Origin of the sequence: Streptomyces sp. CMB-StM0423 (assembly GCF_002847285.1) — a bacterium.
GTDB lineage: Bacteria > Actinomycetota > Actinomycetes > Streptomycetales > Streptomycetaceae > Streptomyces.
In genome coordinates this window covers 5,735,006-5,850,348 of the sequence record NZ_CP025407.1, presented here as the reverse complement: position 1 = coordinate 5,850,348, position 115,343 = coordinate 5,735,006, and the positions used below count along the sequence as shown (strand labels likewise).

Annotated in this window: 92 protein-coding genes and 4 tRNA genes (2 of these 96 running past the window's edge); 27 read left to right on the top strand and 69 right to left on the bottom strand. The window is 73.3% G+C overall.

Going from position 1 to position 115,343, the window contains the following annotated elements; genetic code table 11:
• The 3 genes in view from CXR04_RS25405 to CXR04_RS25395 are tightly spaced (at most 4 nt apart) and all read left to right on the top strand, a layout consistent with a single transcriptional unit that may run on beyond the window.
• On the top strand, nucleotides 1-927 hold the 3' end of the coding sequence (locus CXR04_RS25405) for a PhoH family protein (protein ID WP_101424582.1). The gene continues 1,191 nt to the left of window position 1, outside the view; 927 of the gene's 2,118 nt are visible here — the last part of the coding sequence; the start codon falls outside the window, past its left edge; the stop codon is at nucleotides 925-927.
• Between the two features lie 4 nt (nucleotides 928-931).
• Nucleotides 932-1,429: an rRNA maturation RNase YbeY gene (ybeY, locus tag CXR04_RS25400; RefSeq protein WP_101424581.1), complete on the top strand. Its 498-nt coding sequence runs from the start codon at nucleotides 932-934 to the stop codon at nucleotides 1,427-1,429.
• A complete protein-coding gene (locus CXR04_RS25395) occupies nucleotides 1,426-2,742 on the top strand; it encodes a hemolysin family protein (protein WP_101424580.1) in 1,317 nt (438 codons plus the stop codon). The genes ybeY and CXR04_RS25395 overlap by 4 nt, the downstream gene beginning before the upstream one ends.
• A gap of 82 nt (nucleotides 2,743-2,824) precedes the next feature.
• Here CXR04_RS25395 and CXR04_RS34980 read toward each other — a convergent pair whose 3' ends face one another.
• Complete coding sequence (locus CXR04_RS34980; protein WP_159072386.1) at nucleotides 2,825-4,261, bottom strand: hypothetical protein; 1,437 nt, start codon at nucleotides 4,259-4,261, stop codon at nucleotides 2,825-2,827.
• Nucleotides 4,262-4,338: 77 nt separating this feature from the next.
• Between CXR04_RS34980 and CXR04_RS25380 the strand changes: the two genes are divergently transcribed.
• Complete coding sequence (locus tag CXR04_RS25380; RefSeq protein ID WP_199850528.1) at nucleotides 4,339-4,701, top strand: cytidine deaminase; 363 nt, start codon at nucleotides 4,339-4,341, stop codon at nucleotides 4,699-4,701.
• A gap of 73 nt (nucleotides 4,702-4,774) precedes the next feature.
• On the opposite strand, the gene CXR04_RS25375 is transcribed toward CXR04_RS25380, so the two are convergent.
• The 8 genes from CXR04_RS25375 to hrcA all read right to left on the bottom strand — a co-directional run bounded on the left by CXR04_RS25375 (nucleotide 4,775) and on the right by hrcA (nucleotide 15,118).
• Nucleotides 4,775-5,875, bottom strand: coding sequence for a carbohydrate kinase family protein (locus CXR04_RS25375; protein ID WP_442802405.1), 1,101 nt, complete (start codon nucleotides 5,873-5,875; stop codon nucleotides 4,775-4,777).
• A gap of 159 nt (nucleotides 5,876-6,034) precedes the next feature.
• The gene (locus CXR04_RS25370; protein WP_101424577.1) at nucleotides 6,035-6,940 is read right to left on the bottom strand and encodes a ribonuclease Z; all 906 of its coding nucleotides are present in this window, start codon (nucleotides 6,938-6,940) and stop codon (nucleotides 6,035-6,037) included.
• A 16-nt stretch (nucleotides 6,941-6,956) separates the two neighbouring features.
• Nucleotides 6,957-7,316 carry a histidine triad nucleotide-binding protein gene (locus CXR04_RS25365; protein ID WP_101424576.1) on the bottom strand — a complete coding sequence of 120 codons (360 nt, stop codon included), beginning with the start codon at nucleotides 7,314-7,316 and terminating at the stop codon, nucleotides 6,957-6,959.
• Nucleotides 7,317-7,391: 75 nt separating this feature from the next.
• The gene (locus CXR04_RS25355; protein WP_234380478.1) at nucleotides 7,392-10,715 is read right to left on the bottom strand and encodes a S41 family peptidase; all 3,324 of its coding nucleotides are present in this window, start codon (nucleotides 10,713-10,715) and stop codon (nucleotides 7,392-7,394) included.
• 247 nt (nucleotides 10,716-10,962) lie between these two features.
• On the bottom strand, nucleotides 10,963-11,712 hold the full coding sequence (locus CXR04_RS25350) for a 16S rRNA (uracil(1498)-N(3))-methyltransferase (protein WP_101424575.1): 750 nt from the start codon (nucleotides 11,710-11,712) through the stop codon (nucleotides 10,963-10,965).
• The gene (locus CXR04_RS25345) at nucleotides 11,709-12,803 is read right to left on the bottom strand and encodes a nitronate monooxygenase (RefSeq protein ID WP_101424574.1); all 1,095 of its coding nucleotides are present in this window, start codon (nucleotides 12,801-12,803) and stop codon (nucleotides 11,709-11,711) included. Before CXR04_RS25345 ends, CXR04_RS25350 begins: the two co-directional genes overlap by 4 nt.
• 155 nt (nucleotides 12,804-12,958) lie before the next feature.
• Nucleotides 12,959-14,092, bottom strand: a complete 1,134-nt coding sequence (dnaJ, locus tag CXR04_RS25340) for a molecular chaperone DnaJ (protein WP_101424573.1) — start codon at nucleotides 14,090-14,092, stop codon at nucleotides 12,959-12,961.
• Nucleotides 14,093-15,118: a heat-inducible transcriptional repressor HrcA gene (gene hrcA, locus CXR04_RS25335; RefSeq protein WP_101426595.1), complete on the bottom strand. Its 1,026-nt coding sequence runs from the start codon at nucleotides 15,116-15,118 to the stop codon at nucleotides 14,093-14,095. It lies immediately after the preceding gene.
• A 142-nt stretch (nucleotides 15,119-15,260) separates the two neighbouring features.
• Here hrcA and CXR04_RS25330 point away from each other — a divergent pair, with 142 nt between their 5' ends.
• The 5 genes from CXR04_RS25330 to CXR04_RS25310 all read left to right on the top strand — a co-directional run bounded on the left by CXR04_RS25330 (nucleotide 15,261) and on the right by CXR04_RS25310 (nucleotide 18,937).
• Entirely contained in the window at nucleotides 15,261-15,965 is a 705-nt protein-coding gene (locus CXR04_RS25330) for an MBL fold metallo-hydrolase (RefSeq protein ID WP_101424572.1), read from the top strand.
• Nucleotides 15,966-15,975: 10 nt separating this feature from the next.
• A complete protein-coding gene (locus tag CXR04_RS25325) occupies nucleotides 15,976-16,800 on the top strand; it encodes a DUF3097 domain-containing protein (RefSeq protein ID WP_101424571.1) in 825 nt (274 codons plus the stop codon).
• A gap of 96 nt (nucleotides 16,801-16,896) precedes the next feature.
• The gene (locus tag CXR04_RS25320) at nucleotides 16,897-18,132 is read left to right on the top strand and encodes a helix-turn-helix domain-containing protein (protein ID WP_101424570.1); all 1,236 of its coding nucleotides are present in this window, start codon (nucleotides 16,897-16,899) and stop codon (nucleotides 18,130-18,132) included.
• Nucleotides 18,133-18,254: 122 nt separating this feature from the next.
• The gene (locus CXR04_RS25315; protein ID WP_101424569.1) at nucleotides 18,255-18,668 is read left to right on the top strand and encodes a recombinase family protein; all 414 of its coding nucleotides are present in this window, start codon (nucleotides 18,255-18,257) and stop codon (nucleotides 18,666-18,668) included.
• Nucleotides 18,665-18,937, top strand: coding sequence for a hypothetical protein (locus CXR04_RS25310; RefSeq protein WP_101424568.1), 273 nt, complete (start codon nucleotides 18,665-18,667; stop codon nucleotides 18,935-18,937). The genes CXR04_RS25315 and CXR04_RS25310 overlap by 4 nt, the downstream gene beginning before the upstream one ends.
• 1,087 nt (nucleotides 18,938-20,024) lie before the next feature.
• Here CXR04_RS25310 and hemW read toward each other — a convergent pair.
• From hemW to lepA, 4 genes are all read right to left on the bottom strand, one after another.
• Entirely contained in the window at nucleotides 20,025-21,251 is a 1,227-nt protein-coding gene (gene hemW, locus CXR04_RS25305; RefSeq protein ID WP_101424567.1) for a radical SAM family heme chaperone HemW, read from the bottom strand.
• A gap of 133 nt (nucleotides 21,252-21,384) precedes the next feature.
• Nucleotides 21,385-23,862, bottom strand: coding sequence for an ATP-binding SpoIIE family protein phosphatase (locus CXR04_RS25300; protein ID WP_234380819.1), 2,478 nt, complete (start codon nucleotides 23,860-23,862; stop codon nucleotides 21,385-21,387).
• A gap of 539 nt (nucleotides 23,863-24,401) precedes the next feature.
• A complete protein-coding gene (locus CXR04_RS25295) occupies nucleotides 24,402-26,297 on the bottom strand; it encodes an AMP-dependent synthetase/ligase (RefSeq protein ID WP_199850527.1) in 1,896 nt (631 codons plus the stop codon).
• Between the two features lie 180 nt (nucleotides 26,298-26,477).
• Nucleotides 26,478-28,343 carry a translation elongation factor 4 gene (gene lepA, locus CXR04_RS25290; RefSeq protein ID WP_101424565.1) on the bottom strand — a complete coding sequence of 622 codons (1,866 nt, stop codon included), beginning with the start codon at nucleotides 28,341-28,343 and terminating at the stop codon, nucleotides 26,478-26,480.
• Between the two features lie 192 nt (nucleotides 28,344-28,535).
• On the opposite strand from lepA, the gene rpsT reads away from it, so the two are divergent.
• Complete coding sequence (gene rpsT, locus CXR04_RS25285; protein ID WP_101424564.1) at nucleotides 28,536-28,802, top strand: 30S ribosomal protein S20; 267 nt, start codon at nucleotides 28,536-28,538, stop codon at nucleotides 28,800-28,802.
• A 258-nt stretch (nucleotides 28,803-29,060) separates the two neighbouring features.
• Here the strand turns inward: rpsT and holA are convergent, their stop codons facing one another.
• Complete coding sequence (holA, locus tag CXR04_RS25280) at nucleotides 29,061-30,074, bottom strand: DNA polymerase III subunit delta (protein ID WP_101424563.1); 1,014 nt, start codon at nucleotides 30,072-30,074, stop codon at nucleotides 29,061-29,063.
• Between the two features lie 59 nt (nucleotides 30,075-30,133).
• Between holA and CXR04_RS25275 the strand changes: the two genes are divergently transcribed.
• On the top strand, nucleotides 30,134-30,403 hold the full coding sequence (locus CXR04_RS25275; RefSeq protein ID WP_101424562.1) for a hypothetical protein: 270 nt from the start codon (nucleotides 30,134-30,136) through the stop codon (nucleotides 30,401-30,403).
• Between the two features lie 56 nt (nucleotides 30,404-30,459).
• Here CXR04_RS25275 and CXR04_RS25270 read toward each other — a convergent pair whose 3' ends face one another.
• The 9 genes from CXR04_RS25270 to CXR04_RS25230 all read right to left on the bottom strand — a co-directional run bounded on the left by CXR04_RS25270 (nucleotide 30,460) and on the right by CXR04_RS25230 (nucleotide 43,171).
• A complete protein-coding gene (locus CXR04_RS25270) occupies nucleotides 30,460-31,344 on the bottom strand; it encodes a YceI family protein (RefSeq protein WP_101424561.1) in 885 nt (294 codons plus the stop codon).
• A gap of 163 nt (nucleotides 31,345-31,507) precedes the next feature.
• Nucleotides 31,508-34,222 carry a ComEC/Rec2 family competence protein gene (locus CXR04_RS25265; RefSeq protein ID WP_101424560.1) on the bottom strand — a complete coding sequence of 905 codons (2,715 nt, stop codon included), beginning with the start codon at nucleotides 34,220-34,222 and terminating at the stop codon, nucleotides 31,508-31,510.
• A 148-nt stretch (nucleotides 34,223-34,370) separates the two neighbouring features.
• Nucleotides 34,371-35,207 (bottom strand): ComEA family DNA-binding protein, encoded by an 837-nt coding sequence (locus CXR04_RS35320; RefSeq protein ID WP_324842822.1) that lies wholly within the window; start codon nucleotides 35,205-35,207, stop codon nucleotides 34,371-34,373.
• Between the two features lie 874 nt (nucleotides 35,208-36,081).
• Nucleotides 36,082-36,936, bottom strand: a complete 855-nt coding sequence (locus CXR04_RS25255) for a DegV family protein (RefSeq protein WP_101424559.1) — start codon at nucleotides 36,934-36,936, stop codon at nucleotides 36,082-36,084.
• Between the two features lie 111 nt (nucleotides 36,937-37,047).
• Entirely contained in the window at nucleotides 37,048-37,809 is a 762-nt protein-coding gene (locus CXR04_RS25250) for a hypothetical protein (RefSeq protein WP_101424558.1), read from the bottom strand.
• A gap of 254 nt (nucleotides 37,810-38,063) precedes the next feature.
• Nucleotides 38,064-40,910, bottom strand: coding sequence for a leucine--tRNA ligase (gene leuS, locus CXR04_RS25245; RefSeq protein ID WP_101424557.1), 2,847 nt, complete (start codon nucleotides 40,908-40,910; stop codon nucleotides 38,064-38,066).
• Nucleotides 40,911-41,084: 174 nt separating this feature from the next.
• Nucleotides 41,085-41,157, bottom strand: a tRNA-Ala gene (locus tag CXR04_RS25240).
• A gap of 40 nt (nucleotides 41,158-41,197) precedes the next feature.
• Nucleotides 41,198-41,431 (bottom strand): hypothetical protein, encoded by a 234-nt coding sequence (locus tag CXR04_RS25235; RefSeq protein WP_026276023.1) that lies wholly within the window; start codon nucleotides 41,429-41,431, stop codon nucleotides 41,198-41,200.
• A gap of 246 nt (nucleotides 41,432-41,677) precedes the next feature.
• Nucleotides 41,678-43,171, bottom strand: coding sequence for an MFS transporter (locus tag CXR04_RS25230; RefSeq protein WP_101424556.1), 1,494 nt, complete (start codon nucleotides 43,169-43,171; stop codon nucleotides 41,678-41,680).
• Between the two features lie 107 nt (nucleotides 43,172-43,278).
• Here CXR04_RS25230 and CXR04_RS25225 point away from each other — a divergent pair, with 107 nt between their 5' ends.
• Nucleotides 43,279-44,232 (top strand): helix-turn-helix transcriptional regulator, encoded by a 954-nt coding sequence (locus tag CXR04_RS25225; RefSeq protein ID WP_101424555.1) that lies wholly within the window; start codon nucleotides 43,279-43,281, stop codon nucleotides 44,230-44,232.
• A 134-nt stretch (nucleotides 44,233-44,366) separates the two neighbouring features.
• On the opposite strand, the gene CXR04_RS25220 is transcribed toward CXR04_RS25225, so the two are convergent.
• From CXR04_RS25220 to CXR04_RS25195, 6 genes are all read right to left on the bottom strand, one after another.
• Nucleotides 44,367-44,439, bottom strand: a tRNA-Ala gene (locus tag CXR04_RS25220).
• 97 nt (nucleotides 44,440-44,536) lie between these two features.
• Nucleotides 44,537-45,172 (bottom strand): histidine phosphatase family protein, encoded by a 636-nt coding sequence (locus tag CXR04_RS25215; protein ID WP_199850525.1) that lies wholly within the window; start codon nucleotides 45,170-45,172, stop codon nucleotides 44,537-44,539.
• Nucleotides 45,165-45,596 carry a ribosome silencing factor gene (rsfS, locus tag CXR04_RS25210; RefSeq protein ID WP_101424553.1) on the bottom strand — a complete coding sequence of 144 codons (432 nt, stop codon included), beginning with the start codon at nucleotides 45,594-45,596 and terminating at the stop codon, nucleotides 45,165-45,167. The genes CXR04_RS25215 and rsfS overlap by 8 nt, the downstream gene beginning before the upstream one ends.
• Before the next feature lie 100 nt (nucleotides 45,597-45,696).
• Nucleotides 45,697-47,388 carry an LCP family protein gene (locus tag CXR04_RS25205; RefSeq protein ID WP_101424552.1) on the bottom strand — a complete coding sequence of 564 codons (1,692 nt, stop codon included), beginning with the start codon at nucleotides 47,386-47,388 and terminating at the stop codon, nucleotides 45,697-45,699.
• 97 nt (nucleotides 47,389-47,485) lie between these two features.
• Nucleotides 47,486-48,076: a nicotinate-nucleotide adenylyltransferase gene (gene nadD / locus CXR04_RS25200; protein ID WP_199850524.1), complete on the bottom strand. Its 591-nt coding sequence runs from the start codon at nucleotides 48,074-48,076 to the stop codon at nucleotides 47,486-47,488.
• A gap of 5 nt (nucleotides 48,077-48,081) precedes the next feature.
• Entirely contained in the window at nucleotides 48,082-48,264 is a 183-nt protein-coding gene (locus tag CXR04_RS25195; protein ID WP_101426591.1) for a hypothetical protein, read from the bottom strand.
• A gap of 240 nt (nucleotides 48,265-48,504) precedes the next feature.
• Between CXR04_RS25195 and CXR04_RS25190 the strand changes: the two genes are divergently transcribed.
• Nucleotides 48,505-49,581, top strand: coding sequence for a M48 family metallopeptidase (locus CXR04_RS25190; RefSeq protein WP_101424551.1), 1,077 nt, complete (start codon nucleotides 48,505-48,507; stop codon nucleotides 49,579-49,581).
• A 136-nt stretch (nucleotides 49,582-49,717) separates the two neighbouring features.
• Here CXR04_RS25190 and CXR04_RS25185 read toward each other — a convergent pair whose 3' ends face one another.
• From CXR04_RS25185 to proB, 5 genes are all read right to left on the bottom strand, one after another.
• Nucleotides 49,718-50,800 (bottom strand): SCO2583 family membrane protein, encoded by a 1,083-nt coding sequence (locus tag CXR04_RS25185; RefSeq protein ID WP_101424550.1) that lies wholly within the window; start codon nucleotides 50,798-50,800, stop codon nucleotides 49,718-49,720.
• A gap of 200 nt (nucleotides 50,801-51,000) precedes the next feature.
• Complete coding sequence (locus CXR04_RS25180) at nucleotides 51,001-51,495, bottom strand: SCO2584 family spore wall biosynthesis protein (protein WP_234380474.1); 495 nt, start codon at nucleotides 51,493-51,495, stop codon at nucleotides 51,001-51,003.
• 196 nt (nucleotides 51,496-51,691) lie between these two features.
• A complete protein-coding gene (locus tag CXR04_RS25175) occupies nucleotides 51,692-52,969 on the bottom strand; it encodes a glutamate-5-semialdehyde dehydrogenase (RefSeq protein WP_234380473.1) in 1,278 nt (425 codons plus the stop codon).
• Between the two features lie 208 nt (nucleotides 52,970-53,177).
• Complete coding sequence (locus CXR04_RS25170; RefSeq protein ID WP_101424547.1) at nucleotides 53,178-53,663, bottom strand: hypothetical protein; 486 nt, start codon at nucleotides 53,661-53,663, stop codon at nucleotides 53,178-53,180.
• 271 nt (nucleotides 53,664-53,934) lie between these two features.
• Nucleotides 53,935-55,008: a glutamate 5-kinase gene (gene proB / locus CXR04_RS25165; RefSeq protein ID WP_324843331.1), complete on the bottom strand. Its 1,074-nt coding sequence runs from the start codon at nucleotides 55,006-55,008 to the stop codon at nucleotides 53,935-53,937.
• Nucleotides 55,009-55,401: 393 nt separating this feature from the next.
• On the opposite strand from proB, the gene CXR04_RS25160 reads away from it, so the two are divergent.
• Nucleotides 55,402-57,510: a hypothetical protein gene (locus CXR04_RS25160; protein WP_101424546.1), complete on the top strand. Its 2,109-nt coding sequence runs from the start codon at nucleotides 55,402-55,404 to the stop codon at nucleotides 57,508-57,510.
• A 184-nt stretch (nucleotides 57,511-57,694) separates the two neighbouring features.
• Here the strand turns inward: CXR04_RS25160 and obgE are convergent, their stop codons facing one another.
• The 8 genes from obgE to CXR04_RS25120 all read right to left on the bottom strand — a co-directional run bounded on the left by obgE (nucleotide 57,695) and on the right by CXR04_RS25120 (nucleotide 68,707).
• On the bottom strand, nucleotides 57,695-59,140 hold the full coding sequence (gene obgE, locus CXR04_RS25155; RefSeq protein WP_101424545.1) for a GTPase ObgE: 1,446 nt from the start codon (nucleotides 59,138-59,140) through the stop codon (nucleotides 57,695-57,697).
• Between the two features lie 200 nt (nucleotides 59,141-59,340).
• A complete protein-coding gene (gene rpmA, locus CXR04_RS25150; protein WP_101424544.1) occupies nucleotides 59,341-59,598 on the bottom strand; it encodes a 50S ribosomal protein L27 in 258 nt (85 codons plus the stop codon).
• A 13-nt stretch (nucleotides 59,599-59,611) separates the two neighbouring features.
• A complete protein-coding gene (rplU, locus tag CXR04_RS25145; RefSeq protein ID WP_101424543.1) occupies nucleotides 59,612-59,935 on the bottom strand; it encodes a 50S ribosomal protein L21 in 324 nt (107 codons plus the stop codon).
• A gap of 193 nt (nucleotides 59,936-60,128) precedes the next feature.
• Complete coding sequence (locus CXR04_RS25140) at nucleotides 60,129-61,478, bottom strand: phospholipase D-like domain-containing protein (RefSeq protein ID WP_101424542.1); 1,350 nt, start codon at nucleotides 61,476-61,478, stop codon at nucleotides 60,129-60,131.
• Nucleotides 61,479-61,677: 199 nt separating this feature from the next.
• A complete protein-coding gene (locus CXR04_RS25135) occupies nucleotides 61,678-65,985 on the bottom strand; it encodes a ribonuclease E/G (RefSeq protein ID WP_234380472.1) in 4,308 nt (1,435 codons plus the stop codon).
• 223 nt (nucleotides 65,986-66,208) lie between these two features.
• On the bottom strand, nucleotides 66,209-66,991 hold the full coding sequence (locus CXR04_RS25130; RefSeq protein WP_101424541.1) for a TIGR03936 family radical SAM-associated protein: 783 nt from the start codon (nucleotides 66,989-66,991) through the stop codon (nucleotides 66,209-66,211).
• A gap of 181 nt (nucleotides 66,992-67,172) precedes the next feature.
• Nucleotides 67,173-68,114, bottom strand: coding sequence for a hypothetical protein (locus CXR04_RS25125; protein ID WP_101424540.1), 942 nt, complete (start codon nucleotides 68,112-68,114; stop codon nucleotides 67,173-67,175).
• Between the two features lie 38 nt (nucleotides 68,115-68,152).
• On the bottom strand, nucleotides 68,153-68,707 hold the full coding sequence (locus CXR04_RS25120) for a GNAT family N-acetyltransferase (RefSeq protein ID WP_234380471.1): 555 nt from the start codon (nucleotides 68,705-68,707) through the stop codon (nucleotides 68,153-68,155).
• A gap of 176 nt (nucleotides 68,708-68,883) precedes the next feature.
• Here CXR04_RS25120 and CXR04_RS25115 point away from each other — a divergent pair, with 176 nt between their 5' ends.
• The gene (locus tag CXR04_RS25115; RefSeq protein WP_101426588.1) at nucleotides 68,884-69,345 is read left to right on the top strand and encodes a hypothetical protein; all 462 of its coding nucleotides are present in this window, start codon (nucleotides 68,884-68,886) and stop codon (nucleotides 69,343-69,345) included.
• 182 nt (nucleotides 69,346-69,527) lie between these two features.
• On the opposite strand, the gene CXR04_RS25110 is transcribed toward CXR04_RS25115, so the two are convergent.
• From CXR04_RS25110 to CXR04_RS25095, 4 genes are all read right to left on the bottom strand, one after another.
• Nucleotides 69,528-69,941 carry a rodlin gene (locus CXR04_RS25110; RefSeq protein WP_101424538.1) on the bottom strand — a complete coding sequence of 138 codons (414 nt, stop codon included), beginning with the start codon at nucleotides 69,939-69,941 and terminating at the stop codon, nucleotides 69,528-69,530.
• 128 nt (nucleotides 69,942-70,069) lie between these two features.
• Nucleotides 70,070-70,381, bottom strand: coding sequence for a hypothetical protein (locus CXR04_RS25105; protein ID WP_101424537.1), 312 nt, complete (start codon nucleotides 70,379-70,381; stop codon nucleotides 70,070-70,072).
• A 322-nt stretch (nucleotides 70,382-70,703) separates the two neighbouring features.
• A complete protein-coding gene (locus CXR04_RS25100) occupies nucleotides 70,704-72,671 on the bottom strand; it encodes a TIGR03960 family B12-binding radical SAM protein (RefSeq protein WP_101424536.1) in 1,968 nt (655 codons plus the stop codon).
• Nucleotides 72,672-72,763: 92 nt separating this feature from the next.
• On the bottom strand, nucleotides 72,764-74,398 hold the full coding sequence (locus CXR04_RS25095; RefSeq protein WP_101424535.1) for a CYTH and CHAD domain-containing protein: 1,635 nt from the start codon (nucleotides 74,396-74,398) through the stop codon (nucleotides 72,764-72,766).
• A gap of 128 nt (nucleotides 74,399-74,526) precedes the next feature.
• Between CXR04_RS25095 and CXR04_RS25090 the strand changes: the two genes are divergently transcribed.
• On the top strand, nucleotides 74,527-75,084 hold the full coding sequence (locus CXR04_RS25090; protein ID WP_101424534.1) for a DoxX family protein: 558 nt from the start codon (nucleotides 74,527-74,529) through the stop codon (nucleotides 75,082-75,084).
• A 53-nt stretch (nucleotides 75,085-75,137) separates the two neighbouring features.
• Here CXR04_RS25090 and rodA read toward each other — a convergent pair whose 3' ends face one another.
• The 8 genes from rodA to folC form a co-directional block, all read right to left on the bottom strand.
• Nucleotides 75,138-76,337, bottom strand: coding sequence for a rod shape-determining protein RodA (gene rodA / locus CXR04_RS25085; protein ID WP_101424533.1), 1,200 nt, complete (start codon nucleotides 76,335-76,337; stop codon nucleotides 75,138-75,140).
• Complete coding sequence (gene mrdA, locus CXR04_RS25080) at nucleotides 76,334-78,406, bottom strand: penicillin-binding protein 2 (protein WP_101424532.1); 2,073 nt, start codon at nucleotides 78,404-78,406, stop codon at nucleotides 76,334-76,336. Before mrdA ends, rodA begins: the two co-directional genes overlap by 4 nt.
• The gene (gene mreD / locus CXR04_RS25075; protein ID WP_101424531.1) at nucleotides 78,403-79,122 is read right to left on the bottom strand and encodes a rod shape-determining protein MreD; all 720 of its coding nucleotides are present in this window, start codon (nucleotides 79,120-79,122) and stop codon (nucleotides 78,403-78,405) included. The genes mrdA and mreD overlap by 4 nt, the downstream gene beginning before the upstream one ends.
• 4 nt (nucleotides 79,123-79,126) lie before the next feature.
• Nucleotides 79,127-80,158: a rod shape-determining protein MreC gene (gene mreC / locus CXR04_RS25070; RefSeq protein ID WP_101424530.1), complete on the bottom strand. Its 1,032-nt coding sequence runs from the start codon at nucleotides 80,156-80,158 to the stop codon at nucleotides 79,127-79,129.
• 57 nt (nucleotides 80,159-80,215) lie between these two features.
• Nucleotides 80,216-81,235 carry a rod shape-determining protein gene (locus CXR04_RS25065; RefSeq protein WP_047019910.1) on the bottom strand — a complete coding sequence of 340 codons (1,020 nt, stop codon included), beginning with the start codon at nucleotides 81,233-81,235 and terminating at the stop codon, nucleotides 80,216-80,218.
• A 250-nt stretch (nucleotides 81,236-81,485) separates the two neighbouring features.
• A complete protein-coding gene (gene ndk / locus CXR04_RS25060) occupies nucleotides 81,486-81,899 on the bottom strand; it encodes a nucleoside-diphosphate kinase (RefSeq protein ID WP_101424529.1) in 414 nt (137 codons plus the stop codon).
• Nucleotides 81,900-81,999: 100 nt separating this feature from the next.
• Nucleotides 82,000-82,383 (bottom strand): DUF4233 domain-containing protein, encoded by a 384-nt coding sequence (locus CXR04_RS25055; protein WP_101424528.1) that lies wholly within the window; start codon nucleotides 82,381-82,383, stop codon nucleotides 82,000-82,002.
• 95 nt (nucleotides 82,384-82,478) lie between these two features.
• Entirely contained in the window at nucleotides 82,479-84,062 is a 1,584-nt protein-coding gene (folC, locus tag CXR04_RS25050) for a bifunctional tetrahydrofolate synthase/dihydrofolate synthase (protein WP_101424527.1), read from the bottom strand.
• Nucleotides 84,063-84,213: 151 nt separating this feature from the next.
• Between folC and CXR04_RS25045 the strand changes: the two genes are divergently transcribed.
• Nucleotides 84,214-85,194, top strand: coding sequence for a hydroxyacid dehydrogenase (locus tag CXR04_RS25045; protein ID WP_101426587.1), 981 nt, complete (start codon nucleotides 84,214-84,216; stop codon nucleotides 85,192-85,194).
• Nucleotides 85,195-85,240: 46 nt separating this feature from the next.
• On the opposite strand, the gene CXR04_RS25040 is transcribed toward CXR04_RS25045, so the two are convergent.
• Entirely contained in the window at nucleotides 85,241-87,859 is a 2,619-nt protein-coding gene (locus CXR04_RS25040; protein WP_101424526.1) for a valine--tRNA ligase, read from the bottom strand.
• A 163-nt stretch (nucleotides 87,860-88,022) separates the two neighbouring features.
• Here CXR04_RS25040 and CXR04_RS25035 point away from each other — a divergent pair, with 163 nt between their 5' ends.
• Nucleotides 88,023-89,147: a hypothetical protein gene (locus CXR04_RS25035; protein WP_101424525.1), complete on the top strand. Its 1,125-nt coding sequence runs from the start codon at nucleotides 88,023-88,025 to the stop codon at nucleotides 89,145-89,147.
• Nucleotides 89,148-89,269: 122 nt separating this feature from the next.
• Here the strand turns inward: CXR04_RS25035 and clpX are convergent, their stop codons facing one another.
• From clpX to CXR04_RS25010, 5 genes are all read right to left on the bottom strand, one after another.
• Nucleotides 89,270-90,562 (bottom strand): ATP-dependent Clp protease ATP-binding subunit ClpX, encoded by a 1,293-nt coding sequence (clpX, locus tag CXR04_RS25030; protein ID WP_101424524.1) that lies wholly within the window; start codon nucleotides 90,560-90,562, stop codon nucleotides 89,270-89,272.
• Between the two features lie 217 nt (nucleotides 90,563-90,779).
• Nucleotides 90,780-91,481, bottom strand: coding sequence for an ATP-dependent Clp protease proteolytic subunit (locus tag CXR04_RS25025; RefSeq protein WP_101424523.1), 702 nt, complete (start codon nucleotides 91,479-91,481; stop codon nucleotides 90,780-90,782).
• Nucleotides 91,482-91,560: 79 nt separating this feature from the next.
• A complete protein-coding gene (locus tag CXR04_RS25020) occupies nucleotides 91,561-92,163 on the bottom strand; it encodes an ATP-dependent Clp protease proteolytic subunit (protein WP_101426586.1) in 603 nt (200 codons plus the stop codon).
• A gap of 984 nt (nucleotides 92,164-93,147) precedes the next feature.
• A complete protein-coding gene (gene tig, locus CXR04_RS25015; protein ID WP_101424522.1) occupies nucleotides 93,148-94,575 on the bottom strand; it encodes a trigger factor in 1,428 nt (475 codons plus the stop codon).
• Between the two features lie 185 nt (nucleotides 94,576-94,760).
• Nucleotides 94,761-94,834 (bottom strand) — tRNA-Pro (locus CXR04_RS25010).
• Nucleotides 94,835-95,058: 224 nt separating this feature from the next.
• On the opposite strand from CXR04_RS25010, the gene CXR04_RS25005 reads away from it, so the two are divergent.
• A tRNA-Gly gene (locus CXR04_RS25005) sits at nucleotides 95,059-95,129 on the top strand.
• 108 nt (nucleotides 95,130-95,237) lie between these two features.
• Here the strand turns inward: CXR04_RS25005 and CXR04_RS25000 are convergent.
• Nucleotides 95,238-95,432: a hypothetical protein gene (locus tag CXR04_RS25000; protein ID WP_018834270.1), complete on the bottom strand. Its 195-nt coding sequence runs from the start codon at nucleotides 95,430-95,432 to the stop codon at nucleotides 95,238-95,240.
• Between the two features lie 622 nt (nucleotides 95,433-96,054).
• On the opposite strand from CXR04_RS25000, the gene CXR04_RS24995 reads away from it, so the two are divergent.
• Entirely contained in the window at nucleotides 96,055-97,191 is a 1,137-nt protein-coding gene (locus CXR04_RS24995; protein WP_101424521.1) for an acyltransferase family protein, read from the top strand.
• Between the two features lie 117 nt (nucleotides 97,192-97,308).
• Here the strand turns inward: CXR04_RS24995 and CXR04_RS24990 are convergent, their stop codons facing one another.
• Nucleotides 97,309-99,861 carry an FtsX-like permease family protein gene (locus CXR04_RS24990; RefSeq protein ID WP_101424520.1) on the bottom strand — a complete coding sequence of 851 codons (2,553 nt, stop codon included), beginning with the start codon at nucleotides 99,859-99,861 and terminating at the stop codon, nucleotides 97,309-97,311.
• On the bottom strand, nucleotides 99,858-100,667 hold the full coding sequence (locus tag CXR04_RS24985) for an ABC transporter ATP-binding protein (protein WP_101424519.1): 810 nt from the start codon (nucleotides 100,665-100,667) through the stop codon (nucleotides 99,858-99,860). The genes CXR04_RS24990 and CXR04_RS24985 overlap by 4 nt, the downstream gene beginning before the upstream one ends.
• A gap of 301 nt (nucleotides 100,668-100,968) precedes the next feature.
• On the opposite strand from CXR04_RS24985, the gene CXR04_RS24980 reads away from it, so the two are divergent.
• Nucleotides 100,969-102,162: a cation:proton antiporter gene (locus CXR04_RS24980; protein WP_101424518.1), complete on the top strand. Its 1,194-nt coding sequence runs from the start codon at nucleotides 100,969-100,971 to the stop codon at nucleotides 102,160-102,162.
• A 188-nt stretch (nucleotides 102,163-102,350) separates the two neighbouring features.
• Here CXR04_RS24980 and CXR04_RS24975 read toward each other — a convergent pair whose 3' ends face one another.
• The 4 genes from CXR04_RS24975 to CXR04_RS24960 form a co-directional block, all read right to left on the bottom strand.
• The gene (locus CXR04_RS24975) at nucleotides 102,351-103,493 is read right to left on the bottom strand and encodes a PP2C family protein-serine/threonine phosphatase (protein ID WP_101424517.1); all 1,143 of its coding nucleotides are present in this window, start codon (nucleotides 103,491-103,493) and stop codon (nucleotides 102,351-102,353) included.
• A gap of 145 nt (nucleotides 103,494-103,638) precedes the next feature.
• Complete coding sequence (locus CXR04_RS24970; protein WP_101424516.1) at nucleotides 103,639-104,448, bottom strand: Fpg/Nei family DNA glycosylase; 810 nt, start codon at nucleotides 104,446-104,448, stop codon at nucleotides 103,639-103,641.
• A gap of 70 nt (nucleotides 104,449-104,518) precedes the next feature.
• Nucleotides 104,519-105,004: a ribose-5-phosphate isomerase gene (locus tag CXR04_RS24965; protein ID WP_101424515.1), complete on the bottom strand. Its 486-nt coding sequence runs from the start codon at nucleotides 105,002-105,004 to the stop codon at nucleotides 104,519-104,521.
• 25 nt (nucleotides 105,005-105,029) lie between these two features.
• The gene (locus CXR04_RS24960) at nucleotides 105,030-105,647 is read right to left on the bottom strand and encodes a biotin transporter BioY (RefSeq protein ID WP_101424514.1); all 618 of its coding nucleotides are present in this window, start codon (nucleotides 105,645-105,647) and stop codon (nucleotides 105,030-105,032) included.
• 351 nt (nucleotides 105,648-105,998) lie between these two features.
• Between CXR04_RS24960 and CXR04_RS24955 the strand changes: the two genes are divergently transcribed.
• From CXR04_RS24955 to CXR04_RS24940, 4 genes are all read left to right on the top strand, one after another.
• Nucleotides 105,999-107,513: an amino acid permease gene (locus tag CXR04_RS24955; RefSeq protein WP_101424513.1), complete on the top strand. Its 1,515-nt coding sequence runs from the start codon at nucleotides 105,999-106,001 to the stop codon at nucleotides 107,511-107,513.
• Nucleotides 107,514-107,550: 37 nt separating this feature from the next.
• On the top strand, nucleotides 107,551-110,154 hold the full coding sequence (pepN, locus tag CXR04_RS24950) for an aminopeptidase N (RefSeq protein ID WP_101424512.1): 2,604 nt from the start codon (nucleotides 107,551-107,553) through the stop codon (nucleotides 110,152-110,154).
• A 145-nt stretch (nucleotides 110,155-110,299) separates the two neighbouring features.
• Nucleotides 110,300-111,382: a hypothetical protein gene (locus tag CXR04_RS24945; protein WP_101424511.1), complete on the top strand. Its 1,083-nt coding sequence runs from the start codon at nucleotides 110,300-110,302 to the stop codon at nucleotides 111,380-111,382.
• Between the two features lie 122 nt (nucleotides 111,383-111,504).
• Nucleotides 111,505-111,792 carry a DUF4287 domain-containing protein gene (locus CXR04_RS24940; RefSeq protein ID WP_101424510.1) on the top strand — a complete coding sequence of 96 codons (288 nt, stop codon included), beginning with the start codon at nucleotides 111,505-111,507 and terminating at the stop codon, nucleotides 111,790-111,792.
• Between the two features lie 61 nt (nucleotides 111,793-111,853).
• Here CXR04_RS24940 and CXR04_RS34975 read toward each other — a convergent pair whose 3' ends face one another.
• On the bottom strand, nucleotides 111,854-111,991 hold the full coding sequence (locus tag CXR04_RS34975) for a hypothetical protein (RefSeq protein WP_159072385.1): 138 nt from the start codon (nucleotides 111,989-111,991) through the stop codon (nucleotides 111,854-111,856).
• 179 nt (nucleotides 111,992-112,170) lie between these two features.
• Between CXR04_RS34975 and CXR04_RS24935 the strand changes: the two genes are divergently transcribed.
• The gene (locus tag CXR04_RS24935; protein ID WP_101424509.1) at nucleotides 112,171-112,431 is read left to right on the top strand and encodes a type II toxin-antitoxin system Phd/YefM family antitoxin; all 261 of its coding nucleotides are present in this window, start codon (nucleotides 112,171-112,173) and stop codon (nucleotides 112,429-112,431) included.
• Entirely contained in the window at nucleotides 112,428-112,673 is a 246-nt protein-coding gene (locus CXR04_RS24930) for a type II toxin-antitoxin system RelE family toxin (RefSeq protein WP_101424508.1), read from the top strand. The genes CXR04_RS24935 and CXR04_RS24930 overlap by 4 nt, the downstream gene beginning before the upstream one ends.
• Before the next feature lie 150 nt (nucleotides 112,674-112,823).
• Here the strand turns inward: CXR04_RS24930 and pepN (CXR04_RS24925) are convergent, their stop codons facing one another.
• On the bottom strand, nucleotides 112,824-115,343 hold the 3' portion of the coding sequence (gene pepN, locus CXR04_RS24925) for an aminopeptidase N (RefSeq protein WP_101424507.1). 54 nt of this gene lie beyond the right edge of the window; 2,520 of the gene's 2,574 nt are visible here — the last part of the coding sequence; the start codon falls outside the window, past its right edge; the stop codon is at nucleotides 112,824-112,826.

The following is a 115,343-nucleotide window of genomic DNA, read 5'->3' as shown; positions in this document are numbered from 1 at the left end:
CCCGGCGCCAAGGTCCGGCGGAAAGGCCCGATCGACTTCGTCCTCAACGGCGAGAGCGCTCCGGGCGACGTCATCACGCGGGCGAATCCTGTCACCAGGGACCTGCGCACTCTCGGCCTGCTCGGCTCACGCTCCGTCTCGAAGTTCATCCCGGACGATTACCTCTACAACACCCCCGAGGTCCGGCTGGCTCTGCTTCAGGGGCTGCTCGACAGCGATGGCGGACCGGTTACCCAGTCCGACCGGACCTGCCGCATTCAGTACACGACCGCGTCGATTCTGCTGCGTGACAACGTCATCTCCCTGGTGCAGTCCCTGGGGGGCGTCGCCTACACCCGTCGCCGGGCGGCCGAAGGCCGGAAGCCCGGGCGGGCACGGGGTCGCGATGTGCACCACCGTCGCGACGCGCACATCGTCGACATCCGACTCCCCGAAGGCATCGAGCCCTTCCGGCTCGCGCGCAAGCGCGAGAAGTACCACGCCGCCGGAGGCGGCGGCCGTCCCATGCGGTTCATCGACAGCATCGAGCCGGCGGGCCGCGAGGAGACCGTGTGCATCCAGGTGGCGGCGGAGGACTCGCTGTACGTCACGCAGGACTACCTGCTCACGCACAACACGCTCAATGACGCGTTCATCATTCTCGACGAGGCGCAGAACACGAATCCCGAGCAGATGAAGATGTTCCTGACCCGGCTCGGGTTCAACTCCAAGATCGTCGTCACCGGTGACGTCACGCAGGTCGACCTGCCCGGCGGGACGAAGAGCGGGCTGCGGCAGGTGCAGGGGATCCTGGACGGCGTGCAGGACGTGCACTTCTCCACGCTGACCAGCAAGGACGTCGTACGGCACAAGCTGGTGAGCCGGATCGTCGAGGCGTACGACAAGTTCGACGTCAGGAACAGCGACGACAGGAACGGCAGGGCCTAGACCCGTGTCCGTCGAAGTCAACAACGAATCCGGGGTCGAGGCCGACGAGGAGGCCGTGCTCGGGGCCGCCAGGTACGCGCTGGCGCGGATGCAGATCCACCCGCTGTCCGAGCTGTCGGTCATCCTCGTCGACCCCGCCGCGATGGAGCAGTTGCACGTGCAGTGGATGGACGAGCCCGGGCCGACGGACGTGATGTCGTTCCCCATGGACGAGCTGCGCCCGCCCGCCAAGGACGACGAGGAGCCCGTGCAGGGGCTCCTCGGCGACATCGTGCTCTGTCCCGAGGTCGCCCGCCGCCAGGGTGCCGCGGCGCCGACCGGGCATTCCATGGACGAGGAGCTGCAGTTGCTCACGGTGCACGGGGTGCTGCACCTCCTCGGCTACGAGCACGAGGAGCCCGCAGAGAAGGCCGAGATGTTCGGTCTGCAGAAGGCGATCGTCGACGGTTGGCGCGCCGAGCGCGGCGTGACCGGTCCTTCGCCGGCGCCCACCGAGCGATGACCGCCCGGCTGATCGCCGCGGCGGTCCTGCTCGTGGGGGTCGGCTGGCTGGCGTCGTGCGCCGAGACGGCGCTGGCGCGGACGACGCGGATCGCCGCCGAGGACGCGGTACGTACCGGGCGGCGCGGTTCCGCGAAGCTGCTGGCGGTGACCTCCGACCCGGTGCGCTATCTGAACGTGGCGCTGCTGGTGCGGGTCGGCTGCGAGATGGCCGCGGGCGCGCTCGTCACGTACGCCTCGCTGCGCCATTTCGACCGCACCTGGGAGGCGTTGACGGTCGCGATCGCCGCGATGGTCCTCGTCTCGTACGTCGCGATCGGCGTCTCGCCGCGCACCATCGGGCGCCAGCACCCGGTGGCGACGGCGACGGCCTCCGCGTACGTGCTGCTGCCGCTGGCCCGGATCATGGGCCCGGTGCCGCGGCTGCTGATCCTGCTGGGCAACGCGCTGACGCCGGGCAAGGGCTTCCGCCAGGGGCCGTTCGCGTCGGAGGCGGAGCTGCGCGCGATGGTGGACCTGGCGGAGAAGGAGTCGCTGATCGAGGACGAGGAGCGGCGCATGGTCCACTCCGTCTTCGAACTCGGCGACACCCTGGTGCGCGAGGTGATGGTGCCGCGGACCGACGTGGTGACCATCGAGCGGTACAAGACGCTCCGGCAGGCGCTGACGCTCGCGCTGCGCTCCGGTTTCTCGCGGATCCCGGTGACGGGTGAGAGCGAGGACGACGTCGTCGGGGTGGTGTACCTGAAGGATCTGGCGCGCAAGGTGCACATCAGCCGGGAGGCCGAGTCGGAGCTGGTGTCGACGGCGATGCGGCCGGCGGCGTTCGTACCGGACACGAAGAAGGCCGCGGACATGCTGCGGGAGATGCAGCAGCAGCGGATCCACGTGGCGGTCGTCATCGACGAGTACGGGTCGACGGCGGGCATCGTGACGATCGAGGACATCCTGGAGGAGATCGTCGGCGAGATCACCGACGAGTACGACCGGGAGCTGCCGCCGGCGGCGGAGCTGGGCGAGGGCCGCTTCCGGGTCACGGCCCGGCTGGACATCGGCGACCTGGGCGAGCTGTACGACCTGGAGCTGGACGACGAGGACGTGGAGACCGTCGGCGGGCTGCTGGCCAAACAGTTGGGGCGGGTGCCGATCGCGGGCGCGACGGCGGAGGTCGACGTGACGCACGACGGTTCCGACCCGGGGCTGCGGGCGCTGCGGCTGACGGCGGAGTCGCCTGCCGGGCGGCGGAACAAGATCGTGACGGTGCTGGTGGAGCCGGTGCGGGAGGTGCCGGTGGAGCAGGACGAGGAAGCGTAGCCCCTCCCCCGCGCCGCCTCCTTACGTGCGCCTCCGCGGCACCCGGCACGGCCATCGCGGCCGCACGGCCGGCGGTGTGCGATCAGTGGATGGGACCGTCGGCTTCCAGGCGCGCCAGCCGCGTCCGCCAGCGGGCGGCGTTCTCCTCCTGCCCGTACGCGGACTCGCACGCGGCCTGGGCACGACAGGCGTACACGGCCAGCTCGGGGAGGTGCTCGCGTGCCACCTCGACGATCGCTTCGACGCCGTCGTCCCACGCCGGGTTGACTATCTTGTCGACCAGGGCGGTCCCCATCTCCACGGCCAGCTCCGCCGGGCGGGCCGATCCGCTGGCCAGGGCGTGCAGGAAGGGTCCGCTGCTGTGTCCCTCGTCGGCCAGATCCGCCAGCTTGCGGGCCGTGCCGGCGTTTCCGGCGCGGGCGTGCACGAAGGCCAGGTCCATCGCGAACTGACCCATCCACGTTCCCGCCAGGTCCCCGTCGAGGCTTCCCCCCGAGACCTCGTCGGCCCGGTCGAAGGCCCCTTCGCAGAGGGCCAGTGCGAAGGCGGCCACCCGGGCCGAACCGTCGTCGTAGATCCTGCGCAGCTCCGCCGCCGCCCGTGACAGGTCACCTGACTGTGCGAGGCGGTGTCCGTATTCGGCCGGGCTCTCCATTCCCCCGCCTCGGCGTGCTTCGGCGATGACCGAAGCGCTACCCAGGAATACGTCGCCTATGGAACAGTCGCCTCGGAAGACCGCCACCGCGTACGCCGCCCGCGCTTCCTCCTCGTGCCCTTCCGCGTGCAGGCGAAGGGCCAATTCCAGGGGCACATCGGAACCTTGGTCCTGTGCGGTGTACCTGTCCTGGCCGGTCAGCAGGGCGTCGAGCTCCAGGCGGGCCTGTACTTTGGCGTACGGGTCGCCGTGTTCGAGTTCGATGGCGTGGCGGAACGCGGCGGCGGCCCCGTCGGGGTCGTCGTCCCACAGCACCCACCCGAGCCGCACCGACGCCTCGGCCTCCGCGATCGGCCCCCATGCGCGGGCGCCCCAGCACTGGCCGGCCCGGAGCGTCTGCGTCCAGCGCGGGTCGGTGGCCCAGACGTCGTACTCCGCCTGGACGAGGCGTTCCTCCAGTGCGCCGTGCTCGTCGGGACGGTAGCCGCCGTTGAACGTCCCCGCGTAGTACAGGTGATCAAGGGTGTCGTAGGCGTTGCGGTAGTACGCGGCCAGCGCGTCGTCGACAGGGTGATGGCGCACGGCTACGCGCTCGACGCGTGCGACGAACCGGTGCGCGTTGGCGCGGAGGAACGCGGCATCCAGAGACTGCGCCTCGCTGACCTCCCCGGCCAACGGCCCCCGGGGCCGGCCGGCTTCGCCGTCCGCCGCTTCCCGCAGCACTTGCAGGAAGAACCCCGAGTCGGACGGCAGCAGCATGGCCTGGTCCCACGACGGCTCATGGTGCACGAGCAGCACCCGCAGGCGCACCGGCCCTCCCGAGGCATCCGCGTGCACGACGTGAATCCGGTACATGTTGTCCATGCCGCCACCCTGGCAGGCGCCTACGACAACGCAGGCGGTGGAGACGGCCCGTTGAGCGGCCGCCGTACGGGGTTCGTATGCTCGCCGGTATGAACGAGAGCAGCTCGCTGGACCCGGAAGACCGCAAGATCATCACTCTGGCCCGGAGTACGCGGGCGCGCAACGCCGTGCCGGAGGGCGCGGCCGTACGGGACGAGACCGGCCGCACCTACGTCGCGGGCACCGTGGCGCTGGACTCGCTGCGGCTGACCGCGCTGCAGACCGCCGTGGCGATGGCCGTCGCCAGCGGCGCCACCTCGCTGGAGGCGGCGGCGGTCGTCACCGAGGCGGCGGCCCCCGCGGACGCGGACCTCGCGGCCGTACGCGACCTCGGCGGCCCGGGCACCCCCGTGCTGCTGGCCGCCCCGGACGGCGAGGTACGCAGCACGACCCGGGCCTGAGGGGCTCCGGGAGCCCGCCGGCGTGCGCAGCGCCGCCGGCACGACCGGGCACGACGGGACCCGGAACCGCCCCCTACGGGGCATCCCGCTCCGGGCGGAAGCCGATCGTCGGGACCGCCCGGCGCAGCGGCCAGTGCCGGGGGGCGCACGGCGTGACGCCGTCCAGGAACGCGTAGCGGGCGAGGGCCTGGGGGTCCTGCTCCTCGACCGTGCGTATCTGCTCCCACCAGGCCGCCACCTCCGTCCAGCCCGGGGCCGACTGGGAGCCGCCGAACTCCTGCACCGACAGCGCCGCCGTCAGCCCCGCGAGCGCCAGCCGGTCGGGCAGCGGGTAGCCCGCGAGCGACGTGGTGACGAAGCCGGCGACGAAGACGTCCCCGGCGCCGGTGGTGTCCAGGGCCGCCACCGATATCGCCGGCACCTCGGCGCTCTCGCCCGTACGCCCGTCGACCGCGTACGCCCCCTCGGCGCCCATCGTGACGACCACCAGCGGCACGTGCTCCGCGAGCGCGTGGGCCGCCGCGCGCGGCGAGTCCGTGCCGGTGTAGCGCATGGCCTCCACCGCGTTCGGCAGGAACGCCTCGCAGTGGGCCAGCTCCGGTATCTCCGCGAGGTCCCAGCGCCCGGTGTCGTCCCAGCCGACGTCGGCGAAGACGCGGCTGCCGTGCAGCGCGGCCTGCTCGATCCACGGCTGCCGGCGGCCCGGGTCGAGGGACGCGACGCAGGCGCGGCTCGGCGGCGGGCAGCGCGGGGGCTCGTCGGGCGGCGGCGCCTCGTGGCCGTGGGAGACCATGGTGCGCTCGCCGTCGTACGCCATGGAGACGGTGACCGGCGAGTGCCAGCCGCGGCAGGTGCGGGACAGGGACACGTCGACGCCCTCGCCCGCCAGGGCGTCCTGGCAGTGGTCCCCGTACACGTCGTCGCCGAAGGCGGCCGACAGCGACGTCCGCAGGCCGAGGCGGGCCAGGGCCGTCGCCATGTTCGCCACCCCGCCGGGGCTGGAGCCCATGCCGCGGGCCCAGGACTCCGTGCCGCGGACGGGGGCGCTGTCCAGGCCGGTGAAGACGATGTCGAGGAAGACCGTCCCCGTCAGGTAGACGTCGATGGCCGGGTCGCCGGGGCCGCGCACGTGCTTGAGCGGGTCCACGCCCGCCAGGGCTGAACCGGCCGGCACGGCAGAAATGGCAGAAACGGCAGAAACGGACGGATGGGTGGTCACGTGAGCGCCTCCTTCCACACCGGGCCTCCGCACCGAGAACGGAACACTTGTCCGACTGTTTTCAGTCTGCCTCAGCCCACTGACAACGGCCCTCCGCGCCCGTACCCGCCGCCCTCAGCGCCGCGCCGGCACCGCCACCCTGCCCAGGTCCGTCGCCACCGTCAGCGGCCCCGCGTACCCCGCCTCACGCGCCTCCCGCGCGAAGTCCGCCGGGTCCGGATAGCGCTGCGAGAAGTGCGTCAGCACCAGGTGCCGTACGCCCGCCGCGATCGCCACCCCCGCGGCCTGGGCCGCCGTCAGATGCCCGTACTCGATGGCCAGCGCGGTCTCCGCGCCCAGGAACGTCGACTCGATGACCAGCAGGTCCGCCTCCTCCGCCAGCGCGTACACCCCCTCGCACAGACCGGTGTCCATGATGAACGCGACCCGCTGCCCCCGGCGCGGCGCCGAGACCTCCTCCAGCCGGACGCCCCGCAGCACGCCCTCGCGCTGCAGCCGCGAGATGTCGGGACCCGCGATGCCCGCGCGCGCGAGCAGGTCGGGGAGCATCCGGCGGCCGTCCGGCTCGACGAGGCGGTAGCCGTACGTATCCACGGGGTGGTGCAGCCGGCGGGCCTCCAGGGTGTACGCGGGCGTGGTGGCGATCACGCCGTCGCCCTCGACGGGCCCCGCCTCGATCCGCGCGGTCTCCCGGTACGCGCTCGCGTACCGCAGCCGCTCGAAGAAGTGCCCCCCGCTGGCCGGGAAGTGCACGGTCACGGGGTGCGGGACGCGGTCGAGGTTGATGCGCTGGATGACACCCGGCAGGCCCAGGCAGTGGTCGCCGTGGAAGTGGGTGACGCAGACGCGGGTCAGCCCGTACGCGGCCACGCCGGCGCGCAGCATCTGGCGCTGGGTGCCCTCGCCGGGGTCGAAGAGGATGGCGTCGCCGTCCCAGCGCAGCACGTAGCCGTTGTGGTTGCGCTGGCGGGTGGGGACCTGGCTGGCGGTACCGAGGACGACGAGTTCGCGGGCGGCCACGTGCGGGCGGCCCGCGCTACCCGGGCGGCCAGTTCAGGCCGCGGCCGCCGAGCACGTGGGCGTGCGCGTGGAAGACGGTCTGGCCGGCGCCCGCGCCGGTGTTGAACACGACGCGGTAGCCGGTGGCGTCGATCTTGTCCCCGGCGGCGACCTCGGCGGTCTCGCGCAGCACGTCGGCGAGGAGCTGCGGCTCTGCGGCGGCGAGGGCGGCGGCGTCCGGGTAGTGGGCCCTGGGGATGACGAGGACGTGCGTGGGTGCCTGCGGGTTGATGTCGCGGAAGGCGATCGTCGTCGCGGTCTCGCGGACGACGGTCGCGGGCACCTCGCCCGCGGTGATCTTGCAGAACAGGCAGTCTGCCTGCGGCTCCCCGGCCATGTTCCCGGCCTCCTTCGTACGAGTCGGGCGGTACGGGCCGCATGGTACCCCGCGGCCCGTACCCGTGCCCTGCCGCTACTCCCCCGCCGGGGACTCCGAGGACGCCGGGTCCGAGGACGCCGCCTCCGGCGCGTCCCGTACCGCACCCGGCACCTCCGGCGGCACCGCCGCCGGGCTGCGCTCCAGCTCCTCCAGCGCCAGCCGCACCGCCGTCTCCAACTGCGGGTCGCGGCCCTGCGCCCAGTCCTCCGGCGTGAGCTGCACGTCCACGTCCGGCTCCACGCCGTGGTTCTCCACGCCCCAGCCGGGTCCTTCCAGCCAGATGGCGTACTTCGGCTGCGTCACCAGCGTGCCGTCGACCAGCCGGTAGCGGCTGTCGATGCCGACGACCCCGCCCCAGGTGCGCCGCCCGACGAGCGGCCCGATGCCCAGCGCCCTGATCGCGGCGCTGACGATGTCACCGTCCGAGCCGGAGAACTCGTTGGCCACCGCGACCACGGGACCGCGCGGCGCGTCCATCGGATAGCTGACGGGCTGGATGCCGCGGCCCGCGTCCCAGCCGACGACGCGCCGCGCCAGCTTCTCCACGACGAGCTGCGAGGTGTGCCCGCCGCGGTTGTCGCGGACGTCGACCACCAGGCCCTCGCGGGCGACTTCGACGCGCAGGTCGCGGTGGAGCTGCGCCCAGCCGGGGCCCTGCATGTCGGGTACGTGCAGGTAGCCGAGGCGGCCGCCGGAAGCTTCGCGTACGTACGCGCGCCGTCCCGCGACCCACGCGTGGTAGCGCAGCGGTTCCTCGTCGCCGGTGGGGACGATCACCGCGTAGCGCACGTCGCCCCCATCGGCGGGCAGCACGCTCAGCTCGACCGGCTTGCCCGCCGCGCCCACCAGCAGCGGCGCGGGCCCGGCCAGCGGATCGACGGGCCGGCCGTCGACGGCCACGATCGCGTCGCCGGGGCGGACCGCGGCGCCGGGCGCGGCCAGCGGGGAGCGGGCGTGCGGGTCGGAGGTCTCGGACGGCAGAATCCGCTCGACGCGCCAACTGCCGTCGTCCCCGCGGGTGATGTCGGCGCCGAGGAGCCCCTGCCGCCGCTCCGGCGCGCCCGCGGGAGCGCCGCCGCCCGGGGGGATGACGTACGCGTGGGACGTGCCCAGCTCGCCCTGCACCTCCCACAGCAGGTCGACCAGGTCGTCGTGGGTGGCGACGCGCTCCAGCAGCGGCCGGTAGCGCTCCAGCACGCCGTCCCAGTCGACGCCGCCGAGGTCGGCGCGCCAGAAGTGGTCGCGCATCAGCCGGCCGGCCTCGGCGTACATCTGCCGCCACTCCGCGGCCGGGTCGAGCAACTGCCGTACGCGCGTGAGGTCGACGGTGACGTTGTCCCCGTCGCCGTCGTCGACGTGGCTGGCCTTGCGGTCGGCGGGGACGACCTTCAGCTTGCCTTCGGTGCGCAGCAGGATCCGGGTGCCGTCGCCGGTGACGGTGAAGCCCTCGGCGTCGTCGGCGAGTTCCTCGACGCGCTGCTTGCCGAGGTCGTAGCGCTCCAGCCGGCTGGTGGGCCCGTCGTCGTCGGGCCCCGCGGAGTCGGTGCCGAGGACGCCGCGCAGCGGGTGGACGAGCCACAGCAGGCCGCCCTCCGCGGCGTGCAGCGCCGAGTAGCGGGCGGCCTCGACGGGGAAGGGCAGGATGCGGTCGGCGAGGCCGTCGAGGTCGATCCGGGTGACCGGCGGGGTGTCGCCGGCGCCCGAGCCGGCGTCGTCGCCGTCGTCGGAGGTGCCGCGCTCGGGGGCGCGGCCGTGCCGCTGCGGGCCGAACGGCGAGGGCGTCTCGGCGGCCAGCGTGATCAGGTGGGGGCGGCAGGCGTACGGGAACGACAGGTCGAAGACGTGGCTGTCGTAGACCGGGTCGAAGGCCCGCTCGGAGAGGAACGCCAGGTGCTTGCCGTCCGCCGTGAACGCCGGGGAGTAGTCGCGGAAGCGCAGCGGCGTGGCCTCGGCGACGGCGAGCCCGTCGGTGGTCGCGAGGCGCAACTGCCGCAGCTCGCCGGGGCCGGGGTGGGACCAGGCGAGCCAGGCGGAGTCGGGCGAGAAGACCAGCCCGCCGGCGTCGCCGTACGCACTGGTGTCGACCTCGCGTACGTCGCCGGAGGCGCGCTCGACGAGGAGCACCCGGCCGTCGTGCGAGGCGACGGCGACGCGGCTGCCGTCCGGCGCGACGGCCAGCCCGGTGACCCGGCCCAGGCGCCCGGCGGCGACGCGGCGGGGCGTGGCGCCGGCGTCGCGGCCGGCGGCGGGGGCGAACTCCAGCGCGTCCTCGCCCTCGGCGTCGGTGACGAACACGACGTGCTCGGCGCCCTCGGCGCGGAAGACCCGCGGCATCCGGGCCCGCACGCCGGGCTCCGCGGCCAGCGCGCGGGCGGGGCCCTCGCGGTGGGTCACCCAGTGCAGGGTGCCGCGGATCTCGACGGCGCTGCCGCGGCCGGTGTGGTCGGGGCGGGCGGTGCCGAGGTTGTGCCGGGCGCGCAGCGGGCGGGGGCGCAGGTCGGTGCGCTGGCCGCCGAGGCGGATGTCGAGGCGGCGGGGCTCGGTGCCCTCGTCGAGTCCTTCGAGGAGCCACAGTTCGCCGGCGCTGGCGTAGACGACGCGGGTGCCGTCGGTGGCGGCGTGGCGGGCGTAGAAGCCGCCGAGGGGGGTGTGGCGGCGCAGCGCGGCGTACGCGTCGGGGGCGTCGGTGTCGGCGGAGTACAGCGCGCCGGTGCCCTCGTGGTCGGAGAGGAACGCCAGCCGGCCGCCGGCCCACAGCGGGTACTCGGCGTTGCCGAGGACGGCGTCCAGCCCGGCGGGCCGGGTGAACTCCGCGTCGGCCGCGGTACGCAGCCACAGCCGGCCCGCGGTGCCGCCGCGGTAGCGCTTCCAGTACGCGGCCTCCCGGCCCATGCCCGCGGTGAGCAGCGCGACGCGGCCCTCGGGCCCGTACGCGACGTTGCCGACGGGTCCGAACGGCAGCGTGTGCGCGGGCCCGCCGTCGGGCGGCACGGCGCGCGCCCAGGTGCGGCGCAGCGAGTACTGGCCGTGGGTGGTCAGCGCCACCACGTCGCCGTCGGGCGTCCAGCCGCGTACGGAGGTCTTGCCGCTGCCCCAGTACGTCAGGCGGACGGGCGCGCCGCCGTCGACGGGCGCGGTGAGGACCTCCGGGGTGCCGTCGCGGGTGGAGGTCCAGGCGACGCGCGTGCCGTCGGGGGCTATGCGCGGATGGTCCACCGGCATGTTGTCGGCGCTCACCCGCCAGGCCCGGCCGCCGTCGAGGGGCGCAGCCCAGACGTCGTCCTCCGCCGTGAAGGTGATCAAGTCGCCGTGGAGGTGCGGGAATCGCAGGTAGGCAGGCTGAGTCACGTCGATCATCCCATCATGCGGAGGCGGTACTCACCACCGCTTTGCGGTGCGGTGTGACCTTCGTCCTGTACCCGCCCTGCCGGGGGCTGGAACGAATCGGGACGTAACTCTGAACACTGCGGGAAAACCCCCGGGGTTCCCGCGCCTGGAACGTCAGGATCCGGGCGTACGGCTCCGGCGTACGGGAGGGGCGTACGGGACGGGAGGGCGCAAAGGGTGCACGGAAGCGCCGTACGGAACCTCTCGCTCCGCTCGCTCAGGACCACCGCCCGGTCGCGGCCAGCACCACCGCGCCCGCCGCGGTGCCCGCCGTGGAGGTGCGCAGCACGCTCGGCCCCAGCCGGTACGCCCCCGCGCCCGCGCCCTCGAACGCGGCCAGCTCCTCCGGCGCGACCCCGCCCTCAGGGCCGACCACGAGCACGATCTCGCCCTCCCCCGGCAGCGCGGCGGCGGCCAGCGGCGCGGCGCCCTCCTCGTGCAGCACGGCCGTGAACGCCGCGCCCGCGAGCAGCGGCAGCAGTTCCTTCGTCGAGTGCAGCCCAGAGACCTCGGGGAACCGCAGTCGGCGGGCCTGCTTGCCCGCCTCGCGGGCGGTGGCGCGCCACTTGGCCAGGGACTTCTTCCCGCGCTCCGCGCGCCACTGGGTCACGCAGCGGGCCGCCGCCCACGGCACCACCGCGTCCACGCCGGTCTCGGTCATGGTCTCGACCGCCAGCTCGCCGCGGTCGCCCTTCGGCAGCGCCTGCACGACGGTCAGCCGCGGCCGCGGCGCCGGCTCCTCGCGCACCTCGGCGCAGGTCACCAGCAGCCGGTCGCGGCCCTCCGCGCCGGCCACGGTGCCGTACGCGCCGCGCCCCGCGCCGTCGGTGAGCACGACGTCCTCGCCGGCCCGCAGCCGCCGTACGGACACCGCGTGCCGCCCCTCGGGGCCGGTCAGCGCCAGCACCGCGCCGGGGCGGGCGGCGTCCAGCACGGCTGGCTCGGCCACGAACACCGGGGCGGTCACAGCAGGCCGGCCGACGCGTCGCCGGTGGGCTTCGTCGTGCCGCTGAGCGCGTCGGCCAGCTCCCGGGCCAGCACCTCCACCAGCTCCGCGGCGGGCAGTTCCCGCGCCAGCCGGTAGCCCTGGCCGGCCCACAGCGCCATGCCCTGCGGGTCGCCGGCGCGGGCGGCGGCGGCGCGCAGCGGGGAGGTCAGGTGGTGGACCTGGGGGTAGGCGGCGGGGGCGTACGGGCCGTGCTCGCGCACGAACCGGTTGACCAGCCCGCGCGCGGGGCGGCCGGAGAAGGCGCGGGTCAGCTCCGTACGCGTGAACACCCCGCCGGTGACGGCCCGTTTGTGCAGCGGGTTGGCGCCCGACTCGGGGCAGACCAGGAACGCGGTGCCGAGCTGCGCGGCGGCGGCGCCCGCGGAGAGCACCGCGGCGATCTGCCCGCCGCGCATCAGCCCGCCGGCGGCGATCACCGGCACGTCGACGGCCTCCAGCACCTCGGCGAGCAGCGTGAGCAGCCCGCGGCCCACGTAGTCGTCCCGCGGGTCGTTGCGGAAGCCGCCCTGGTGGCCGCCGGCCTCGACGCCCTGCACGCACACGGCGTCCGCCCCGGTGGCCTGCGCGCGGCGCGCCTCGACGACGTTGGTGACGGTGACGACGGTGTACGTGCCGGCGCGGGCGAAGGCGTCGAGCACGGCCGCCTCGGGGCAGCCGAAGGTGAACGACACCAGCGCCACCGGCTCGTCCAGGAGTATCGCCACCTTGGCGTCGAAGGCGTCGTCCGTGCCGGCCTCGGCGTCCCCCAGCGGCGTGCCGTACCACTCGGCCTCGCCGGCCAACTGCTCGGCGTACGCCTCGATCTGGGCGGGGTCGGGCGGCGAGGGAGGCTGGGGCATGAACAGGTTGACGCCGAAGGGCCGGTCGGTGACGGCCCGCAGTTGGCGGATCTCCTCGTACATCGCCTCGGGCGTCTTGTAACCGGCGGCGAGGGAGGCCAGGCCGCCGCCCTCCAGCACCCCGGCGGCGAGCTGCGGGCAGGAAGCGCCACCGGCCATGGGCGCCTGCACGATCGGGAAGGTGAACAGATCGTTCAGCTCGGTGGGCATGGCTCAATCCTGTCATGCAGGTCGGACGCCGGCGGCCCGCGCCGGATCTTGGAATCCGCGCGTTTTCACGCACCTGGGGACGGCTGACGCCCCACCCGCAACACCCGTCGCACGGGCCGCACGGCGGCGGCCGGGCGAGGTCCCCTGCCGGGGTGCTAGCGGCCGCTCCAGGCGTCCTTCAGCCGCGAGAACAGCCCCTGCTGGCCCGGTTTGAAATGGCCCTGGGGGCGCTCCTCGCCGCGCAACTGGGCGAGTTGGCGAAGGAGCCGCTCCTGCTCCGGGTCCAGCTTCTGCGGCGTCTCGACCTCCACGTGCACGACCAGGTCGCCCCGGCCGCCGCCGCGCAGATGCGTGACGCCGCGCTGGTGCAGCGGAATCGACTGCCCCGACTGCGTACCGGGGCGGATGTCGACCTCTTCCAGGCCGTCGAGCGTCTCCAGATTGACCTTCGTGCCCAGGGAGGCCGCCGTCATCGGGATCGTCACCGTGCAGTGCAGATCGTCGCCGCGGCGCTGGAAGATCAGGTGCGGCAGCTCGCGGATCTCCACGTACAGGTCGCCCGCGGGGCCGCCGCCCGGGCCGACCTCGCCCTCGCCGGCGTGCTGGATGCGGGTGCCGGTGTCGACGCCCGCGGGGATCTTCACCGTGAGCGTACGCCGCGAGCGCACCCGGCCGTCGCCCGCGCACTCGGGGCACGGCGTGGGCACGACCGTGCCGAAGCCCTGGCACTGGGGGCAGGGCCTGGAGGTCATGACCTGGCCGAGGAAGGACCGGGTGACCTGCGAGACCTCGCCGCGGCCGCGGCACATGTCGCACGTCTGCGCCGACGTACCGGGCGCCGCGCCCTCGCCGTTGCAGGTGCCGCAGACCACCGCGGTGTCGACCTGGATCTCCTTGGTGGCGCCGAACGCCGCCTCCTCCAGCTCGATTTCGAGCCGGATCATGGCGTCCTGGCCGCGCCGCGTGCGCGAGCGCGGGCCGCGCTGGCCCGCCTGGCCGAAGAAGGCGTCCATGATGTCGGAGAGGTTGCCGAAGCCGCCGGCGCCGAAGCCGCCGGCCGCGGCGCCGTTCTGCGACAGCGGGTCGCCGCCGAGGTCGTAGATCTGCTTCTTCTGCGGGTCCGACAGCACCTCGTAGGCGGCGTTGATCTCCTTGAACCGCTCCTGGGTCTTCGGATCCGGGTTCACGTCCGGATGCAGCTCGCGGGCGAGTCTGCGGAACGCCTTCTTGATCTCCTCCTGCGACGCGTCACGTCCGACGCCGAGGACCGCGTAGTAGTCCGTGGCCACTTATGACTCCGCCAGGATCTGTCCGACGTACCGTGCCACTGCGCGTACCGCTCCCATCGTTCCGGGGTAGTCCATGCGGGTAGGTCCGACCACGCCGAGCTTGGCGACGGCTTCACCGGTGTCGCCGCCAGAACCGTATCCGACGGAGACGACCGAGGTGGAGGTGAGCCCCTCGTGGTCGTTTTCATGGCCGATACGCACCATCACGCCCGGTTCCTTCGCCTCGCCGAGCAGCCGCAGGAGCACCACCTGCTCCTCCAGCGCCTCCAGCACCGGCCGGATGGTGAGCGGGAAGTCGTGGTCGAAGCGGGTGAGGTTGGCGGTGCCGCCGATCATCAGCCGCTCCTCCGTCTCCTCCACCAGCGTCTCCAGCAGCACCGACAGCACGGTCTGCACCGTGCCCCGGTCGTCCGCGGGGAAGGGCTCCGCCAGGTCGGCCACCAGCCGCGGCACGTCGGCGAACCGGCGGCCGACGACACGGCTGTTGAGCCGGGCGCGCAGGTCGGCGAGGGAGTCCTCGCTGAACGGCGCCGGGCAGTCGATCATGCGCTGCTCGACCCGGCCGGTGTCGGTGATGAGCACGAGCATCACGCGCGCGGGGGCGAGTTGGAGCAGCTCGACGTGGCGCACGGTCGAGCGGGTCAGCGACGGGTACTGCACCACCGCCACCTGCCGCGTCAACTGCGCCAGCAGCCGCACGGTGCGCCCCACGACGTCGTCGAGGTCGACGGCGCCGGACAGGAAGTTCTGGATCGCCCGCCGCTCGGGCGCGCTCAGCGGCTTGACGTCGGCGAGCTTGTCGACGAACAGCCGGTAGCCCTTGTCGGTGGGGATGCGGCCGGCGCTGGTGTGCGGCTGGGCGATGTACCCCTCGTCCTCCAGGGCGGCCATGTCGTTACGCACCGTCGCCGGGGAGACACCCAGGTGATGCCGCTCGGTGAGCGCCTTGGAGCCGACCGGCTCCTCCGTACCCACGTAGTCCTGGACGATGGCGCGCAGCACTTCGAGCCGGCGCTCGCTGAGCATGCTGCCCACCTCCGTACTCGGGGTCCCGTCCGGTCGTTCCGCCGCTGGCACTCGACGGCGGGGAGTGCCAGGGTTCCGGGCCAGTGTACGGCCGGGTAGGGCAGCCCGGGCAAGGCGGCCTGTCAGGTTATAGCGTCGGGGTATGGGTGGCGGTTGGGAAGAGCTGGCCCCGGACGTCCTGCGGCGCCGGCTGCCCCGCTGGGACGCGACGGCGGGCGCGGTGGGCGGAGCGGAAGGCGTGCTGCTCGTGGACACGGGCGCCTCGCTGCGGGAGGGCGCGGAGCTGCGCCGGGCCGTACGGGACCGCTTCGGCCGCCCCGTGACCCGTATCGCGCTCACGCATCCGCACTTCGACCACGTGCTCGGCACCGCGGCCTTCGCCGGCGCCGAGGTCTACGGCCCGGCGGGCATGGCCGCGCACCTGCGCGGCCCGGGCGCGGACGAGCTGCGCGCGGACGCCGTACGCCACGGGCTGAACCGCGACGCGGCGGCGGAGGCCGTCGACGTCCTGGTCGCCCCGCGGCACCCGGTCTCCGGCACGTACCCGCTGGACCTCGGGGGCGGCCGGGAGGTGCTGCTGGTCGAGCTGGGCCCGGCGCACTCGTCGCACGACATGGCGGTCTACGTCCCGGGCCGCCCGGCCGTCGTCTTCTGCGGCGACCTGGTGGAGGAGTCGGGCCCGCCTTCTGTGGGCCGGGATGCGACCCCGGCCCGGTGGCCGGCGGCGCTGGACCGGCTGCTGGAGCTGGGCGGTTCCGGGGCGGTCTACGTCCCGGGGCACGGGGCGGCGGTAGGGGCGGACTTCCTACGGGCCCAACGCGACGAACTGGCGGGACGCTTGTCGTAATCTCACTTCCGTGCGCCGCTACGACACCGACCTCACGCCCCCCTGGAAGAAGCCGCAGCAGCCGGCCCCCGAGGTGGAGGCCGAGCCCGATCTGGTGGTGGAGGAGGTGGCGACGGGCTTCTGCGGCGCGGTCATCCGCACGGAGAAGACCGCGGAGGGCCCGACGGTCACCCTGGAGGACCGCTTCGGCAAGCACCGGGTGTTCCCGCTGACGCCGCGGGGCTTCATGATCGACGGCAAGGTGGTCACGCTGGTACGCCCGGGCCGTACTCGCCAGACGGGCCCCCTGCTCTCAGCCTCCGGCTCGATCGCGGTGCGCGACCACACCGCGCGCGTGGCCCGCGCCGGCCGCATCTACGTCGAGGGCCGCCACGACGCGGAGCTGGTGGAGCGCGTCTGGGGCCACGACCTGCGGGTCGAGGGCGTGGTGGTCGAGTACCTGGAGGGCGTGGACGACCTGCCGTCGGTGGTCTCCGCCTTCGCCCCCGGCCCGGACGCGCGCCTGGGGGTGCTGGTGGACCACCTGGTCCCGGGCACGAAGGAGTGGCGCATCGCGGAGTCGGTGACGAGCAGCCACGCGCTGGTGGTCGGTCACCCGTACGTGGACATCTGGGAGGCGGTCAAGCCCGCGTCGGTGGGCATCGCGGCGTGGCCGAGGATCCCGCGGGGCGAGGACTGGAAGACGGGCGTCTGCCGCGAACTGGGCTGGCCCCCGGACACGGGCGCGGCGTGGCGCCGCATCCTGGAGTCGGTGAGGACGTACCGCGACCTGGAACCGGCGCTGCTGGGCCGGGTGGAGGAACTGATCGACTTCGTCACGACCCCGGGTTCCTGAGGACCGGCGCACGAATCGTCCGGTCCGTGAAAACCCCCGTCCTATGCTGGCGAGTGGACGGCACGCCACTCGCCAGCATAGGACGGGGGTTGTCTCATGGGCGACGACGGCTCAACCGGCGCCCGGCTGCGCGGCTTTCGCCGCCGCCGCGGCCTGACGCAGGAACAACTCGCCGAGGCCGCCGGGCTGAGCCCGGGCGTGGTCAAGAAGATCGAACGCGGGGGGACCGCGCGCGTAGAGACGTACCACGCCCTCGCCCGAGCGCTGCGGGTCAGGACCTCCGCACTGTTCGAGCCCGCCGGGCCACGGCAGAACCCGCGCGCGGACGACGACAACGTGGACCTGCTCGCCCTGCGCCGCGTGATCTCCCCAGCCGTGACCCTCTCGGGCCGGCTCGTACTGGACGACGCCGCCGACGAAGAGCCCGACCTCGACCGGTTGCGGGCAACCGCCACCGCCGTCGCCCTGGCCTACCACCGAGACCACTACCCGCGCGTCGCGGAACTGCTGCCGGAGCTGATCCGCTCCGCCCACACGGCCATCGACCACTTCGACAACGGCACCGAACGGGACGCAGCCCTGGCACTGCGCTCCGAGGCCCTGCAACTCGCCGGCCGCTACCTGACCCAGGTCCGCGCCTACGACCTGGCGCACTTGGCGCTGCGCGACGCCGCCCGCGACGCGGCACGGATCGGCGACCGGCTCAACGCCGCATCCGCCATCATCGGCCAGGGGTGGATCCTGCTGCGCCAGACCCGCTTCGACGAGGCGGAACGACTCGCGGCGGACACCGCAGACGAGGTGGAACCGCGGATCTCCCGCGCCTCCCGCGAGCAACTGGCCGCCTGGGGCTGGCTGCTGCTGCGCGCCGCGGCCGCGGCGGCCCGGAACAACCGGCCGGACGAGTCGAAGGAACTCGTCCAACTCGCCCGCACGGCGGGCGCCGCACTCGGCGCGGAGGTCACGGAGCATCTGCGCGGCTGGGGCACCTTCGGGCCGCTGACGGTCGATCTGAAGGCGATCGAGGCCGAGCTGGTCGCCGAGCGGCCGGACCTCGTACTGGAGATGACCGCCCGCCTGCCCCGCGGGGTGGGCAGGGCGACGTCGGACAACTGGAACCGGCACCGCCTGGACGTCGCGCGTGCGCACGCCATGCTGCGGCACGGCGACGAGGCCACCGACATGCTGGTCGCGCTGCGCCGGGACGCCCCCGAGTGGCTACGCCACCAGCGGCTGGCCGCGACCACGTTCGAGGACGTGCTGAAGACCCGCAAGCGCAGCCTCACCGGCGCGCAGCGGCAGTTGGCGGAGTTCCTGGCCGTGGACGGCTGAGGGCACGGCCCGTACCCCCTTCGGGCGGACGCCCGCCAAACTGCGACGTTCCGTGCCTGTAGGCACACACCATCTGCTTCTACCGTCGGTGACGACCTGATCACCGACGACAGGTGAGCGTGATGGAGACACCCGACACCCACCCGCCCCGGCCCACGCTGGCGTTCATCTACGACCGGCACGCCGTACTGACGACCGCGGCCCTGGACGAGCGCATAGCGCGTTGCAGGCGGTATGCCGCCGAGCGGGGCTGGGTGGTGGCCGGGGAGTGGGTCGACCGCGGGGACCAGGCGCTGTGCGCCTGGCAGCGGGCGCAGTGGCAGATGCTCACCTACGCCATGCGCCAGGCCGCCGGGCCCGCGGTGTGCCTCGTGGACACGTGGGACCGCATCAGTTGGGACCGCGCGGACAGGGCGACCCTCCGCCTGTCAGTCCACCGGGCAGGGGGCCACTGCGTCACCACGGGGGGCGAGAACGACCTGGAACCGGGCCACGGGCGGATCAGCGCCGCGGTGTTACGGAGGGGGCGCCCGTGAACACGGACGGCGACCGGTCCCGTACCGCGGGAAATGGACCGCCGCGGCACCCGGCGACGGATGTCCCGGCGACCACCCTCGCCGCGCACCGCACCTCGATGGCCGCCCCGGTCTACCTGCCCCAGGCGTTCCCTCCCCCGGACGCCACCCCGGCCCCGGGCTGCGCCCGGTGCGCGGAACTGGCGACGAGCCGAAGGGCGGCGCGCGCGAAGGGCGACTTGTCGGCGGTAAGCGACGCGAACGTCCTCATCCGCCGGCATCCCCACTGAGCCCCGAGAGCGGTGACGGTACTCACGACCGCCCTCGGGAGACGCCCCGCCTGCCGTATGGGTCCGGCAGGCGGGGCGCGTACCCCTACACCCCGATCCGCCATCCTGCCGCTCAGCGGAGAAATCGGACCGTAACTCGCGGTAACACCCCCGATTCACCCCGAACCGACCCCCGGAGGCCGACTTTTGCCCCACCGCACGCAGATACGCACCCGCAGGCTCGCCAAGCACCACCCCGGCCGCACCGAGTGCGCACTACCGACACGAACTCCGCGCAACACCCGGACCAAAACCGACCAGATCACCCGCCGGAGCAGAGTTTTGCCCAGTGACGTGCAACCCGAGGGGTACCGGCTGGCTAAGAGGGCCCGAGGGCCGACTGCCCCGGACGATCGCCGGTGAAGTCGGAGCCCGGTGCGCAGGCGAGCGGCCGGGAGCGCACGGCAGGGGCCCAATGCTCCGACCCCACGTCGCAGCAACCGCACGCGATCCCGCCCACCCCCGTTCCCGCGTCCCCACGACCCCGGCCACCAGGCGTATCCGTCCCCCCGGCACCGCCCGCCCGTTGCCGCCCCAGTGAGCCAGCGATGTCAGAGCACCCGCATACCCTTGGGTGGGTGTGAGGGGGTCATGGGTACGGGGAGCCGGGGCCCAGCCCGGGGCGGGTACGAGGCAGCTCCGTACGTCCTGCGCACAGCCCCCGCGGGGCCTGGGCCAGCCCCGTGCGAGCCGAGGCCGGCGCCGCTGGAGCCCGAGGAACAGCCCCCAGCGGGCCCGGGGCGGAGCCATCGGGGTCTCGGGCGCGGAACCGCAAGCGGATCCGGAGCGCAGCCCCGAGCGGTCCGGGAGACAGCCCTGCGGGAGTCCAGCCCGGGCCCGAGGCAGAGCCCCCAGCGAGCCTGAGGCACAGCCGCGCGGGGGCCCCTGCGGCAGCCCCGTCCGGGGATCCGGGCCACAGCCCCGAACGGTCCGGGGCGGGCTCTCCAGGGTCCGGGGCGCGGCCCCGAGCGGGTCCTGGGCGGCGCCCCGGCGGGGGCCGGGGGTGGAGCCCCCGGGTTCGGGGAGGGGAGGGGCGGGAACAGCCCCCTCAGTCCACCAAGTCCCGTACCACCCCGTCCGCCAGCAACCGCCCCCGCAGCGTCAGCACCAGCCGGCCCTCCTCCCACGGACCACCCTCCAGCAGCCCGTCCCCCACCGCCCGGGCCGCCGCCTCCGCTCCCGCCGGTCGCAGCAGCGACACCGGGCAGCCCGCCGACAGTCTCAGCTCCAGCAGGATCCGTTCCACCCTGCGGTCCTCCTCCGTCAGCACCTCCCGGCCCGCCGCCGGCGACCGGCCCGCCGCCAGGGCGGACGCGTACGGCCCCGGGTGCTTGACGTTCCACCACCGCACCCCGCCCACGTGGCTGTGCGCCCCCGGGCCCGCGCCCCACCAGTCCGCGCCCGTCCAGTACAGCTCGTTGTGCCGGCACCGGGCCCCCGCGCCGCCCGCGGCCTCCGCCCAGTTCGACACCTCGTACCACTCCATCCCCGCCGCCGACAGCGCCTCCTCCGCGATCAGGTACCTGTCCGCGTGCACGTCGTCGTCCGTCGGCGGCACCTCCCCCCGCCGGATCCGCCGCGCCAGTTGCGTGCCCTCCTCCACGATCAGCGCGTACGCCGACACATGGTCGGGACCCGCCCCCAGCGCCGCCGCCAGCGACGCCCGCCAGTCGTCGTCCGTCTCCCCCGGCGTGCCGTAGATCAGGTCCAGGTTCACGTGCGCGAACCCCGCCGCCCGCGCCTCCGCCACGCACGCCTCCGGGCGGCCCGGCGTGTGCGTACGGTCCAGCACCCGCAGCACGTGCTCCCGCGCGCTCTGCATGCCGAACGAGATCCGGTTGAACCCGGCCTCCCGCAGCTCCGCCAGATACGCCGGATCCACCGACTCCGGGTTGGCCTCCGTCGTCACCTCCGCGTCCGCCGCGAGGCCGAACTCCGAGCGGATCGCCGCCAGCATCCGCCCCAGGTCCGCCGCCGGCAGCAGCGTGGGCGTACCGCCGCCGAAGAACACCGTCTCGACCTCCCGCGGATCGTCGCCGAGCACCTTGCGGGCCAGGCGGACCTCCTCGGCGAAGGTGGCGGCGTAGTCGTCGCGCGAGGTACCGCGCAGTTCGGAGGCGGTGTACGTGTTGAAGTCGCAGTAGCCGCAGCGGGTGGCGCAGTACGGAACGTGGGCGTAGAAGCCGAGGGGGCGGCCGGCGGCCCCGGCCAGCGCCTCGGCGGGCAGGGTCCCGTCCTCGGGCGCGGGCTCGCCATCGGGCAGTACGGAGGGCATACGCCCCATTGTCCCCCGGCCGCCGGAAGGCCCGGACTCCCCGGCCCTCCGACCTCGGCTCAGCCCCGGCCCTGGGCCCGGCTCCAGCCCCGTCCGGTCTCCGGCTCCAGCCCTGTCCCGGGCCCAGCCCCCCTCAGTACCCGCCCTGCTCCGTCCCCCGCGCCTGCAGCACCATCATCGCCAGATCGTCCCGCGGCGGCACCGGCGCGAAGTCGTGCACCGCCGTCCTGATCCGCTCCGCCACCGCCGCCGCGCCCAGCCCCGTGCAGCACGACAGGGCCTCCGCCAGCCCGTCCCCGTCGTCGAACAGCCGGTCCCCGTACCGCCGCTCCGTCACGCCGTCCGTCACGCACAGCAGCGTGTCGCCGGGCTCCAGGTCGAACGACTGGCTGTAGTACTCAGCGTCGTCCAGCACCCCCAGCAGCAACTGCGCGTCCGCCGCCGCCCGCACCCCGCCGTCGCTGCGCAGGAGCAGCGGCAGCGGGTGGCCGGCGCTGGCCACGGTGCAGCGGACGCCGCCGCCTTCGTGCTCGTACGGCACCAGCTCCCCGTACAGCAGCGACAGGAACCGCGCCTGCTCCGGCGGCAGCCCGAACGCCGTGGCCGCCTCGACGGCCTCGAAGGCGTGCTCCACGAGCGTGCGGTTCAGGCCCCCGAGCACGTCGGCGACGCCGTAGCCCTCGCGCGCGAGCAGCCGCAGCACCGGGCGCGCGAGGCCCGTGACGACCGCCGCCTCCGGGCCCTGGCCGCAGACGTCGCCGAGGGCGAAGCACCAGCGGTCGCTGCCGCTGGGGAAGAGGTCGTAGAAGTCGCCGCCCGCGGCGGCGCCCTCGGCCGGCTCGTAGACGACGGCGGTGTCCATGGCCGGCATCTCCGCGATGCCGCTGGGCAGCAGGCCGCGCTGGAGCACCTCGCTGATGGTGACCTGGCGCGTGTACTGGCGGGCGGCGGAGACGGCGTGCGCGACGCGGCGCGCGAAGTCCGTGACGACGGCGACGACGTCGCCGCCGATCCGGGCGACGCCGGCGCGGCCGAAGAGCAGCGTGCCGACGCGGCGGCCGCCTGCGACCAGCGGGCAGGCCAGCGCGGGGCCGCCGAGCCCGTAGCCGGCGTCCCCGGGACCGCGGGCGACGCCGCCGCTGCCGCCGCCGGGCCACGAGACCGGTACGGGGCGGGCGTCGGGCGGCGGCAGCGGGCACTGCTCCAGGGCGCGGCGGAGGGGGGAGATCCGCTCCTCGGCGGCGTGCCAGACCTGCGCGAGGCGGGGCTCGGCGCCGTCGGCGCCTTCGAGCCAGACGGCGCTCCAGTCGGCGAGCCGGGGCACGAGGAGCTGGGTGGCCAGCGAGGCGACCATGTCCTCGTCGAACTGCCCGGCCAGCATGTCGGAGGTCTCGGCGAGGAACGAGAAGGCGCCGACGCCCGCCCAGGGGCCGCCGCCGCGCAGTTCGGGGTCGGTGGCGCTGCGCGGGGTGTGCGCGGTGGCCTGGCTGGGCAGGCGGAGCGCTGCGGTGTGGGCGGCGTGCGGGTCGGCGAGGTCGTCGTCGGCGAGGTCGTGCGCGCCGCGGACGGTGTCGCCGCCGGAGCCGTCCGCGTGGTGCGGTACGCCCCGGCCGTGGGCCGCGTCGTCGGGTACGGCGCTCGCGCCGTGCGCGCCCGCCTCGTCGTGCGCCGCGCCGGTCTCCCGGTCCGGTGCCGCGGCGTCGGGGTCGTCGTCGGCCGGCTCGCCCCCGACCTCGCGCAACGGGCCCATCCGGAACCAGACGGTCTTCTCGCTGCGCCGGTGCTCCACGCCCCAGGCGTCGGCGAGCGCGGCGACGAGTTGCAGGCCGTAGCCGTACGACTCCTCGGGCGCCGGCAGCGGCATCACCCGGGCCGCGTGCCCGTCGGTGACCTCCACCAGCAGCGTCGGCTCCGCGGCCGCGCCGCCGCCGTCCGCGCCGTCGCGCGCGAGACCGGCGGCGGTGGCGTCCTCGGTGACGAGCCGGCAGCGGACCCGTACCTCGGTGCCGGCGTGCACCACGGCGTTCGTGACCAGCTCGCTGGTCAGCAGCTCGGCGTCGTCGACCTCGGGCCCTGCGCGGCCGGCGAGCAGCTCGCGGACGAACCGGCGGGCCGCCTCGGCGGCGGGCATTCCGGCGGCGAGGGTCAGGGCGACGTCGGTCACGCCCTGCGGACCGGCGGCGGCGTCCGCCTCCGCCTCCGCATCCTCCGCGTCGCCGTCCCCGGGGCCGTCTGCGCTCCCGTGGCCGGATCCGCCCGAACCGCGCTTCGCGGAGCCCGCGATCCCGTCGGCTGCGCTCCCGTCCCCGGGGCCCTCCGCGCCGCTGCCCGCGGAGCCGTCCGCACCGGCGTCTGCGCCGTCTTCCCCCGAGCCGTCCCCGTCCCCGTCGTCCCCGTCGTCGTCCCCGTCGCCCCCGTCGTCCGCGGCGCCCCGGGCCGTGCGGTGCGCCCCTCGGGCTTCCCCGCCGGATGCCGGCACGTCGTCCGCACCGTCCGTTCCGTCCGCGTCGTCGGCACCTTCCGTGCCGCTCCCGCTTTCCCCGCCGGACCCGCCGGACCCGCCGGACCCGCCGTCCGGCTCCGCGGGCTCTCTTCGCACGACCGACACCACGGAGGTTCGACGTACGGCCTGCACTGCGAAGGTCGTCCCCACTGTCCTCTCCCGGCCCAATCCCGGCATACGGGCGTTCCCCACGTACCAGGGTGACAGACTGAGCTCGCCCAGATGCACCAAGTGACACAACTGGTGACCGGATATGGCCCATCCGACCCCCGCCGCACCACCCGGATTACCCCCTTCGGCCACCCCCGCCCGGCACTTCCCACGGGCCCCCCGCGACGCACGGCCGCAGCGGCCGTAACGGCGAAGACACAGCTCACCGCGGTGGACACGCGTGCGTACGAGACCTCCGCACCCCCGGGGACAGCCCTCTCACCACCCCGTCGCGGGTGCCGCGGTCACCGTCAACGGGATCGCGCGCGTCGCCCGTTCGAGGGGCGCGACCGGCGACGCACACGCCGCCCGCACACCCCTGACCGCCCTTCCCGTTCCCCGTGTACGACAAAAGACGCACCCCCGCGGACCGGCCGCAAGCGGCCACCGCCGCACGGCACTTCCGGCCCCGGGGGCGCGTCGGAAACGAGCCGGCCTCAGGCTTCCCTGGCGCCCTCGTACATGTCCTCGATCAGGTCCTTGTACTCCCGCTCCACCACCGGACGCTTCAGCTTCAGGCTCGGCGTCAGCTCCCCGTGCTCGACGTCGAGGTCCCGCGGCAGGATCCGGAACTTCCTGATCATCTGCCAGCGCTGCAACCGCTCGTTGAGCTGCTGCACGTACCCGTCGATCATCTCCCGCGCCTCCGGGGAGGCGACCAGCTCCGCGTACGGCCGGTCCGACAGGCCGTTCTCCTTCGCCCAGCCGGTGAGCGCCACCTCGTCCAGGGAGATCAGCGCGGTGCAGAAGTTGCGGTCGGCGCCGATGACGAGGATCGAGCCGACGTACGGGCAGACGGCCTTGAACTGGCCCTCGACCTCGCTCGGCGCGATGTACTTGCCGCCGGACGTCTTGATCAGGTCCTTCTTGCGGTCGGTGATGCGCAGGAAGCCGTCGTCGGACAGCTCGCCGATGTCGCCGGTGTGGAACCAGCCGTCGTCCTCCAGCACCTCGGCGCTCTTCTCCGGCAGGCCGTGGTAGCCCTGCATGATGCCGGGGCCGCGCAGCAGGATCTCGCCGTCGTCGGCGATCCGCACCTCGCAGCCGGGCAGCGGCTTGCCGACGGTGCCGGTGCGGTAGGTCTCCAGGCGGTTGCAGAAGCTGGCGGCGGCGGACTCGGTGAGGCCGTAGCCCTCCAGGATGGGGACGCCGGCGCCGTCGAAGAAGTAGCCGATCTCGGGGGCGAGGGCGGCGGATCCGGAGACCATGCCGCGCATCCGGCCGCCGAAGGCGGCGCGGAACTTGCCGTAGACCAGCTTGTCCGCGAGGGCGTGCTTGGTCCGCAGGCCGGCGGGCGCGGTGCGCTTGCCGGTGCGGCGGTGGTTGTCCTGGGTGACGCGCGCGTACTCGCGGGCGACCTCGGCGGCCCACAGGAAGATCTTGTACTTGGCGCCGCCGCCGGCCTTCGCCTTGGCGGCCACGCCGTTGTAGACCTTCTCGAAGATCCGCGGGACGCCGCACATCTGGGTGGGCCGGACGACCGGCAGGTTCTCGATGATCTTGTCGATCCGGCCGTCGACGGCCATCACGTGCCCGACCTTGATGTGCCCGGCGGTGAGCACCTTGCCGAAGACGTGCGCGAGCGGCAGCCACAGGTACTGGATGTCCTCGGGCATGACCAGCTCGATGCCCTCGATCGCGTAGCCCATGTACGACCACGAGTCGTGCGCCAGCCGCACGCCCTTGGGGCGGCCCGTGGTGCCGGAGGTGTAGATGAGGGTGGCGAGCTGGTCGGGGCGCAGGGCCTGGATGTGCTCCCGTACGGCCTCGGGGTGCTTCTCCAGATAGTCGGTGCCGCGCCGCTCCAGCTCGGCCAGGGAGAGCACCCAGCCGTCCGGGTCGCCCTCGGCGGCGACGGCGTCCGCGGCCTCGACCACGACGACGTGCGCCAGGTCGGGCAGCCCGGCCCGCATCTCGCGCGCCTTGGCGAGCTGGGCGGCGTCCTCCGCAACGAGCACGCGGCTGCCGGAGTCGGCGAGGATGTATGCGGTCTCCTCGGCGTTGGTGCTGGGGTAGACCGTGGTGTTGGCGCCGCCGGCGCAGAGGATGCCGAGGTCGGTGAGGATCCACTCCAGCCGGGTGTTGCAGGCGAGCGCGACCCGCTCCTCGGGCTGCAGGCCGAGGTCGAGCAGCCCGGCGGCGATCGCGAAGACCCGCTCGGCGGACTGCGCCCAGGTCAGCGACCGCCACTCGTCGCCCTCGCCGGCGGTGGCCGCGGGCACCGGGTACTGGAACGCCTCCCGGTCCGGGGTGGACTCGACGCGGTCAAGGAAGAGCGTGGCGACGGACGGCGGGCGGCTGTCCAGCTTCGTCTGGGTTTCGGTCTCGGTCACTGCATCCTCCGGCCCTGCTCTTCGCTGGTAACTGGCGAGTAACCAGCAGATTAGAGGGTGACATCGAGCGGCGTAAGGGTCTGCAAGGCGTCGGATAGGTCTCGAAGCCGGGCCGGGCGGGGGGTCCCGCGCCGGCCCGGTCCGTACGATTCCGCTTCCCGCCCCGGCGGGCGGCCGCCGCTACTTCTTCGCCTTGCCGTCCTCGTCCGACGACAGCACCGCGATGAACGCCTCCTGGGGCACCTCGACGTTGCCGACCATCTTCATCCGCTTCTTGCCCTCCTTCTGCTTCTCCAGCAGCTTCCGCTTACGGGAGATGTCACCGCCGTAGCACTTGGCGAGGACGTCCTTGCGGATGGCGCGGATGGTCTCGCGGGCGATGACGCGGGAGCCGATGGCCGCCTGCACGGGCACCTCGAACGCCTGCCGCGGGATCAGCTCCTTCAGCTTGGCGACGAGCCGGACGCCGTAGGCGTACGCCTTGTCCTTGTGCGTGATCGCGGAGAAGGCGTCGACCTGGTCGCCGTGCAGCAGGATGTCGACCTTGACGAGCTGGCTGCTCTGCTCGCCCGTGGGCTCGTAGTCGAGGGAGGCGTAGCCGCGGGTCTTCGACTTGAGCTGGTCGAAGAAGTCGAAGACGACCTCGGCGAGCGGCAGCGTGTAGCGGATCTCGACGCGCTCCTCGGAGAGGTAGTCCATGCCGAGGAGCGTGCCGCGGCGGTTCTGGCACAGCTCCATGACCGAGCCGATGTACTCGCTGGGGGTCAGGACCGTCGCCCGTACGACCGGCTCGTAGACCTCCTCGATCTTGCCGACCGGGAACTCGCTGGGGTTGGTGACGACGTGCTCGGTGCGGTCCTCCAGCACGACGCGGTAGATCACGTTGGGCGCGGTGGCGATCAGGTCGAGGTTGAACTCGCGCTCCAGCCGCTCCCTGATCACCTCCAGGTGCAGCAGGCCGAGGAAGCCGACACGGAAGCCGAAGCCGAGCGCCGCGGAGGTCTCCGGCTCGTAGACCAGCGCGGCGTCGTTGAGCTGGAGCTTGTCCAGCGCGTCGCGCAGCTCGGGATAGTCGGAGCCGTCGACCGGGTAGAGCCCGGAGAACACCATGGGCTTGGGGTCCTTGTAGCCGCCGAGCGGCTCGGTGGCGCCCTTGCTGAGCCGGGTGACGGTGTCGCCGACCTTGGACTGGCGGACGTCCTTGACGCCCGTGATCAGATAGCCGACCTCGCCGACGGAGAGGCCGTCGGCCGGGGTCATCTCGGGCGAGTTGGTACCGATCTCCAGCAGCTCGTGCTGGGCGCCGGTCGACATCATCTTGATCCGCTCGCGCTTGCCGAGCGTGCCGTCGACGACCTTCACGTACGTCACGACGCCGCGGTACGAGTCGTAGACCGAGTCGAAGATCATCGCGCGGGCGGGGGCGTCCTTGACCCCCACCGGCGGCGGCACCTGCCGGACCACCTCGTCGAGCAGCGCCTCGACGCCCTCCCCGGTCTTCGCCGAGACGCGCAGCACGTCGGCGGGGTCGCAGCCGATGAGCCCGGCCAGCTCGGCGGCGAACTTCTCCGGCTGCGCGGCGGGCAGGTCGATCTTGTTCAGCACCGGGATGATCGTGAGGTCGTTCTCCATCGCGAGATAGAGGTTCGCGAGGGTCTGCGCCTCGATGCCCTGCGCGGCGTCCACCAGCAGCACGCAGCCCTCGCAGGCGGCGAGCGAGCGGGAGACCTCGTACGTGAAGTCGACGTGCCCGGGGGTGTCGATCATGTTGAGGATGTGCGCCTCGCCGCTGCTCTCACCCTCCGAGGGCGACCACGGCATGCGTACGGCCTGGGACTTGATCGTGATGCCGCGCTCGCGCTCGATGTCCATACGGTCGAGGTACTGCTCGCGCATCTGGCGCTGGTCGACGACTCCGGTGATCTGGAGCATCCGGTCGGCCAGCGTCGACTTGCCGTGGTCGATGTGCGCGATGATGCAGAAATTGCGGATCAGCGCGGGCTCGGTACGGCTGGGCTGCGGCACGGTGGTTTCGGTCGCGGGCACCTAGGGGTCCTGTCGGGAGGGAGGGGCGTGTCTGCACTCGTCGCCCCCATGGTCCCATGCGCGCGGGGCCGGGAGCGGTTTGGGCGGCCGTCCTGGCTGCTGGTAGCCTGAGCCACTGTGCCTGGACCCGGTGAGGTCCGGCAGTTCAGGTCCCACAGGACGATCTTCGAACATCTCTCAAGAGGCAGCTACGTGGCGAACATCAAGTCCCAGATCAAGCGGATCAAGACCAACGAGAAGGCCCGGCTGCGCAACAAGGCCGTGAAGTCCGAACTGCGCACCGCGGTCCGCCGTACCCGTGAGGCCGTCGAGGCCGGGGACGCCGAGAAGGCCGTGGAGGCGCAGCGCGCCGCCGCCCGCAAGCTGGACAAGGCGGTCAGCAAGGGCGTCATCCACCGCAACCAGGCGGCGAACAAGAAGGCCGCCCTGGCCAAGCGCGTCCAGGCCCTCCAGGTCTGACCCCGGTCCCCGAAGGGGCCCACCCCCGGCCGACAGTCGCGAGCCCTCTCACTCCGCTCCGGCCGGGCACCGAGAACATCACGCCGCACGCGGCCTGCGTTCGCCACGCGGGTGCGGCGCACAGCATCCCCGCAAGGCCCCGTCCCGGCCCCTCCCCAGGGCCCCGACGGGGCCTTGCGCATGGGCGTTGGCCCCGGCCATGCGGCGGGCCGGCCGCCGCAGTCGTTCCTGGTGGCCCCCGGACCAGGGGTGCCTGGGTCAGCGGGGGCGGGCGGCTGTGCTGATGGTTACTACGGCTCTTTCCAGGGCGTAGGCCGGGTCGTCCGAGCCGCCCTTGACGTCCGCGTCCGCCTGGGCCACCGCGCGGAGTGCCGTCGCCACGCCGTCCGCGGTCCAGCCGCGCATCTGCTGGCGGACGCGGTCCACTTTCCACGGCGGCATGCCCAGCTCGCGGGCCAGGTCGGCGGGGCGCATGCCGCGGGGGGCGGAGGCGAGGCGGCCGATGGAGCGGACGCCCTGGGCGAGGGCGCTGGTGAGCAGGACCGGAGCCACGCCCGTGCTCAGCGCCCAGCGGAGGGCCTCCAGGGCCTCGGCCGTACGGCCCTCGACGGCCCGGTCGGCCACCTCGAAGCCGGAGGTCTCGGCCCGGCCCGTGTAGTAGCGCGCGACGACCGCGTCGTCGATCGTGCCCTCCACGTCGGCCGCGAGCTGCGCGCACGCGCTGGCCATCTCCCGCAGGTCGGAGCCGATCGCGTCGACCAGCGCCTGGCAGGCCGACGGCGTCGCGGTGCGGCCGGCGGCCCGGAACTCGGCCTTCACGAACGCCAGCCGGTCCGCGGGGCGGGTCACCTTCGCGCAGTCGACCTCCCGGGCGCCGGCCTTGCGCGCCGCGTCCAGCAGGCCCTTGCCCTTGGCGCCGCCGGCGTGCGCCAGCACCAGGGTGATCTCGGCGGCGGGGGCGGCCACGTACGACTTGACGTCCTTCACCGCGTCGGCGGCGAGGTCCTGCGCGCCCCGTACGACCACGACCTTGCGCTCGGCGAAGAGCGACGGGCTGGTCAGCTCGGCGAGCGTGCCGGGCTGGAGGGCGTCGTGGGTCAGCTCGCGCACGTCGGTGTCGGGGTCGGCGGCGCGGGCGGCGGCCACGACCTCCTGCACGGCGCGGTCGACCAGCAGGTCCTCCTGGCCCACGGCGAGCGTGACGGGGGTGAGCGGGTCGCCGCTGGCGCTGCCGCCCTTGCTGGTCCTGGGGTTCCGCGTCGTCGCTGCCATCGCCGTACAGCATCCCACGCCGGTACGACACCGCCCGCGGCCACGGGCACAATGGCGGCGTGAGCGACCTGACCTACGTACTCGTGCTGCCCGACCGCGACGCCGCGGAGGAGGTGGCCGAGCTGGCCGTGGAGCGCTTCGGCCTGGCCGGGGAGCCGCACCTGATCCGCGACGCCCTGGCCGGCGAGGACGACGCGGAGGACGCGCAGTGGCTGGTCGTCGTCGAGGACGCGCCGGAGGCGGTGGCGGCGGGGCTGGAGGACCTGGCCGAGTCGTACGACGGGTGGCTGGAGGGCTCCGCGACCGTGCCGGACGACCCGGCCGGCTGACCGGCCGGGCCCGCCGCGCGGCCCCGTAGCGTCAGCTCGCGGGGCACCCCGCGGCGTCAGCTCGCGGCCACCACCTGGATGTCCAGTTCGATCTGGATGCTGGAGCCCACGACTGCGATGCCGCGGGCGAGCATGTGCTGCCAGTTGAGCGTGAAGTCCTCGCGGTGCAGTTCGACGGTCGCCCGGCAGGCGGCGCGCAGTTCGCCCTCCATGCCGTAACCGGTGCCGAGGTAGCGGGTGTCGAGCGTGACGGTGCGGCTGACACCGTGGATGGACAGGGCGCCGGTGACGGCCCAGCGGGCGCCGCCGCGGTGGAGGAAGCGGTCGCTGGCGAACTCGATCGCCGGGTAGCGCTGGACGTCGAGGAAGTCCGGGGAGCGCAGGTGGTCGTCGCGCATCCTGATGTTGGTGTCGATGCTGGCCGCCTCGATGGCGACGCGCATGGCCGAGTCCTCCATGCGCTGGCCGACGCGCAGGGCGCCGTTGAAGGCGTTGAACCGGCCGCGTACGCGCGCCATGCCGATGTGCTGCGCGACGAACGCGATGGTGGTGTGCGCCGGGTCGACCTCCCAGTCGCCGGGCGGCGGGAGCTGCGGCAGCGGGGAGGGGCCGAGGGCGAGGTCGCCGAGGGAGTTGTGGGCGCCTTCCGCGACTTCGGCCTCGCCGCGGTACGGGGTGAAGCCCTCGGCGTTGATCGAGAGCCGGTAGCTGCCGGCCGGGACGGCGACGACGAAGGTGCCGAACGGATCGCTCTCGCCGCTGACGACCTTGCGCCCGGCGGCGTCGGCGAGCACGACCTCCGCCTGCGGCAGCGGCTGTTCGACGGGGTCGAGCACGCGGCAGCTCAGCACCCCCGCGTGTGCAGGGACCCGCACGCCGACCAGGCCGGCGCCGCGCCGGTTTGCCGTGGCCGGGGATCTGCGCCGGAGACGACCGATCATGAAGCATCCACCCCCGTGGAATTTCAGTGGCTCGGGCATTCATTCGAGCACTGGTACTGCTTTCTATGCAAACCGGGGGTCTACCGCCGGGTTGTGACAACTGGGGCGGGCTTGGGTCAAGTGCCGGAGTTCACCGGTCCGTTTGGATCCGTTGCCGGCGCGGCTATCTGCCGCCCAGGGTGGCGGCGGGGGTGCGGTCCTCTGCCTCTCCTTCCGCGGTGAGGGCGAGGGGGCCGTGCAGGTCGGTGCGCAGCACCGCGGCTCCCTGGGCGCGCAGGGCGGCGACGGTGCGGGGCGAGGGGTGGCCGTAGGGATTGCCGGCGCCCGCGCTGACGAGGGCGAAGCGGGGCCTGAGGCGCCGTAGCAGTTCGTGGTCCTGGTACGCGGAGCCGTGATGCGGGACCTTCAGGGCGTCGAGGCGGGGCAGTTGGGGGACGGCGGCGAGCAAGGCGCGCTGGGCGGGCGGCTCCAGGTCCCCTGGCAGGAGCACGGTGAGGCCGGCCGTCTCCACGAGGAGGGTGACGCTCGCGTCGTTCGGCTCGGCCGGGGGCGGTGCGCCGGCCGCCGGCCACACCACCTGCCACGACAGCCCGCCCACCCGGCGCCGCTCCCCCGGGCGCGCGCGGACCACCGGCACGCCCGCGGCGGCCGCCGTACGGCGCACGGCGGCCGCCTGGCCCGCGGGTTCGTCCAGGCCGCCGACCTGGATGGCGCCCACGGCACGGCCGCGCAGCACACCGGCCAGACCGGCGACGTGGTCGTCGTGGAAGTGGGTGAGGACGACGAGCGGGACGCGGTGGACGCCGAGGTCGCGCAGGCAGCGGTCGACCAGCGCGGGGTCGGGTCCGGTGTCCACGACGACCGCCTCCCCGTCGCCCGCGGCCAGCGCGAGCGCGTCGCCCTGGCCGACGTCACACGCCACGAGGCGCCAGCCGGCGGGCGGCCAGCCGGTGAGGACCCGGGTCAGGGGTACGGGGCGGAGCACGGCGAGCAGCACGAGAAGGGCGCAGGCGACGCAGAGCCACCGGCGGCGGGCCAGGCGGCGCAGGCCGAGCAGAAGGGGAGGGGTCACGGCGGCCAGGGCCAGCCCGCCGTACCAGCCGCCGGGCCAGCCGTACGTGGCGCCGGGCAGCGCCGCCCCGGTCCTGGCGACGGCGGCGATCCACTCCGCCGCCCAGCCCGCGGGCGTCGCCAGCAACTCCGCCACGGGCATCGCCGGCAGGGCGGCGGCGAGCGCCGCGAACCCCAGGACGGTGGCGGGCGCGACGGCGAACTCGGCGAGCAGGTTGCACGGGATCGCGACCAGGCTGACCCGCGCCGCGAGCACGGCGACGACGGGCGCGCACACCGCCTGCGCGGCCCCGGCCGCCGCCAGCGCCTCGGCGAGCCGCGGCGGCACCCGGCGGGCGCGCAGCGCCGCGCTCCAGCGGGGCGCGAGGGTGAGCAGGGCGGCGGTGGCCAGGACGGAGAGGAGGAAGCCGTATTCGCGGGCCAGCCACGGGTCGTAGAGGACGAGCAGCAGGACGGCGGCGGCGAGGGCGGGCAGCAGGGAGCGGCGCCGGCCGGTGCCGAGGGCGACCAGGGTGAGGAGCCCGCAGACGGCCGCCCGCAGGACGCTGGGCTCGGGGCGGCAGACGACGACGAAGCCGAGGGTGAGGAGCCCGCCGAGGAGCGCGGTCGCGCGCAGCGGAATGCCGAGCCGCGGGGCGAGCCCGCGGCGCTCGGCGCGGGCGGCGAGGTGGGGCGGGCCGATGAGGAGGGCGAGCAGGATCGTGAAGTTGGCTCCGCTGACGGCAAGAAGGTGAGTGAGGTCGGTGGCGTGGAAGGCGTCCTGGAGTTCGGCGGGGATACGGGAGGTGTCGCCGACGACGAGCCCGGGCAGCAGCGCGCGGGCGTCTGCGGTGAGCCCGTCGGTGGCCTCGCGCAGCCCGCCCCGCAGAGCGCCCGCGGCGCGCTGCATCCCGCTGGGCAGGCCCACGACGTCCGGCGGCCCGTCCCCGACGACCCGCAGCACGGCCCCCACGGCCCGGCCGCCCCCGGAGTCCGGCGAAACCCGCGCGTCGACGCGCACCCGGGTCGAGGGCAACAGCCCCAACCAGGCTTGCCGTGCGGCGGCGTCGCGGGGCTGCACGAGGACCAGTACGGGTGTGCGCACGCGGGCGGTCTGTGGGGCGGTGGCGGGTTGGGTGGGAGCCAGGCCGGCGGCTTGACGGGTTGCGTCGACGGGCGGGGTGGCGAGGGGTGCGGGCGCCAAGCCGGCGAGGGTCGGCGGTGGGCCGGCGGCTCCGGGGGTTGCACTGACGGCCGGAGTGACGGGTGGGGTTGGCGTCGGATCGGTGGAGGCGGTCGGCTCCGGAGCGGCGGCTCGCGGTACGGGAAGGGCGGTCGGCGGGGTGGTGGCGGTCTGTGGCACGGGGCTCTTCGGCGACGCTTGGGGCGTGTCCGTGGGGCGGGTGGTCACGTGGCGGGCTTCGGCTCTGATGAGTACGGCGGCGGGGGTGGCGGCCGGGCCGCGGACCTGCGGCCGGGTCAGCCGGGGGTCGGAGGTCACCTCCATCTCGACGGTGGCCTGCCCGTACCGTTCGGCGACCGCCGGCAGCGGTCCTCGGTGGAGGTCGGCGCCGTGCAACGCCGCAACCCCCGCACCCGCGGCACCGCACAGCAGCGCCGCCGCCCCGGCCACCAGCACCCGCGACCGCGCGGCGGCGGCCGGGCGGACGGTGGCCGGGCGGTGCCCCGGCCGCGCCCCGCGCCACCTCCCGCGGAGGCGGGCGGCGGCAAGCAGCACCAGCGCGGCGGCCGTTGCCAGTCCGCACGCCACCGGCACCGCCGCGCCCTCCCGGCCCAGCGCCAGCGCTGCCGCCACCCAGGCGGCCAACGCGGGTGGCACCAGCCGCAGATCGCCAGGACCCTCCGCCGCGGGGGACGGGGCCGCCGCGCAGTCCGCCCGTAGCGTGCCCGGCAACCGGCCCCGGGGTACCGGGGGTCGGGCGGATGCGGCGGCGGTGGTCGCGGTCGAGGCGGGGTCACGGCTGGACATGGGGGCGGAGGTCCGCGAAGCGGCTGTCACCGATGCCGTTCACGTCGCGGAGTTGCTCGATGTCGGTGAAGCCGCCGTTCTGGTCGCGGTAGTCGATGATGTGCTGCGCCAGTACGGGGCCGATGCCCGGCAGCGCGTCGAGCTGTTCGAGCGTCGCGGAGTTGAGGCTCACCACCGCCGTCGGTCCGGTCACCGGCGAGCCGCCTCCCGCCGGTGGGCTCGGGGCAGGGGCCGGTGGGGCGCCGGGCGCCGCGGGTGGCGGCTCGCCGACGACGATCTGCTCGCCGTCGACCAGCGGCCGCGCCCGGTTCAGGCCATCGGCCTCGGCGCCCGGGCGGACACCGCCCGCGGCGCGTAAGGCGTCCTCGACACGCGACCCGGCGGGCAGCCGGTGGACACCCGGCTCGCGCACCTTGCCGACGACGTCCACCACCACGTCCGCCGCCGCCCGGGCGCTGGGCTCCCCCGCGGCATCCGGCACCGCCGCCTCCGCGGCGGGCGTCGGCGCGGAGCCCCGTGCCTCCGGAGGGTGTACGGGCTGGGGGCGGCCGGACCAGAAGTGGTACGCGGCGAGAGCGACCCCGGCGACGAGCACCAGCACGAGAGCCGCGCACGTCGCGGGCTCCAGCCCGCATCGCAGCCGGATCCACACCGGCAACCGCTCCCGCACCGCAACCCCCCACCGCTCCCACCGCCCCATCTCCTCGCGGTCGAGGGCCGGTTGATCGCCGGCCCCCTCGGGTGGGGAGGCGGCGCGCCCGGCGGCCGGGGCGGTGGTGGGAGCGGCGGTACGGCGGGGTGGCGCGACGACGGGGGTGGCCACGGGAGCAGGGGCGGGAACAGAGAGGGGCGCGGGTGGACGGGCGGGCACAGAGCCGGAGGCAGGCGCGGGAGCGGGCACAGGGACACGGGCCGGCACCGGCCCGCCGTCACGGCTGCCCGCGGCCCGGCGGGCGAACTGCCGCCGCGGCCCGGGCGGGTCCGGTTCACCCTCGTCAAAGGGAGGCTCCGGCGCAGGTACGGAAAGCCGGGCCGCCGCCCCCGCGCTGCTACTGCCCGCGTCCCGGCCGGCAACGCGCCGCTGCGATCCCGGCAAGCGCGCCCCGCCGCCCGCACCCCGCGGTGCGGACGCGGGCGCCGCGCGCCGTGGCGAACCGCCCTCGGGCGGCTGCCCATCGGCGCCGTCCGCGCCCGAGCGCGACGGCAACGCCGAGCCACCGGGCGCCGCCCGGCCGGTTTCCTCCGTCGCCGGCGGCACACCGCCCCGGCCCCACCCCGGCGGCGCGGTCGGCTCCGCCATCTGCGGCCCGTGCGACTCCCCCGCCGTACTCCGCCCCCGGTCGGACCATCCCGGCTTCGCCGGCCCCGGTTCCTCCGCACCCTCGCCGCCCGTCCCCCTCCGGGGGAAGCGCGGGGGGTCCTTGCTGGTCCAGCGGAGGTCTGGGCGTGGTTCGTCCGTGGGGTGGCGGATAGGCGGGCCGAGCATCGCTGTTGCTCTGTGGCGCAGGTGCTCCCGCGACGCGGTCCTCGGCGCCCCGCTCCCCCGCCGACCGCGCCTGCGCTGCTCGTGGCGTCCCGGTCCCCTGGTCTCCGTACCCGTTCGTGCGCTCATGGCCCGAAGGTACGAGCCCCGCCCCCACCCCCGCTGATCACCGGCAATTCCTGTGGATAACTCGCCGGTTGTGGACAACCCGCGGCTACGCGCCGCCCCGCCGCGACACCACCGCGCCCAGCAGCCCCGGCCCCGTGTGCGCCCCGATCACCGCGCCCACCTCGCTCAGGTGCAGCTCCTCCAGCCCCGGCACCCGCTCCCGCAGCCGGTCCGCCAGCTCCGCCGCCCGCTCCGCCGCCGCCAGGTGGTGCACCGCGACGTCCACCGGGCCCTCCGCCGCCCGTTCGAGCACCAGCTCCTCCAGCCGCAGGATCGCCCGGCTCGCCGTACGGACCTTCTCCAGCAGCTCGATCCGCCCGCCGTCCAGCCGCAGCAGCGGCTTGACCGCCAGCGCCGAGCCCAGCAGCGCCTGTGCCGTGCCGATCCGGCCGCCGCGGCGCAGGTAGTCCAGGGTGTCGACGTAGAAGAACGCCGACGTGCCCGCCGCCCGCCGCTCCGCCGCCTCCACCGCGTCGTCCACGGTGCCGCCCGCCTCCGCCGCCTCGGCGGCGGCGATCGCGCAGAAGCCGAGGGCCATCGCCACCATGCGGGTGTCCACCACCCGCACCGGCACCGGCGCCTCCTTCGCCGCCAGCACCGCCGCGTCGTACGTCCCGGAGAACTCCGCGGACAGGTGCAGCGACACGATGCCCCGCGCGCCCGCCTCCGCCGCCTTCCGGTACGTGGCCGCGAAGAGCGCGGGGCTGGGCCGCGACGTCGTCACCGGGTTCCGCTTGCGCAGCGCCTCGGCCAGCGAGCGGGCGGAGATCTCGGTGCCCTCCTCCAGCGCCCGGTCGCCGAGCACGACGGTCAGCGGGACGGAGATGATGCCGTGCCGCCGCATCGCCTCGGGCGGCAGATAGGCCGTGGAATCGGCGACGACAGCGACATCGGGGGACATGCCCAAGACACTACTGGGCTCGCCGAACACCCCGCATCCGAGGGCCCGCGCGGCGCGTACGGCCTAGGCGGTCCGCCCAGGTCACGCCCGGTGTCCCGGCCGCGGACAGCTCTATGCCGACTCCGGCTTGCGCAGCTTCTCGATCTTCGACAGCAGCGCCTGGAAGGCGTCCTGCCCCTCCGGCGTCCCGCCGGACGACAGCGCCGGCTGCTGCTTCGGCGACCGGCCCGCGCCGTCCGCGGGGCGCGTCTTCTCGCCCGAAGTCGCCTCGGACGGCGGTGCCTCGGCCGACGCGGCGCCCGGGGCCGCCTCCTGCTCCGCCGCCGGCGTCCAGTGCCGCAGCGCGCCGGTCTCCAGGTCGATCTGCGTCGTCAGCGCGTCCAGCCCGTCCTCGTCCTCCGCCGTGTGCCGCGCGCGGTCCTGCGCCGCCCAGCGCAGCGAGTTCGCCGACTGTGCGATCCGCTCCGCGCGGGTGCGCAGCTCCGGCAGCCGCTCCGCGATGCGCGACTTGTCCGGCTCCCGCTCCAGGTGCCGCAGCTCGCCGTCGACCTGGCGCGCGTACTCGTGGAGCCGGTCGAGCAGGCCGATCGACTCGCGCAGCCCGGGGTCGCCCTGCACGGCGTGCTCCAGCTCGCGACGGGTGGCGTCGATGGAGTTGCGCAGGGAGAGCCGCAGGCCCGCGATGTCACCGGCCGCGCCGGGCTGCACCGCGCGGCGGGCTTTGAGCGTCGTCTCCTGGACCGTTCTGCGGGTGTCGGCCACCGTGCGCTCGACGCCGCGCTTCACCGCCCGCGTGGCCTTCACGGTCAGGACCACGCCCGCCGCGACACAGAGCACGAAGAACAGCGCCAGCAGAGCGACGACGACGTCCATGAGGTCCGCATCCCTCCATCTCGGGCCGCGCAGCCCCGGGCGGCCACGGCAGGCGGTCTGCCCTCCAGACTACGGGTACGGGAAAGGCCGGGCGGCCCCGCCGGCCCCCCGCCCTTCCCGGAATCGTCCCTTAGGGAACGCCCCGGGGACCCGGCCGCGGCCGGTCCCGCGACCGGGCCCACCAGTGCTCCGCGGCGGCTTCCTTGCGTGTCCCGCGGCTGCTCCCGCGCCTCGTACGAAGGCGCCGGGCGCCCTCAGATGACCACGTTCACCAGCTTCGGCGCCCGTACGATCACCTTCCGGACCGGCGCCCCGCCCAGCGCGCGCACCACCGCCTCGTCCGCCAGGGCCGCCGCCTCCAGATCCGCGTCCGAGATGTCGGGCGACACCTCCAGCCGGGCCTTGACCTTGCCCTTGACCTGCACCACGCACGTGACCGTCTCGTCGGCCACGTACCGCGGATCGGCGACCGGGAACGGCTCGTAGACCACCGTCGTGACGTGCCCCAGCCGGTGCCACAGCTCCTCGGCGACGTGCGGCGCCAGCGGCGCGACCAGCTTCACCAGCGCCTCGGCGACGCTCCGCGGCACCGCCGGCAGCTTGGTGACGTGGTTGTTCAGCTCCGTCACCTTCGCGATGGCGGTGTTGAAGCGCAGCCCCGCCATGTCCCTGGTGACCCCGTCGACGGCCTTGTGCACCGCCCGCAGCGTCGCCTCGTCCGGCTCGGCGTCCACGACCGTGACCGCACCCGTCGACTCGTCGACGACGTTGCGCCACAGCCGCTGCAGCAGCCGGTACTGGCCGACGACCGCGCGGGTGTCCCAGGGCCGGGAGACGTCCAGGGGGCCCATCGCCATCTCGTACAGCCGCAGCGTGTCCGCCCCGTACTCGGAGCAGATCTCGTCCGGCGTGACGGCGTTCTTCAGGGACTTGCCCATCTTGCCCAGCTCGCGCCTGACCTGCGCGCCGTCGTACCAGTAGCCGCCGTCGCGCTCCTCGACCTCCGCGGCGGGCACCGGGAAGCCGCGGGCGTCGCGGTAGACGTACGCCTGGATCATGCCCTGGTTGAACAGCTTGTGGAACGGCTCGGCGGACGAGACGTACCCCAGGTCGTACAGCACCTTGGACCAGAAGCGGGCGTACAGCAGGTGCAGCACGGCGTGCTCGGCGCCGCCGACGTACAGGTCGACGCCGCCGTGCGGCTTGCCCTCGGCCGGGCCCATCCAGGCGCGCTCGACCGCCGGGTCGACCAGCCGCCCGGCGTTGTGCGGGTCCAGGTAGCGCAGCTCGTACCAGCAGGAGCCGGCCCAGTTGGGCATGGTGTTGGTCTCGCGCCGGTAGCGCCGCGGCCCCGAGCCATCGCCCAGGTCCAGGGTGACGTTCACCCAGTCCGCGTTGCGCGACAGGGGCGTCTCGGGGCGGCTGCCGGCGTCGTCGGGGTCGAAGGTGCGCGGCGAGTAGTCCTCGACCTCGGGCAGCTCCAGCGGCAGCATCGACTCGGGCAGGGCGTGGGCGACGTCGTTCTCGTCGTAGACGATCGGGAAGGGCTCGCCCCAGTAGCGCTGCCGGCTGAACAGCCAGTCGCGCAGCCGGAAGCTGACGGTGCCTTCGCCGACGCCGTGGTCCTCCAGCCAGGCGATGATCTTCCGCTTGGCGTCGGCGACCTCCAGCCCGTTCAGGTCGATGCCGTCGCCCGCGGAGTTGATCGCGGGTCCTTCGCCGGTGTACGCCTTGCCGTCCCAGTCCGCGGGCGGCTGCACGGTACGGATGATGGGCAGCTCGAAGACCTCGGAGAACTCCCAGTCGCGCTGGTCCTGTCCGGGTACGGCCATGATGGCGCCGGTGCCGTAGCCCATCAGGACGTAGTCGGCGATGAAGACGGGGACGCGCTCGCCGTTGACGGGATTCAGGGCGTACGCGCCGGTGAACACGCCGGTCTTTTCCTTGGCTTCCGCCTGCCGCTCCACGTCGGACTTGGCGGCGGCCTGCGCGCGGTACGTCTCCACCGCCTCCGCGGGCGTGGCGTGCCCGCCGGTCCACACCTCGTGGGTGCCCTGCGGCCAGCCGGCCGGTGCGATGCCGTCGACCAGCGGGTGCTCGGGCGCCAGCACCATGTAGGTGGCGCCGAACAGGGTGTCGGGGCGGGTGGTGAAGACCGGGATCTGCGTGCCTTCGTGGCCGTCGACGGGGAAGTCGACGCGGGCACCCTCGCTGCGGCCGATCCAGTTGCGCTGCTGCAGCTTGATGGCCTCGGGCCAGTCCAGCTCGTCCAGGTCGGCCAGCAGCCGGTCGGCGTAGGCGGTGATCCGCATCATCCACTGCCGCAGATTCGCCTTGAAGACGGGGAAGTTGCCGCGCTCGGAGCGGCCGTCCGCGGTGACCTCCTCGTTGGCCAGCACGGTGCCCAGGCCGGGGCACCAGTTGACCGGGGAGTCGGAGGCGTACGCCAGCCGGTGACCGCTCAGCACCTCGGCGTGCTCCTCCGGCGTCAGCTCGCCCCAGGGGCGCCGGTCGGGCGTCTCGCGCTTGCCGGTCTCGAACTGCTCGACCAGGGTGGCGATCGGGCGGGCGGCGCCCGCCTCCTCGTCGTACCAGGACTCGAAGATCTGCAGGAAGATCCACTGGGTCCACTTGTAGTAGTCCGGGTCGATGGTGGCGAACGACCTGTCCCGGTCGTGCCCCAGGCCCAGCCGGCCCAGTTGGCGGCGCATGGAGGCGATGTTCGCCTCGGTGGTGACGCGCGGATGGGTGCCGGTCTGCACGGCGTACTGCTCGGCGGGCAGGCCGAAGGCGTCGAAGCCCATGGTGTGCAGGACGTCGTGGCCCGTCATGCGCTCGTAGCGGGCGAAGACGTCGGTGGCGATGTACCCCAGCGGGTGGCCCACGTGCAGGCCCGCGCCCGAGGGGTACGGGAACATGTCCATGATGAACTTCCGGGGCCGGTCCGACGCCGCGGCCGTGTCCACCGCGTACGTGCCCTCGCGCTCCCAGAATTCCTGCCAGCGTCCCTCGATCTCGGCCGCCAGGGCCGCGGTGTAGCGGTGCGGTGCCGTCGGCGGCACCGACTCGGTGGCGGCGGCGGTGGTCGTCTCGCTGCTCATGGTCCTCAAAGCTCCTGGTGGTCTCTGCCTGCGGTGCCGGATGCGGAAACGAAAAAACCCCTCGCACAGGAGGGGACGCCGCGCTGAGTGTTTCCTGCCGTCAGCGCGGCCCGCTAAGCAGAAGGCGTCGGGCACGCATGCGCTCAGGATATCGCAGCCGGAAGGGGAGCCGAGTGGAGCTAAGGAGATTCGAACTCCTGACCCCTTGCATGCCATGCAAGTGCTCTACCAACTGAGCTATAGCCCCTGGGCGGGCTTCACCCTACCCCACCGGCGGCGGTGGCAGATCAGGCCGTCGCGAACGAGTAGAAGCGCTTGAGCGTGCAGTGCTCGTCCAGCAGCCGGCCGTAGATCGGCTCGCCCTCCAGCTCGCGGTAGGTCTCGATGGGATCGCCCTTTATGATCAGCGCCCGCGCGCACTCCTCGCACCAGTACTGGTAGTCGGGATTGAGCGGCTCCATGTCGCGCACGATGGGGGTGCCGTTTCCGCACCAGTCGCACTTCCTGCTGTGTGCTCCCATCACTCAGCTCCAGCTATGGCCGCAGGCCGTGCACACATAGGACACTCCGCCGTTGTCACCGAGCACCTGCGCGACGTGCGAGGAACCGCAGGCTGGACAGTGCAGGGCGGAGGCGCGGATCGCTCCCGGCCGGCGGGTCTCGGCCGCCGGCTGCCTCCTGGTGGCGCACGAAGGCATCTCGCAGCCCCTCCCTTCGGCTTCCGCCCTGTGAGGATGCTGTGATTCTGCCACGCGCGGCCGAGGTGGTCAGCGCCGATACCGGTACCGAACCCCCGCAAGCAGCCCGAGCACCCCCACAGCGGCCAGCGCGAGGAGCGCGTCCCACACCGCGTCCGCGGAACTCCGCGCCGTGAGCGCCCCCACACGCTCCAGGTACAGGGTGCCGATCGTCGCCACGCCGATGAGCCCGCCGAGCTGTGCGGTGGTCGTCAGCAGGCCGCTGACGTGCGGTGCGTCCTCGGTGCGTACGAGCGCGAGCGCGGCCGTCAGGTTGGGGCTGAAGGCCAGCGCGAGACCGAGGCCGACGCCGGTCAGCCCGGCGTAGAAGCCGGGGCCGCCCTCGCCGCCGTCGCGCATCGCCAGACCCACCGCCACGAACGACACCGTGAGCGTCACGAAGCCCGCCGGCACCACCGCCGGGCGCAGCCGCTCCGGGAGCCGCTGCCAGGTCAGCCCGGCGATACCGAAGGCGACGGCGGTCGGTACGAAGGTCAGCCCGGCGCGCAGCGGGCCGAAGCCGAGTCCTGACTGCAGATGCAGCGCCATGACGAACATGAACGCGCCGTTGAGCACCATCGCGAGCCCCGCGCGCACGACGGCCACGGGCATCCCCGGCGCACGCACCACGCGCGGAGGGAACAGCGGCACGCCCCCGCGCCGGGCGAGGCCCGACTCGTACGCCGCGAAGGCCGCCACCGCCGCGACGCTGCCGCCCAGCATGATCCAGCCCCAGACGGGCCAGTCCAGCTCCTGCCCGAGCACCAGCGGCACGGTGAACAGGGTCACCGCGGCCGCCAGCAGCACCAGCCCGCCGCGGTCGAGGACGCCGCCGTACGGGGCGCCGCCCGCCGCGGACCGCGGCTCGTCGCGCGGCAGCAGCCGGGCGCCGAGCACCAGCAGCGGCAGGCCCACCACCACGTTCACCAGGAACACCGGGCGCCAGCTCCAGCCGAAGATGTCGGCGCTGACCAGCAGGCCGCCCGCGATCTGCCCGGCGGCCGCGCCGGTGGCCAGGACGGCCGCGTAGACGCCGAGGGCCCGGACCCGCTCGGTGCCGGTGAAGTTGCGCTGGATCAGGCTGAGCACCTGAGGGATCATCGCCGCCGCGCCCGCGCCCTGGACCAGCCGGAACGCGATGAGCTGCCCCGAGGTGGCGGCCAGCCCGCAGGCGAGGGAGGCGGCGGTGAAGAGCACGAGCCCGCCGAGGTACATGCGGCGGTGGCCGAGCATGGCGCCCAGCCGGGCGCCGGTGATCAGCAGCACGGAGTACGAGATGACGTATCCGGCGATGATCAGTTGCAGCTCGGCGCCCGAGGTGCCCAGGTCGGTGCGCATGGTGGGGGCGGCGACGTTGACGATGAAGACGTCGAGCAGCGCCATGAACTGCCCGGCGAGGACGATGCCGAGGAGCCAGCCGGTACGTGTGCCGGGAGCGTTGTCGGTGCCGCGCGCTTTACTGGAGACGGCAGCGGCGCCGGGCGCGCTGCCGCCGGCGGGGGACGTCGTGGTGGTGTCAGGCATGCCGCGAGCATCTCCCCCGCGCCGTACTGGTAATGAGAGCCTGCTGATGCTGGTACTGACAGCACCTGGCACGGCGGGCGGAACGCCCTGACCCTGGGGAGATGAGCATGACGACGATGGCGGCCGGCCGCCGCAGGCCGGAGCTGGCGGCCTTCCTGCGCAGCCGCCGGGCGCGCATCACCCCGGCGGACGTCGGCATGCCGCCGGGACCGCGGCGCCGCACCCCGGGGCTGCGCCGCGAGGAGGTCGCGCAGCTCTCCGGCGTCGGCGTCACCTGGTACACGTGGCTGGAGCAGGGCCGGCGCATCAACGCCAGCCCCCAGGTGCTCGACGCGGTGGCGCGCACCCTGCGGCTGGACGCGATGGAGCGCGAGCACCTGTACCACCTGGCCGAGGTGCCGTACGCGCCCGAGCCGGCCGCCGCCGCCCAGTCCGTCGGCCCCGAGGTGCTGGGGATCCTGGCCGCCATGGACCTGCCCGCGGCGGTCTACAACTCGCGCTATGACGTGCTCGCCGCCAACGAGCTGTACGAGCGGATGTTCCCCGCCGTCCGCGCCGCAGGCCCGCAGGCCCGGAACGTGCTGTGGCAGCTCTTCTCCGCCCGCGCCTGCTGCTGCGCGATGGTCAACCGGGACGAGGAGCTGCCGATACTCGTGGCCACCTTCCGCGGGGCGTACGGCCGGCACGTCGGCGAGCCGTCCTGGGAGCGGCTGATCCACACCCTCTCCGAGACCAGCGAGGACTTCGCGGAGATGTGGCGCAAGGGAGACGTGGCGCCGCCGGGCTCGCGCATCAAGGTCGTGCAGCACGCCTCGGTCGGCGTGCTGCGCTGCGTGTCGACGTCGCTGTCCATCACCGGCATGCCGGAGACCCGGATCGTCGTCTACACGCCCGCGGACGAGGCGAGCCGCGCGCTGCTCGACTGCCTGCGGACGCTGGCGGACCCCCTGGTCGGCTGCCCGGCCCACGCCCGCCCGCTCTCCGAGGAGCGCGCCCGGCAGGCGGCGCTGAAGGGGCCGGAAAACGACGAATCCCGCCACAGCGGGACGGGGGCGGGGTGAACAGAGTGCGGGGCTGCCGGAGTGAGGGGGTGCGGGTGGCGAAGCCCCCGCCGGGCGCGGACGAAGTCCGTGCAGAAACGACAAAGGCGACATGGTCCGCGCTTTCCGCGGGCACACATCGCCGGTCGGCTCTGTGGAGCTAAGGAGAATCGAACTCCTGACCTCTTGCATGCCATGCAAGCGCTCTACCAACTGAGCTATAGCCCCTTGCAGTCGCCCCGCCGCAACCGCGGGGGCGAACGAGACAGAGCTTAGCCGGAAGGGGCCCGGAAACAAAAATCGGTCACCGGCGGCCGCCCGGGAGCTACGTGTCGTCGCCCAGCACCGGCTCCGGCAGGCTGCCCGCGTTGTGCTCCAGCAGCCGCCAGCCGCGCACCGACTCCCCGAGCACCGACCAACTGCAGTTCGACAGCCCGCCCAGCGCCTCCCAGTTCCGCGGCTCGATGCCCAGCAGCCGCCCGATCGTCGTCCGGATCGTGCCGCCGTGGCTGACCACCACCAGCGTGCCGGCGTCCGACAGCTTGTCCGCGTGCGCCAGCACCACCGGCGCCGCCCGGTCCGCGACCTCGGTCTCCAGCTCACCGCCGCCGCGCCGCACCGGCTCGCCGCGCTTCCACGCCGCGTACTGCTCGCCGTGCCGCGCGATGATCTCCTCGTGCGTGAGCCCCTGCCAGACGCCCGCGTACGTCTCCCGCAGCGCGCTGTCGTACGTCACGTCGAGATTCGTCAGCGACGCCAGCTCCGCGGCCGTGGCGCGGGTGCGCAGCAGGTCGGAGCAGATCATCGCGTCCGGCCGCAGCGCCGCCAGCAGCCGGGCGGCGCGCCGCGCCTGCAGCACGCCCGCCTCGGTCAGCTCGATGTCGGTCTGACCCTGGAAGCGCCGCTCCAGGTTCCAGGCCGTCTGGCCGTGCCGCCACAGGACGATCCGGCGGTCACGCATCCCGCCGGGCCCCGTCGCCGTGGGCCTCCGCATACTCCGCGGCGCGGCCGCGGGTGGCCACCGCGTCCGGCGGCAGGTCCAGCTTGGGGCAGTCCTTCCACAGCCGCTCCAGGGCGTAGAACACCCGCTCCTCGGAGTGCTGCACGTGGACCACGATGTCCGAGTAGTCCAGCAGCACCCAGCGGCCGTCCCGCTCACCCTCGCGCCGCACCGGCTTGGCGCCGCGCTCCTTCAACAGCGCCTCCTCGACGCCGTCCACGATGGCCTTGACCTGGCGGTCGTTGGGCGCCGAGGCGAGCAGAAAAGCGTCGGTGATGGCGAGGACGTCGCTGACGTCGTACGCGACGATGTCGTGCGCGAGCTTGTCGGCGGCGGCCTGGGCTGCGGTGCTGACCAGGTCGATGGAGCGGTCCGTTGCGGTCACGGGCAGGGCTGTCCACTTCTGTCGGGAACTCGGGGTATCGCTGCGGATACGTATTCCAGGATCTCACGCCCGTACGACAGCCCCGCGGCTCCCGGCACGGTCACCCCTCGTAGTCCTGCCCGAGGACGACCGCCACGTCGGCGTTCGCCGGCGTCTTGCCCTTGACCACAGCCTTCTCCGGCAGCCCCAGCGTCTTGGCGACCTGCACGGCCTCCTCCTTCGCCGCCGCGTCCGCGTAGCGCACCTCGGAGGCCGCCTCCGGCTCCGCCGCCCGGCCGCCGTCGACGAACGTGTAGCCGCCGTTCACCAGCGCGACCTTCGCCGTCTCCGCCGGCTTCGCGCTGCCCGCGCCGTTCTGCACGCTGACCCGCGCCGCCGTGTCCCCGCCGGGGTTCTTGACCGTGCCGCCCAGGACGTCCTCGACGACCTTCTGCGTGGCCTGCTCGCTCGGCCGCCCGTCGCCGCCGACCTCCAGCGTCTCGGTCGCGTACGCGCCCTCCTTGGCCAGCTCCGACAGCGACGCCAGCGACGCGGCCAGCTCGGCCTCGGACAGCGACGGGTCCAGGACCATGCCCATGGACTTCACCAGGCTCTTCGCGCCCGCGGTGTCGCTCGGCAGCTTCTTCAGCACGGACTGCATGACCTGCCCGAAGCGCTTCAACTGCGCCGTCTGCGGCTCGCCGTCCACGTGGTACGTCGCGTAGGCGATGGCCTGCTCGCCGTTGAGCTTGCGCTGCGGGCCCTTCTCGACCAGCGGGTCGTCGCCCTTCTTCGCGCCGGGCACGGTCGCGTCGGCGTCGACGGTGATGCCGCCGACGCCCTCCACGAGGATCTCCAGGTACGGGGTGTCCAGCCGCCAGCTTCCCTTGATCTGCGAGCCGAGCAGCGCGTCGATCGCGTCCCGGGTGGCACCCGCGCCCTGCTCGTCGACGGCCTGGCCCAGGGTGGTGGCGGTGCCGTCGTCGCCGGAGACGGCGAGGTCGTTGGGCAGCAGCACGGTGGTGCCCTTGCCGGTGGTGGCGTTGTTCACGAGCAGCGCGGTGGCGCTGCCGCCGCCGTCGGTGTCGTGCAGGTGCACCACCAGGGTGTCGCGCTTCTCCTCCCCCGCCTCCGCCGGCGCCGAGTCGCCGCCGGCGAAGGGGAGGCGGTCGGTGGCCCACAGATAGCCCGTGCCGCCGAGCACGGCGAGGACCATGACGAGCAGCAGCGCCATGCGGCGGTTGCGGCCGCGCCGCTTGGCCTCCTCGCGGCGCTCGGTGCGGCTCTCGGTGAACTTCAGCCAGTCGATGACGTCTTCCGAGGACTCGGTCTCGTCCTCGACGAAGGAGAACTGCTCGGTGGCGTACTCGCGCGGCTCGTGCGGCGGCCGGCCCCGGCCGGGGGGCTCCGCGCCGGGCGGCCGCTGCTGCGGGATGCGCCCCCACTCGCCGTCGGGCGGTACGGGCGTCACGGGCTGCTCGCCGGAGTGGGCGGCGGGGCCGTAGGGGTCGTAGTCGTAGTCGTACCCGACGGCCGGGGGCGGGGCCTGCGGGGCGTAGTGCTGCTGCTGCGCCCGGGGGGCCTGGGGTGGGTAGGCGGCACTCTGCTGGGGCGGGGGCGGCTGCTGCTGGGCGTACGGGTCGTAGTCGTACCCGTAGCCGGAGGACGGGTCCCGGTAGCCCTGCTCGCCGGGGTCCTGGGGGGCGCCCTGCCGGTCGTAGTCGTAGCCCTGCTGTGCGTACGGGTCGTAGCCGCGGGCGTAGGGGTCCTGGTACGGGTCGTGGCCCTGCGGGCCGCGGTATCCGTCGTTCACTGGTGCCCCTTCCATAATGGGCAATCCCCGCCCATGGTCCCCCCGTACTTACCCTTCGCTCCCCGTGCGGCCCCCGCCGCTTCGTAGATCCTGCGCGTCAATCGCCGTCGCGGTAAAGCCTTCGCTTGTTGATGTAGCGCACAACGCCGTCAGGGACCAAATACCAGACGGGTTCCTCGCGAGCCACCCGTTCCCGGCAATCCGTGGACGAGATGGCGAGCGCGGGAACCTCGACCAACGACACCCTGCCTTCCGGCAGCCCGGGGTCGTGCAACCGGTGACCCGGCCTGGTCACCCCGATGAAGTGGGCCAGCGAGAACAGTTCCTCCGCGCCCCGCCAGGTGAAGATCTGGGAGAGCGCGTCCGCGCCCGTGATGAAGAAAAGCTCCGCCTCCGGTTCGAGCCCGTGCAGCTCCCGGAGGGTGTCGATCGTGAAGGTCGGCCCTTCGCGGTCGATGTCGATGCGGCTGACCGAGAACTGCGGGTTCGACGCCGTGGCGATCACGGTCATCAGATAGCGGTCCTCGCGCGGCGACACCGCCTTGTCGCTCTTCTGCCACGGTTCGCCCGTGGGCACGAAGATCACCTCGTCGAGGTGGAAGCGGGCGGCGACCTCGCTCGCCGCCACCAGGTGACCGTGGTGGATGGGATCGAACGTCCCGCCCATCACGCCCAGTCTGCGTCTCACCGCCCTCAGCGGTCCCGGTTGAAGCGGGTGGTGATGAAGAGCAGGAGGAGCAGGATGAACAGCGCGCTCCCGCCGATGAAGTACGGGTTCAGGCTGGCGTGGTTGCTCTCGTGCTCGCCGCCGCCACCGCTCTCGGATGCGGAGGCGAGGGTCACGGCGAGGTCGTGGGCGGCGGTCAGAGCGCTCATGGTCACGGTGGCCAATCCGGTGTCGTCGGGTGGGCGTGCCTCGACATCGTAAGCGGGTCCGCGGCCCGCTCCCACGTCGGCTCCGCCATCGGAGGGCGCCGGACGGGGACACCGCCGCAGACGCCGAGGTCACCGTGCGGTACGGGTGCCGTGACGAACCTGCTACGGAACTCCCGGCCGCGCCGGCCCGTTGTCGCACTAGCCTTGGGGGTCAGACGTACGGGGAGGGGACGGACAGACATGCCTGAACTCAACAAGAACGTGCCGAGCCGAGAACGCAGAAGGTTCCCGGGCATCTCGTCCCGGGCGTACGAGCACCCGGCGGACCGCTCCGCGCTCGTCTCGCTGCGCAAGCTCACCGGCTTCGACAAGGTCTTCAAGGCCATCAGCGGCATGCTGCCGGAGCGCTCGCTGCGGCTGCTGTTCCTCTCCGACTCGGTGCGGGTCGGCGACCAGCAGTTCCAGCACCTGCACGACATGCTGCGCGACGCCTGTTACATCCTGGACCTCGACAAGGTCCCGCAGATGTACGTCAAGCAGGACCCCCAGCCCAACGCGATGTGCATCGGCATGGACGAGCCGATCATCGTCGTCACCACCGGCCTCGTCGAGCTGCTCGACGAGGAGGAGATGCGGGCCGTCGTCGGTCACGAGGTGGGCCACGCGCTGTCCGGCCACTCGGTGTACCGCACGATCATGCTCTTCCTCACCAACCTCGCTCTCGCGCTCGCCTGGATCCCGCTGGGCGCCCTGGCGATACGGGCCATCATCGCCGCGCTGCTGGAGTGGTTCCGCAAGTCGGAGCTGTCCGCGGACCGCGCCGGGCTGCTCGTCGGGCAGGACCTGGAGGCGTCGATGCGCGGGCTGATGAAGCTCGCCGGCGGCAACCACCTGCACCAGATGAACGTCGACGCGTTCCTCCAGCAGGCCGAGGAGTACGACCGGGGCGGCGACGTCCGCGACTCCGTCCTGAAGATCCTCAACGTGCTGCCGCGCAGCCACCCCTTCACCACCATCCGCGCCGCCGAGCTGAAGAAGTGGTCGGAGAGCCGCGACTACCAGCGGATCATGGACGGCCACTACCCGCGGCGCGACGAGGACAAGGACGCCTCCGCGCGCGAGTCCTTCCGCGAGTCGGCCAGCAGCTACGCGGACACGGTGAAGAACAGCAAGGACCCGCTGCTGCGGCTCGTCAACGACATCGCGGGCGGCACCGCCGACATAGGCGGCAAGCTGCGGGACCGCTTCAACAACCGCGGCTCCGGCGGCTCCGCCCCGTCGGACGGCTCCGGCCCCGCGGACCCCTCGCCCAACTGAGCACCGTCCCCCCTCCGCTCAGCGAGCGCCCACCGTACGAAAGCCGCCGCCCCCTCGTCCCGGGGGCGGCGGCGTCGTTCGTACGGCGTTCGTCCTACGGGACGCGCGGTCCGCGCCTGCGGCCCGTGCCCCCGCGCTACGACGCCTTCGCCGCCTGCCCCGTGTCCAGCACCCCGCACAGCGACCCGCTCAACTGACCCGGCGTCGCGAACGGGTTGGTCCCGTGCGGCGTCTTCCGCGGGTCCCGCTCGCCGGCCAGCAGCGGCCGCAGATACGCCGAGGCGTCCGCGGTGCACGCCAGCGGCCCGGCGGTCAGCGCGGTCTCGGCCAGCTCCAGTTGCCGGTCGCGCAGGTCGTCGTGGTCGAAGCGGATCCGCACCTGGCGGCGCACGGTGAACAGCGACGCGTCCGCCTCGGACGTCCCGGCGGACGCCTTCGCGGGGCGCAGTGCGTAGACGAAGACGTGGTCCGCGCTGACCTCCAGCTCCTGGTCGCTGACCTCCGCGAAGGTCACCGCGCCGTCGACCCGTACGCTCCGGTGGGCCAGCCGCACGTGCTCGGGGTCGAAGCGGACCATCCAGCCGGTCGCGGCGTGCCTGCCGTCGTCGGCGGGGCGGGCGAGGCTCTGGTCGAACTGGCCGTGCTGCTGCGGGTCGAGCTGGATGCGTACGTCGCGGACGTTGCCGCCGGTGAGGGTGCGGGCGTCGACCGCGGAGGTGACGAGGTAGTCCTTGCTGGCGGTGAGCGCCTGGACGACCTGCTCCTCGGTGAAGTTCCGGGTCGCGACCGGATCCGGCAGGTCGATGCCGTCGGCGCCGGTGCCGAAGTCCGCGGCGGGGCTGCCGGCGATCAGCTCTTCGGGCTCGCCGCCGGGCACCGGGCCGTCGGGCGTCAGCGGGACGACGGTGCTGCGCAGCGGCGCCGCGGCGGGGGCGCCGGGCTGCCGGTAGGGCATGCGTACGCCCATGTAGATGGCGGTGCCGAAGGCGAGCGCGATGAGCAGCACGAGCACCAGGGCCTGCCGGGAGGCGCCGGGCCGCTGGGGGCGGCGGCTGCGTACGGCGGGGGCGTGGTCGCCGACGCGCTCGCGGGCGGAGTACTCCTCCAGGCGGGCAGCCTTGACGAACGCCTCATCGAACACGATGGAGCGGTACTCGTCGTCTCCGCCTCCGGGGGCGCGCTCGGGTGTCCCGTCGGGCGGGCCTTCGTGCCCGGCCATATACAGAAGAGTAGGTCCGCGGCGCCCCCCGTAAACCGGCGCGTCAACGCCAACTTGCCGCTGCGCCGGTGGGGGTACCGCCCACGGCCGCAGGACGTAGGGGGAGGGTGAGGATCAATCGGGCGGAAGCGGTTGCGGCAGATCGCCGGCGACGCCCGCACGGAGGTCGCGCGGGGGGCTCAAGCAGGGGTTCCGCAGGGTCAACGCGGGGTCAGCGACGGTTCGAGGGCGTCCGCGCCGGTCGTGGCCGAAGGGCTGGAGCCGCCGGGGGGCGGGGCGTCGTCGCGGCCGTCGGGGCCGGAACGGTACACGGCGGCGAAGGACAGCGCGACTATGCCGACGCCGAGGAGGAGGGCGAGCAGCAGGGCGACGGGGCGCTGCCAGTGCCCGTGGCCGCGGTACGGGCGCAGGGCGCCGCCGTAGGGGCCGTACGGGTCGGGGGCGTCCGGGTCGTCCCAGCCGTCGTATATCCGGTCCTCGTTCGCTGCCTCGTCGAGGACGGCCTCCGCCTGGGCCCGCGCCTCCGCGGCGCCGACCATGCGCTCCACGGCGCTGGGCTCGTGGAAGTGGGCCGAACGGACGAAGTCCTCGTCGAGGACCACGGCGGCGAACTCTTCGTCCGCGCCTCCGTGGTGGTGGCTGTCGGGCTCGTCACCGTCGGCGTACGGTGGCCTGCCCCCCACATCGTCCGGCACCCGACCAGCGTAAACCGGGACAGTCGGGATGCGCCAGGCAGCGCGGGATACGGACGCAGGGGCCCGGCCACCCCTCCGGACCCGTGCGGCGGCCGGGACGGGCCTGAGAAGGCGCCTGTACGGCCTGCTCCCGGCCCGGATGCCGCCGCGCGGACTCCTGGAGCCCCACTGGGCCGTTCGGCGGCGGGGCGCCCGGCTACCGGCCCTTGAGCTGGCCGTCGCCGGTCACGACGTACTTCGTCGAGGTCAGCTCCGGCAGCCCCATCGGCCCGCGGGCGTGCAGCTTCTGGGTGGAGATGCCGATCTCCGCGCCGAAGCCGAACTCCGCGCCGTCGGTGAACCGGGTGGAGGCGTTCACCATGACCGCCGCGGAATCCACCAGTGCGGTGAAGCGGCGGGCCGCGCCGGTGTCGCGGGTGACGACGGCCTCGGTGTGCCCGGAGGACCAGCGGCGGATGTGCGCCACCGCGTCGTCCAGGGAACGCACCACGCCCGCGGCGATGTCGTACGACAGGTACTCCGTGGCCCAGTCCTCGTCGTCGGCGAGCTGCACCTCCACGCCGGCCGCGGCGCCCGCCTTCACCCAGGCGTCGTCGCCGTGCACGGTGACGCCCTCGGCCTCCAGGGCCCGCAGGGCGCGGGGCAGGAAGGCGTCGGCCACGGCCTGGTGGACGAGGACGGTCTCGGCGGCGTTGCACACGCTGGGGCGCTGCGCCTTGGAGTTGACGAGGATCTTCTCGGCGAGGTCGAGGTCGGCGTGCTCGTCCACGTACACGTGGCAGTTGCCCGTGCCGGTCTCGATCACCGGGACCGTGGACTCCTCGACGACGGTGCGGATGAGGCCGGCGCCGCCGCGCGGGATCAGCACGTCGACCAGGCCGCGGGCGCGCATCAGCTCGTGCACGGACTCGCGGCCCTGCCCGGGCACCAACTGCACCGCGTCCGGCGGCAGCCCGGCCGAGGCCACCGCGTCGCGCAGCACGGCGACGAGGGCGGTGTTCGAGGCGTACGCGGAGGAGGAGCCGCGCAGCAGCACCGCGTTGCCCGACTTCAGGCACAGGGCGGCGGCGTCCACGGTGACGTTGGGCCGGCCCTCGTAGATGATGCCGGCGACGCCCAGCGGCACCCGCACCTGGCGCAGCTCCAGGCCGTTCGGCAGCGTGGAGCCGCGGACCACCTCGCCGACGGGGTCCGGGAGCTTGGCGACATCCCGGACGTCGGAGGCGACGCCGGCGACGCGCTCCTCGGTCAGCGTCAGCCGGTCCACGATCGTGTCGGAGACGCCGTCGGCCCGCGCCCGGGCGACGTCCTCGGCGTTGGCCGCGACGACCTCCGCGGCGCGCGCCTCCAGCGCGTCGGCGACGGCCAGCAGGGCGGCGTCCTTGGCCGCGCGGGGCAGCGGGGCGATCATCGCCGCCGCGGTACGCGCCCGCTGGGCGGCCTGGCGGACCGGGGACTGGGTTTCGCTGCTCATGCCGAGCAGGGTAGTCGGCGGTGCCGACATCGTGGACAGGCCGTATCACTCCGCGAGACGCGGCACCGGCGGGTGCGCGCTCCCGCGCTTCACCTCGTGCGCGTGCGCCGGTAGCCGCCCCAGGGCGCGGAGGCTGCCGCGCGCGCCGGGGCGTACGCCCCCGCACGGCCCCCTGCGGACCGTGCCGCGGCCGATCCCCCGCCGCGGCTCAGAACGGATGCACCCCCACCGGCACCGCGGGCGCCGGCCCGTACCCGCCGGCGATGCGCTGGTGGTACGTCTCCCTGGCGATCACCTCCAGGCCCACGATCTCCCACGGCGGCAACTGCGCCGACGCCCGGTGCTCCCCCCAGAGCCGCAGCGCCACGGCTGCCGCGTCGTGCAGGTCGCGGGCCTCTTCCCAGTAGCGGATCTCGGCGTGGTCGTTGGCATAACGGCTGGTCAGCAGGAAGGGATGGTCGTGCGCCAGCCGTTCCAGACCGCGTCTGATCTCCTTCAGCGGGGCCTCGGGTCCTGCGACGCTCAGCGTGACGTGCCACAGCCGGTGGGCGCCGTCGGCGGCGGGACCGCCGGCGTCCGCCGCGGTCGCCGGCTCCTCCGCGCTGCCCGCATGCCCACCTCCGGTCCCCTGGACGCTGGTCAGCGTCCGCTGTGCCGTTCCCCGGGGCAGCGCCCCTGGACGCCCTTGTGTCACGGGCGGCCTCCTGAATACGAGTCTGCAACGGGCTGCGCGCCGCGGCAGCCCCATACAACAAAGTTGACCAGCCGACGCGCCCGCCCGTGGTGCTTTTGCCCAAGGTCTCTGCCGGGACACGGGTTTTTTCGCGCGCCGCGCGCCGGTCTCGCGGGGGGTACGGCGCACACAGCGGCACGTGCCGCGCCCTGCCGGTCAACCGTCAGTTGCCGCCCGCCACTTGTGGCGCCTCAGTTGTCGCCCGCGCCTGCCGCGCCGCACCGCTCGCGCCTCAGTTGTCGAGCACCACGAGGTCGTCCCGGTGCACGACCTCGCGCTCGTACGCCGGGCCCAGCTCCTTGGCCAGCTCGCGGGTGGAGCGCCCGAGCAGCCGCGGCAGCTCCTCGGCGTCGAAGGCGACGAGCCCGCGCGCGACCGCCCGGCCCGAGGTGTCCCGCAGCTCCACCGGGTCGCCCGCGGTGAACCTGCCCTCCACCTCCTTGATCCCCGCCGGCAGCAGCGACGTGCGCCGCTCGGTCACGGCCCGTACCGCGCCGTCGTCCAGCACCAGCGCCCCCAGCGGGGTCGAGGCGTGCGCGAGCCACAGCAGCCGGCCGCGGGCACGCCGCCCGGTGGGGTGGAAGTACGTGCCGGTGGGCTGCCCGGCCAGCGCCGCGTCCGCGTACACGGCGGACGTCAGCACCACGGGCACGCCCTCGCCGGTGGCGATCCTGGCCGCCTCCACCTTGGTCACCATGCCGCCCGTGCCCACCCCGGCCCGCCCGGCGGTCCCCAGCCGGACCCCGGCCAGCTCGTCGCGGTGGCGCACCTCGGCGATGCGGGAGGCGCCGGGGGCGCTCGGCGGGCCGTCGTAGAGGCCGTCGACGTCGGAGAGGAGCACCAGCAGGTCGGCGCGGGCCAGATGGGCGACGAGGGCGGCGAGCCGGTCGTTGTCGCCGAAGCGGATCTCCTCGGTGGCCACGGTGTCGTTCTCGTTGACGACGGGCACGGCGCCCATGGCGAGCAGTTGCTCCAGGGTGCGCTGCGCGTTGCGGTAGTGGGTGCGGCGGCTCATGTCGTCGGTGGTCAGCAGCACCTGCCCGACGCGCCTGGCGTAGCGGGCGTACGAGGCGGTGTAGCGGGCCATCAGCAGCCCCTGCCCGACGCTGGCCGCCGCCTGCTGCCTGGCCAGGTCACGGGGGCGCTTGCCGAGCCCGAGCGGCGCCAGCCCGGCGGCGATGGCCCCGGAGCTGACCAGCACGATCTCCCGGTCCCCGTGCTTGGCGAGCGCGTCCACCAGGGCGTCGACCCGGTCCGCGTCCAGCCCGCCGGCCGCGGTGGTCAGCGAGGACGACCCCACCTTCACGACGATCCTGCGGGCACCCGCCGCGGCTTCCCGACTCGCCCCTGCCACCTGCACCCCTGCGCTTTCCCGGCCCGCGTCCCATACGTACGGAACTGCGAATCTACGCCACCTCCCGGCCGCCCCGCGGCGCCGTCCCACGGTACGGACACCCGCCCGGACGCCCTTCCGGGCACCCGGAGGCGTGCGGGACCCGAATTCTTGTACTGATATGAGAAACGAAATGGCCGCCAAGGACCGCTACACGCATTTGCGCCCGATTGGCGGCCCATGCCGGGTGGAGAATTGTCTCCTGCCCCGTGACCGTCATACGGTCTGGGGTCAACTCCCTACCACCCCCGGAACCAGGCGGTCCCGGGACCGTCCTCACGACCTCCCTGCCAGGAGTCAGCACCCGTGCCTTTCGCCGGTATCGCCCCCCGCCGCGCCGTGCAGCTCATGGCGCTGACAACGCTGCTAGCAGCGTATTGCGCGCAACTCGTCGGCGCGCTCAAGCCCAACGTGCCCCTGCTCGTCGCCGCGGCCGCGGGCGGCCTCGCCCTCGACCTCTATCTGCAGCACCGGCAGCCCGGGCTGCTCTCCCTGCTCAGCAGGGTCCGCTTCGACGTCATGGTCCGCCAGTTGCTGCGCGACATGCTCATCCTCTTCGGCCTGCTGCAGATCGACGGCATCGAGCCGCTGCGGGAGCAGTCCGCGCTGACGGTCATGCTGCTGTCGTCGTACCTGGTGCACTTCCTCATCCAGGGCGTCACGATCATGGTGCGCCGCGACCGTACCGTGCCGGTCGTCACCCGGAACGTCGACGTCTCGGCCCTGGGCCTCTCGCCCGCGCCGCCGCGGATCCTCGCCCGCCGCTCCAGCCACCGCCTGCTGTACCTCTCCGTGCCGGTCACGGTCGGGCTGCTGACCACCGCCGCCACCGCGGACGCGGTGTGGGGCGTGCTGGGCCTCGGCATCTCGCTGGCGCTGAGCGTGGGCGGCGCCCTGTATCTGGCGACCTGGCTGCTGCCCGCCAAGCGCACGGCCGACGACCAGCGGGTACGCGAGTGGTTCGCCGGCTGGCTGCAGGAGTACCAGCCGACGGTGGGCCTCTACTTCTCCGGCGGCGCCACCTCCGCGTACCAGGCCAACATGTGGGTCTCCACGCTGGCCGCCCTCGACGGCAGGCCGCTGATCGTGCTCCGCGAGCGCTTCATGGTGCAGAAGATCACCGCCACCGACGTGCCGATCGTCTGCCTGCCCAAGGTCGCCGACCTGATGCTGCTGGAGCACTCGACGCTGAAGATGCTGCTGCACCCGGCGAACTCCGGGAAGACCTCGCAGGTGCTGCGCATCCCCACCATCAAGCACGCCTTCACCAACCACGGCGAGAGCGACAAGCTGTCGAGCTGCAACCCGTACGCCAAGGCGTACGACGAGGTGTGGGTGGCGGGCCTCGCGGCCCGCGACCGCTACCAGCTCGCCGACATCGGCGTCGACGATCACGACGTGGTGGAGGTCGGCCGCCCGCAGCTCGCGCCGATCCGCCCGTACCCGGGCCCGCCGCCCGCCGGCGGCCTGACCACCGTGCTGTACGCCCCCACCTGGGAGGGCTGGGACGGCAACCCCGGCAACACCTCCGTCGTGCTGGCCGGCGAGAACGTCGTGCGCGAGCTGCTCGCCGACCCCAAGGTGCGGCTGCTGTACAAGCCGCACCCGCTGACCGGCTCGGTCGACCCCCGCGCGGGCGAGGCCAACAAGCGGATCCAGGCGATGATCGCCGAGGCGAACGCCGCCATGGTCGCCGAGGCCGCCGCCGGCCAGGCCGAGGGCGGCCGGGGCGCCGAGCGGCCGGGCCCCGAGGCCGCCGCGGAGCTGGCCAGGGTGCAGGCGGAGCTGGACGGCCTGGTTACCACGTCCTTCCGGGCCGGCGCCGACGAGGTCGAGCGGATGCTGATGCAGTCCTCCCCCGAGGCCGGCCGGGCCGAGGCCGTGCAGGCCGCGACCGCCGCCTGGGAGGAGGCGTACTGGGCCTCGCTGCCCGCCTGGGAGCACCAGGTCATCACCGACTCCCGGCCCGGCATCTACGCCTGCTTCAACGTCGCGGACGTGCTGGTCAGCGATGTCTCCAGCGTCATCTCCGACTACCTGACCAGCGAGAAGCCGTACGCGGTCGCCAACACCAGCGGGCTGACGGAGGCGGAGTTCAAGGCGGAGTTCCCGACCGTACGGGCCGGCACCATCCTCGGCCCGAAGGCGAAGCAGATCCCCGCCATGCTCCAGGCCGTCCGCGACCCGGAGCACGACACCCTGGTGCGGGCCCGCGCGGAGCTGAAGGAGCACCTGCTCGGACCGTCTGAACCGCCGTCGCTGGTGCGCTTCAACGCCGCCGCGGTGGCGCTGTGTGCCAAGGCGGACGCGCGCGCGGCGCGCATCGACGCGCGAGGGGAGTCCGATATCCCTTCTCAGCGTCGGGACGCGGCGGAGGAGATGGAGCTGGAGCCGGAGGAGCCGGCGGGCGTCTAGGCCGCGTCCCCGACACGGACCCGGTGACGGACGAGCCCGTCGACGCGATCGCGGAGGCGGCCGCCGACCCGGACGCAGATCCGGATCCGGTGCCGTGAACGGCGGCGGCCCGCGGGAGCACATCCCGCGGGCCGCCGCCGTCGTTCGTCCAAGGCCGGGTCCCGGTCCGGGCCGGGGGGCCGGGTCAGGCGAAGGGGTCGAAGTCCTCGTACTCCTCCTCCGCCCGCTCCGCGTCCCGCTCACGCCGGCGCTGCGCGGCCGGCCGCGGGGCGTCGAAGCGGTGGTCCTCGCCGCGCCGCCCCAGCATCTCCGCGCCGGAGGCCATGGCCGGCTCCCAGTCGAAGACGACGGCGTCCTCGCCGGTGCCGATCACGACGTCGTCGCCGGGCGTCGCCCCGGCCTTGCGGAGCCGGTCCTCGACGCCGAGCCGGGTGAGCCGGTCGCCGAGGTAGCCGACGGCCTCGTCGTTGCCGAAGTCGGTCTGGCGCACCCAGCGCTCCGGCTTCTCGCCGGTGATACGGAACAGCGCCCCGTCCGCGTCGCCGCCCTCGCGGGCGACGGAGAAGCCCGCCTCGTCGACGGCCTGCGGGCGGATGACGATGCGCGTGGACTCCTGCTTGGGCCGCGCCGCGCGCGCCTCGCCGACGATCCCGGCGAGCCCGTACGACAGCTCCTTCAGGCCCGTACGCGCGACCGCCGAGACCTCGTAGACCGTGAAGCCGCGCGCTTCGAGGTCCGGCCGGACCATCTCGGCGAGGTCGTGGCCGTCCGGGATGTCGATCTTGTTGAGGACCACCACGCGCGGCCGGTCGTCCAGCCCGCCGTACGCGCGCAGCTCCTCCTCGATGACGTCGAGGTCGCTGACCGGGTCGCGGTCGGACTCCAGGGTCGCGGTGTCCAGCACGTGCACGAGCACCGAGCAGCGCTCGACGTGCCGCAGGAACTCCAGGCCGAGACCGCGGCCCTCGCTGGCGCCCGGGATCAGGCCGGGGACGTCGGCGATCGTGTACGTCACGGCGCCGGCGGTGACGACGCCGAGGTTGGGCACCAGGGTGGTGAAGGGATAGTCGGCGATCTTGGGCTTGGCCGCCGACAGCACGCTGATCAGGGACGACTTGCCCGCGCTCGGGTAGCCGACGAGCGCGACGTCGGCGACGGTCTTCAGCTCCAGCACCACGTCGCGCGCGGTGCCCGGCTCGCCGAGCAGCGCGAAGCCGGGGGCCTTGCGGCGCTGGGAGGCGAGCGCCGCGTTGCCGAGGCCGCCGCGGCCGCCCTGGGCGGCGACGAAGGTCGTGCCGTGCCCGACGAGGTCCGCGAGCACCTCGCCGTCCTTGGTGAGGACGACCGTGCCGTCCGGCACCGGCAGGACGAGGTCCTTGCCGTTGGCGCCCGCGCGGTCGCCGCCCTCGCCCGGCTTGCCGTTGGTGGCCTTGCGGTGGGGGGTGTGGTGGTAGTCGATCAGGGTGGTGACGTTCTGGTCGACGGTGAGGATGACGTCACCGCCGTGACCGCCGTTGCCGCCGTCGGGGCCGCCGAGCGGCCGGAACTTCTCGCGGTGTACGGAGGCGCAGCCGTGTCCCCCGTTGCCCGCGGCCACGTGCAGGGGGACGCGGTCCACGAAGGTGGTCATGAGGGTGTGCCTCCCGGCGTTGAGGTGCGATCGGAGGTCGTTCGGTGTCGTACGGAACGGTCGTGCCGTACGGGACGAGCGTGCCCTACGACGTCATGGGAACGCGCCGAGGGCGGCCCGGCTTCCCCGCACGTCGTCCGTGGCACGTGCGGAGCGGCGGACCGCCCTCGGATCAGGTGTGTGGTGTCCGGAGCCGGTGCTTACTCGGCGGCCGGGACGATGTTCACGACCTTGCGGCCGCGGCTGGTGCCGAACTGGACCGAGCCGGGGATCAGCGCGAACAGCGTGTCGTCGCCGCCGCGGCCCACGCCCGTGCCCGGGTGGAACTTGGTGCCGCGCTGCCGGATGATGATCTCGCCGGCGCCGACGGCCTGACCGCCGAAGCGCTTGACGCCGAGCCGCTGGGCGTTGGAGTCGCGACCGTTCCGAGTGGACGATGCGCCCTTCTTGTGTGCCATCTCTCCTCAGTCCTTACTTCGCGGCCGGCGCGGGGATCTGGGTGATCTTCAGCGCGGTGTGCAACTGACGGTGACCGATCCGCTTGCGGTAACCGGTCTTGTTCTTGTACTTCAGGATGTCGATCTTGTCGCCCTTGTGGTGGTCCACCACCTCGGCCTGGACCTTCACCCCGTCCAGGACCCAGGGGTCGCTGGTCACGGTCTCGCCGTCGACGACGAGCAGGGTGGAGAGCTCGACGCTGTCGCCGACACTCTTGCTGGCCAACCGGTCTACCTCGATGACGTCGCCCACAGAAACCTTCTGCTGGCGGCCGCCGGTGCGCACGATCGCGTACACGCGCTTCAGCTCTCTTCCTCAGTCGCGACGGAGACCCCTGATGCCAGCCGCTCGGCCGGGACGCATGGGATGAGCGGCCTCTCCCGCCGCTCACGAGGAGACTGCGGGAGGGAGTTGCTCAGGAGCCTGGCGTGCCATACAGACACGCCGACGCTCCAGATTACGGGCCCCTTGACCGCCTGGTCAAACCGGTCTACCGGAGGGGACGCTCGCCGTCCTGGGGCAGCGACTTCACGCCCTGGCACAGGTTCGTCTTGTCCGCCGTCCCGGGCCACGCAACATCCCGCACCGAGGTGTAGTGGCCGAGGTACGTGTCGTGCACGGGGTCGCTGTCGATCTTGACGACGGCCTCGTCGTTCTCGCGCAGAGCGGGGCCGGTGAAGTTCTGCGAGCCGGTGAAGACCAGCTTGTCCCGGGAGCCGGCGTACATGCCGTCGATCAGCACGTACTTGTTGTGCACGATGTACGGCGTGGTCAGCTTCTGGCCCGGGTTCTGCGGGTCGCGGTCGTCGTTGTAGCAGCGCAGCGAGGGCCCGCCGGAGGCGTGCAGCACCTCCCAGGTGCCGCGGGTGCCGCCCTGGCTCTTCGCGCTGTCGGACTCGGCGTAGACGAGGCTGACGCCGCAGCCCGCCTTCTTCAGCGCCACGAGCTTGTCGGCGATCGCCTTGCGGGTGATCTTGAAGATCGCGACCCGGACCAGGGTGCGCTGGGTCACTCCGGCGGGGTCCTTGTACGTGCACCGCACGTTGTCGAGGACGGCGTGGATCGTGTCCGTGCTGTTGGTGGTGCCGGCCCGGGGGAAGAAGTACGCCTTGTAGAGGCCGTTGTTGGCGGTCACCGCGCGGTAGCGCCAGGTCGACCACTGGGCGCCGACCATGTCGCGGAAGTACTCCGCGTACGCCCCGTACATCGCCGGGTTGTCCGGCAGCAGCAGCGCGTCGTTGAAGAACTTCGTGTGCGCGGAAGGGGTGGAGTTGGAGGTGGTCTGGACGACGACGTTCCGGGCACCCTCGACCTCCGAGAAGAGCCAGAACTTGTTGTGCATGATCGACGCCCCGAACTTCGGGTCGCCGAGGCAGGACTTGTCGACCGGGCAGAGCCTGACGAACGACCCCGCCGTCGTGCTGGTGCCGAGCGCCGCCTTCAGGCTCGCGTACATGGTGTTGTCCGGCCGGTCGCTGCGGCTCGACTCGTCCAGCAGCACCTGCACGTTCACGCCGCGCGCGCGGGCGCGTACGAGCGCGTCCACGACCGGCTGCTCCCAGATGTGGTAGACCGCCACCTTGATCACCGAGCCGGGGACCGCCGCGTCGGTCAGCTCGATCAGCCGGGTGCGGATCGCGTGCTGCTCGTCCACGGTGCCCAGCGGGTCGTTGAAGATCGGCCCCTCGATCCACACCCGCGGCTCCGCGGCCGCGCCGCCCGCGCTGCTCACGGCGTGCGCGCCGGCCGCGGACAGGACGGTGGCCAGCGCGACGGCCTGGCGCGCGCCCTTGCGCGGCGAGACGGCACGGTGGCGCCCGGTGGGCTTGAACACGGACATGGAAGAAAGACCCCCTGGGGTGCACGGCTGCCTGCTGCCTCGACTGCCGTGCGGTGGGGGCGCCCGCGCGTTCGAGTGCGGTGTATCCAAACCGGCGCCGGGAGCCATGTCAAGCGAGCGGACAAAGGGGGACAGAAAGCCCCTCGCCCCGCCGGCGGACCGGCGGGGCGAGGGGCGTACGACAGGCGCGCGGGCGGCCTCAGTCCTCCGTGGTGACGGAGACCGAGGGCGGGGAGCCCTGCTCGGCCGCGGCGGTCTTCTTGACCGACTTCTTCGCCGACTTCTTCGCCGTGGCCTTCGTCGCCGTCTTGGTGGCGGCGGACTTGGTCGCGGCCTTCTTCGCGGTGGTCTTCGCCGTCTTCTTGGCCGCGGCCTTCTTCGCCGTGGCCTTCTTGGCGGAGGCGCGCTTGGCGGCGGTCTTCTTACGGGCCCGGGGCTTCTCCGCGGCCTCCGCCTCCGCGGCGGCCGTCTCCGGTGCCGCCGCGGGCTCCACGGCCGCCACGGGGGCCGCAGCCGGCTCCGCGGCCGCGGGCTCCGCCGGCTGCGGCGCGCCGCCCGGCGACATCGCCTTGCGGGTCACCCGCCGCCGCGTACGGGCCGGCCGTACCGCCTCCGCGGGCTCGCCGGCCTCCGGCCGCTCCACCTCGACGGGCTCGGCGGCCGCCGGCTCCGCGGGCGCGGCCTTGGCCGCCGCCGCCTCGCCGCCCTGGACTTCCCTGACGTCCTTCGCTGCTTCCTTGCCTTCCTTGCCTTCCTTGCCCTTCTTCTTCCGCTTGCCGCCGCCGGCCCCGGCCGCCGTGGCCTGGTCCATGTGCACGATCACGCCCCGCCCGTTGCAGTGCGCGCACGGCTCGGAGAACGACTCCAGCAGGCCCTGCCCGACCCGCTTGCGGGTCATCTGCACCAGGCCCAGCGACGTCACCTCCGCGACCTGGTGCTTCGTCCGGTCGCGGCCCAGGCACTCCAGCAGCCTGCGCAGCACCAGGTCCCGGTTGGACTCCAGCACCATGTCGATGAAGTCGATCACGATGATGCCGCCGAGGTCCCGCAGCCGGAGCTGCCGCACGATCTCCTCGGCCGCCTCCAGGTTGTTCCTGGTGACCGTCTCCTCCAGGTTCCCGCCCTGGCCGGTGAACTTGCCGGTGTTGACGTCGACCACGACCATCGCCTCGGTCCTGTCGATCACCAGCGAACCGCCCGACGGCAGCCACACCTTGCGGTCCAGCGCCTTCATCAGTTGCTCGTCGATCCGGTACGTGGCGAAGACGTCCACCTCGGACGTCCACTTCGACAGCCGCTCCACGAGGTCGGGTGCCACGTGCGAGACGTAGCCCTGGATGGTGTCCCACCCCTTCGCGCCGCTGACGATGACCTTGGAGAAGTCCTCGTTGAAGATGTCGCGGACGACGCGGACGGTCATGTCCGGCTCGCCGTACAGCAGCGTGGGCGCGTTCCCGCTCTTCGCCTTCTTGCGGATGTCCTCCCACTGCTTCTGCAGCCGCTCCACGTCCCGGCGCAGCTCGTCCTCGCTGGCGCCCTCGGCGGCCGTACGGACGATGACGCCCGCGTCCTCGGGGACGATCTTCTTGAGGATGGTCTTCAGCCGGGCCCGCTCGGTGTCGGGCAGCTTGCGGCTGATGCCGGTCATCGAGCCCTCGGGCACGTACACGAGGTAGCGCCCCGGCAGCGAGACCTGACTGGTCAGGCGGGCGCCCTTGTGGCCGATGGGGTCCTTGGTGACCTGGACCAGGACGGACTGGCCGGACTTCAGCGCGTGCTCGATGCGGCGGGGGCTGTGGGCGAGGCCGAGGGCCTCGAAGTTGACCTCGCCGGCGTAGAGGACGGCGTTGCGGCCCTTGCCGATGTCGACGAACGCGGCCTCCATGGAGGGCAGGACGTTCTGCACCTTGCCGAGGTAGACGTTGCCGACGTACGACGCCGACTGCTCCTTGTTGACGTAGTGCTCGACGAGGACGTTGTCCTCCAGCACGCCGATCTGCGTACGGTCGCCCTGCTGGCGCACCACCATCACGCGCTCCACCGCCTCGCGGCGGGCCAGGAACTCGGCCTCGGTGATGATCGGCACCCGCCGCCGGCCCTGCTCGCGGCCCTCGCGGCGGCGCTGCTTCTTGGCCTCCAGCCGGGTGGAGCCCTTGATGGACTGCACCTCGTCGCTGGGCTCGGACTTGGCGCGGGGCTCGCGGACCTTGACAACGGTGCGCTCCGGGTCGTCGGGCGCCCCCTCGGAGCCTTCCGCGCCCTCGGTACGGCGCCGCCGGCGGCGGCGCCTGCGGCTGCTGGTGCTGGAGGAGCCACCCCGGGCGCGCTCGCCGTCCTCGGCCTCGTCCTCCGCGGCTTCGGCGTCGGCCTCGCGGGCGTCCGCACCGTCCTCGGCGGCCTCGTCGCCGCGATCGCCGTCCTCGGCGCCCTCGCCGCGGCGCCTGCGCCGCCCACCGCGGCGGCGCCGGCGGCGGCCGCGGTCGTCCCCGTCCTCCTCCTGCTCGTCGCGGTCCTCGGCGGCGCCGTCCTCGGTCTCGCCGATCACCTCGGTCCCGGTTTCCGCCCCGGCCCCGGTCTCCTCGACGTCCTCGGGCTCCTCGGCCTCCTCGGGCCCCACCGCCGCCTCGGCGGCGGCGCGCTGCGGGGTCTGGAACGCGGGCTCGGTGAAGACGGGCGCCTGGAACAGCGCGAGCGGCGCGGCACCGAAGCCGGGCGCCTGCTCGCCGCCGTCGGAGAACTGCCCGGCGGTGTCGTCAGCGGCCGGCTCGGCGGCGGCAGCAGCGCGGCGGGTGCGCCGGCGGGGCGCGGCGTCGGGCTCGGCGGCGGCCTCGGCGGGCGCGGGCTGCTCGCCCGTCGCGGGCTCGCCCGCGGCGGCGGCCCTGCGGGTACGGCGGCGGGGGGCGGCGGACTCGGTCTCGGCGGCCTCCTCGGCGGCCGCGCCGGCGGCCCGGCGGGTACGGCGGCGGGTGGTGCCGGAGTCGGCGGGCGCCTCCTCGGCGACCGGCTCGGCGGCGGTGCCGGCCTCGGCGGCGGACTCGCCCGCCGGGGCGGTCGCGCGGCGGCTGCGGCGACGGCCGGTGCCGGAGTCCGCGGGGGTCTCGTCGGCGGCCTCCGCGGAGGTGCTCGCGGCGTCGGCGGCCGGCTCGCCCGCCGGAGCGGTCACGCGGCGGCTGCGGCGGCGGGGGGCGGCGGGCCCGGCCTCGGCAGCGGCCTCGGCAGCGGGCTCGGCAGCGGGCTCGGTCTCGGTCTCGGCGGCGGCGGGCGCCGGGGCTTCCGCGGCGGGCTCGACGTGGGTCGGCTCGCCCGCGGGCGCCGTGACCCGGCGGGACCTGCGGCGCCGGGTGCCCGCGGCGGGCTCGGCGGCGTCCTCGGCGGCGGGCGCGGCGGTGGTCTGGTCGCCGGGCGCGGCGTCGGCCGCGGTCTCCGCGGCGTCGGCGGCCTCGGCGTCGGTCTTGCGGCGGCGTACGCGACGGGTGCGCGGTGCCGGCTCCTCGTCGGCCGCCGAGGTCTCGGCGGGCGCGGTCTGGGCGGCGTCGGCGGCCGGTTCCACGGCCTCCGGGGTACCGGCGCTGCGTACGACCCGGCGGCGCTTGCGCCCCTTCGGGGCGGCGTCGGCGTCCGGCTCCGGCCTGGCGTCGGCGGCGGGGCCGGTCCCGGCCTCCGTCTCCGCCTGCGGCGCGGCCTCGTCGGCCTGTTCCGGTGCCGCCGGCTGCGCCGCGGCCTCCGTGCCGGTGGCCGGGGTGCCCGCCGTGCGGGTCACCCGGCGGCGCTTGCGGCGCGGGCCGGAATCGGCGGAAGAGTCGGCGCCGTCGGCCTCTGTTTCGTTGTCGGCCACGGTGTGGGCTCCCTCGTTGGTGCTGTCATGGTGGTCTGTGGTGGTGGCGGCGTCACCGGCCGCGGCGGGCTGCGGTACGGACTCGGCGGCGGCCGCCGCCTGCGGCGTCCCCGCGTCCCGTACGACCCGCCGCCTCCGCGGCGGCGCGGCCTCGGCGGCCGGCTCCCCGCCGGCTACGGGCACCGTGTGCCCGGACGCCGCGGGCCCGGGCTGCTCGCCCACCGGCACCACGACGGTGTCCGGTGCGGCAGCCTCCGGCGTGCCGGCGTCGCGTACGACCCTGCGCCGCGAACGCCTCGCCGGCGCGGCGGCCGCGGTGCCGGAACCCGGCTCCGCCGCCGCCGTCCCGGCGGTGATCTCGCTGTCCACGGCCGCGGGCGACCCGGCGGCCTCGACTACGTCCTCTACCGGCTCGGCGAGCACGGACCCGGGCGCGCCCGGGTCCGCCGGCTCTCCGGCGGGCTCATACGTCAGTGCCGGCCCCGGTTCTCCGGTGGTCGGCTCCGTCGCTCTCTGCGGCACCTCCCCCGCCGACTCCGCCGCCGCACGCCGGCGGCGGAAGGGCAGGCGGTCGCTGGGGGTGTCGAGCGGGCCGCCGACGGCGGCTCCGGCATCGCCGGTGATGCCCCCGGAAGGCGACTGCGCTTCCGTAGGCTCAATCGGTTCGAGCATGCGGGCGGTTCTCCCGTCACGCCCCCGGGCGCCACCCCCCGTACGGCGGCGGCGCCCGTGCCGTGCACAGGGCCACCGCCCGGGACGTATGCGCCGCGCGAGGGCTCTTGTCTCGCTCGCCGGACCCGCCCTCCTCGGGCGGACCGGCGAAAGTCTGCTGGTCCATGCGCCTGCCGGGTCCGGGGTGGCTCCCTCGTCCACCGGCGGCGCTTCGACACCGTCCCTACCCGGTGCCGTCCCCTGCCGTGGGCGGGGTTCCGTTCGCGACCTGCGGTGTGGCGGCGAGGGCCGTGGCATCGTCGCGGTCCGGCGCGAGCGGATCGGTCACCGTGCCGGTCTCCGCGTCGAGCGGCCCCTGCGCCAGCCTGGTCACCGCTGCCGGGACCGGCGGCGCCAGGTCAGCCGCGACTCGCAGGCCGGACAGGACGTCGTCGGGTCGTACGGCAGGTGTCAGGTGCCGCACTACCAGCCGCAGTATCGCACAAGGACCCGCCTGCGGCCTATCGCCCCCGGCCGGGAGCACGTCGAGCGCGGCCACCGCGCCGCGCGTGTCGAAGGTCCTCATCCCCTTTTTCGTCTGCCGTTCCACCTCGACCGTCTCCGCGGCGAGGAAGGCGCGGACCGCCTCCTGCGCCGTGGCGGGCGGCACGCCGTCGAGCCGCAGCTCCCACACCGAAGCCCCCAGCCGGTCGGCGAGTCCCGGAGCGCGGGCCTCGACGGCGTCGACGACGTCGAGCCCGGTGGGCAGGGACTCGTCGAGCAGCGCGCGCAGCAGCTCCGGGTCGCGGGCCTCGGTGAGCGCGATCTCCAAGTACTCGGCTTCGCTCGCCGTCCCCGTGGGGGCCGCGTTCGCGTACGAGACCTTGGGGTGGGGGGTGAATCCCGCGGAGTACGCCATGGGCACCTCGGCCCGGCGCAGCGCCCGCTCGAAGGCGCGCTGGAAGTCGCGGTGGCTGTTGAACCGGAGGCGGCCGCGCTTGGTGTAGCGGAGTCGGATGCGCTGCACCGCGGGTGCGGGCGGCGGGCCTTCGGGCTGTCGCTTGCCCAGAGTCGTTCAGTCCTTCGTCCGTGAGCTTGTCCTGCCCCCAGGGTACGTGCCCGCTTTTCCGGCGGCTCCGCTCAGTCGGCCTTTCATCTACGTCGTACGGCCGCCGCGTTGGCCGCCGGTGCCGCCGCGGAGCGGGCGGTCAGCGGTGCCCGGGCCCGTGCTTGCCCAGGTCCACGGCGGGCGCGGGGGTGTCCGCCGGCGCCGGTCCCGGCGGGCGCCGCGCCGCCTCGGGAGCGGGATTCCGCGGGCCGCCGAAGAGCGCGGCGCGCAGTTCCAGGCGGGTGCGGCGGGCCGTGGCACGCGCCGCCGCGAAGGCGTCCCTGACGGTGCGCCAGGCGCTGCGGACGGTCCGGCCCAGGGGGCGGGCGGTGGCGTTCCAGAACCAGCGGGTGATGCGCCCGGCGATGGGCCAGACGGGGGCGATCACGTAGCGCCAGAGGAGGAGGAAGGGGACGAGGAGCATGTGCAGCACCCGGCCGACCGCGGTGAGGAGCATGCGGAGCACCCAGAGGAGGCCCCTGCCGAGGGGCTTCAGGACGTACGACCAGAGCAGCGACAGCGGCGCCACCACCAGCCGGTCCCACGCCCACACCAGCCCCGCCGCCGTGGCGTCGATCGCGGCGGCGATCCAGCGGCCGACGGGGCGCAGGACGTAGCGGTGGAGTGCGATCGCGGGGACGACGACGAGGTGGTGCAGCAGCCACCGCAGGCCGTGTCCGGTGGGGGTCATGAGGTTCGCGTACAGCCAGGCGGCCGGCGTCACGACCAGCCACCGCCACACCCACGCCACGGGGGCGACGACCACCCACCGCCAGACCCACGCAACGCCACGGCCCAGCGGCGTCAGCACCCTGTGGTACAGCCAGACCGCGGGCCAGGCCACCAGGCGCTCCGCCAACCACAGAAGCACCGTGCCGAGCCCCTTCAGGGCGGCCACGAGCACGTCCCACACCGCCCGGACGGGCACCACGAGGATCAGCACCACCCAGCGGACCGGGGCGGCGAGACAGCCCCCGCCGGCCGCGTCGACGCCCGGCGCCTTCGGTCCGTACCGTTCCCGCTCCCGGGCCACAGCCCTCATCCCCCTCGCCCCCCGCGCGGACGCGCCCCCGTGCGCCGCTACTCCTTCGCCTCCGCCGTGGCGACCCAGTACCGCAGCTTGAGCCCCCGCCGGTCCTCGAACACGCCCCCGTTGGCCTCGATGACCTTCCGCGACGCGACATTGTCGTGGTCGCAGGTCACCAGCACCTCCGCGAGGCCCAGACCGCGGGCCACGGGCAGCGCGTCGCGCAGCATAGCGGTGGCGTGGCCGCGGCGGCGGGCGGTGGGGCGGACGTCGTAGCCGATGTGCCCGCCCTGGTCCCGCAGCCAGCCGGTGAGCGAGTGCCGGATGGCGATCCGGCCGAGGTAGGCGTCCCCGTCCACGTACCAGAGCGTGGTGCAGTGCACCCAGCCGGGGCGGATCATCGGGATCGTCTCGTCCGCCTCGGCGCGCAGCCCCGCGACGTACGAGGCGAAGACCGCGGGGTCGTGCCAGCGCCGGCGCCAGCGGCGCAGGTCCTGGCCGATGGACGTGTCGTCGCCGACCGCGCCCCTGCCCTCGGCCTCGAACTCCTTCATCGCCCCGGCGAAGGAGGCGCGGAATCGAATGTGGGGGGTGGTCAGTTGCGGCATCGACCCATGCTTACGGGGTTCGGAGGGCCGCGGCAACCGGATAACCGGAGGTCACAGCGTATTCACAAATCAGTTGAGGCGGATGCGCACGGTGAGGCGCAAAGGAGAATTTCCGGTAATCAAGGGGTTTGTGGAAGAGTGACACTGAAACTGTCGTTTCCTCACTGGTGGTGACCATGGGCCAGCACGCCTCCCGATTCCCCTCCCGTACGCATCGCGCCCTGCTGCGCGCCGGCCTGATCGCGGCGGCGGCCGGCTCCGCGCTCGGGGCCGGCGGAGCCGCGGGGGCGGCCGCGGCACCCGCGGACGCCCCGACGAGCACGGCGCTGGACCCCCTCGGCAAGCTGAAGGTCGGCGAGGACAACAAGATCGAGACCGACCAGGTCGCCGCGGCGCTGGCCGGCGCCGCCCAGGGCCTGGACACGAGCAGGCAGACGGCGTTCGGGCCGCTGGCGGCCCTCCCGCTCAACCCGCTGGCCAAGACCGGCTCCGACCCGCTGGACAACTCGGTGAGCACCGCGGTCGGCGAGGGCGGTCCGCCGGTGAGCACGGCGGCGGTCACCGGGCCGCTGGCCGAGGGCGCGTCGCTGGGCGAGCTGCCCACGGCCGGCCCGGTGGTCTCGGGCCTCGTCGGCTGAGCACAGCCGGACGGAAGCCTGGTGCGGACGGCCCGCGGAGTTCGCTCCGCGGGCCGTCCGCGTGCGCCGTGGGCGGTGTCCCGCGTACGTGACCGCCGCACCCGCTCCGCACAAGGCCCCGGCCCGGGGCGAGTACGACTCGCCCCGGGCCGGGTACCGGGATTCCCCGTGTGGTGCGGGACTCAGCCGGCTTCGTTGCCCGCGCCGTTGCCCGAGAGGATCGGGAAGTCTTCCAGCAGGTGGGACAGCGGGGCGTCGCCCTGGTCCGCGCTGGAGTTCTTGGCGCAGGTCTGGTTCTGGTTCTGGCTCAGGATCTCGTCCACGCCGACGGCGGCCGGGATCGGGCCGATGTGCTTCACGTTCTTCGCGACCTGCGGCAGCGCGATGCAGGGCTCGTTGAGCGAGCCGTTCACCAGGCTCATGTTCGGGCTCATGTAGCCGCCCGTCTCGGTGTTGCCGTAGGCCTGCGTCGAGCCGTTGCCGTTGGCGTACGGGCCGTCACCGGTGTCGTCGGCGGCCAGCGCCTGCGGGGCGGCCAGCGCCGAGGCGCCGAGCATGGTGACGGCAACCGCCGCGGTCTTCAGGTACTTCTTCATGATGTTCTTTCCTTTTCCACCTGAGGGAACAACGATGCGGGCACGCTGTACAACTCCGCACCCTTGAGTGAGTTATCCGGAACCGCCCGTTCGGACGATCGGATTGTGTCCGGAGCGAAACCGACCGCTCAGGAGCCGCGCCGCGACTCCGCGCCGGCGGGCGCCAGGGTGTTCTGTGGCAGGGCGCCCCGGATGACGTCGTGCGCCGCTTCGTCGACCGGCCGGGTGAGCTCCCGGACCGCCGGTCCGTCGACCGGCAGGCTGTGCTGCACCAGCTCGGTCCCGGGCCGGTTGACCAGACCCTCCACGGCCTGCTGGGCCGCGGCGTCCAGACTCAGGTCCGGGCTGGTGAGCCCGGGGTCGACTGCGCCCGCCGGGCCGGCAGTGCCGAGTGCCAGGGCGGCACCGCACAGGACCACGGCAGACTTGACGTACTTCACTTGGCATCCTTTCCGCCACGGAGTCTTCGGGCGAATTCCTTACCGTCGGAGCGACGGCCGTTCTCCCGAAGCCCCACCTTCGTTATTCGAAACGAGGGCGGCGCGCCGACGACACGGCGCGCGGAATAATCGCGTACAAGTCCCCCGTGCGGAGCAATGATGCGATTGTCGGCGTTACCCCGGAAAAGCGGCGGCGGAATGCCACGAAATGCCGGTGTGCGCGGGCACGGAAAAGCCCCGGACCGGCGTTCAGGCCCGGGGCTCACCCGTTTTATCGCCCGCGCGTGCGGGTCTCGCCAGCCGGCCCGAAGGCCGGCCCGCGTCAATCCGAGTTTCCGCCCGTCCGGCCGTCGACCACGCTCAGCGGCAGCAGCTTCTTGCCCGTCGGGCCGATCTGGATCTCCGTGTCGAGCTGCGGGCACACGCCGCAGTCGAAACAGGGCGTCCAGCGGCAGTCCTCGACCTCGGTCTCGTCGAGCGCGTCCTGCCAGTCCTCCCAGAGCCAGTCCTTGTCCAGGCCGGAGTCCAGGTGGTCCCAGGGCAGGACCTCCTCGTAGGAGCGCTCGCGGGTCGTGTACCAGTCGAGGTCCACGCCGTGCGCCGGGAGGGCCTTCTCGGCGCAGCGCATCCAGCGCTCGTACGAGAAGTGCTCCCGCCAGCCGTCGAAGCGGCCGCCGTCCTCGTAGACCGCGCGGATGACGTCGCCGACGCGGCGGTCGCCGCGGGAGAGCAGGCCCTCGACGATGCCGGGCTTGCCGTCGTGGTAGCGGAAGCCGATGGCGCGGCCGTGCCGCTTGTCGGCGCGGATGCGGTCGCGCAACTGCTCAAGACGGGCGTCGGTGTCCTCGGCGGAGAGCTGCGGGGCCCACTGGAAGGGCGTGTGCGGCTTGGGCACGAAGCCGCCGATGGAGACGGTGCAGCGGATGTCGTTGGATCCCGCGACCTCGCGGCCCTTGGCGATGACCTTGGCCGCCATGTCCGCGATCTGCACGACGTCCTCGTCGGTCTCGGTCGGCAGCCCGCACATGAAGTAGAGCTTGACCTGCCGCCAGCCGTTGCCGTACGCGGTGGCGACGGTGCGGATCAGGTCCTCCTCCGAGACCATCTTGTTGATGACCTTGCGGATGCGCTCCGTGGCGCCCTCGGGGGCGAAGGTCAGGCCGGAGCGGCGGCCGTTGCGCGTCAGCTCGTTGGCCAGGTCGATGTTGAAGGCGTCGACCCGGGTGGAGGGCAGCGACAGGCCGACCTTGTCCTCCTCGTAGCGGTCGGCGAGGCCCTTGGCGACATCGCCGATCTCGCTGTGGTCGGCCGACGACAGCGACAGCAGGCCGACCTCCTCGAACCCGGTGGCCTTCAGCCCCCTGTCGACCATCTCGCCGATGCCCGTGATGCTGCGCTCCCGTACCGGCCGGGTGATCATGCCGGCCTGGCAGAAGCGGCAGCCGCGGGTGCAGCCGCGGAAGATCTCCACGCTCATCCGCTCGTGCACGGTCTCGGCCATCGGCACCAGCGGCTGCTTCGGGTACGGCCACTCGTCGAGGTCCATGACGGTGTGCTTGGAGACCCGCCACGGCACGCCGGAGCGGTTCGGTACGACCCGGGCGATGCGGCCGTCGGGCAGGTACTCCACGTCGTAGAACGACGGGACGTACACCCCGCCCGTCTTCGCCAGCCGCAGCAGCAGTTCCTCGCGCCCGCCCGGGCAGCCCTCGGCCTTCCACGCCTTGACGATGTCGGTCATCGTCAGCACGGCCTGCTCGCCGTCGCCGATCACCGCGCAGTCCACGAAGGCGGCGACCGGCTCCGGGTTGAACGCGGCGTGCCCGCCGGCGACGACGATCGGGTCGTCGTCGCCGCGGTCGGCGGCGGCCAGCGGGATGCCGGCGAGATCGAGGGCGGTCAGCAGGTTGGTGTAGCCCAGCTCGGTGGAGAAGGAGACGCCGAACAGGTCGAAGGCGCGCACGGGGCGGTGGCTGTCCACGGTGAACTGCGGCACGTCGTGCGTGCGCATCAGCTCCTCCAGGTCCGGCCACACGCTGTACGTGCGCTCCGCGAGCGTGTCCGCACGCTCGTTCAGCACCTCGTAGAGGATCATGACGCCCTGGTTGGGCAGTCCGACCTCGTACGCGTCCGGGTACATCAGCGCCCAGTGGACGTCGACCGCGTCCCAGTCCTTGACGGTGGAGTTCAGCTCACCGCCGACGTACTGGATCGGCTTCTGGACGTGCGGGAGGAGGGCTTCCAGGCGGGGGAAGACCGACTCGACGGTGGGTGCGGGCACGGCAGTCATCGGGAAAGCTGTCCTCGGCGGTCCTGTGGTACACGTACGCGGGTGACCATTCAGCGTAGCGCGCGCCCCGCGCGTGCCCCTCTTCGCGCTGGTCAGAGATGTTTCTGCGACAGCCGCGGGAGCCGGTCGCGCAGTTCCGCCGCGCGCGCCTCCTCGCGCGCGTAGAGGACGCCGTACGTGAACGAGGGCTCCCCCGCGGCCTGCGCCTGCACCGCGATCTCGCGCAACGCGGATCGCGCCAGCACGCCGTCCTGGTAGTCGCCGAGCAGTTCCTGGACCTCGCGCATCAGCGACGTGACGGTCTTGGCCTCCCGGCCCAGGGCGGGGCGGGCGACCTCGGCGGCGTAGCGGGTGCGCTTGGCGGCCTTGCGGGTCTCGTGGATGGCGGTGTCGCGGTCGGGGCCCGGCGCGAGGTCGAAGGTCTCCTGGAGGGAGCCGGCGAAGCGCCGGTACTGGCGGTCGACAGCCTTGCGCAGGACGGGCTCCGCGGGGCGGTCGGCGGCGGTGCGCAGCGGCGGGTCGGTGAGGATGCCGTCGAGGGCGTCGAGCAGGGCGAGGTAGCGGCGGCCGTCGAGCACGGCGACGATACGGCGCCGGGAGCCGGTGCGGCGGGCGGCGGACCAGGTGCGCAGCCGGCCGCGGACGGGGCCGAGGACGAGCGGGCGCTCCAGTTCCGCGAGGCCGGCGTGGATGCGCTCGGTGAGCACCTCGCGGTCGCGGTCGACGCCGAGTTCACCGGCCAGCCAGCGCAGCTCCGCGGAGACCGGGTCGGTGACGGTGCGGTCGAGCACGGCGCGGTAGCTGCGGAAGGTACTGCGCAGCCGGCGGCTGGCGACGCGCATCTGGTGGACGGCGTCGGGCTGGTCGCGGCGGACGGCGGGGTCGAGTTCGACGACGGCGGTGATCTGGGTGCGTACGTAGTCGAGGACGAGGTCGCCGGCGGGGCGGGCGGCGGGCTCGGGGGGCTTCTTGCCGGCGGCCTTCTTCTCGTCCGCCTTCTTGCCCGCGCCCTTCTTGCCCGCCTTCTTCTTGTCCGCGCTCTTCTTCTTGCCCTCCTTGCCGTCTTTCGGCTTCTTGCCGTTCTTCTTGGCGCTCTTCTTGTCGTTCTTCGGCTTCTTCTCGTCCGTCTCCGCCAGCGCCCGCGCCAGCTTCGACGCCGCCGCGGAGCGCCGCAGCCCCGCCCCGGTCAGCGCCGCGTCCACCGCGTCCAGCACCTCCGGGTCTCCCCCGGCACTCAGCTCGGCCTCCACCTCGGCCCACCGCGCCGTCGCCCCCGTCTCCGGGCGCTCCGCGGTCACCCGGTCGACGGAGACCTCGGCGACCGGTTCGCCGTCCGCGTCGAGCAGTTGGTGGACGTCCCGCTCCGTGCGGATGCGGACGACGGGCGCCAGCTCGGCGTCGCGCGTACGGGAGCGGACGAGGGCCGCGAGGCGGCGCGGGATGCCCTCGCCGAGCGGGGCGCGGATCTCGTCGCGTACGCCCGCCGCCACCGGCAGCTTCAGATGCCAGCCCGCGTCGTCGCCGCCCGTGCGGCGGCGCAGGGTGATGCCGTCGGCCGCCAGCCGGCGGGCGGCGGTGTCGTAGTAGACGGCGTCGAGCAGGGCGGTGCCCTGGTCGATCACCGAGGCGACGCCGTCGACGCCCGTCAGGTCCGGCAGCGGGGGCAGTCCCCGGGTGCCCGCCGTGGCCTCGTACTTCCGCTCGATCTCGCGCACCGTGTCCACCATGAATCGAATTTAGCCGCGGATGGGCGATTGGTCATGAGGTGCGCGGGGCCGGATCGCGGGAATGTGCCGGGTGGCGGGGGTCCCGGGGGTGTCCTAGCGTCGCGCCTGGAACGACAAGGAGCTCGCCCATGGCCCAGACGCGCACCATCCCCGCCATCAGCTACGCCGAGGACATCGACGAGGGCGTGACCGGCGTGGACGCCGGGCTGCTGGTGCTGCGGGCGGTGGTCGGCGTGATCCTGGCGGGGCACGGGGCGCAGAAGCTCCTCGGCTGGTTCGACGGGCCGGGGTTCGACTCGACGGCGGCGACGCTGGCCGGGGCCGGCTACCCCTCCGGGCGGACGATGACGTGGGTGCTGGGGCTGAGCGAGATCGTCGGCGGGTTCGCGCTGGTGGTCGGCTTCCTCACCTCGTTGGCGGCCGCAGCGGTGATCGGCGTGATGATCAACGCGGTCGCCCTCAAGTGGGGCTACGACTGGAGCGGCCCGATCGCGGCGACGGATCCGCGGGGCATCGAGTACGAATTCCTGCTCGGCGCCGCGGGCGTGGCGCTGGCGCTGACCGGGGCAGGGCTGGTCTCCGTGGACGGTGCGCTGGGGCGCGGCGGGCGGCTCGCTCCGGGGGTGGCCGCGGTGCTGCTGGGGGTGGCGGCGGGGGTGGGCGTGCTGTTCCTGCGGCGGCTGTAGCGCGGGCGGGCCCCGGCTGCGCAGCGCCGGGGCCCCACCTCGTCACAGCGCTCTCAGGCGGACAGGGGCCGCTGCGCCTTGATGGACTGCAGCAGTCCCACGGCGATCCACACCGCGAACATCGACGAGCCGCCGTAGCTGACGAACGGCAGCGGCAGACCCGCCACCGGCATGATGCCGAGCGTCATCCCGATGTTCTCGAACGCCTGGAACGCGAACCACGCCACCACGCCGGCGGCCACGATCGTGCCGTACAGGTCGCTGGCGTCCCGCGCGATCCGGCACGCGCGCCACAGCATCACGCCGAGCAGCACCAGGATGAGCCCCGCGCCGACGAAGCCCAGCTCCTCGCCCGCGACCGTGAAGATGAAGTCGGTCTGCTGCTCGGGCACGAACTGGCCGGTGGTCTGGCTGCCTTCGCCCAGGCCCTTGCCGGTCGCGCCGCCGGAGCCGATGGCGATACGGGCCTGGTTGGTGTTGTAGCCGACGCCCGCCGGGTCGAGCGCCGGGTTGGCGAAGGCGGCGAAGCGGGCGACCTGGTACTCGTCGAGCATGCCCAGCGAGACGATCAGCGCCGCGCCGCTGACGCCCGCCAGCACCAGCCCCAGCACCCAGCGGTTCGACGCGCCCGAGGCGAGCAGCACGCCCAGCACGATCGACGTCAGCACCATCGCCGAACCGAGGTCCGGCATCAGCACGACGATCCCGATGGGCACCGCCGCAAGGCCGAGGGCCTGGACGACGGAGCGGTGGTCGGGGTGCTCGCGGTCGCCCGCGTCGACCCGGGCGGCGAGGATCATCGCCATCCCCAGGATGATCGTGATCTTGGTGAACTCGGCCGGCTGGACCGTGAAGCCGCCGCCGAGGTCGAGCCAGGCGCGGGAGCCGTTGATGGTGCTGCCCAGCGGGCTGAGCACCATCGCGACGAGCACCAGCGACAGCCCGTACAGCACCGGCACCACCCCGCGCAGCGTGCGGTGGCCAAGCCAGACGGTGGCGGCCATCAGCGCGATGCCGACGGTGGTGAAGATCGCGTGCCTTATCACGAAGAAGTACGGGTCGCCGCCGGTGAGGTCGTCGCGGTTACGGGTCGCCGACCAGACCAGCGCCGTGCCCATGACGGACAGCGCGAGCCCGGAGAACATCAGCATCCAGTCGACCCGGCGCACCAGCGAGTCGCGCGCGGTCAGCCTGCCCCACGTGCCCAGCTCGGGGGTGAAGCGCCGGACCGAGTACCCCTCTGCGGCCGTCATCGCGCCTCGATCCTGCCGTCCGGCGAGATCTTCGGCAGCTTCTTCTCCGGCTCGGGCAGCAGCGCCTTCTTCTTGTCGCCGACGCCGTAGAGCGCGTCGTAGACGGCGCGGACCGCGGGCGCCGAGGCGCCGGAGCCGGTGCCGCCCTGGGACATGGTCATGACGATCGCGTAGTCCTCGGTGTACGTCGCGAACCACGACGTCGTCTGCTTGCCGTAGACCTCGGCGGTGCCGGTCTTCGCGTGCATCGGGATCTCGTTCTGCGGCCAGCCGCCGAAGCGCCAGGCGGCGGTGCCGCGGGTGGCGACGCCCGCGAGGGCCTCGTCCATGGCGACGCGCGTCTCCTTGTCCATCGGCAGCTTGCCGTGCGCCTTCGGCTCGATCACGTCGACCTTCTTGCCGTCGGCGCTGACGATGGCCTTGCCGACGGTCGGCTGGTAGAGCGTGCCGCCGTTGGCGAGGGCCGCGTACATCGTCGCCATCTGTATCGGGGTGACGAGCGTGTCGCCCTGGCCGATGGAGTAGTTGACGGAGTCACCGGCACGCATCTGCATGCCCTCCCGGCAGTTCTCGTACGCGATGCGCTCGGCGTAGGCGCCGTCCTTCTCGCCCTGCTTGCACCAGGCGTCCTTGTTGGCCCGCCAGTAGTCCTTCTTCCACTGCCGGTCGGGCACCCGGCCGGTGACCTCGTTGGGCAGGTCGACGCCGGTCTCCGCACCGAGGCCGAACTGGTGGGCGGTCTTGTAGAACCAGTCGTCGGGCTTCTTCTTCGGCTTGATCCCGCCGTCGTTCTGCCACTCCTGGTGCGCGAGCCGGTAGTAGACCGTGTCGCAGGAGACCTCCAGCGCGCGGCCGAGGCCGATGGCGCCGTAGCTCTGCGACTCGAAGTTCTTGAAGACCTGGCCGCCGATGCTGTAGTCGCTGCTGCACTCGTAGCTGCCGTCGAAGTCGTACCCGGCGTTGACCGCGGCCGCCGTCGGGATCGGCTTGAAGATCGAGCCGGGGGCCGACTGGCCCTGGATCGCCCGGTTGAGCAGCGGGTAGTTGGCCTTCTTGCCGGTGAGCCTCTTGTACGTGCCGGAGTCGATGCCGCCGACCCAGTCGTTCGGGTCGTACGACGGGTTGGACGCCATGGCGACGATGCGGCCGGTGTCGGCCTCCATCACCACCATCGCGCCGGAGTCCGCCTTGTAGTTCGTGCCGGTGTTGTCGTCGAACTCGGTGCGGGCCTTCTCCATCGCCTTCTCCAGCTCCACCTCGGCCAGCGCCTGCACCCGCGAGTCGACGCTCGTGACCAGGTTGGAGCCGGGTACGCCCGGCTGCTTGTCGGCCTCTCCTATCACCCGGCCGAGCTTGTCGACGCGGTAGCTCGTCACCCCGGCCTGGCCGCGCAGCTCGGAGTCGTAGGAGCGCTCCAGGCCCGAGCGGCCGATCTGGTCGGTGCGCAGCAGCGGGTTGTCGCTGTCCTCGGCACCGGCGATCTCCTCGTCGGTGACCGGGGAGAGGTAGCCGAGCACCTGGGCGGTGTTCGCGTCGTTCGGCGAGCCGTAGCGGCGGACGGCGCTGGGCTCCGCGGTGATGCCGGGGAACTCCTCGGCGCGCTCACGGATCTGCAGCGCCTGGCGGGCCGTGGCCTCGTCGGTGATGGGGATGGGCTGGTACGGGGAGCCGTTCCAGCAGGGTTTGGGGGTCTTGGCGTCGCAGAGCCGGACCCGCTCCATGACGGTGTCGGGGTCCATGCCGAGCACGTCGGCGAGCTTGGTCAGTATCGCCTCGCCGTCGTCGTCCATCTTCATCAGGTCGGTGCGGCTGGCGGAGACCACGAGGCGGGTCTCGTTGTCGGCCAGCGGTTCGCCGCGGGAGTCGAGGATGGAGCCGCGTACGGCGGGCTCGATGACCTGCTGCACGTGGTTGCCCGCGGCCTCCGCCTCGTACTCGTCGCCGTTGCGGATCTGGAGGTACCACAGCCGGCCGCCGAGCGTGAGCAGCAGCGAGAGGACGAGGACCTGGATGCCGACGAGCCGGACGGTGACCCGGGTGGACTTGCCGGTCTCCGGGATGTTGGTCACAGCCGCTTCACCCCTTTGATGCGGGTGGCCTTGGCGGACTTGGACTTGGGGCCGAACAGGTTGCCCCGCTGCCGGCCGATGCCGCCGCGGCCGTAGGAGCGGGCGCGCTTGACGGCGGTGCGGCTGGCCGTGCCGCCGGCCAGCCAGCGGTACGAGGAGTCGCCGGCGGCCGAGCCGCCGGCGGCGGTCTCGGCGGCCTCCGCGGTCGTGTCCCGGTCGGCCTTGCGGGCCAGCGCCATCACCAGCGGCACGGTGAACGGGGCGAGCAGCAGGTCGTAGATCGCGGCGGTGAAGACCAGGCTGCCCAGGCCCACGCCGCGCACCGAGCCCTCGCCGACGAGGGCGCCGACGCCCGCGTACAGCAGCGTGGAGCCGACGGCGGCGCAGCCGACGACCATCATCGGGCCCGCGGCGGTGCGCACCTGGCCGGTCTCCGGCTTGACGAGCCCGGCGAGGTAGCCGATGACGGCGAGCACGAGGGCGTAGCGGCCCACGGCGTGGTCGGCGGGCGGCGCGATGTCGGCGAGCAGGCCGGCGGTGAAGCCGACGAGGGCGCCGCCGACGTGCCCGTAGACCATCGCGAGGGCGAGGACGACGAGGAGCGTCAGATCGGGTACGGCACCGGGCAGATGGAGCCGGGCGAGCACGGTGACCTGGAAGACGAGGGCGGTCACCAGCAGCGAGGCGCAGAGCAGGACGCGGTTCACGTGCCTCATGCGGTCAGTTCACGTCCTCTCCGGCTGCGGGGGCCCCGGCGGCGGGATCTGCCGCCGGGTCCTCACCGGCTCCGGCGCCGGCCCCGGCGTCCGCCTCGCCCTCGGCCGCGCCGCCGTCCGCCTCGCCCTCCCCGCCCGGGGGGACGGTGACGGTGACGGTGGGCGTCGGGGTGGCCTTCGGTGCGGGCGGCAGGACCGCGTCGCGCGGGTCGTCGCGGGGCGGCTGGACGACGACGCCGACGATGTCGAGCCGGGTGAAGGAGGCGTACGGGTCGACGTAGACGGTGCGGGTGACGTCGCCGACCGGCTCGACCGACGAGACGACTCCTATCGGCACGCCCGGCACGAACGGCCGCGACTCGTTGGAGCCGAAGGTCACCAGCCGGTCGCCCTTCTCCACCTTCAGTTTGCCGTTGAGCAGTTCGACCTTCATGGGCCGGTCGCCCTGGCCGGTGGCGAAGCCCAGCTCGCTGGTCTTCTCCAGCCGGGTGCCGACGGTGAAGTCCGGGTCGTTGGCGAGCAGCACGGTGGCGGTGGACGGCCCGACGGTGGTGATACGGCCGACGAGGCCGTCGCCGTTGAGTACGGTCATGTCCCGCTCCAGACCGTCGCGGGAGCCGGCGTCGATGGTCACGGTCCAGGACAGGCCCTGGGCCGCTCCTATGGCGATGACCTGGGCGCCCTTGATGCCGTAGCGGCCGGCGCCCGCGGTGTTGAGGATCTTGTCCAGCTCGGCGGCGCGGGCACGGTTGCGGTCGTCGCTGCCCAGTTGCTGCTTCAGCGCGGCGTTCTGCCGCTGCAGCTCGGCGATCTTGTCGTGCCTGTCCCCCGACTCGCGGACCGCCTCGATCGCGTTGCCCACCGGGTCGACCACCGTGGCGACGCCGTTCTCGACGGGCCCCAACGCCGCCGCGGCCCCCCGCTTCGTGGCGTCCAGGGGAGAGTCGTCCCCGCCCCGGATGTCGACCGTGATCAGCGCGAACGAGATGGTGATGAGCAGCAGGAGCAGGACCCGGCTCTCTCGTGTGTCCCTCACGTGCTTCCGAAGCGCCTTCCTGGGTGTCCCGGCGGTGGGGTACGGACTTGGGTGGGGCTAGCGACGGGGCTGCGCGTCCAGCACCTGCTGCAGCGCCTCGAACTCCTCGACGCACTTGCCGGAGCCGAGCGCGACGGAGTCGAGCGGCTCCTCGGCGAGGTGGATCGGCATCCCCGTCTCGTGCCGCAGCCGCTCGTCGAGGCCGGCCAGCAGCGCGCCGCCCCCGGTGAGCACGATGCCGCGGTCCATGATGTCGCCGGACAGCTCCGGCGGGCACTTGTCGAGCGTCGTCTTGACCGCGTCGACAATCGCGTTGAGCGGCTCCTCCATGGCCTTGCGCACCTCCGCGGAGGAGATCACGACCGTCTTCGGCAGCCCGCTGACCAGGTCGCGGCCGCGGATCTCGGTGTGCTCGTCGCGGTCGGTGTCGTACGCGGAGCCGATGGTGATCTTGATGTTCTCGGCGGTGCGCTCGCCGAGCAGGAGGCTGTACTCCTTCTTGATGTGCTGGATGATCGCGTTGTCCAGCTCGTCTCCGGCGACCCGGATGGACTGCGCCGTGACGATGCCGCCGAGGGAGATCACCGCGACCTCGGTGGTGCCGCCGCCGATGTCCACGACCATGTTCCCCGTCGCTTCGTGCACCGGGAGGCCCGAGCCGATGGCCGCCGCCATGGGCTCCTCGATGATGTGCACCTGGCGCGCGCCCGCCTGGGTCGACGCCTCGATGACCGCGCGGCGCTCGACTCCCGTGATGCCGGAGGGGACGCAGACCACGACGCGCGGGCGGGCGAGGTAGCGGCGCTTGTGGATCTTCAGGATGAAGTAGCGCAGCATCCGCTCGGTGATCTCGAAGTCGGCGATGACGCCGTCCTTCAGCGGGCGCACCGCAACGATGTTGCCCGGGGTGCGGCCGATCATCTTCTTCGCCTCGGCGCCGACGGCGAGGATGCCGCCCGTGTTGGTGTTGATGGCCACGACCGACGGCTCGTTCAGGACGATGCCCCGGCCTCTGACGTACACCAACGTGTTGGCGGTCCCAAGGTCGACGGCCATGTCACGGCCGATGAAAGACATGTTGTTCGCCATGGGATACGTCTGGCCTTCCAGGGTGATGGCGGACGGGGGTCGGCAGCAGGGCGACGCGCGCTACGGCCCGTAGGGGCCATCGTAGTCTCGCGAGGTCGCGGAGGGAGCGAGGGTGTCGCAGTCAATACGGCACCGTGTCGGTTGCGCTTTCCCCCTTTTCGCTTGCACATGCCAAGAGGCGACCGAATGATCCGGTCGCCTCTCCGGGACGTGCGTCCGCTGCCGACCTGCGGGGACGTCAGGCGAGGTCCGGGAAGAACAGCTTCAGCTCGCGCGCGGCGGATTCCTCGGAGTCCGAGGCGTGCACGAGGTTCTCGCGGACGATGGTGCCGAAGTCGCCGCGGATGCTGCCGGGCGCGGCGGCGATCGGGTCGGTGGGCCCGGACAGGGTGCGGACTCCCTCGATGACCCGGTCGCCCTCGACCACGAGCGCGACGACGGGTCCGGAGGCCATGAACTCCACCAGGGGCTCGTAGAACGGGCGGCCCACGTGCTCGGCGTAGTGCTGCTCCAGGATCGAGCGGTCGAGGGTGCGCAGCTCAAGCGCGGCGATCGACCAGTCGGCCTTCCGCTCGATCCGGCCGATGATCTCGCCGACCAGCCCGCGGCGTACCGCGTCGGGCTTGAGGAGGACGAGCGTGCGCTGGCTCATGTACGGCTCCTGGCAGTGCGTTGCTGGATTCGGGGGAATCCGACCTTACCCGGCCCCCCGCGGGCGCCCGCACGCATCCCGGACTCCGGCGCTACGGCGGCTACGCCGGGGCGCCGCCGGTCTGCTCGGCCGGGGCACCGCCGGTCTGCTCCGCGGTGGCGCGGGCCCGCGCCGCCTTGGCCTCGTCGACGATCCGGCCGTAGTGCACCGACGCCCACCACAGCGCGGCGAAGACCGCGCCCAGGAAGAACATCGACGGCACCACGAAGCCGGAGGCGATCAGCGCGATCTGCAGCCCCCAGCCGACCTGCACGGCGCCGGGGCGCCCGAGCATGCCGCAGAGCAGCACGCACAGCACCATGGCGGCGCCGCTGACCCCCCAGATCGTGCCGTTCGACAGGTCGGACTGCCGCATCGCGACGAGACCCGTCAGGCCGACGACCAGGATCTCGCCGATCAGCGTGCTCGCACAGAGCGTGCGCATCGCTCGCCCCTCCACTTCGTTCCAGCGGTGGTGACCGAACCGTGGACCGGCCCGCCCGTACCGGCGCGCCCGTCCACCGCCAGGGTAGTGCCCCGCTACTTCGCGCCCAGCAGCAGCCGGGCCTCTCCGGCGGTGATGACGGAGCCGGTGACCAGCACGCCCGCGCCGGCGTACTCGTCCTCCTCCTCCGCCAGGGTGATGGCCGCCTCCAGGGCGTCGTCCAGGCGCGGCTCGACCTGGACCCGCTCGCTGCCGAAGACCTCGACGGCGATGGCCGCCAGCTCGTCCGGGTCCATGGCACGGGTGGTCGAGTTCCGGGTGACGACGACCTCGGAGAAGATCGGCTCGAACGCCTCCAGCACGCCGCGCACGTCCTTCTCCCTGCTGGTGCCGACGACGCCGACCAGCCGGCTGAAGCCGAACGCCTCCTGCACGCCCGCGGCGGTGGCCAGCGCGCCGGCTGGGTTGTGGGCGGCGTCGAGGATGACGGTGGGCGAGGTCCGTACGACCTCCAGGCGGCCCGGCGAGGTGACGGTGGCGAACGCGCGCCTGACGGTGTCGGCGTCGAGGCTGCGGGCGTGCTCGGAGCCGACGCCGAAGAACGCCTCGACGGCGGCGAGTGCGACCGCGGCGTTGTGCGCCATGTGCTCGCCGTGCAGCGGCAGGAAGACCTCCGGGTACTCGCCACCGAGGCCGCGCAGCGTCAGCAACTGCCCGCCGACCGCGACCTCCCGGCTCAGCACGCCGAACTCCATGCCCTCGCGGGCCACCGTCGCGTCCATCTCGACGGCCCGCTTGAGGATGACCTGCGCGGCGTCGACGGGCTGCTGGGCCATGATCACGACAGTGCCCGTGCTGCCGCCGGGGGACGTCGCGGTCTTCTTGACGATCCCCGCCTTGTCCGCCGCGATGGCGCCCGGGGTGTCCCCCAGCAGCCGGCTGTGGTCGACGGCGATGGGGGTGACGACGGCGACGGAGGCGTCGATGACGTTCGTGCTGTCCCAGGTGCCGCCGAGGCCGACCTCGACGACCGCCACGTCCACCGGGGCCTCGGCGAACGCGGCGAAGGCCATCGCGGTGAGCATCTCGAAGAACGACAGCGGGTGCTCCTGCCGGGCGTCGACCAGCTCCGCGTACGGCTTCAGCTCGCGGTACGTCTCCACGAACCGCTCCGCGTCGATCGGCACCCCGTTCAGGCCGATGCGCTCGGTGATCGACTGCAGGTGCGGGCTGGTGAAGCGGCCCGTCCGCAGCTCGCACGCCACCAGCAGGGCCTCGATCATGCGGGCCGTGGAGGACTTGCCGTTCGTGCCCGTCAGATGGATCGAGGGGTAGGCTCGCTGCGGCTCGCCGAGGATGTCGAGCAGCGCCCGGATGCGCTCCAGCGACGGGTCGATGCGCGTCTCCGGCCAGCGCGCCAGCAGCTCCGCCTCGGCCTCGCGCAGCGCGCGCGCCACCTCGGGGTCCGCGGGCTGTGCGGGCACGCCGTCACCGCCGGGCGGGCCGCCCTGCGCGCGCAGCGTACGGCTGCCGGCCTCGATGACGGCGAGGTCGGGATCACGGTCGGTCTCCGTGCCGACGATCTCCTCGAAGGCGTCGTCTTCCGGGGTGTCCGGGGTCTCGGGGCTGCGGGGGGTCTCGTCCGGGTCGGGACCAGCGGGTTCTTCGCGGGCGCTCACGGTGTAAGTCTAGGGTCCGGCTACGACAGTCCCCCGACCGGCGGGTGCACGAGAAGCAGCTTCGGATCGCACGTTCGACACAGGAGGCCACCGCGTGTCCCCCAACGACCCCCCGAACGGTGCGGGGCGCCGCCCGCGCGCCCTGTTCGCGATGAGCCCCGACGCCCTGCCGCGGCTCTTCGACACGGCGACGCGGGACCGGCTCGCCGGGCTCGCGGACCTCGAACCCGGCCTGGTCGCCGCGGACTTCGCCGAGCCGCGGGCGGCCGCGGCGCTGGCCGGCGCGGAGGTGCTGGTCACCTGCTGGGGCTGCCCGCCGCTGGACGAGGCGGCGCTCGCCGCCGCGCCGGAGCTGCGGGCCGTCGTGCACGCCGCGGGATCCGTCAAGCACCACGTCACCGAGGCGGTGTGGCGGCGCGGGATCGCGGTCTCCTCGGCGGCCTGGGCGAACGCGCTGCCGGTGGCGGAGTACACCGTCGCGGCGGTCATCTTCGCCAACAAGCGGGTGCTGGAGGTGCGGGAGGAGTACCGGCGGCGGCGCGGTCCGTACGACTGGTACGCGGACCATCCGGGCGCCGGCAACTACCGGCGCACCGTCGGCGTCGTCGGCGCCTCGATGATCGGGCGGCGGGTGCTGGAGCTGCTGCGCCCGTACGACCTGTCGGCGCTCGTGTACGACCCGTACGCGGACGACGGCGAGCTGCGCGCCCTCGGTGCCACCCCCACCGGGCTCGACGAGCTGTGCGCCACCGCCGACGTCGTCTCCGTGCACGCGCCGGAGCTGCCGGGCACCCGGCATCTGATCAGCCGGGCCCGGCTGGCGTCGATGCGGGACGGGGCGACGCTCGTCAACACCGCGCGCGGCTCGCTGGTGGACCAGGAGGCGCTGACGGAGGAGCTGGTCGCGGGGCGGCTGCACGCCGTCGTGGACGTGACCGAGCCGGAGTTCCTGCCGGCCGGCTCGCCGCTGTACGAGCTGCCGAACGTGCTGCTGACGCCGCATGTCGCGGGGTCGCTGGCGGGCGAGCTGCCGCGGCTGGGCCGGGCGGCGGCCGACGAACTGGCCCGCTACGCCGCGGGGTTGCCCTTCGCGCACCCGGTGCGGCCGGAGTCCCTGGGCCAGAGCGCGTAGCCGGACGGGCGAGGGGCCCGGGGCAGGCGCCCCGGGCCCGTACGCGCTATGCCTGCGGCAGACGCTCCAACTGGGCGCCGATCCGGACGATGTCCTCCTCGGCCTTCGCCAGCCTGGTGCGGATCTTGGCCACGACCGGCTCCGGCGCCTTGGCGAGGAAGCCCTCGTTCCCGAGCTTGGCCTCCGTCTGCGTCTTCTCCTTCTCGGCCACGGCCAGGTCCTTCGTCAGCCGCTTGCGCTCGGCCGCCACGTCGATCGTCCCGGACAGGTCCAGCGCGACCGTCGCCCCGGCGACCGGCAGCGACGCCGTGGCGGCGAAGGAGTCGCCCTCGGGCTGGAGGCGCAGCAGTTGCCGCATGGCGGCCTCGTGCGCGTCGAGCCCCGCCCCGGACAGCTCCACCCGGGCGGGCACCCGCTGGCCCGGCTGGAGGCCCTGGTCGGCGCGGAAGCGGCGGACCTCGGTGACGATCTCCTGGAGCTTCACGATCTCCGCCTCGGCCGCCGCGTCCCGGAAGCCGGAGTCCGCGGGCCAGTCGGCGATCACGAGGGACTCGCGGCCCGTCAGCGTCGTCCACAGCGTCTCGGTGACGAAGGGGATCACCGGGTGCAGCAGCCGCAGCGTGACGTCCAGGACCTCGCCGAGGACGCGGCGCGAGGCGTCGGCCGCGGGGCCGCCGGCCGCGAACGTGGTCTTGGACAGCTCCACGTACCAGTCGAAGACCTCGTCCCAGGCGAAGTGGAACAGCACGTCGGAGAGCTTCGCGAACTGGTAGTCGTCGTAGAGCGCGTCGACCTCGGCGACGACGGCGCCGAGCCGGGAGAGGATCCAGCGGTCCGTGGTGGACAGCTCCGCCTCTGCGGGCAGCGGGCCCTCGACCGTCGCGCCGTTCATCAGCGCGAAGCGCGTGGCGTTCCACACCTTGTTCGCGAAGTTGCGCGAGCCCTGCACCCAGTCCTCGCCGATCGGCACGTCGGTGCCGGGGTTGGCGCCGCGGGCGAGGGTGAACCGGACGGCGTCGGAGCCGTACTTGTCCATCCACTCCAGCGGGTCCACCGCGTTCCCGAAGGACTTCGACATCTTCTTGCCGAACTGGTCGCGCACCATGCCGTGCAGCGCGATCGTACGGAACGGGATCTCACCGTCCATCGCGTACAGCCCGAACATCATCATCCGGGCGACCCAGAAGAAGAGGATGTCGTAGCCCGTGACCATGACGGAGTTCGGATAGAACTTCGCCAGGCTCTCGGTCTCCTCCGGCCAGCCCAGCGTGGAGAAGGGCCACAGGCCGGACGAGAACCAGGTGTCCAGCACGTCGCTGTCCTGGGTCCAGCCCTCGCCGCTCGGCGGCTCCTCGTCCGGGCCGACGCACACCATCTCGCCGTCCGGGCCGTGCCAGACGGGGATGCGGTGGCCCCACCAGAGCTGCCGGGAGATGCACCAGTCGTTGAGGTGGTCGACCCAGCCGAAGTAGCGGGACTCCATCTCCTTGGGGTGGATCGCGACCCGGCCGTCGCGCACCGCGTCGCCCGCGGCCTTCGCCAGCGGGCCGACCTTGACCCACCACTGCATGGACAGCCGCGGCTCGATCGTGGTCTTGCAGCGCGAGCAGTGGCCCACCGAGTGCGTGTACGGCCGCTTCTCGGCCACGATCCGGCCGTCGGCGCGCAGCGCGGCGACGATCGCCGAGCGGGCCTCCAGCCGGTCCAGGCCCTGGAACGGGCCGTGGGCGGTGATGACCGCGTGCTCGTCCATGATCGTGAGCATCGGCAGGTCGTGCCGGCGGCCGATCTCGAAGTCGTTCGGGTCGTGCGCCGGGGTCACCTTCACCGCGCCGGTGCCGAACTCGGGGTCCACGTGCTCGTCGGCGAGGACGGGGATGCGGCGGCCGGTGAGCGGCAGCACGATCTCCGTGCCGACGAGATGCCGGTAGCGCTCGTCGTCCGGGTGGACGGCGACGGCGGTGTCGCCGAGCATCGTCTCGGCCCGGGTAGTGGCCACGACGATGGACTGCTCGCCCTCGCCGTAGCGGATGGAGACCAGCTCTCCGTCATCGTCCTGGTACTCCACCTCGATGTCGGAGATCGCGGTGAGGCAGCGCGGGCACCAGTTGATGATGCGCTCGGCGCGGTAGATCAACTCGTCGTCGAACAGCCGCTTGAAGATGGTCTGGACGGCGCGCGACAGGCCCTCGTCCATGGTGAAGCGGTCGCGGCTCCAGTCCACGCCGTCACCGAGGCGGCGCATCTGGCCGGCGATCTGCCCGCCGGACTCCGCCTTCCACTTCCACACCCGCTCGACGAACGCCTCGCGGCCCAGATCGTGCCGCGACAGGCCCTCCTTGGCCAGCTCGCGCTCCACCACGTTCTGCGTGGCGATGCCGGCGTGGTCCATGCCGGGCTGCCACAGCGTCTCGTACCCCTGCATCCGCTTGCGGCGGGTGAGCGCGTCGATCAGCGTGTGCTCGAAGGCGTGGCCGAGATGCAGGCTTCCCGTGACGTTCGGCGGGGGGATGACGACCGTGTACGCCGGCTTGTCGCTCTTGGCGTCCGCCGCGAAGTAACCGCGCTCTACCCAGCCCTCGTACAGCGAGGTCTCGACCTCGCCGGGGGTGTACTGCGTGGGGAGTTCTGCTGCGCTGCTCTGCGGGTTCTTTGCGTCGGTCACGACGGTCAGTGTAAAGCCGCGTCACGCCCCGCTGCGAACCACTTGTGGACGGGCTGCGTCCTTGTGGACAACCGCGCCTCCGCCGATCCAGACCCGAGGCAGCGCAAGACGGCGCGATCCGACAGTATGGGCGGAGCAGCATTAACTCACGGAGGGGACCGTAATGAGTCACAACCAGCCGCCGCCACCCGGACCGTACGGGGGTGGAGGGCAGCAGCCGGGCCCGTACGGGCAGCCCGGTCCCTACGGCCAGCCCTCGCAGCAACCGCAGCAGCCCGCGCAGTCGCCCTACGCCCAGCCGGCCCAGCCCGCCCAGGGCGGCCAGCCGGGCCAGCCCGGTTACGGCTACCCGCAGCAGGGCGGCGACCAGGGCTACGGGCAGCAGCAGCAACAGCCCGGCGGGTACGGGCAGCCCGGGGGTTACGGCCAGCAGCAGTACGGACAGCAGCAGCAGGCGGGCCCGTACGGGCAGCAGCAGCCCGGTTACGGCCAGGCCCCGCCGCCCCCGCCCCCCGCCGGCGGCAAGAACAAGACCCTCTTCGTCGTCGTCGGCGCCGTGGTCGCGGTCGCGCTGATAGCGGTGGCCGCGTTCTTCCTCATCGGTGGCGACGACGATGACGGCAAGAAGGACGAGTCGAAGAACTCGCAGACCGACGGGGACAAGAAGGACGACGGGGGCGACGGCGACAGCGGGGACGACCCGCCCGCCGACGACGGCAAGAAGTACAAGCTGACGACGCCCGAGACGGTCGCCTCCGAGTACCAGAAGGACGACTCCGCCCCCGGCGGCGGGCTCAACTCCAGCGACGTCGACCAGCTCGAGACCATGGGGATCTCCGACCCGAAGGACGTCGGCGCCGGCTACACCGCTGGGGACAGCGCCACGGCCAAGATCCTCCAGTTCCAGGGCGTCTACGGCGAGGTCTCGGACCCGGACATGGTCCTGGACGCGTTCTTCGCGTACATGGCCGAGGAGGCCGCCGCCGACCCGTCCGCGGGCGGGGGCGACACGGCCGAGCTGGTCGGCAGCCCGGAGGAGGTCCAGCCCGACGGGCTGGAGGAGGGCGCTTCGATGAAGTGCCAGTACGTGAAGTTCTCCAGCGACGACTCCGGCGCACCGGTCGACAGCTTCAACTTCCCGACCTGCGCCTGGGCCGACAGCAGCACCATCGGCTACATCGCCATGACCGACCCGACGCTGATCATCACCGGCGGCGAGACGAGCATCGACGAGGCCGCGACCACCACGGCGGAGGTCCGCAACGACGTTCGCGTGCCGCTCGGCTGAGCCGCGGGGCACACACGCGAAGGGGGCCGCCCGGTGGGCGGCCCCTTTTCGTATCGGGTGTTTTCGTCCCGGGTGCTGCGTCCGGCTCGTACGGGACGTACCGGCCGGAGACGGCGTGCGGCTCAGGCACTCTCCTGGTGGCGCTGCTCCGGCTCGGCGGTGCGGGAGCGGGGCACCAGCGTCGGGTTGACGTTGGAGTGGACCGCCTCCTCGGTGATGACCACGCGGGCGACGTCCTTGCGGGACGGCACCTCGTACATCACCGACTGCAGCACCTCCTCCATGATGGCGCGCAGCCCGCGGGCCCCGGTGCCGCGGAGGATCGCCTGGTCGGCGATGGCCTCCAGCGCCGGACGGTCGAAGTCCAGCTCGACGCCGTCGAGTTCGAAGAGGCGCTGGTACTGCTTCACGAGCGCGTTCCGCGGCTCGACGAGGATCTTCAGCAGGGCGGCCCGGTCCAGGTTGTGCACGCTGGTGATGACCGGCAGCCGCCCGATGAACTCGGGGATCATGCCGTACTTCACCAGGTCCTCGGGCATGACCTCCTGGAACGGGTCCTCGTCGGCCAGCTCGCGCTTGGAGCGGATGGTGGCGCCGAAGCCGATGCCCTTGGCGCCCGCCCGGGACTCGATGAGCTTCTCCAGACCGGCGAAGGCACCGCCGACGATGAACAGCACGTTCGTCGTGTCGATCTGGATGAACTCCTGGTGCGGGTGCTTCCTGCCGCCCTGCGGCGGCACGGAGGCCGTGGTGCCCTCCAGGATCTTCAGCAGCGCCTGCTGCACGCCTTCGCCGGAGACGTCACGGGTGATCGACGGGTTCTCACTCTTCCGTGCGACCTTGTCGATCTCGTCGATGTAGATGATGCCGGTCTCGGCCTTCTTGACGTCGTAGTCGGCGGCCTGGATCAGCTTCAGCAGGATGTTCTCGACGTCCTCGCCGACATACCCCGCCTCGGTGAGGGCGGTGGCGTCGGCGATGGCGAAGGGGACGTTGAGCATCCGGGCCAGGGTCTGCGCCAGCAGCGTCTTGCCGGAACCGGTGGGGCCGAGCAGCAGGATGTTGGACTTCGACAGCTCGATGCCGTCCTCGCGGTTCTGCGCCGCGGCGCCGTTCTCGCCTGCCTGGACCCGCTTGTAGTGGTTGTAGACCGCGACGGACAGCGCCTTCTTGGCGGCCTCCTGGCCTACGACGTAGCCCTCCAGGAACTCGTAGATCTCGCGGGGCTTGGGCAGTTCCTCCCAGCGCACCTCGGAGCTCTCCGCCAGTTCCTCTTCGATGATCTCGTTACAGAGGTCGATGCACTCGTCGCAGATGTAGACACCGGGTCCTGCGATGAGCTTCTTGACCTGCTTCTGGCTCTTTCCGCAGAACGAGCATTTGAGCAGATCGCCGCCGTCACCGATGCGTGCCACGAGGTGCTTCCCCTTCGCCTGGGATCCGCTCTTGGGGGGCGGAACCTGGTTGCGTATCGACGGTACCTTGCCCGGAGCCCCGAGCGGTCCCCTTGGGCCCAACTCACTGGTTCGCTTCCCAGGGGACCGCTCCACGGGCGGCCCTGTCCAGAGGACAAGGGCCCGGACGTCAGGTCCGGCGCCGCGGGATACGGAGCCGGGAGCCGGCCGCGAGCCGTCAGCCGCCGATGCCGGCGGACAGCTTGCGGGTGGAGACGATCTGGTCGATCAGCCCGTACTCAAGGGACTCCTCGGCGGTGAGGATCTTGTCCCGCTCGATGTCGTCACGGACCTTCTCGATCGGCGTCGTCGAGTGCTTGGCCAGCATCTCTTCGAGCTGGTTACGCATCCGGAAGATCTCCTTCGCGGCGATCTCCAGGTCGGAGACCTGGCCGCGGCCGGTCTCGGTGTACGGCTGGTGGATGAGGATGCGCGCGTTCGGCAGGGCCATGCGCTTGCCCTCGGTGCCGGCGGCCAGCAGCACGGCGGCGGCCGAGGCGGCCTGGCCCATGCAGACGGTCTGGATGTCCGGCTTGACGAACTGCATCGTGTCGTAAATGGCGGTGAGGGCCGTGAAGGAGCCGCCGGGGCTGTTGATGTAGACCGAGATGTCCCGGTCGGGGTCCATCGACTCCAGGCACAGGAGCTGGGCCATCACGTCGTTCGCCGAGGCGTCGTCGATCTGCACGCCGAGGAAGATGACGCGCTCTTCGAAGAGCTTCGCGTACGGGTCGTACTCGCGGATGCCCTGCGAGGTGCGCTCGACGAAGCGCGGGATGACGTAGCGGGACTCCGCGCCCAGCGAACGACGGGCGTCGGCGACGTCGGCGGCCTCGTCGGCCAGGCGGTCGTAGAGACCGCGTCCGGGGAAGTTCTGCATCGTGGTGTTCCGTCCTGGTGGCAGTGCGGCTGTGAAGGGCTGCGCGGGCTTTGCGGGTCGCTGGCCGGGCGCCGGGACCTCAGGCGCCGGTGCCGCCGCCGCCGGGGATGCCCGAGGCCGACGGCATGACTTCGTCGATCAGGCCGTACTCCTTGGCCTCCTCCGCGGAGAACCAGCGGTCGCGGTCGGAGTCGTGGGTGACCTGCTCGACGGTCTGGCCGGTGTGCAGCGAGGTGAGCTCCGCCATCTTCTTCTTGGTGCGGATGAGCTGCTCGGCGTGGATCTTGATGTCCGTCGCGGAGCCGGCCAGGCCGGCGGACGGCTGGTGGATCAGGATCTCGGCGTTCGGCAGCGCGAAGCGCTTGCCGGGGGTGCCGGCGCTGAGCAGGAACTGGCCCATGGAGGCAGCGAGGCCGAGGGCGATGGTGACGATGTCGTTCTTGATGAACTGCATCGTGTCGTAGATCGCCATGCCGGCGGTCACGGAGCCGCCCGGGCTGTTGACGTAGAGGTTGATGTCCTTGTCCGGGTCGGCGGCGAGGAGGAGGAGCTGCGCCGTGATCTTGTTGGCGATGTCGTCGTCGACCGGCTGGCCGAGGAAGATGATGCGCTCGTTGAGCAGCCGGTTGTAGACCTGGTCGCCAAGGCCGCCGAAGGACGGCTCGCCCGGGCCGGAAAGCATCGGGTTCGTCACGTGTCCACCTGCTCATTCTGCGACGGCCGCCTGAGGCCGTCTGACGGTACGTTCCTGAGTTGCCTGACTTGCTTATGGACCCTAACGCGCAGGTAGGCGGCGGCCATCCCGGTTCCTTAACTGTTCGCTGTGAGCGCAGGCCCCCTGCGGGGGCGCGGCGGGGTGGCAGCCGGCACCGGGCGCCCTGCGGGCGGCCGTCCGCAGGAGGGGCGGGGTGCAGGTGCGGCTCTGCCGGACACGGCGGCGTTCTCGGCGCCGCACCGCTCCGGCCGCCGGCCGGTGGCCGGACGGTCGCAGGCGATCACGCCGCCCGCCGGGGTCGGCGAGCGGCCGGGGCCCTGCGCCGCCACAGCGCGCGTAGCGCGCGTGAGAGGGCGCCCTGCGGGCGGCGCTGCGGGACAGCAGACGAGAGCCCGGGGCTCTGCCCGGCTGCCGGGTACGGAGCGTACGGCCCGCTCCTCGTCGAGCCCCGCCCCGTGAAGCGCGCGTAGGCGGCTGTCCGCCGGAGCCGGCGGAGGGGGCAGGTGCGGCCCTGCCAGGCACGGCGGCACCTGCCCCGTACCGGACGGACCCGGCGCCGGCCGGTGGCGGAACGGTCGGAGGCGACCACGCCCCCCCCGGCGGGCGGCCGGGGTCCTGCGTCGCCAAGCGCGCGGAGCGTGCGTGGCGGCTGTCCGCCGGAGGTGGCGGGGTGCAGGTGTGGCTCTGCTGTGCGCTCCGGGCGCGGAGCGTGGGCCCTGGCCGCGAGGCTCGCCCGCGCGCCGCGACCACGCGCGGAGCGCGTGGACGAGCGAGCGTGCCGGGGACGGCCGGAGCGTGGCGCCGCGCGACCGGCCGGGTACGGGGGCGTGCACCCCGCCGGCTTCGGGCCGCCGCTCCGGGGCGCGGAGCGCGGGCCGTGCGGAGCGGCCGTGCGGAGCGCGCGCGGGCCCCGGCGCAGTCCGCGCGGGGCCCGCATCCTCGGGGTTCGGGTCAGGCTTCTGCCTTCTCCGGCTTCTCTTCGGTCGCCTCGGCGTCCGCCGCGGCCGCCGCGTCCCCGGTGGCCGGGGGCTCGTCCGACGTGGCCTCGACCGTCTCCGCGGTCTCGTCCTCGTCCGAGAGGTCCACCGGCTCGCCGTTCGTGTCCTTGATCGTCGCGGCTTCCACCACGACCGCCAGGGCCTTGCCGCGGGCGACCTCGCCGACCAGGACCGGGACCTGGCCGCCCTCGACGACCGCCTGGGCGAACTGGTCCGGGCTCATGCCCGAGGACTGGGCGCGGCGCATCAGGTGCTCGGTCAGCTCTTCCTGGCCGACGTTCACCTGCTCCTTGCCCACCAGCTCGTCGAGGACGAACTGCGTGCGGATGCCGCGCTCCGCCTGCTCCTTGAGCTCGGTCTCGAACTCCTCGGCGGTCTTCTCCTGGAGCTTCAGGTAGCCCTCCAGGTCCATGCCCATCTGCGCCAACTGGTGGTTCTCCAGGTTGTGCCGGCGGGTGGAGATCTCCTCCTCCAGCAGCTTCTCCGGGACCGGGATCTCCACCAGGCCGAGCAGCTCGTCCAGCACCTTCTCCTGGGCCTGCTGCGCCTGGTCGTAGCGCTTCATCTGCTCCAGCCGCTTGCGGCTGTCCGCCCGCATCTCCTCCAGCGTGTCGAACTCGCTGGCCATCTGGGCGAATTCGTCGTCCAGCTCCGGCAGCTCGCGCTCGGCGACCTGCGTGACGTCGACCTTGACCTGCGCCTCCTGGCCCGCCGCGGAGCCGCCCTTCAGCTCGGAGGCGAAGGTCGCGGAGCCGCCGGACTCCAGGCCCGTGACGGCCTCGTCGATGCCGTCGAGCAGTTCGCCGGAGCCGATCGTGTACGTCACGCCGCTGGCGACGCCGTCGTCCAGCACCTCGCCGTCGACGCTCGCCTCCAGGTCGATGGTGACGACGTCGCCCTCCGCCGCGGCCCGCTCCACCGGCGTGGTGGAGGCGAAGCGCTCGCGGAGCTGCTCGACCGACTTGTCGACGTCCTCGTCGGGCACCTCGATGGCGTCGACCTCGACGCTGATGCCGGAGTAGTCCGGGATCTCGAACTCGGGGCGGATGTCGACCTCGGCGGTGAAGGTCAGCGTCTCGTTGTCCTTCAGTTCGGTGATGTCGACCTCGGGCCGGCCCAGCGGCTTGAGGTCGCCCTCGTTGACGGCGTCCTCGTAGAGCTTCGGCAGCGCGTCGTTGACGGCCTCCTCAAGGACGGCGCCGCGACCGAACCGCTGGTCGATGATGCGGGCCGGGATCTTGCCCTTGCGGAAGCCCGGCACGGTGACCTGCTGGTTGATCTTCTTGTACGCCGCGTCGAGGCTGGGCTTGAGCTCCTCGAAGGGCACCTCGACAGTGAGCCGAACCCGGGTCGGGTTCAGGGTCTCCACGGCGCTCTTCACGGTCGGTCTCCTTGGGATGGCGTCTGGGAAGTGCTGTACTTCTTGTGGACTTCTTGCGGCTGCGTCCGGCTTCCTGCAGAAGCGTGGAGCGGCCCGGTCCAGGCACGCAGGAACGCAGCTTGCATAGTACCGGTGCCGGGTCCGCTCCCCATAAAGGGACCTTCGTCACGAAGGTCCCCGTGCGGTCGGGGTGGCCGGATTCGAACCGACGACCTTCCGCTCCCAAAGCGGACGCGCTACCAAGCTGCGCCACACCCCGCATGTGCGAGCAGTAGGGTACATGGCCGCGCAGCCGCGGCGCGGCGGATTACGTCCCTGGTGACGCCGTACGCGGCCCGCGCCCGGCCGGGGTCGTGACCCGTACGCGACAGGTGATGGCACACGCGCGTACGCGCGGCCGGGCGCCCGAAGGCATAGCGGCGTGCGGGACCGGGGGCGCAGCGGCTACGATGCTGGGCGTGCCACCCGCCACGGGTGGCGCCTGCGGGTGTAGCTCAATGGTAGAGCTCCAGCCTTCCAAGCTGGCTACGCGGGTTCGATTCCCGTCACCCGCTCCGCGAGACGGCCGGGGCCCTGACCGCGCCGCGTCCTCCGGGACGTGCGCGGGCCGGGGCCCCGGCCGTTGTCGTGTGCGCGGCGGCCGGGTCGCCCCGGTGGCACCGTCAGGTGCCGATGTCGCTGATGCTCTGGCTTATTTCGTCGAGGGCGTCCTGGATGTCCGGTGCGGCGCTGGTGGACGCCAGGAAGAAGCCGAAGAGCACCGCAACGATCGCCGGGCCCACCTTGATCGAGCCGCCACGGATCAGCACGACCAGGATGATCCCCATCAGCAGCACCAATGACAGTGAGATAGCCACGCCCTGATCACCCCTAGGTTCTCGTTCACCCACCCAGGGCACCCGCCGCCCGCACACCCCGGTGGATCCATCGTGCCACCAAGAGGTGCACGGGGGTGCGTGGGATGCCCAACTGGCTGATATCTCGCGCCCCTTACACCGATCTGCGCCCACGGCGCACGCGGAGCGCCGTACGCGGGACGCCGCACGACCTCCGCGCCGGTGGCGCGCCCATGCGGTCCATCCCCGGCGGCGGTGCCGCGGAAACCGGAGCGGCGAATCCGAATTCCGTGTTCCAGGCGCACGGATATACGTAATAAGGGGTACGCGGACGGGCGTTCCCACCGCTCGGAATTCCCCATTCGGACCGCCCGCGGGCATCCGGAACCGGCCGAAAACTGATCACCTGACACGCCGAAGTTTCGTGCCCCTATGTCCGATTCATTCAGGACAAAACTGGCATACAGTGATGCTCGCTGACCACGCCGTCTGTCTCCATGTCTATGAAATTCCCGACGCTGACTTCGAATTTACGGGCCCGACACTCGGACGCTAGGGTGCCGACGATGTTCCGATCCCCCCTCGACCCCAACCCGCCGGTGCGGTTCCGGGTTCCGCCGCCGGACTCGTACCTGGAGGCTTCGTGACCCACCTGCCGCAGACCGCGGCTCGTCCGGCCGGCGATTCCGGCAAGCCGAAGACCCGCGACCCTTTCTTCGACAACGCAAAGTACCTGGCCATCGTGCTGGTCGCACTCGGCCACGCGTGGGAGCCGCTGCGCGACGACAGCCGCGCCGCGTCCGCGCTCTACATGCTCGTCTACTCGTTTCACATGCCGGCCTTCATCCTCATCTCCGGCTATATGTCCCGCTCGTTCGACCTCGGCCGCCCGGGGCGCGTGCAGCGGCTGGTCACCGGCGTCCTCGTGCCGTACGTGATCTTCGAGACCGCCTACACGTTCTTCAACCGCTGGGCGGGCGACGTCCCCGGCTACCGCATCAGCATCCTCGATCCGTGGTACCTGACGTGGTTCCTCATCGCGCTGTTCGTCTGGCGGATGACGACACCGCTGTGGAAGGCGGTGCGCTGGCCGGTGCCGCTGGCCCTGCTCATCGCCATCGCCGCGTCCATGAGCGACACCGTCGGCAACGACCTCGACCTCCAGCGCGTGCTGCAGTTCATGCCCTTCTTCGTCCTCGGTCTGATGCTCAAACCGGAGCACTTCGACCTGGTGCGCCGGCCTGAGGTACGGCTGCTGTCCGTGCCCGTGGGCCTGATGGCCGCGGTCGTCGCGTACTGGGCGGTGCCGCGGATGAACGCCGGCTGGTTCTACCACCGTGACTCCGCACAGGAGTTGGGCGCGCCCATCTGGGCGGGTCCGGTGATGACGTTCGCGATGTTCGGCTGCGCGCTGGTGCTCACGGCGTGCTTCCTGGCCTGGGTGCCGCGGCGCACGATGTGGTTCACCGTGCTGGGCGCCGGCACGCTGTACGGCTACCTGCTGCACGGGTTCCTCGCCAAGGGCTCGCGCTTCTGGGGCTGGTACGACAACGACTTCGCGCACACGCCGCTGGGCGCCGTCGCCGTCACGGCGATCGCGGCCGTGATCGTCACGGTGCTGTGCACCCCGCCGGTGCGGCAGATGTTCCGGTGGGCCATGGAGCCGAAGATGAACTGGCTGTTCAAGTCCGACGGCGGCGAAGGGCGCCGCGGCTCGCCGCGCTCGGAGCCGGCGGCGGAGCACGCCCCCGAGCGGGAGCGGGCGGCCGCCACCCGCTGAGTCCCGTACGGCACGCGGCCCGGGCCGCCCCTCCTCGCGGAAGGGCGCCCCGGGCCGCTCGCGTTCCCGTGCACCGGCTCGTACGGACCGCGCCCCCGCCCGTACGGCAGCGGCCCCTCAGCCCGCCGGCTCCGCCCGCCGCAGCGCCGCGCGGGCCGGCAGCACGGTGCCCAGGAGCCCCAGCCCCACGGCCCCCGCCGTGAACGCGGCGACCGTCAGCGGCGGCAGGTACGGATCCCCGCCGGTGATCCCGCGGACCATCGGCACCAGCGTCGCCGCCGCGATCGCCCCGCCCAGCACCAGGCCGGCGACCCCGACGAGCAGCCCCTCCCAGCGGATCATGCCCAGCACCTGCCGCCGGGTGGAGCCGATCAGCCGCAGCATCCCCAACTCGCGGCGCCGGTCCAGCACGGTCATGACGAGGGTGTTGAGCGCAGCGACGGCGGCGAAGCCCCCGAGGACGCCGGCCATGGTGAAGTTCGCCCAGCGGTTGAGGCTGCGGTCGACGTCCTGCTGCTGCGCGTAGCCGGCCGCGTCGGTCACCGCGGTGCCCGCCCCGCCCAGGGCGCCGAGGTCGGCGGCACGGCCGCCGCTGACCAGCAGGTCCGTGTCGTACCCGGCGGAGACGTGCCCGGCCAGCGCCGCGCGGTCGAGCGTCACCTGGGCGAGCCCGAGGCCGCGCCCGTACGTGGCCACCACCTCGGCCTTCTCCGACGTGCCGTCCGGCAGCCGCAGTTCGACGCGCTCGCCGACCCCGGCGCCCGCCGAGCGGGCCAGGTTCTCGTCGAGCGCCACCGTGCCGGGCTCCGGCAGCCGGTCCAGGGCGCCGTCGCGGACGTCGAGGTCCTGGACGCGGGCGAGCCCGTCGCCGGAGACACCCTGCGCCGTCGCGCCCTGGAGCCACCGGTCGCCCCAGCCGCCGACCGGTACCAGCACCTCCGCGCGCAGCACGCCCACCGCCGCGTCCACCCCGGGCTGCCGCGCCGCGCGCTCGGCGGCGTCGGCGGGCAGCCCTTCGGGGTGGGTGACGACGTGGTCGGCCGTGACGCCGGCGCGCTGCTGGGTCGCGGTGGCGTGGTCCTCGCTGGTGTGCATGAAGACCAGCACCGAGGCGAAGGCCGTCGCCAGCACGATCGGGGTGATCGCGGAGGCCAGCCGGCGGGCGTTCGTACGGGAGTTGGCGGCGGCCAGCTCCGCGCTGGCGTCGCCGGCGCGCAGCGGCAGGCCGAACAGCCCGGCGGCCAGCCGCGCGATCAGCGGGCCCAGGAGGGCGACGGCGAGCATGAAGAGCATCACGACGCCGAGCGCCGCCTCGGCCGCGTCGTCGCCGGCGGAGCGGGCGGCGACGCCGCTGAGCAGGATGCCGCCGGTGACGGCGCCGAGCCCGAGGACCGTGCGGACGATCCCGGGGCGCAGCCGCTCCACGGACGCCTCGGTGAGCGCCTGGCCGGGCTTGGTCTTCGCGGGGCGGCGGGAGGCCGCCCAGCCGGCGACCAGCGCGCTGAGCAGGGCCGTGCCCACGGCGACGGCGAGCGGGATGAACGAGACGTGCAGGTCGACGGCGGCCGGTACGGCGTCGCGGTCCTTGAGCTGGCCGAACCACCAGGCGGCGAGCCCGATGCCGGGCAGCAGCCCGGCGAGCCCGGCGACGGGTGCGACGAGCAGTGCCTCGGCGGCCACGGAGCGGCGGATCTGCCGCGGGGTGGCGCCGATGGCCCGGAGCAGGGCGAACTCGCGCTTGCGCTGCGCCACGGAGAGCGCGACGGTGCCCGCGGCGGTGAAGACGGCGACGGTGGCGGCGATGCCGCCGAACGAGCCGCCGAGCCCGGTCAGCAGCTCCTCGGCCGCCGCGACCCCGGTGTCCTCGACGCCCCCGCGCCCGTCCCCGGTGTGCACCTCGGCCCGGTCCCCCACGGCGCCGCGCACGGCGTCGGCGAGCTGCCCGGCGCCGACCCCCTCGGCGGCCAGCACGGCGACGGCGTCGAACCGCCCCGGATGCCCGGCGGCCCGGGCGGCGGCATCCTCGGCGAGGTACGCGGCGCCGCCCGCGGCGGGTGTGTCCGCCGCTGCGGCCGCGATGCCGGAGACGCGGAACTCCTGCTGTCCCGACGGGAGTACGAGCGCGATGGTGTCCCCCACGTCCGCGCCCGCCGCGCGGGCCGTCGCCCGGTCCAGGACCACCTCGTCGGCCCCCGGCGCCGCGCCCGCCGTGAGCGCGGTGCCGGTGAAGGCGTGGGAGCCCCAGCCCTGTGCGGTGAGCGCGGAGCCGTCCGGCGCGCCCTCCCCGGCCGCCAGCCGGGCCGGGAACGTGACGTCAGGGACCGCCGCCGCGACACCCTCCGCGGACGCGACGCGCACCGCCAGCTCAGCCCGCACCCGGGCCCGGTCCGGCACCTGCTCCGAGGCGTCGTAGGCGCCGTCGCCGCTGCCCACCGTCATGTGCGCCCGCTGGTCCGCGGCGACCACCACCGGCGCGTTCGCGTACCGCTCCGGCGGCACCGAGGCCCGTACGCCCGTTTCCAGCAGGATCCCGCAGGCCGACACGATCAGCGCCGCCATCATCAGCGCGACGAACGTCCCCGCGAAGCCCGCGGGCCGGAACCGGAGCGCGGCCCGCGCCAGCCCGTTCGTACGCGCCCGCGCCCCCGCCCCGGGCAGTCCGCCGCTCACGCCGCCGGCTCCGCCGCGCGAGCCGCGCCCCGCGGGTCCAGCGTCGTCATCCGGGCCGCGACCTGCTCCGCCGTCGGCCGCTGCAGGCTGCCCGCCAGGGCGCCGTCGGCGAGGAACAGCGCCACGTCCGCGTACGACGCGGCCACCGGGTCGTGCGTGACCATGACCACCGTCGCGCCCAGCGAGTCGACCGCCTGCCGCAGCAGCGCCAGAATCTCCGCCGCCGTGCGGGTGTCCAGCGCCCCCGTCGGCTCGTCCGCGAAGATCACGTCCGGCCTGGTGATCAGCGCGCGGGCGATCGCCACCCGCTGCTGCTGGCCGCCGGACAGCTCCGCGGGGCGCCGCCTGCCGTGCGCCGCGAGGCCGACCTGCGCCAGCACCTCCGCCGCCCGCGCGTGGTCGGCGCGCAGCCCGGCGAGCCGCATGGGCAGCAGGACGTTCTGCGAGACGGTCAGCGACGGCAGCAGGTTGAACGCCTGGAAGACGAACCCCAGGCGGCTGCGGCGCAGTTCGGTGAGCTTGTTCTCACCGAGCCGCGTCAGTTCCGTACCGCCGAGGAGCACCGAGCCCGCGGTCGGCCGGTCGAGGCCCGCGGCGCACTGCAGGAGCGTGGACTTGCCGGACCCGGAAGGGCCCATGACGGCGGTGTACGTGCCCCGGGGAAGGGCGAGGTCGATGCCGCGCAGCGCGTGCACGGCGCCGGCGCCGCGGCCGTATCGCCGTTGTACGCCGCGCAGTTCGACGGCGTGGCCGGGGGCGGCGGGCGCCCCGTGGTCCTGCCGCTCTCCCCTGGTCCGCAGCCGCATGTCGTCCGCCCTTCCTTCGTGCCGTTCGCCGTGGCGCTGCCAGGGCGGCCGCCCTGGTCATCGTGGGTTCGACGCTACGGAGCGGGGGTGCGCCGGGCCATGGCGGCTGCTGGCGGACCCGGGGTGGGGTTAACCCGAGGTGGCGACGGTGGTCCGGCCGCGGAAGAGCGCGGGAAGTGCACCCGACGGATTAATTGCCAGGGCAACAATGAGGTAAAGTAAGTAAAGGGCTCAGGTCCCGGAACGGCCGTCCCCACGACCCCGGGAGGAACCCATCGGACACGCAGACACCTTGATCGCCATGGGCGGCGCCTTCATGGCGGCCGCCATCCTCGCCCGTATCGGCAGCCGCATCGGGCTGCCCACCATCCCGCTCTTCATCCTCGCCGGCATCCTGCTCGGCCCGAACACCCCCGGCATCGTGCTGGTCAAGGACCCGCACGACTTGGAGATGCTCACCGCCCTGGGCCTCGTCCTGCTGCTGTTCTACCTCGGTCTCGAATTCCACATGGACGACCTCAAGTCGGGCGGTCGCCGGATGGCCGTCGCGGGCGGCATCTATCTGCTGCTCAACGTGGGCGCGGGACTCGGCTTCGGCTTCGCGCTCGGCTGGGGCACGTCCGAGGCGCTGGTGCTCGCCGGTGTGCTCGGCATCTCCTCGTCCGCGATCGTCACGAAGATCCTCGTCGACCTCGGCCGGATCGGGAACGGCGAGACCAAACCGATCCTCGGCATCATCGTGATCGAGGACATCTTCCTCGCCGTCTACCTGGCCGTGCTGCAGCCCGTCCTGTCCGGTGCGGAGGGCGCCGGCGAGGCCGCCCTGCAGGCCGGCAAGGCGATGGCCTTCCTGCTGGTCCTGGCCACGATCGCGCGCTTCGGCACCAAGGTCATCGGCCGGCTCTTCGACACCCGCGACAACGAGCTGCTCGTCATCTCCTTCCTCGGCGCCGCGGTGCTGGTCGCGGGGATCTCGGAGTGGTTCGGGGTGGCGGACGCCATCGGCGCGTTCATGGTCGGCCTGATGCTCGGCAGTACGACGTCCGCGGAGCGGATCCGTACGCTCGTGCACCCGCTGCGGGACGCCTTCGGCGCCATCTTCTTCTTCGGCTTCGGGCTCTCGATCGACCCGGGCGACCTGCCCTCGGTCGCGGCCCCGGTGGCCCTCGCGGTGCTGCTGACGATCGTGATGAACGTCAGCGCGGGGCTCGCCGCCGCGAAGCTGTACGGGTTCGGGGCGCTGCCCGCCTCGAACATCGCACTGACGCTGCTGGCCCGCGGCGAGTTCGCGCTGATCCTGGCCACGATGGCGGCCACGGCCGGGCTCGACCGGCGGCTGTCGCCGTTCATCGCCGGGTACGTGCTGGTGCTCGCCGTGCTCGCACCGCTGGCGGCGGGGCGGTCGCACTGGCTGGCCCGCTTCCTGCCCGGGGGCAAACCTCCCGGTGGCGGGGCGGCGCTGGAACCCGTGCCGGGGACGGCCGGGGCCAAGTGACCGCGGGGACCGGGGCGTACGCGCGCGACGGCGACGCGCGAGCGCCCCGGTCCCGGCACGTCCGCCCGCCCCGGACCGGGTGCCCGGCGGTCCGGCGGAAGGGACCGGCGGAGCCGTGGGCCCGCGGACCCCTAGACCCGCGGACCCCTAGACCCGCGGACCCGTCGCCCGCGCCCGGCCCGTACGCCTCACTCGCGGCAGATCAGCAGCAGCGCCCGGTCGTCCTTGACGTCCTTGGCCACCTTCTCGATCAGATGCCAGGCCGCGCCCCGGAACGTGCTCGACGCGTAGTGGTCCGCCTCGCCTATCAGCCGGTCCATGCCCTCGGTCAGATCCCGGTCCGGCGCCTCGACCAGCCCGTCCGAGAAGAGCATCAGCACGTCCCCGCGGCGCAGCGTGCCCTTCAGCGGGTCGAACTGCGCCTCCTCCACCACGCCGAGCAGCGGCCCCTCCGCGCCCTTCTCCTCCCAGCGGCCGGTGCCGGCGCTGAGCTGCACCCCGGGCACGTGCCCGGCGGAGAACAGCTCGTAGTCCCCGGACTCCAGGTCCAGCACCAGGTGCACGGAGGTGGCGAAGCCCTCCTGCCACTCCTGGCGCAGCAGATAGCCGTTGGCGGCGGGCAGGAAGTCGTGCGGCGGCAGCGAGCCGAGCAGCCCGCCGAAGGCGCCGGAGAGCAGCAGCGCCCGCGAGCCGGCTGCCATGCCCTTGCCGGAGACGTCGGTCAGCACGGCCTCCAGGATCTGGCCGCCGTGGGTGCGGGAGGCGACCACGAAGTCGCCGGAGAAGGACTGGCCGCCGGCCGGGCGCAGCGACATCTCCGCGTGCCAGCCGCGCGGCAGCCGGGGCAGCTTGCTCTGCACCCGGATCCGCTCGCGCAGGTCGAAGAGCATCGTGCCGCCCCGCCGCCACGGCACGCCGACGCGGCTGCGGAACTGCGCGACGGTCAGGCCCGTCAGCCCCACCGAGGCGATCACGAGCACGGTGCCGGGAGTGACCCGGGCCGGGCCCTCCGCGTACGGGCCGAGGAGCATCGCCTCGACGATGAGCGCGGTGGCGGAGGCGGCGTACAGCGCGAGGAGGCTGGCGGGCCGCAGCACCAGGCCGCCGATGAAGATCGGCAGCACCAGCGCGGCCGGCGAGATCCAGGCCGCCGAGAGGATCGTGCCGGCGGCGAGCGCCGGGATGGTCAGCAGGAGGACGACAAGGGCCACCCAGTCGGAGCCCTCACCGCGGAAGTAGTCGACACCGGCCCTGCGCACGCCGACGCGGGCCCGGTGCAGCGCCTTGTGCCACCGGGCCGCTTGCGAGGTGGAACCTGCGCCTCCGGCCATGCCCCGGGACCCTATCCACCCGCCGCGCCGGGCGTCGATTCACGGCGTGCCGACCGCACTCTTCGGGCGGCACTGCCGGAATCGTATGCGAATTCACGGAGTTTTGAACGAAGGAGGGCCTGCGCGAACGCAGTTGGGACGAGGGTCACGTGGGCTGGCATGAGGGGCACCAGAAAAGGTTGCGCGCGGCGAGTGTGGCGGTGCGTACGTCGGTGCCGCAGAGGTGGCACGGGCGGCCCCCGCGGCGGTAGACGTAGACCTCGCCGCCGTGCTCGTCGACGCGCGGCGGGCGGCCCATCGCCTCGGGCAGATGCTCCGGCCGTACGGTGTCGATGCGCCCGGTGCGTACGCCCTCGCGCATCAGCACCGCGAGGTCCGCCCAGACCGCCTCCCAGGCGGTGCGGCCGAGGTCGCGGCCCGTGCGGTACGGGTCGATGCCGTGCCGGAAGAGGACCTCGGTGCGGTAGATGTTGCCGACGCCGGAGATCACCCGCTGGTCCATGAGGAGGGTGGCGACCGGCGCGCGGCTGCGCGAGATCCGCGCCCACGCCGCCTCGCCGTCGTCGCCCGCGCGCAGCGGGTCGTCGCCGAGCCGGGCGTGCACGGCGTCCTTCTCCTCCTCGGTGACCAGCTCGCACGCCGAGGGGCCGCGCAGGTCGGCGTAGCCGGCGCCGGTGGCCAGCCGCAGCCGGACCGCGCCGACGGGCGGGGGCGCCGGGCCGTCGCCGAAGCCGACCTTGCCGTAGATGCCGAGGTGGACGTGGAGGTGCCCGACGGGCCCGAAGCCGAGGAAGAGGTGCTTGCCGTGGGCGTCGGTGCCGGTGAGCCGGCAGCCGTCGATGAGCGCGGCGCCGTCGGCGAACTTGCCCTGCGGGCTCGCCGCGCGGACCGCCCGGCCGCCGAAGCGCACGCCGTACTCGACGGACAGCCGGTGGATGGTGTGGCCCTCGGGCATACGCCCCCTTCTCGGTCCTGTCCTGCCCCGCCCGTGCCGCTCGTGGTGGCCGTGCGGGCCGTGGCGGCCGCTACGGCTGCGGGTGGTGCGCCGGCACGTCGGGGAGCTTGCCGCTCTGCTCGTACGCGCTGAGCATGTCGATGCGCCGCTGGTGGCGCTCCTCGCCGGTGTACGGGGTGGCGAGGAACACCTCGACGAAGCTCGTGGCCTCGTCGCGGGTGTGCATCCGGGCGCCGACGCTGACGACGTTGGCGTCGTTGTGCTCGCGCGCCAGCCGCGCCGTCTCCTCGCTCCACGCCAGGGCCGAGCGCACGCCCGCGACCTTGTTGGCGGCGATCTGCTCGCCGTTGCCCGAGCCGCCGATGACGACCCCGAGGCTGCCGGGGTCGGCGGCGGTGCGCTCGGCGGCGCGCAGGCAGAACGGCGGGTAGTCGTCGGCGGCGTCGTAGATCAGCGGGCCGCAGTCGACGGGCTCGTGCCCGTGCTCCCGGAGCCAGACGAGGAGGTGTTCCTTGAGTTCGTAGCCGGCATGGTCGCTGCCGAGGTACACGCGCATGGCCCGGAGTCTACGGGCCCCGTGGTCAGCCCCGGCGCGCACGCCCGGCGATGTGCCAGGCGGCGGGCAGCGCGCCCATCGCGAGGGCGGCCTTCAGGGCGTCGCCGAGGAGGTACGGGGTGAGGCCGAGGGAGACCGCCTCGCCGAGGGAGACGTTCAGCGAGAACGCCAGGTACGGCACCCCCACGGCGTAGATGACGACGCTGCCGAAGACCATCGTGCCCGCCGTGCGCCACACGTCGCGGTCGCCGCCGCGGCGGGCCAGCGCGCCGACGGCCACGGCCGCGAGGAGCATCCCGAGGACGTAGCCGAACGAGGGCATGCCCCACCCCGAGGAGCCCTCCGCGAACCACGGCATCCCCGCCACGCCCGCGACCGCGTAGAGCATGAGCGAGAGGAACGCCCGCCCGGTGCCCAGGGAGGCGCCGACGAGCAGCGCGGCGAAGGTCTGCCCGGTGACCGGCACCGGCGAGCCCGGCACGGGCACCGACAACTGCGCGGCGGCGCCGGTGAGCGCCGCGCCGCCGGCCACGAGCGCGATGTCGCGCAGCCGGGCGCGGGCCGCGGTCGAGGCGGGCAGCACGTCGGCGAGTACGGCGCCGGGGCGCGCGTAGTGCGGGGAGGAGACGGCGGCAGTGCTCATCGGGTTCTCCGGTCTCGGTTCGCGGGTCCGTCACGGGGTACGGGGACGCTGCGTACGCTAGCCGACGGCCTCGGGCCGATTACCGTGGAAAGGTGCCAATCCACGCCGCACATACCTGTCACTCCCCCGCACCCCCGCGGCTACCGGCCCGGGGACCGCGATTCCGGCATCCGAGCAGGTCACGTGAGATACGCCACACGGTGATCGGGTTTCGCACCGGGCCAACTGCCCGGCCGTACGCCCGACTCCCGCTGTGGAACCCCTCCAACGCCGACTCCCCGGCCGCGGCGCACGCCCGGCGCGATGCCGCAGACTGAATCGTCCCCACGCACTACCCCCCAGGACACGAGCATGAGCACATCCCCCCACGCCGACGGGACCCCCGGCACCCCCGCGGACGCCGTGAGCAGCGCGGCCCCCGCCGACGCCGGCCCCGGCATCCCCGCACCGGCCGCCGCCACCGAAGACGCCCCCGCCGGCACCACCGCTCCGGCCGCCGGCCACGTACCGTCCGACCTCGGCACCGGCCTCAAGCAGCGCCACCTGACGATGATCGCCCTCGGCGGCGTCATCGGCGCGGGCCTGTTCGTCGGCTCCGGCGCCGGCATCGCCGCCGCGGGTCCCGGCATCGTCCTCGCGTACGCCGTCTCCGGGGTGCTCGTCATGCTCGTGATGCGCATGCTCGGCGAGATGTCCGCCGCCCACCCGGCCTCCGGCTCCTTCTCCGTGCACGCCGAGCGGGCACTGGGCCCGTGGGCCGGGCTCACCTCCGGCTGGATGTACTGGACGCTGCTGGGCGTCGCCATCGCCGCCGAGGCCATCGGCGCCTCGCAGATCGTCACGGGCTGGCTGCCGGGCACCGAGTCCTGGATGTGGGTCCTGCTGTTCATGGCGGTCTTCTGCGTCACGAACCTGGCGGCGGTCGGCAACTTCGGCGAGGCCGAGTTCTGGTTCGCCGGGCTGAAGGTCGCGGCGATCACCGCCTTCCTCGCCCTCGGCCTGCTCGCCGTGCTCGGCCTGCTCCCCGGCACCGACTCGCCCGGCACCGCGAACCTCACCGGGGACGGCGACGGCTTCCTGCCCAACGGCTCCGACGGGCTGCTCGTCGGCCTGCTCGCCTCCGTCTTCGCGTACGGCGGGCTGGAGAACGTGACCATCGCGGCCGCCGAGTCGGAGAACCCGCGGCGCGGCGTCGCCCGCGCGGTGCGTACCGCGATGTACCGGATCGCGATCTTCTACGTCGGCTCCATGCTGGTCGTCGTCGCGCTGATCCCGTGGGACGACCCGGCGGTGAAGTCAGGCCCTTACGCCGCCGCGCTCGACCACCTCGGCATCCCGGCCGCGGGCCAGGTGATGAACGTCGTGGTGCTGGTGGCGCTGCTGTCCGCGATGAACGCCAACATCTACGGCGCCTCGCGCATGGCGTACTCCCTGGTCGCCCGCGGCCAGGGCCCGCGCTTCCTCGGCAAGCTGACCCACCGGGTGCCGCGCCGCGCGGTCGTCGCCACCTGCTCCTTCGGCTTCGCCGCCGTGCTGCTCAGCTACCGCTGGCCCGACACGCTCTTCCAGTGGCTGCTGAACATGGTCGGCGCCGCGATCCTCGTGGTCTGGGCGTTCACCGCCGCCGCCCAGTTGCGCACCCGCCGCCGGCTGGAGCGCGAGGCGCCGGAGCTGCTGACGGTACGGATGTGGGCGTACCCGTACCTGACCTGGGCCGCGCTCGCCGCCATGGGCGCGATCCTGGTGCTGATGCTGCGCGAGCCGGACTCCCGCACCCAACTGCTGACCACGGCGGGGCTGACCGCGGCGCTGTCCCTCGTGGGCCTGGTACGTCAGCACCGCCGGCCGGGTACCCGCATGACATGATTTCGCCATCGGACCTGCGAGACGAAGGAGTCACCCCGTGCCCGGTGAGAACCTGACCCGCGAGGAGGCCCGGGAGCGCGCGCGGCTGCTGGAGGTCGAGGCGTACGAGGTCGAGCTCGACCTGCGCACGGCGGTGGCCCCCGCCCCCGGGCCCTTCCGGTCGGTGACCACCGTGCGGTTCCGCTGCGCCCAGCCGGGCGCGGCGACCTTCCTCGACCTCGTCGCGCCGGACGTGACCGCGGTGACCCTCAACGGCCGGGACCTCGACCCGGGGGCGGTCTTCGACGGCGCGCGGATCACGCTGGAGGACCTGGCGGCGGAGAACGAGGTCGTGGTCGACGCGCGCTGCGCGTTCAGCCGCACCGGCGAGGGCATGCACCGCTTCGTCGACCCGGAGGACGGCGAGGTCTACCTCTACACGCAGTACGAGCCGGCCGACGCCCGCCGGGTCTTCGCCACCTTCGAACAGCCCGACCTCAAGGCCCCGTTCACCTTCACCGTCACGGCCCCCGGGCACTGGACGGTGCTGTCCGGCGCGGCCCTGGCCGGCGCCGCGGAGCGGCACCAGGACGAGTCGGCGACCTGGCGGTTCGAGCCGACCAAGCCGATCTCCACGTACATCACGGCCGTCCTCGCCGGCCCGTACGCCCACCTGGAGGACCGCTACACGCGCACGTTCGACGACGGCCGGGAGCTGGTCGTGCCGCTCGGCGCGCTCTGCCGCAGGTCCCTCGCCCGGCACTTCGACGCCGACGACGTCTTCACCGTCACCAAGCAGGGCCTGGACTTCTTCCACGACCACTTCGACTACCCCTACCCCTGGGGCAAGTACGACCAGGCGTTCGTGCCCGAGTACAACATCGGCGCGATGGAGAACCCGGGGCTCGTCACCTTCCGCGAGGAGTTCGTCTTCCGCGGCAAGGTCACCGACGCGGCGTACGAGCGCCGGGCGAACGTCGTGCTGCACGAGATGGCGCACATGTGGTTCGGCGACCTGGTGACCATGGAGTGGTGGGACGACCTCTGGCTCAAGGAGTCGTTCGCCGACTACATGGGTGCGCTGGCGCTCGCCGAGGCCACCCGCTTCACCGGGAGCTGGATCACCTTCGCCAACCGCCGCAAGGCGTGGGCGTACCGGGCCGACCAACTGCCGACGACGCACCCGATCACGGCCGACATCCACGACCTGGAGGCGGCCAAGCTCAACTTCGACGGCATCACGTACGCCAAGGGCGCCGCGGTGCTCAAGCAGCTCGTCGCGTACGTCGGCCGGGACGCCTTCATGGAGGGCGCCCGCCGCTACTTCAAGCGGCACGCCTACCGCAACACCCGCCTGGCCGACCTGCTGGCCGCGCTGGAGGAGACCTCGGGCCGGGACATGTCGGCGTGGGCCGGGCCGTGGCTGCAGACCGCCGGCGTCGACACCCTCACCCCGCAGGTGACGTACGACGCGAACGAGCGGATCACCGAGCTGGCGATCCTGCGCGAGGGCCCCGAGACCGGCCCGGGCGCTGCCGCCCCGGCCCCGCGGCCGCACCGGGTGGCCGTCGGTCTCTACGGCCAGCCGGACGCCTCCGGCGAGCTGGTGCGCTACGCGCGCGCCGAGGTCGACGTCACCGACGGGCACGCGGTCGTCGCGGAGCTGGCCGGGCAGCCGCGCCCGGAGCTGATCCTCGTCAACGACGACGACCTGACCTTCTGCAAGGCCCGCTTCGACGAGGACTCGCTCGACACTGTGCGCGAGCGCCTCAGCGACGTCTCCGACCCCCTCGCCCGCGCCCTGCTGTGGGCCGCCGCCTGGGACCTCACCCGCGACGGCCTCATGCCCGCCCGCGACTACCTCGACCTCGTGCTGCGCTTCGCCGGCCGCGAGACCGACATCGGCGTGCTCCAGGGCCTGCACCAGCAGGCGCACTACACCGTCGACCACTACGCCGCGCCCGGGCACCGCGCCGCGGCGGAAGAGGCGCTCGCCGAGGGCGCGCTGGGCGAGCTGCGGCTGGCGCCGCCCGGCAGCGACCACCAGTTGGCGTGGACCCGCTTCTTCGCCTCCGTCGCCGGTACGGAGCAGGACCTGCAACTGCTCCACGGCCTCCTCGACGGCCAGGCGAAGATCGACGGCCTGGACGTCGACCAGGAGCTGCGCTGGGAGGTGCTGCTGCCGCTCGTCGCCCACGGCGCCGCCGACGCGGCGGCCGTCGACGCAGAACTGGCCCGCGACGACACCGCGTCCGGCAAGCGCCACCAGGTGCGCTGCCTGGCCGCCCGGCCCGACGCGCGGGTCAAGGAGGCGGCGTGGACGGCCGTCGTGGACTCGGACGAGCTGTCCAACGCGATCGTCGAGGCGACGATCTCCGGCTTCACCCGGCCGGGACAGCGGGACCTCCTCGCGCCGTACGCGCCGCGGTACTTCGCGTCGATCGAGCGGATCTGGCGGGAGCGGACGATCGAGAGCGCCATGGCCGTCGTACGGGGCCTCTACCCGGCGCTCCAGGCGCACCAGGGGACGCTCGACGCGACGGACGCCTGGCTGCGGGAGACCGACGGCTCGGCGCCGCCGGCGCTGCGGCGGCTGGTGTGGGAGGCGCGCGACGACCTGGCGCGCGCGCTGCGCGCGCAGGAGCGCGACGCGCAGGAGTGAGCCGTCGGGGGGCGCGGCCCGTACGGGGTGACGGCACCTCTGCTCGACAGTCGAACGTGTGCCCTTTAGCCCCAGCTTGTCCGCATTCTTCGACGGCCCTGTAACAGCGGTTAGGGGAGGGTGGGCCGCCGGGAATCCAGCGGCCATGAACGCGAACTCGCCCTCCCCCGCACCGCTCAGCCCGCGCCCGCTCCGTGCCGCCGCCGGCGCCCGCGACCAGGTCATGACCGCCCGGCAACTGCGCGAGCACGGGATCGCCGCCGCCGACGCCGCCCAGCGCTGCCGCCCGGGCGGCCCGTGGCAGCAACTCCTGCCCGGCGTCTACCTGCTGCACGCCGGGCCACCGACGTCGGCGGAGCGGCTGCACGCGGCCCTGCTCTACGCCGGCCGGGCGCCGGGCCGCGCCACCGTGCCCGGCCAGACCCGCGGCCCGGCCGCGTCCGCCCCGGCGCAGGACGCCGCCCCGGCGCCGTACGGCGACGCGATGGTCACCGGGCTCGCCGCGCTCACGCTGCACGGCTTCGCCTCCGCCCCGCCGCTGCCGGCGCTCGACCGGATCGACGTCCTGCTCCCCCGCACCCGCCGGCTGCGCTCCACCGGCCCCGTCCGCCTCGTCCGCGCCCACACCCTCCCCCGCCCCGACCGCATCACGGGCCTGCCCGTGGCACCGGTCCCGCGCGCCCTCGCCGACACGGTCGCGGTCCTCACCGACGCCGCCGACGTGCGCCTGCTGCTGACGGAGGCGGTCCGCGGCGGGCACTGCGAGGCGGCGGCGGTGGTACGCGAACTGAGCCGGGCCCGGCTGCTGAACCGCGCGCACGTGATCGACGCGGTCGACACCCTGATCGCGGAGGGCCGCGCGCTGGCCGAGGGCCGCCTGTACACCATGGTCGACGCCCACGCCCTGCCCGACCCCCTCTGGAACGTCGACCTCCGCCTGCCCGGCGGCCCTCACCTCGGCGGCGTCGACGCCTACTGGCCGGACCACGCGGTCGCCGTCGAGATCGACGCCCGCACCCCGCACCGCACCTCCCACGACGAGGAGGCGCTGTGGTCCCAGTACGCGCGGAAGCGGGAGACCCTGGAGCGGCTGGGCATCACGGTCGTCCACGTCACCCCGCGGGGGCTGCGCGAGGCGCCGGAGCAGCAGGCGGAGGTGGTACGGGCCGCGATGATCGCCTCGGCCGAACGGGACCACGCCACGCACGTGGTGGTCCTGCCGCGCTGACCGCGCCGCACCGGCGCCGCACCGGCGCCGTACCGGCGTCTTCGCAGGTGGGAAGGGATATCGGGGCGTCGTTGTTGTTACCGTCGACGATGCGGACAACCTACGGAACGGGAGTGGCCCCGATGTCTTTTCAGGCGTATTTGGACAGCATCGAGGACAAGACCGGCCTCACGCCGCGTCAGTTCATCGAGCTGGCACAGGAGCGCGGGTTCGACGATCCGGCGACCAAGGCGGGTCCGATACTGGCGTGGCTGAAGGAGGACTACGACCTCGGACGCGGCCACGGGATGGCGCTGGTGCACGTGATCAAGAAGGGCCCGCAGATCGACGCCAGGCACGTCGGCTCCACCGGCTCGCACCGGGACGAGTCGGCCACCCTCTGGCTCGACGGCAAGGCCACCCGCCCCTGACTCCGGCCCCCGGCCGCAACGCGCTCCGCGCGGGCGGCCGGGGACGGGAGCGGGGCATGTTTCAGTGCAGCACCGGAGGCATCGTGTGGTGCGGTTCGTCCAGCCATACGGCCTGGCTGCCGCTCGCGTCGGCGGTCAGCCCGCAGCAGTCGGCGGAAGGCCGTTCCTCGGATTCCCACCAGCCCAGCGCCTCTTCCACCTCACCCCACAGTGACCGTCCACCCCACTGACGGCCCGCACCCGGCCCGCCGTCACCGGCCCAGGAGACTCTGGCCCAGGAGAGGCCGGCTGGACGGGGGTCCCGCCCCTCCGCTCAAGCGCTGGCCGATGCCGGGGAACACCGGGCCAGAATGTGCACACTTGCGTAAGGTGGTGTGCATGATGGAGACGACGTACTCGATCGTGGAAGCCCGTGCCCGGCTGGGTGCCATTGCCCGCGAGGTCAGCGCCACCCGTGAGCCGGTCGCCATTACCGATCACGGGCAGACCGTCGCCATACTGGTCAGCCCTGCCGACGCCCTGGAGTTGGAGGAATTGCGTGCGCTGGCTGCCTACCGCGCCCGCCAGAGCCTCGGCGAGGACGCCGGGGTCTCCCACGACGAGGCGTACCGGCGCGTGTTCGGCGGCGCTGAGGCGTGAGGTATGAGGTCATCTGGGAACCGGAGGCTCTCGCCAAGGCAGAGCGGTTCGCGAAGGACGACCCCGCGGGCGTACGGCAGGTGTTCACCGCCGTCGACCGCCTCGCCGATGATCCGCGTCCCCGCGGGGCGTTCGGCAGCGCCGGCCTGCTGCGCATCCATGTCAGCAGCTATCGCGTGAGGTACGAGATCAACGACCGGCAGGTCCGCGTCAGCGTCATCCATCTCGGACGCGTGCGCTGAGAGGCGACCTCGCGCCGAAGGGGCGGCCTCCACAGAGGCCGCCCCTTCGGGGCTCGATCGCGATCCGCGCGCACCGGGCGGCTTCGCCCGCGCCGATGGGCGGGATCCGGCACCCCGCGCCGGGCGCTTGGTGTCCGGCTCCCGCCCGGGTCAGGACTTCGCGGACGCCGCGTCGGACTGCTGGGCCCTGAGGGCGCGTTCGACGCCGGCGCGGGATTCCGTCACCATGCGGCGCAGGGCCGGGGACGGCTGGGTCTCCGTGAGCCAGGTGTCGGTGGCGTCCAGGGTGGCCTGGGAGACCTGGAGGGCCGGGTAGAGGCCGACGACGATCTGCTGGGCGATCTCGTGGCTGCGGGAGTCGAAGACGTCCTTGACCGCGTCGAAGTACTTCGCCGTGAACGGGGCGAGCAGGTCGCGCTGGTCGGTCTGGACGAAGCCGGCGATCACCGCCTCCTGCACCGCGTTGGCGAGGTTGCCCTCCTCCACGACCTCCGTCCACGCCCGCGACTTGGCCGCCGCGGTCGGCTGGGCCGCCCGGGCGGAGGCCGCGTGGCGTTCGCCGGCCGCGGTCTTGTCGCGCTCCAGCTCCGCCGCGATGGCGTCCTCGCCGGCCCGTCCGGTGGCGGCCAGGCGGTGCAGCAGGGCCCAGCGCAGCTCGGTGTCGACGTCGAGCCCCTCGATCGTGCGGGAGCCGTCGAGGAGGCCCGCGAGCAGGTCGAGTTGGCCGTCGGTGCGGGCGGTGGCCGCGAGGGCGCGGGCCCAGGCGAGCTGGTGGTCGCCGCCCGGCTCGGCGGCGTGGAGCCGGGTCTCGGCCTCGGCCGACCAGCGGTCCAGGCCGGTCCCGCGCCAGTCCGGGGCCGCGTAGAGGTCGAGAGCCAGCTTCACCTGGCGGTGCAGGGACTGCACCACGCCGATGTCGCTCTCCTTGCGGATGCCGGAGAGGACGAGGTCCAGGTAGTCGCGGGTGGCCAGCTCGCCGTCGCGGGTCATGTCCCAGGCGGATGCCCAGCACAGCGCGCGCGGCAGCGTGGTCTCGAAGTCGCCGAGGTGCCGGGTGACCACGTCCAGGGAGACGGGGTCGAGCCGGACCTTGGCGTAGGTGAGGTCGTCGTCGTTGAGCAGGACGACCGCGGGGCGGGGGCGGCCCGCCAGTTGCGGCACGTCGGTCAGCTCGCCGTCGATGTCCAGCTCCAGCCGGTCGGTACGGACCAGCCGGCCGTCCTTCAGCTCGTACAGCCCGACGGCGATGCGGTGCGGGCGCAGCACCGGCTCGCCCTTGGCGCCCGCGGGCAGCGCGGGGGCCTCCTGGCGGATGGCGAACGACCTGACCACGCCGTCGGCGTCGGTCTCCAGCTCGGGCCGCAGCACGTTGATCCCGGCGGTCTCCAGCCACGCCTTGGACCAGGCCGCCAGGTCGCGTCCGCTGGTCTCCTCCAGGGCGCCGAGCAGGTCGCTCAGCCGGGTGTTGCCGAAGGCGTGGCGCTTGAAGTACGCCTGCACGCCGCGGAAGAACTCGTCCTCGCCGACGTACGCCACGAGCTGCTTGAGCACCGAGGCGCCCTTGGCGTACGTGATGCCGTCGAAGTTGACCAGCACGTCGTCGAGATCGGTGATCTCGGCCATGATCGGGTGGGTGGACGGCAGTTGGTCCTGGCGGTACGCCCACGTCTTCATCTGGTTCGCGAACGACGTCCACGCCTGCGGCCAGCGCGAGCCGGGCGCCTGGGCGAGGCAGGCGGTGGAGGAGTAGGTGGCGAACGACTCGTTCAGCCAGAGGTCGTTCCACCACTCCATGGTCACCAGGTCGCCGAACCACATGTGGGCCAGCTCGTGCAGGATCGTGTCGGCCCGCGACTCGTACGCCGCGTCGGTGACCTTGGAGCGGAACACGTACTGGTCGCGGAAGGTGACCGCGCCCGCGTTCTCCATCGCGCCGGCGTTGAACTCCGGGACGAAGAGCTGGTCGTACTTCTCGAAGGGGTACGGGTAGTCGAACCGCTTCTGGAACCAGTCGAAGCCCTGCCGGGTGACCTCGAAGACGGCCTCCGCGTCCAGGAACTCCGCGAGCGAGGGCCGGCAGTACACGCCCAGCGGCACCGTCCGCCCGTCGCCCTCCCAGGTGCCGTGCACCGACGTGTAGGGACCGGCGATCAGCGCGGTGATGTACGTCGACATCCGCGGCGTGGGCGTGAAGCGCCACACCCCGGCCGCCGGCTCCGGCGACGGCGAGTTGGAGATGACCTGCCAGCCCTCCGGCGCGGTCACCGTGAAGGCGAACGTCGCCTTCAGGTCCGGCTGCTCGAAGTTGGCGAACACCCGGCGCGCGTCCGGGACCTCGAACTGCGTGTACAGATACGTCTCGCCGTCCACCGGGTCGACGAAGCGGTGCAGACCCTCACCCGTATTGGTGTACGCGCACTCCGCGACGACCCGCAGCACGTTCTCCCCCGCGCGCAGCCCCCGCAGGGTGATCCGGGAGTCGGCGAAGACCTCGGCGGCATCGAGCGCGGTGCCGTTCAGCACCACCTCGTGCACCTCGGGCGCGATGAGGTCCGCGAAGGTCTCCGCGCCCTCCTCGGCGGCCGAGAACCGCACCGTCGTCACCGACCGGAAGGTGCCGCCCTCCTTGGCGCCGGAGATGTCGAGATCGATCTCGTACGCATCCACCTT

Coding starts and splice junctions, on each gene's coding strand:
- CXR04_RS25395 (WP_101424580.1), top strand. CDS start 1,426: ATGACCGCCCGGCTGATCGCCGCGGCGGTCCTGCTCGTGGGGGTCGGC.
- CXR04_RS34980 (WP_159072386.1), bottom strand. CDS start 4,261: ATGGACAACATGTACCGGATTCACGTCGTGCACGCGGATGCCTCGGGA.
- CXR04_RS25380 (WP_199850528.1), top strand. CDS start 4,339: ATGCTCGCCGGTATGAACGAGAGCAGCTCGCTGGACCCGGAAGACCGC.
- CXR04_RS25365 (WP_101424576.1), bottom strand. CDS start 7,316: ATGGCCGGGGAGCCGCAGGCAGACTGCCTGTTCTGCAAGATCACCGCG.
- CXR04_RS25355 (WP_234380478.1), bottom strand. CDS start 10,715: ATGATCGACGTGACTCAGCCTGCCTACCTGCGATTCCCGCACCTCCAC.
- CXR04_RS25345 (WP_101424574.1), bottom strand. CDS start 12,803: ATGCCCACCGAGCTGAACGATCTGTTCACCTTCCCGATCGTGCAGGCG.
- hrcA (WP_101426595.1), bottom strand. CDS start 15,118: ATGCTCAGCGAGCGCCGGCTCGAAGTGCTGCGCGCCATCGTCCAGGAC.
- CXR04_RS25330 (WP_101424572.1), top strand. CDS start 15,261: ATGGGTGGCGGTTGGGAAGAGCTGGCCCCGGACGTCCTGCGGCGCCGG.
- CXR04_RS25320 (WP_101424570.1), top strand. CDS start 16,897: ATGGGCGACGACGGCTCAACCGGCGCCCGGCTGCGCGGCTTTCGCCGC.
- CXR04_RS25315 (WP_101424569.1), top strand. CDS start 18,255: ATGGAGACACCCGACACCCACCCGCCCCGGCCCACGCTGGCGTTCATC.
- hemW (WP_101424567.1), bottom strand. CDS start 21,251: ATGCCCTCCGTACTGCCCGATGGCGAGCCCGCGCCCGAGGACGGGACC.
- holA (WP_101424563.1), bottom strand. CDS start 30,074: ATGGCAGCGACGACGCGGAACCCCAGGACCAGCAAGGGCGGCAGCGCC.
- CXR04_RS25270 (WP_101424561.1), bottom strand. CDS start 31,344: ATGATCGGTCGTCTCCGGCGCAGATCCCCGGCCACGGCAAACCGGCGC.
- CXR04_RS25255 (WP_101424559.1), bottom strand. CDS start 36,936: ATGTCCCCCGATGTCGCTGTCGTCGCCGATTCCACGGCCTATCTGCCG.
- CXR04_RS25250 (WP_101424558.1), bottom strand. CDS start 37,809: ATGGACGTCGTCGTCGCTCTGCTGGCGCTGTTCTTCGTGCTCTGTGTC.
- leuS (WP_101424557.1), bottom strand. CDS start 40,910: ATGAGCAGCGAGACGACCACCGCCGCCGCCACCGAGTCGGTGCCGCCG.
- CXR04_RS25235 (WP_026276023.1), bottom strand. CDS start 41,431: ATGGGAGCACACAGCAGGAAGTGCGACTGGTGCGGAAACGGCACCCCC.
- CXR04_RS25230 (WP_101424556.1), bottom strand. CDS start 43,171: ATGCCTGACACCACCACGACGTCCCCCGCCGGCGGCAGCGCGCCCGGC.
- CXR04_RS25225 (WP_101424555.1), top strand. CDS start 43,279: ATGACGACGATGGCGGCCGGCCGCCGCAGGCCGGAGCTGGCGGCCTTC.
- CXR04_RS25215 (WP_199850525.1), bottom strand. CDS start 45,172: ATGCGTGACCGCCGGATCGTCCTGTGGCGGCACGGCCAGACGGCCTGG.
- CXR04_RS25195 (WP_101426591.1), bottom strand. CDS start 48,264: ATGAGCGCTCTGACCGCCGCCCACGACCTCGCCGTGACCCTCGCCTCC.
- CXR04_RS25190 (WP_101424551.1), top strand. CDS start 48,505: ATGCCTGAACTCAACAAGAACGTGCCGAGCCGAGAACGCAGAAGGTTC.
- CXR04_RS25185 (WP_101424550.1), bottom strand. CDS start 50,800: ATGGCCGGGCACGAAGGCCCGCCCGACGGGACACCCGAGCGCGCCCCC.
- CXR04_RS25175 (WP_234380473.1), bottom strand. CDS start 52,969: ATGAGCAGCGAAACCCAGTCCCCGGTCCGCCAGGCCGCCCAGCGGGCG.
- obgE (WP_101424545.1), bottom strand. CDS start 59,140: ATGACCACCTTCGTGGACCGCGTCCCCCTGCACGTGGCCGCGGGCAAC.
- rpmA (WP_101424544.1), bottom strand. CDS start 59,598: ATGGCACACAAGAAGGGCGCATCGTCCACTCGGAACGGTCGCGACTCC.
- CXR04_RS25140 (WP_101424542.1), bottom strand. CDS start 61,478: ATGTCCGTGTTCAAGCCCACCGGGCGCCACCGTGCCGTCTCGCCGCGC.
- CXR04_RS25135 (WP_234380472.1), bottom strand. CDS start 65,985: ATGCTCGAACCGATTGAGCCTACGGAAGCGCAGTCGCCTTCCGGGGGC.
- CXR04_RS25125 (WP_101424540.1), bottom strand. CDS start 68,114: ATGAGGGCTGTGGCCCGGGAGCGGGAACGGTACGGACCGAAGGCGCCG.
- CXR04_RS25120 (WP_234380471.1), bottom strand. CDS start 68,707: ATGCCGCAACTGACCACCCCCCACATTCGATTCCGCGCCTCCTTCGCC.
- CXR04_RS25115 (WP_101426588.1), top strand. CDS start 68,884: ATGGGCCAGCACGCCTCCCGATTCCCCTCCCGTACGCATCGCGCCCTG.
- CXR04_RS25110 (WP_101424538.1), bottom strand. CDS start 69,941: ATGAAGAAGTACCTGAAGACCGCGGCGGTTGCCGTCACCATGCTCGGC.
- CXR04_RS25100 (WP_101424536.1), bottom strand. CDS start 72,671: ATGACTGCCGTGCCCGCACCCACCGTCGAGTCGGTCTTCCCCCGCCTG.
- CXR04_RS25095 (WP_101424535.1), bottom strand. CDS start 74,398: ATGGTGGACACGGTGCGCGAGATCGAGCGGAAGTACGAGGCCACGGCG.
- CXR04_RS25090 (WP_101424534.1), top strand. CDS start 74,527: ATGGCCCAGACGCGCACCATCCCCGCCATCAGCTACGCCGAGGACATC.
- rodA (WP_101424533.1), bottom strand. CDS start 76,337: ATGACGGCCGCAGAGGGGTACTCGGTCCGGCGCTTCACCCCCGAGCTG.
- mreD (WP_101424531.1), bottom strand. CDS start 79,122: ATGAGGCACGTGAACCGCGTCCTGCTCTGCGCCTCGCTGCTGGTGACC.
- CXR04_RS25065 (WP_047019910.1), bottom strand. CDS start 81,235: ATGTCTTTCATCGGCCGTGACATGGCCGTCGACCTTGGGACCGCCAAC.
- ndk (WP_101424529.1), bottom strand. CDS start 81,899: ATGAGCCAGCGCACGCTCGTCCTCCTCAAGCCCGACGCGGTACGCCGC.
- CXR04_RS25055 (WP_101424528.1), bottom strand. CDS start 82,383: ATGCGCACGCTCTGTGCGAGCACGCTGATCGGCGAGATCCTGGTCGTC.
- CXR04_RS25045 (WP_101426587.1), top strand. CDS start 84,214: ATGAGCCCCGACGCCCTGCCGCGGCTCTTCGACACGGCGACGCGGGAC.
- CXR04_RS25035 (WP_101424525.1), top strand. CDS start 88,023: ATGAGTCACAACCAGCCGCCGCCACCCGGACCGTACGGGGGTGGAGGG.
- CXR04_RS25025 (WP_101424523.1), bottom strand. CDS start 91,481: ATGCAGAACTTCCCCGGACGCGGTCTCTACGACCGCCTGGCCGACGAG.
- CXR04_RS25020 (WP_101426586.1), bottom strand. CDS start 92,163: ATGCTTTCCGGCCCGGGCGAGCCGTCCTTCGGCGGCCTTGGCGACCAG.
- CXR04_RS24985 (WP_101424519.1), bottom strand. CDS start 100,667: ATGCGGCTGCGGACCAGGGGAGAGCGGCAGGACCACGGGGCGCCCGCC.
- CXR04_RS24980 (WP_101424518.1), top strand. CDS start 100,969: ATGGGCGGCGCCTTCATGGCGGCCGCCATCCTCGCCCGTATCGGCAGC.
- CXR04_RS24975 (WP_101424517.1), bottom strand. CDS start 103,493: ATGGCCGGAGGCGCAGGTTCCACCTCGCAAGCGGCCCGGTGGCACAAG.
- CXR04_RS24970 (WP_101424516.1), bottom strand. CDS start 104,448: ATGCCCGAGGGCCACACCATCCACCGGCTGTCCGTCGAGTACGGCGTG.
- CXR04_RS24965 (WP_101424515.1), bottom strand. CDS start 105,004: ATGCGCGTGTACCTCGGCAGCGACCATGCCGGCTACGAACTCAAGGAA.
- CXR04_RS24960 (WP_101424514.1), bottom strand. CDS start 105,647: ATGAGCACTGCCGCCGTCTCCTCCCCGCACTACGCGCGCCCCGGCGCC.
- CXR04_RS24955 (WP_101424513.1), top strand. CDS start 105,999: ATGAGCACATCCCCCCACGCCGACGGGACCCCCGGCACCCCCGCGGAC.
- CXR04_RS24945 (WP_101424511.1), top strand. CDS start 110,300: ATGAACGCGAACTCGCCCTCCCCCGCACCGCTCAGCCCGCGCCCGCTC.
- CXR04_RS24940 (WP_101424510.1), top strand. CDS start 111,505: ATGTCTTTTCAGGCGTATTTGGACAGCATCGAGGACAAGACCGGCCTC.
- CXR04_RS24935 (WP_101424509.1), top strand. CDS start 112,171: ATGATGGAGACGACGTACTCGATCGTGGAAGCCCGTGCCCGGCTGGGT.